The organism is Mesorhizobium loti (assembly GCA_014189435.1).
GTDB classification, from domain to species: Bacteria; Pseudomonadota; Alphaproteobacteria; order Rhizobiales; family Rhizobiaceae; genus Mesorhizobium; species Mesorhizobium loti_G.
This window is the reverse complement of sequence record CP050293.1, coordinates 290,538-405,880: the sequence shown is the minus strand read 5'-3', so window position 1 is coordinate 405,880 and position 115,343 is coordinate 290,538. Positions and strand designations below refer to the sequence as shown.

Below are 115,343 nucleotides of genomic sequence, written 5' to 3'. Positions count from 1 at the left end.
CGTCCGGCTGGTCGAGGTCGGCTTCCACCTTGGTCTTGGCCATGAATCGTCTCCAAATGTCAGGCGCGGCCGGCAGAAGCCGGCATCAGCGCTTCGATAAAGTCCTGCCCGGCATCGTAGGGATGCCTGATTCGGACGGTGTAATTCTGCCCCAGTTTGCCGAACTCGCACACGAACAGCGTCTTGCCGCGCGCGCTGAGGCGCGCCTGCGACTGCGCCGTTTCCTCGAATTCGATGACCTGGCCAATTTCGAAACCGTCGAGGTCGCCGAGCGTCAGCCGCGCAAGCGGCATGGTGGCCTCGAGCGCCACCGTGGAGCGCATCACCTCTTCCGAAAAGCGGGCGCGCCAGCTGGGGCCGTGATCGTCGTCGCTGACGGGGACAGCCCCGTCGCGGCTGGCCAGCACGACGCGCTGCGGCATCGTCACGGTGACGGTGCCGCTGTCGGCCGGCGTCGAGATGCCAAGGACGATGCGGATCGCCGCGCCGTCGCGCAGCACATATCGCTTCGCCTCGGTGCCCGACATTGCCCGCGGCGCCGGCAGCCGCAGGTCAAGCGAGCGCTTTCCCGACCCGTTGAGGGCCTGCGCGACCTGTTGGAACACCATGGTCGAGACATCGATTTCGATCTGCGACAGATCGCGCTCGATCGGCGACACCGGCAGATCCGGGTCGCCGCCGAACAACGTGCAGACCATGATCGCGATCGCCGGAGCATCGATCACCAGAGTCATCGCATCGGAGGACACGGACGAGCCGACGACGCTCAGGGCAAACGTGTCGCCGGCGCGCGAACGCGCCTCGGGAACGCGGCTGATCTCTATCGCTTTGAGATCGACAATGACCGGAACGCCAAGCTCGCCGGTCAGGCCTTTCTGCAGCAGCGGCACGGCGCGCTCGGCCATGGCCCGGCCGGCATCGATGACCTGGGCGGCCTCGCCGCTGTCGCCGACCAGACGCTCGATGATCAGCGAGCGCGCGTCCGCTGGGCTGCCCAGGCTGGTCATGACAGTGCCGGGACCGATCTGTCGCGCATCGTTCAGGCGGCCTTCTTTTCGACGGTGCCGGTATTCATCGTGCTCTGCTCGACAGCGTCGATCGTCGGCCGTTCATAGGATGAGATGGTCTTGCGGCCGAACTCGATCGCCACCTGCGGCAGCGCGCCGTTCATGTAGGCCAGCAGCGTCTGCTTGACGATGATGTAGAGGCGGTTCTTCTTCTCGCGCACCGTCTTGATCTTGGTGGCGACCGGCCCGACCACCGAATAGGACAGGAAGATGCCGAGGAACGTTCCGACAAGTGCGGCGCCAATCAGACCGCCGAGGATTTCCGGCGACTGGTCGAGCGCGCCCATCGCCTTGACCACGCCGAGCACGGCAGCGACGATGCCGAGCGCCGGCAGGCCATCGCCCACCGCCACCATCGCGTGATAGGCCTTCATCTTGTCGGTCCTGATGGTCTGGATTTCTTCGTCCATCAGCGCCTCGATCTCGTGCGAGCGGGCATTGCCGATGATGATGATGCGGCAGTAGTCGCAGATGAAATGCGTCAGGTCATGGTTATGCAGCACGGTCGGGAACGCCTGGAAAATCGCCGACTCTTCCGGATTGTCGATATGCGCCTCGACCTCGCTGCGGGATTTCGACCGCAGCTCGCGCATCAGTGAATGCAGCACGCCGAGCGTTTCGAGATAGTCCTGTTCCTTCGGCACCGCCTGCTTGAAGGCTTCGAGGATGCCCTTGCCGGTGTCCTTGACCGTCTTCATCGGATTGGCGACGAGGAAGGTGCCAAAAGCCGCGCCACAGATGATCACGGCCTCCCACGGCTGGATCAGCACATGAAGATGGCCCCCCATCGCCATGAAGCCGCCAAGGACGCAGCCGAGCGTCACCACCAGTCCAATCAGAATGCCCACGACAGGTCCTTCCGCATTTCACTTCGCGAGCAAGGGATAGCCCCCGTGCCTTGTGTGAGGCTTGAATCGAAAGCGTCGGAGACGATTCAGTTTCGCGCAAGGAAGTAGGGGTATTGTCCTGACATAGCTTCGGCCGGAGGCACGTCTTTGCTTAATACCTTTACCAGCTACCAGCTCATCACCAGGGACATTTCAAAGTCGCTCGACAGGATCGAGAAGCAGCCCGTGGTTGATCGCGACACCAAATATTATCTGGACAACATCACCAAGGTGAAATCGATCGACGATTTCGTCAAGAATGACCGTTTGTTCAAATATGCCATGAAGGCATACGGGCTCGAGGACATGGACTACGCCAAGGCCTTCATGGTCAAGGCACTCAAGGAAGGCGTCTCCGATCCCAACAGCTTCGCCAACAAGCTGACCGACAAGCGTTACGCCGAATTCGTCAGAGCCTTCAATTTCGCCGCCAACGGCGCCAATACGACCGTCTACAACAAGGCGCAGCAACTGGTGACCAGCAACTATGCGCTGCAAGTCAAGATCGGCACCTCGCAGACCGGGTTCTCTTACTACCAGAGCGAAACCGCCTACTACGTCACCAACATCTCCAAGGTTAAGTCTGTCGACGACCTGATGGGCGACAGCCGCCTGCTGACATACGCGATGGCCGCTTTCGGACTCGACGCCGCGACCGAACCGGCCGCAACCGTCAAGGCGATGCTCGAAGGTGGCGTCAGCGATCCCGACAGTCCCGCCAACAAACTGCCCGACAAGAGCTACGCCAAATTCGTCTCGGCCTTCGACTTCGCCCAGTATGGCGATCAGACGACCATGCGCGACGATGTCCAGCAGGCGGTGCCGAAAGGATACATGGCCGGAGCCGGACTGAAATTGGTCGAGCCGAGCGCGCAATATATCAAGGGCGAGGCTGATTATTACGCGGCAAACATTTCCAAGGTGACGTCGATCGACGACCTCATGGCGGATAAGCGCCTGCTCACCTTCGCCATGGCTTCCTACGGACTGGATGCGTCAACCGAAACGCCGCAGCAGGTCCGCACAATGCTCGAGGGCGGCGTCAGCGACCCCGACAGCCCGGCAAACAAGCTGACGGATAAACGGTACGCCAACTTCGTCACGGCCTTCAACTTTGCCCAATATGGCGATCAGACAACGTCACGCGACGAAGTGCAGAAAGACACGCTGATAATCTATACGACAGAGTCGGCGCTTGGCCTGATCGCGCCGAATGCGGACTACATCAAGTCCGAGACTGCATACTACCTTGCCAACGTCACGAACGTGAAATCCATCGACGACCTGATGGCCAACAGCCGATTGTACAACTATGTGCTCTCGGCCTACGGACTCGATCCGGCGACGGAAAGCAAGGACCTCATCCGCAAAGTCCTTGCCGGTGGCATTCGTGACGCCGACAGCGTCGCCAACAAGATGACGAACAAGGCCTATGCCGGGCTGGCCACCGCCTTCAACTTCGAACAATACGGCGAAGCGGCCACCACCATCAATCCGGCGCAGCAGCCGACCGTCGACAAATACATGCGCCAGACCCTCGAAGAGGATGCCGGCCAGACCAACGAGGGCGTGCGGCTGGCGCTCTACTTCGACCGCAAGGGACCGACCATCACCAGCTGGTACGATGTGCTGGCCGACACCGCGCTTGCCAGCGTCGTGCGCACCGTGCTCGGCCTGCCCGATTCCTTCGCCACCGCCGATGTCGACAAGCAGGCGCAGCTGTTCGAGCAGAAACTCGACATCTCGGATTTCTCCGATCCCGAGAAGATCGGCAAGTTCCTGACGCGCTTCACCAGCATGTACGAGATCAAAAACCCAACCTCATCGGCCGTCTCCTCGGTCAGCGTGCTGTTTGCCCAGCCGCTCACGGTCGGCATCTCCACCGACCTGATGATGGCCATGCAGAAACTGAGGTTCTGAGACCATCATGCGGGACAGCCTGTACGTCGCCCTTTCCTCGCAGATCGCACTCGAGCGCCGCCTCGATACGATCGCCGACAATGTCGCCAACGCCTCGACGATCGGCTTTCGCGCCACCGGCGTGAAGTTCGAGGACGTCGTGTCCGGCACCGGGCCGAAATCGGTGTCCTTCGCGTCCTCCGGCAAGACCTATCTTTCCGGCGCTCACGGTGCTTTGAACGAGACCGGAAATCCGTTCGATTTCGCCATTCAGGGCGATGCCTGGTTCGCCATCGATACGCCTGTCGGCACCGTCATGACCCGCGACGGGCGCTTTTCGATGAACGAGAACGGCGAGTTGATGTCGATCGAGGGTCACCCGGTGCTCGATGCCGGCGGCTCGCCGATCCAGCTTGACCCTCGCAACGGTCCGCCCAAGGCCGGGGCCGACGGTTCGCTGCGCCAGAACGATCAGCTTGTCGGCTCGATCGGTGTCTACAATTTCGATCCGGGCGAAAACTTCGTCCGCTACGGCAATTCCGGCATCGTTCCGGCGCGCACACCAGAGCCTGTCACCGATCGCTCCGATATCGGCGTCGCCCAGGGTTTTCTCGAAGAATCCAACGTCAATCCCGTGCTGGAGATCACCCGGCTGATCATGGTCCAGCGTGCCTTCGAGAACACCGCCGCCCTGATGCGGCAGACCGACTCCTCCACCGACGAGGCGATCAAGACGCTCGGCTCGAAGTAACCCATGTCGCTCGACCAGCCATCCCTGCGCGCACCCGAAAGACAGCTTCAGCCGGCGCCGGAAGACCGGCTTGCGGCGCTGGAACGGATCTGGCGGCGTTTCGCCGACACCGAGGCGCTGCTCAAGCGCGGCGGCCGCGTCACCGAAGTCACGCCCACGCACTACAAGGTGCACGGCCTTTCCGATTTCGCCAGGCTGGGCGACATCGTCGAGCAGCGCGGCCATGCCGGAGCGCGCCGCGGCGAGATCGTCAAGATCAGCCGTGACGAGGTCGTCGTGGCACCCTTCGAACGCAGCGCCGATGCCGGCATCGGCGACGCCGTGTTCCGCCGCGGTCCGCTCGCGGTGGCGCCGCATGCCACGTGGCGCGGCCGCACCATCGACGCGCTTACCAGGGCAATCGATGGCGGCCCGCCTTTGGCCAGGGGCGACGACGCATCGAGCGGCGCCCAGACGACGCCCGGCGCCATGGCGCGGCAGCGCGTCGGCACCGCCTTCATGACCGGCGTCAAGGTCATCGACATCTTCACACCGCTCTGCTTCGGCCAGCGCCTCGGCATCTTTGCCGGCTCCGGCGTCGGCAAGTCGACGCTGCTTGCCATGCTCGCCGGCGCCGACGCATTCGACACCGTCGTCGTGGCGCTTATCGGCGAACGCGGCCGCGAAGTGCGTGAATTCCTCGAAGACACGATCGGCGACAGCATGGCCAAGACCGTCGCCGTCGTCGCCACCAGCGACGAGAGCGCCATGATGCGCCGGCGGGCGCCGGACACCGCCATGCGCGTGGCCGAGCATTTTCGCGACCAGGGGCACCGCGTGCTCCTGGTGCTGGACTCGATCACCCGCTTCGCTCACGCCTTGCGCGAGGTGGCGACGGGAACCGGCGAGCCGCCGGTCGCCCGCGGCTATCCGGCCTCGGTGTTCACCGAACTGCCCAAGCTGCTCGAGCGCGCCGGGCCAGGCGCTGAAGGCAAGGGGTCGATCACCGCCATCATCTCCGTGCTGGTCGACGGCGACGATCACAATGATCCGGTCGCCGATTCCGTGCGCGGCATCCTCGACGGCCATGTCGTGCTCGACCGCACGATCGCCGAACAGGGCCGCTATCCGCCGGTCAATCCGCTGTCGTCCATATCGCGGCTGGCCGGAAAGGCCTGGAGCACCGAACAGCGCGCGCTGGTGACAAGGCTGAAGTCGATGATCTCGCGCTTCGAGGACACGCGCGATATCCGCCTGCTGGGCGCCTATCAGGGCGGCGTCGATGCCGAACTCGATATTGCCGTGCGCCAGGTGCCGCTGATCTACGAGGCATTGACGCAAGCGCCGAAGGATCGCCCGTCGGTCGACCCGTTCTCCGATCTCGCCCGCCACCTCAAGAGCAAGCTGAACGCCGATGCCGGAGACTGAACGCGAATATACCGAGCGCATCCTGCGCGACATGATCGCCGAGGCCAACGCCGCCGAGGAAGCCCGGGCTGACGAAGCAAGAGCTGCCAAGGCAAAGGCTGACCGCGCCAAGGCCGACAAAGCCGAAGCTGTTCTGGCCAGGGCTGGCAAGCCTCCCCTGCCCCGGACGGAAGCTGCCGAGATGGCGCAGGCCAGCCGCGACTCGTTGATCGACGGTCTGTTCCCGCTCACCGAATGGCCACAGCCGCCAAAGGCGCAGTTCCCCCGGCTGAACAAGAAGTCCGACCGGCGCAGCGATCTCGTCATTGCCGCGCTCGGCATCACGCTCGGGCTGATCTGCGCTTCGTTTCCCTGGTACATTTTCTTCAACCAGGACCAGTTCGGCGTCCAGGCGATGAAGTTCGGCGGCACCGGCACCAATTCGGGACGGGCGGGCGGCGGCGTGGTCGCGCAACGCAGCGCGCCGCTGACGGCAAAGGACGTCCCCGCGGCCAATCTCGATCTGCTTGCCACGGGAACCGTGCAGGATGATGCCAATTCAGCACCTGCGCCCGATGAGCAACCCTTTCCGGCCGACGCGGCGAAATTCCGCATGGTTCATGTCGCCAACGGCCGTGCCATGATCGAGGACGATGCTGGCCTCTGGATCGTCCAGCGTGGCTCGATGCTGCCTGACTCCAGCCAAGTATCCTCCATCGAGCAGCGCAACGGCAAATGGGTCATGATCACCAGTGCCGACCAGGTGATCGAACTCTCCAAATAGACGCCACGTCTCAGGCCTTCGGGCATCCGCAAGGTCCGCGCAAGACTGGCGGCCTAGTCTTCGGGAACCCGCCCGGAGATTCCCATGGAGCCCGTTTCCCTTTTCGACCTCGCCGCCAAGCAAGCCCAGTGGCTGGCCGTGCGCCAGTCCGCCGTCGCCGGCAACATCGCCAACGCCAACACGCCAGGCTACACGGCAAACGATGTCGAGCCGTTCGAAAAAGTGCTCGACCGCACAGCCGTATCGCTGCAGGCCACGCAGGCCGGCCATCTCGGCAACGCAGCGACCAATGCCGGCTTCACCATCAAGCCCCAGGAAGATGACGGCGTTGTCATGCCGTCCAAGAACTCGGTCGTGCTGGAAGACCAGTTGCTGAAGGCCGGCGAGGTGCGCCGCTCCTTCGAACTCAACACGGCGATCGTCAAGGCGTTCCATTCGATGATGATGATGGCTGTGAAGAGCTGACCATGGACGCGCTGACCGCAGCCCTCAAAGTCGCAGCATCCGGCCTTGGCGCCCAGTCGGAGCGCCTGCGCGTGGTTTCCGAAAACCTCGCCAACGCCCAGTCGACCGGCACCGCACCGGGCTCCGACCCCTATCGCCGCAAGACCATCAGCTTCGTCTCCGAGCTCGACCGCACGACAGGCGGCTCGCTGGTCCAGGTCAACTCGATCGATCGTGATCCCAGTGACTTTCCGGTCGAGTTCCAGCCCGGCAACGAGGCTGCCGACGAGAAGGGCTACGTCAAGATGCCCAACGTCAACGTGCTGATCGAAATGGCCGACATGACCGAGGCCAACCGCTCCTACGAGGCCAACCTTCAGGTCGTCAAGCAGGCGCGCGATCTGATTTCCATGACCATCGACCTGATGAGGAACCAGTAATGATCAGCGGTATCGGAGCCCTTCAGTTCAAGTCGTCGATCGGCGGCGACGACGCGGTGACAAGCCTGCTCCAGGGCGGCGCGACACCTTCGGCCGGCGGCAATGTCGGCACCTCCTTCGCCGAGGCGCTGAGCCAGGCAGCCTCCAAGACCGTCAACACGCTGCAGAATGCCGAGCAGGTGTCGGTGCAGGCGCTCAAGGGCGACGTCGACACCCGTCAGGTGGTCGACGCCGTGATGAGCGCGCAGCAGGCGCTTCAGACCGCCGTCGCCATTCGCGACAAGGTGGTTTCCGCCTATCTCGAAGTCAGTCGAATGGGCATCTGAGGAATTCCGCCATGAAAGCACTCGCCATCGCCGCCACCGGCATGAATGCCCAGCAGACAAATCTGGAAGTCATCGCCAACAACATCGCCAACATCAACACCACCGGTTACAAGCGCGCCCGGGCCGAATTCTCCGACCTGCTCTATCAGGTCGACCGCACCCAAGGTGTGCCCAACCGCTCCAACGCCTCGCTGGTGCCGGAGGGCGTCTCGATCGGCCTCGGCGTCAAGACGACGGCCGTGCGCAACGTGCACACACAGGGGGAACTGACCAGCACCGGCAACAGTTTCGACCTGGCGCTCACCGGCAGAGGCTGGTTCCAGATCGAGGGTGCCGACGGCGGCACGCTCTACAGCCGCGCCGGCGCGCTCAACACCAACGCCACCGGCCAGTTGGTGACAGTGGATGGCGCCGCCGTCATTCCGGCAATCAACGTCCCCGTCGATGCCGTCGAGGTCATCGTCAACAAGACGGGGCAGGTGTTTGCCCGCATCGATGGCCAGACCGACCTGCAGAACCTCGGCCAGCTTCAGATCGCCAATTTCGCCAACGAGGCGGGCCTGGCGCCGCTCGGCGACAATCTGTTCCAGGAAACCACGGCTTCGGGGCCGGCCAATGTCGGCGTCCCGGGCGATCCCGGCTTTGCCACCATCCAGCAAGGCTATCTCGAAGCCTCCAACGTCGACCCGGTCAAGGAAATCACCGAGTTGATCTCGGCGCAGCGCGCCTATGAGATGAACTCCAAGGTCATCCAGGCCGCCGACGACATGGCCTCCGTCGTCTCCAAGAACATCAGGTAACGCATGATGTCGACGCCCGGCCTCCTGTCCGCATTCCGCCGCACCGCGCTCGTCCTAGCGCTGGTGGCCGGCGGCATGCCGGCTTTTGCCCAGGAATCGACAAGTCAATCGACAGACCAATCGGCCGATCAGTCAGCCACGCAGATCGCCAGCAATCAACCTGTTGGCGACGTCGTGCTGATTCCCAACCGGGTCATCTATCCCGGCCAGACCATCGAACTCACGGCCCTTAAACAGGTGACCCTCATCGCCGGCAAGCACAAGCCGGACGGCGTCGTCACACGAGCCGAGGAACTCGACGGCAAGGTCGCCAAGCGCACGCTGCTGCCCGGCCGCTACATCCCCTCCACCGCCATCCGCGAGGCTTGGCTGGTAGAACAGGGCGCCTCCGTGCAGGTCTTCTTCATCGCCGGCGGACTGACGATCTCCGCCACCGCCGTGACGCTGCAGCCAGGAGCCGCGGGCGACCTCGTCAAGGTTCGCAACATCGACAGCGGCAAGATCCTGTCCGGCACGGTGATGGCGGATGGAACCATCCAGGTCAGCGACTCATGATACGCGGCGTTTCCCTGATGTTGGCTGCCGTGCTTGGCCTGCAGCCGGCAATGGCCGACGGCCTGACGCCGAAGGCCAAGCGCGAGCTCGCCGCCAAGAATGGCGGCGTCTACAACGACCCCGAATATGATCCGGCCACCACCAGCCGCATGTTCCGGGTTTCCACCGGGCCGAGTTCGTTGCCGCCGGGCCAAGTCGCCTCGCGCATCAAGGACATCGCCCAGCTGCAGAGTTCGCGCGACAACCAGTTGGTCGGCTACGGCCTGGTCATCGGGCTTGCCGGATCGGGCGACAGCCTGCGCAACGCGCCGTTCACCGAACAATCGATCCGCGCCATGCTCGAAAATCTCGGCATCGCCACCGAGGGTGGCCGCGCGCGCGCCAAGAATGTCGCCGCCGTCATCGTCACCGCCAACATGCCGCCTTACGTGCAGTCGGGTGCCCGCATCGACATCGATGTCTCTTCGATGGGCGACGCGACCTCGCTCGCCGGCGGCACGCTGATCATGACGCCGCTGAAGGCGGCGGACGGCGAGATCTACGCCGTCGGCCAGGGCTCGGTCATCGTGTCCGGCTTCACCGCACAGGGCCAGGCCGAGCAGCTGACGCAAGGCGTGCCGACCTCCGGCCGCGTGCCGAACGGCGCCATCGTCGAGCGTGCCGTCCAGGCCGAGTTCGACGATCAAGCGACGCTGACGCTGCAACTGCGCAATCCCGATTTCTCGACCGCAATCCGCATTGCGGACGCCATCAACGACTACACAAGCCAGCGCTTCGGCATGCGGGTGGCGGCGGAACGCGATTCCCGCACCGTTCAGATCAGAAGGCCGAAGGCGGTTTCGGCCGCTCGCTTCTATGCCGAGATCGAGAATCTGGTGGTCGAATCCGACACACCGGCCCGTGTCGTCATCGACGAGCGCACTGGCACCATCGTCATCGGCAACGACGTCAAGATCTCGCGGGTCGCCATCAGCCACGGCACGCTCACCGTGCGCATCACCGAAGCACCGCGCGTTGTGCAGCCGGAGCCCTTCTCCAAGGGCGAGACCGCCGTCGAACCGTTCACCGCCATCGAAGCCAGCCGGCCCGACGCCCGCGTAGCGGTGCTTGACGGACCCGATCTCCAGACCCTCGTTTCCGGCCTCAACCGTCTCGGCGTCAAGCCGGACGGCATCATTGCCATTCTGCAGGGCATCAAGTCGGCCGGCGCCCTGCAGGCCGACCTGGTTCTGCAATAGGCGATGCCGATGATCCGCTCCGTCTCACGCCACGAAAGACGCCGCCCCGCCGCAATCCTGCTCGCGGCCGCTGCCGTTGCCGCCATGTCACTTGCCGGCGGCATCGCGCGCGGAGAGGAGGCGGTCCGCCAGGTCTTGCCGGGAGCACCGGCCGCAGCGGCGCCGCAGCAATTGACGCGGGAAAAGGCGCCCGACCAAAGCGAGATCGAGCGCTTCTGCTCCAATATCGCTGACGCCGCCCGCGACCGCCGTTATGCTTTGCAGGCGGAGGAACTGAAGCAGCTCCAGGCCGGCATCGACGAGCGCATGAAGGCTCTGGATGCAAAAAAGGCCGAGTACGAGACCTGGCTGAAGCGGCGCGAGGTTTTCCTGGCCCGGGCCGAAGACGGCGTTGTCCAGATCTACGCCGGCATGAAACCCGACGCCGCCGCCGAGCGGCTGGCCATCGTCAACGCCGATCTGGCGGCGGCCATATTGATGAAGCTCGATTCACGCAAGGCGAGCGTCATCCTCAACGAAATGGACCAGAAGGCGGCGGCGACGCTCACCGGCATCATGGCCAGCGCAGCCCGAAGGGTAGATCCGTCATGATCCGCAAGATGCTCGTCCTGTGCGCGGTCGCCGTGCTGTCCGGTTGCGGAACCAACCTCAAGGAGGTCGGTAGGGATCCAGCCTTGTCGCCAGTCGGCTCCGGCATCGACGACGGCAGCACCTCGTCCCTCTATCGCTATCCGGAAACACCGCCGGCACCGCCCAGGAAATTCTCGCTCTGGGATGATCGCCAGAGCCGGCTGTTCACCGACCCGCGGGCGCTGTCCCAGGGCGACATCCTGACCGTCAAGATCAAGATCAATGACCGGGCCAACTTCAAGAACCAGAACGACAGGAGCCGCACCGCCAACCGCAAGCTCGGTTTCGACATCAGCGCGCAGTGGGACAAGGTTGGCAGCACCGCCGGCAAGGGTGCTGGCGCTCTCAACTCCGCCACGGACACGACGGCCGACGGCGAGATCAAGCGATCGGAAACCCTGGAGCTCAACGTCGCCGCCATCGTCATCGACGTCCTGCCAAATGGCAATCTGATGATCAAGGGGTCGCAGGAAGTGCGCGTCAACGCCGAACTCAGGGTGCTGACCATCGCCGGCATCGTGCGGCCGGCCGACATCGGCGCCGAGAACACCATCCCCTACGAACGCATCGCCGAAGCGCGCATCTCCTACGGCGGACGCGGCCGCATCACCGAGGTCCAGCAACCTGCCTACGGTCAGCAGATTCTCGACCAGGTTCTTCCGTTCTAGGATCGGGGACACCGCACCGTGGCAAATGTCGAACAGGTTCAGCCGCGCAAGGGTCCCTCCCTTGCCATCCAGGCCGGCATGCTGCTGGTTGTGACGGCGGCCGCCATCGGCATGGGCTGGATGTCCGGCGGCTATCTCAAGGGCGTCGATGCCCCTGCGTCGGTACCAGTGGCGCCCGAGAACGAAGGCAAGGCCGAGCAGTCCGCCTCGGCCGAACAGCCGGGCGTGGGACCGATGCTCGTCGTGCTGGCGCCGATCACCACCAACATCGCCTCGCCTGCCGATACCTGGATCAGGATGGAGGTGTCCGTCGTCTATGACGGGCCGCAGCCACAGGCAATGTCAGATGACATCCACCAGGACCTTCTGGCCCTGGTGCGTACCTTGAAGATGCATCAGATCGAGGGCGCCAGCGGCTACCAGCACCTGAAGGCAGATCTCGAGGAACGCGCCTCGATCCGCAGCCAGGGTCACGCCAAACAGATCCTCATCAGGACATTGCTGCTCGAATGAGAAAATTCCTTCTCGCCACGGCGATGATCGCCGCCGCCACCTCGGTCGCGGCGGCCCAGCAGCTCGATCTCGGCGGCATCGGCAAGGCCGATGGCACCACCGTCGGCTACATCATCCAGATGTTCGGCCTGCTGACCGTGCTGTCGGTGGCGCCGGGCCTGCTGATCATGGTGACGAGCTTCACCCGTTTCGTCATCGCCTTCTCGATCCTGCGCGCCGGCATTGGCCTGCAGTCGACACCGGCAAACCTCATTCTCATTTCGCTGTCGCTGTTCATGACCTTCTACGTCATGGCGCCAACCTTCGACCAGGCCTGGAACACCGGCGTCAAGCCGCTGATGGACAACCAGATCACCCAGACCGAAGCCTTCGACAAGATTTCGGATCCGTTCCGCACCTTCATGCTGCGCAATGTGCGCGACAAGGACTTCGACCTGTTCGCCGATCTCGCCCGCGAGCGCGGCCAGACCGTAGCGCGCGACACCGTCGACCTGCGTATCCTGGTGCCCGCCTTCATGATCTCGGAGATCCGGCGCGGCTTCGAGATCGGCTTCCTGATCGTGCTGCCATTCCTGGTCATCGACCTGATCGTCGCCACGATCACCATGGCGATGGGCATGATGATGCTGCCGCCGACGGTGGTGTCGCTGCCGTTCAAGATCCTGTTCTTCGTCCTGATCGACGGCTGGAATCTGCTTGTCGGCAGCCTGGTGCGCTCCTTCAACTGACCGCCCGGCACCTGAATCCTGCAGCGTCGCCCTGGCGCGCTGCTGCGGCGCAAAAATCACGCAATATATTTTCGATTAACCGTCCGGTTTAGCCCTTTGGTAGGGACTTGCCCGCATATTCGCTCGCAGATGGCGGGTGATCGATTTCAGAGATCATTGGCATGATGCCGCACCGTCATACCGGGAGACCCGGTATGTAAAAAACACCTGTAAAATCAAGGTACGAGTACCATGTCCAGCATCATGACGAACTCCGCCGCGTTGACGGCTCTGCAGAGCCTTAACGCCACCAGCAAATCCCTCACCGACACCCAGGCCCGCATCTCGACCGGTTACCGCGTCTCGCAGGCCTCGGACAACGCCGCTTACTGGTCGATCGCCACCACGATGCGCTCCGACAACTCGGCAATGTCCACGGTTTCGGACGCACTCGGCCTCGGCGCCTCGAAGGTCGACACCGCCTACACCGGCATGAACAGCGCGATCTCGACCATCAACCAGATCAAGGCCAAGCTGCTGGCTTCCTACGGCCAGACGGATGCCTCGAAGGAAAAGACCCAGACCGAAATCACCGCTCTTCAGGCGCAGATGAAGTCCTACGCTGACGGCGCCACCTTCTCCGGTACCAACATGCTGTCCGTGGACAGCGGTGCAACAGCCACGACGGCTGCCGATGTGAAGATCCTTTCGGCGTTCAACCGTGACGCGGCCGGCGCATCTTCGATCTCGACCATCGACGTCAAGGTGGAAAATATCAAGCTCTATGAAGCTGGTACCACCGCGACACTCAACAAGGGCATCCTGGACTCGCAGCGCACCGGCTCCACTGGTGTGGCCACCCTCACGGCCGTTGCCGTGACCCTGGGCGCCGCCGCAACGGCCACCGACACCTACTCGGCCGCCTCGCTGACCATCTTCTCGGGCGGCACGGCTGCCAGCGATACGCAGATCAAGCAGATGCTGACCGTCATCGACTCCGCGCTCGCCGACATGACCAACTCGGCCACCACGCTCGGCGCCGCCAAGAGCTCCATCGACCTGCAGAAGACCTTCACCTCGGACTTGATGGACTCCATCGATCGCGGTGTCGGCCAGCTCGTCGATGCCGACATGAACAAGGAATCGACCCGTCTCCAGGCCCTGCAGGTCCAGCAGCAGCTCGGCGTCCAGGCGCTGTCGATCGCCAACGGTTCGTCGCAGTCGATCCTGTCGCTCTTCCGCGGCTAATCGCCTCCGCTCAACCACACAGTTCGCACTAAAAAATCGGGCCGCGCCAAAAGCGCGGCCCGATTTGCGTTTGCTCCAGCCTCGCGCAACCCTCGTTTCTTAACTCTCAAAAGCCAACTTTTAACAGGCTGTTAACCATGCCGCGCTAGTTATGGTTAACCAATAGCTTACGACAGGTTGGCGAATCGGTCCGACTGGCACGATGCCACCCGTTGAACAGGCCTATCCGGCATGTCTGAGCATGTCGGCTTTTGAGAAGGAGCGACTTTCTTGGCGAGCATCATGACCAACGCTTCGGCGTTAACCGCACTTCAAAGCCTCAGCGCCACCAACAAGTCACTCGAGCAGACGCAGGCGCGCATCTCGACGGGCTACCGGGTCTCGCAGGCCTCCGACAACGCCGCCTATTGGTCGATCGCCACCACGATGCGCTCGGACAATTCGGCCCTGTCGACGGTGCAGGATGCACTCGGCCTCGGCGCCTCGAAAGTCGATACCGCCTACACCGGCATGAACAATGTCCTGACGACGATCGGCCAGATCAAGACCAAGCTGCTTTCGACCGTCGGCCAGACGGACGCAGCCAAGGCAAAGACCCAGACCGAGATCAAGGCGCTTCAGGCGCAGATGAAGTCCTTTGCCGATGCGGCCACTTTCTCCGGCTCGAATTTCCTTGCGGTGACCTCCAAGCAGGTCTTGGCCGCCAATGACGGCGTGCAGGCCGACTCCCAGATCGTGTCTTCATTCAATCGCTCTTCATCCGGCGCCGTCTCGATCGGAACGATCAACATCGATGTCGAGGGCACCAAGCTTTTCGACTACGGCCTGGCCACCGGCGTCAAGAACTACGGCACCCTCGATCGCCAGACCTCCATCTATGCCACGGGAGCCGCCCAGACCCTGTATGACAACGCCTATGCGGCCTCGCTCGCACTCGGACAAACGGACATCGCCGCAAACGCCGCAGGCCAGACGGCGGCGGGAGCGGTGGTGGCCAGGGTCGACAATATTTCCGCCTACAACCTCGACATCACGGCGGCCGGGGTAACCGACGACATCATCACGCAGATGGTGACCAGGATCGACAAGGTCATGGCCCAGTTGACCGACTCTGCCACCATCCTCGGCTCGGCCAAGAGCAGCATCGACCTGCAGAAAACCTTCACCCAGAGCTTGATGGACTCCATCGACCGCGGCGTCGGCCAGCTTGTCGATGCCGACATGAACAAGGAATCGACCCGCCTGCAGGCGCTGCAGGTGCAGCAGCAGCTCGGCATCCAGTCGCTGTCGATCGCCAACAGCGCCTCGCAGTCGATCCTGTCGCTGTTCAAGAACTAATCGCGGGCGCCACCGGCGCCCTCCTTTCTCATCGATTGACGGGCCGCGCTGCAAGCGCGGCCCGATTTCATTTTCGCACAAGCTTCGAGGACTACTGTTCCGGCGGACAATCATGCTGGGAGTCGTTGAACCGTGCCGGAACAGATCCAGAGCATCATCTCGAATCTCCGCGGGTTTGGCGTGAAGCGCCTTGCCATGCTGGCGGGCATCGCCGTTCTGGTGATGGGCGTCATCGGCATCGCCTCGGTCTATCTCAACCGCCCCGCCTACGACACGCTCTATGTCGGGCTCGACCGCGCCGACGTGAACCAGATCGGGCTGGTGCTGGGCGAAGCCGGCATCGGCTTCGATGTCGGCGCCGACGGAACCTCGGTGCTGGTGCCTGCCGGCACCACCGCGCAGGCGCGCATGCTGCTTGCCGAAAAGGGCCTGCCGACCAGCGCCAATGCCGGCTACGAACTGTTCGACAATGTCGGCTCGCTCGGCCTCACCTCTTTCATGCAGCAGATCACCCGCGTGCGCGCGCTGGAAGGCGAGATCGCGCGCACCATCCAGTCGATATCGGGCATCAAGGCGGCGCGCGTCCACATCGTCATGTCCGAGCGCGCCAATTTCCGCCGCGACGAGCAGCAGCCCTCCGCCTCTGTGGTCATCCGCTACGCCGGCATCGACGCCGAGAAGAGCGCCATGTCGATCCGCCATCTCGTCGCCGCCGCCGTCCCCGGCCTGTCGGCCGACAAGGTGACGGTGCTCGATTCCAGCGGCAATCTGCTGGCCGCGGGCGATGATCCTTCCAACACCAGCGCCGCCCGCACGCTCGGCGTCGAGCAGACCGTCGAGGCGCAGATCGGCGACAACATCCGCCGCGCGCTGACGGCCTATCTCGGCCCCGACAATTTCCGCGCCAGCGTCAAGGCCGAGGTCAACACAGACACCCGCCAGACGGAAGAAACCATTTTCGATCCGAATTCCCGCGTCGAGCGCTCGGTGCAGTCGGTGCGCGCCAACGAGAACAACAACCAGAAGCAGGCTTCCACCCCGGCCAGCGTCGAGCAGAACCTGCCCGAGACCCAGGCGACCGCCACCGATGGTCCGCAGTCCTCTTCGCAAAACGACCGCAAGGAAGAGATCACCAACTACGAGATCAATTCGAAGAAGATCGCCACCGTCTCCAACGGCTACAGCGTCACCAAGATGTCGATTGCCGTCGTCGTCAACCAGCAGCGGCTGACGGCCATCCTCGGCAAGGACGCCACGCCGGAACAGATTGCCAAGCGCGTCGCCGATATCCAGAAGATGGTGACCTCGGCGACCGGCTTCGACGAAAAGCGCGGCGACGTCATCGACGTCTCGGCGGTCGAGTTCATCGACGGGCTGGATGGCGAGGCGATCCCGCAGGCTGGAATGCTCGATTCCATTGGCCAGCATGCCGGCACGCTGATCAATGCCGGCGCCTTCATTGTCGTGGTGTTCCTGGTCGCCTTCTTCGGCCTGAGGCCGATGGCGTCGGCGCTGACGGCAAAGGCGACACCGGCCCTGTCAGGCCCCAGCTTCGATGACGTCCAGCGCTCGCTGCCGACGCCGGAAGCAACGGCCGCCGCCGACAATGCCGCGGTTGCCGCCTTGCCCGGCTCGCGCCCAGGTCCGACACCGCTCGACGATCTTCGCCAGAAGATCAGGCCGGCGCCGCAGGATCGGCTTGCCCGGATGGTCGACCTCAACGAGGAGCGCACCGCGCAGATCCTGCGCAAATGGGCTGCCCAGGAAGTCGCGGTGTAAGCCATGCCCTCCGTAGCCCTCTTCGACCTTCTGCCTGATTTCGGCACCCGCACGCAACGTGCCGGCCAGCCCCGGGCCGCCGTCGATCCGCAACACAAGCCCGAGGCGCCGACGCCGCAAGCCGATATCGGCACGCTGATCGCGGAAGCGGTTGCCCAGGCCGAGGCGGCGCTCGAGGCCCGCCTGTCGGCTGCGCATGATGCCGCAGTCGGAGCCGAACGCCAGGCCAATGCAGAGGAAGCAAGGCTATTTCTCGAAAGCCTCGGCGACGATGTCGGCAAGGCGGTCTCGTCGCGCATCGATGCAATGGAGGCGCGCGTGACCGGGCTTGTCGCCGCCACGGTCGCCCGCATCATCGGCGGCATCGTCAGCGACGACCTGCAGAAACGCTCGATCGAGGTGCTCGCCAGCGCGATACGCGAAGCGGTCGGCGATGCCGAAGCGGTGCGCATCGTCGTGCACGGTCCGCTCTCGCTGTTCGAGACACTGAAGGCATCGCTCGGGGACCGCGCCGCGAATCTCGACTTCGTCGAGGCGCCAGGCTTCGACCTCACCGTCACCATCGACGAAGCGGTGTTCGAGACACGCATGGCCGAATGGTCGACGACCCTCTCAGAGGTTCTGGCATGAGCGTCGCCGAGGCCGGACACACACCCCACGAAATCATCATCGTGCGGCGTGGTCATGACGACCATGACGAGGCCCACCATGGCGGCGTCTGGAAGATCGCCTTCGCCGATTTCATGACGGCCATGATGTGTTTCTTCCTGGTCATGTGGCTGATCAACGCCGCCAACGAGCAGACCAAGGCAGCCGTCGCCAGCTACTTCAACCCGGTCAAGCTGGTCGACCGCAATTCGAGCCGCAAGGGCCTGGAGGATCTCGGCGACGGTCCGCGCGCGATCGGGACGACGGCCGACAATCCGAAGAAGGCAACCAGCAAGGCCGGCCAGGACGGCGATGGCTCGGCGGAACGCAAACAGGACAAGCAAGAACTCCCGCAGGCCGAACACTCCGACGAGCATCTGTTCGCCGATCCTTACGCGGTGCTTTCGGAAATCGCCACCGATACCGGCGTCATGCAGAATGTCAGCCAGAAGGGTGACGGCGGCGCGCAAGCCGCCGGCCCGGCGACGGGCGCCTCCGGTGGCGCCTCCTATCGCGATCCCTTCGAGCCGGATTTCTGGTCGCAGCAGGTGGCGGCGCCCGCCGCCGAGGCCAGTGCCGAGCGCACCAGGATCGAGGGCGATCCGATCAAGCCCGGTGACAAGACCGCCGAAACGCAAGTGCCCAAAGTCAAAGCCGTGCCCCCTGTCGCGGCCGCACCGCTCGAGCCGCTGGCCAAGGACGCGACAGGCAAGCAAGCCCCCGCCACGGCAATGGCCAGGGCCGGCGACACGAAGCCAAGCGAGATCAAACCGGGCGAGACCAAACCGGGCGAGACCAAGCTGGACGACGCCAAGGCCGCGGACGCAGCCAAGACCGAAGCCGAGGCGCAAAAGGTTGCCATGCCCGACACCGGCGAGAAGGCGCCGACCGCGGCTGCCGTCAAGGCCGCAGCCGACGTCAAGCGGCAATTGGCCGATGCCTTCAAGCCCGGCGACAAGCTGCATGACGGCGTCTCCGTCGAAGCCACCGACAAGGGCGTCGTCATCTCGATCACCGACCAGCTCGACTTCGGCATGTTCGAGGTCGGTTCGGCGCTGCCGAGCCGCGAACTGGTGCTGGCGATGGAGAAGATCGGCCGCATCGTCAACAGCCAGAAGGGCACCATCAGCATCAACGGCCACACCGACGCCCGGCCGTTCCGCAGCGACAGCTACGACAATTGGCGGCTGTCGACGGCGCGCGCGCATTCCGCCTACTACATGCTCGTGCGCGGCGGCGTCGACGAACGCCGCATCACCGAGGTCGCCGGCTTCGCCGACCGCCAGCCCAAGGATCCCGCGGATCCATTGTCGGCCGTGAACCGCCGCATCGAAATCCTGATGGCGACCGGCGGATGAGGCGAATGGCCGTCACCAGCCGGTTGATAGGCCTGTTGCTGCTGGCTGGCGGATATCCGTCGGCCGGTTTTGCCCAGGATGCTCTGGAGCCGTATCAGCTGGTGCGCTCGCTGCAGCTCATCCAGGATCGCATAGCCGCCGGCGATCATGCCGCCATGCCGATGCAGGCCAAGCTTCTGGAAATGGCGGATGCGCGCCTGCGCGCGGCGGATGCCGAGGATTACAAGGATCCCAAGAACTTTCGCGCCCTGCTTGTCTACGGCATGAGTGGCGGCAACCCGGTGACCGTCGAGGCCGCCACATCGCGCGCCACGACCGACCCGCAAAGCCTTGCCATAGCCAAAGGCGTGATCGACTACCTCAACGGCCGGCCCGGCGAGGCGATCGAAGCGTTGAAGCCGATCGATCCCATGGCGCTGCCTCCCGATCTCGGCGCTTTCGTTGCCCTGGTCAAAGGCTCGTTGCTTGCCGGCGACCAGCCGGCGGCCGCACTCGGTCTGCTCGACCAGGCAAGATTGCTCAGCCCCGGCACGCTGGTCGAGGAAGCGGCACTTCGCCGTTCGGTCGGCATTGCTGTCGCGCAAGGTGACGCGGCACGCTTCGCGCTTGCCTCCACCCAGTATGTCGAGCGCTACCTCTATTCGCCCTATGCCAGCCAGTTCGCCGACTCCTTCGTCTCCGGCGTCATCGCGCTGCATATGTCGATCAGCCAGGACAAGCTGGGCGACATCACCTCGATGATGGATCCCGAGCGCGAGAAGGTGATCTATCTGCGCATCGCCCGCCGCGCCGCGATCGACGGCCTGAACGATCTGTCGGCTTTTGCTTCGGCGCGGGCCGAGCAGGGCCGCGACGGCAACACCAACCAGGACGATCCACGCGCCCTGCTCTATGCCAGCCTTTCGACCGTCACCTCGGGCACCATCGAGGATGTCCGCGCCAAGCTCGGCAAGATCGACCGCTCCAGGCTGTCGGAAGGCGACCGCGCCTTGCTCGACGCCGCTCAGGCCATTGCCGGCGAGGTCGTCGCGCCGCCCGCCACCCTTCCCGAGGAAAAGCCTGCCCCCGTTGCGGCCGGGCAAACGCCGGCGCCCGAGATCGCCACGGCGCAAGGCGCCGATGACAGCGGACTGCCACCGGTCGAAGGCGCGATCTCGGAGAAACCTGCCGCCACCGCGGCCTCCGCCGGATCAGCGAAAGCGCCGGACACGGCGCCGGCTGCGGCCACATCCGCCGACGCAGTGACTGTCATGCCGGTCTCGGCACCGTCGCCTGCAGCCGGCTCCGAGCCCACCGATCCGACCGACGCCGCCATGACCAGAACACGTCGACAGCTCGACCTGATCGACCAGATGCTTGGAGCCGCCCCCAAATGACCACCAGCCTCGGCTCGGCCTTGCCAGGATTTGCCTCCACGCGCGCGACATCGGAGCAACCGGCTGCGAATGGCAGGAACGACGACGCCGGCTTCGGCAAGATGCTGCGCGGCGACACGAACCCTGGCCGCCCGGAACGGCAGCCGGCGACCGAGGCGGGATCGCGCGACCAGCGCTGGGGCAAACTTGCCGCCGGCCTTGCCGGGCATGGCGGCAAGGCCGAACCGGCGTCGGCCGATCCCGGAAAGACCATTTCGACCAAAGTGCCGACCGTGAAAATCGGCAAGGACGACCTGGAAGCAAAGGCGCGCAAGGACGATGCCGACGCCGAAGAGCCGACACCGGATGCCGATGCCGTGCCGCTTCAGGACGACCTGTCGCTGCTGATCGCGTTTCATGACCTGCGCCATTTCTCGACGTCGGCCAAGGCGTCCGGGCGCGACGCGGCAGCCGCCGAGAGCCCATCGAACCCGGCACTCGACGGGCAAGCTCCCCCTGCCGAAAACCTATCGATCAAAATCCACGGCCGGACGCGAGGCCCTCGAAACCATCTCGAAGCCGGAGCAAGTGTCGATCGTCGACGGGCCTTTGACGGAGCTTGACGCTCAGCCACCGAGCTCTGTCTCCAGCGCGCCGAAACGCGACAACACAGTGGCTGCCCCGAAGCTGCCAGACGCGCCGGCTGCCGAGGTGCCCGGCGTGCTGTCGAAGCACACCGCCTCGGCGATGAAGAGTATCGGGGATGTCCAGTCCTCGATGCGGCCCGAAGCGGGGAAACAGTCCCTGTCCGCCGCACGCATCGACGTGGTGTCCGAACAGAGCTTCCCCGCACCGCCGCAGAGTCCCATCAGCCAGGCCGCCCTCAATGTGATCAACGCCATAGCCGCCGACAGCGGCCCACAAAAGGCGCTTTCAGCCTCATCCGCGGCCGCTCAGCTGGCCAGCCCTGTTGCCGTTCCGACACATATGTTGAAGATCGAACTTCACCCCGCCGAACTCGGCATGGTGACGGCCCATCTTCGCCTCTCCGGAGAACAACTTTCGATTGAGCTGAAGCCTGAATCACACGACGCCTATCGTCGGCTGTCCGCCGACAGCGAGGCCATCGTCAAGTCGCTGCGGGGGCTTGGCTTCGAGGTTGACAAGGTCACAATCCTACAACCTTCGGTAGCGGTTCCCTCTACAACCCGCACCGATGCAACCGCCCCGTTGCCGGCGGCAACAGGCCGCGATCCATCATCCTTCCAGCCGGGGAATTCGGGCGGCGGCAGTTCCGGAGCCGGCGGCCAGCAATCGGGCCAGCAATCCTCAGGGAAACGCAACGATGACGCGCAGGACTACGGCCGCGGCACTTCGCCTTCTCGCGAGCGCGCTGGCGGCGATATCTTTATCTAGCGCGGCAAGCGCTGCCGCAGCCGCAACCAACCCTTGCGAGCCGGAAATCCTGCGCGCCGCCGATCGCTATGGCGTGCCCGCCGGCATCCTCTATGCCGTTGGCTTGACGGAGACCGGCAACAAGGGCAGCCTTCAACCCAACGCCTTGAATATAGAAGGAAAAGCGGTCTTTCCGAGGAGCCGTACCGAGGCCCTTGCCGCCTTCGCCAATGCCCGGCGCGAGGGCAAGACGCTGATCGATCTGGGCTGCATGCAGATCAACCACCACTACCACGCTTCGCATTTTCGCAGCGTCGAGGACATGCTCGACCCACGCCAGAACGTCGACTATGCGGCGCGCTTCCTGGCCAGCCTCCATGCCCGACACGAGACCTGGTCGATGGCTGTCGCCCGCTATCACGCCGGCCCCGACAACGATCCGGCGCAGAAGATCTATGTCTGCCGCGTCATTGCCAACATGGTCGCCACCGGCTTTGGAAAATGGACCGCGAACGCTCGTGGCTTCTGCAACCCGTAAGCGCATTTCACGCTTCTAATAGACAAACCGTACAACTCGGAATTGTTGGTTTGACTTGGTCAGAACTTGCCACCGAAAGCATATCTGGTCGCACGCTAATGCAACCGATACGATTCCAGACTCCCAAGAAACTAGCTACAAGAAATGACGGTTGTTCAGGATTCTCGCCAGCGGATACGCCTCTCTTCACGGGGCAAATGATTTGATTCGGAAGGCGGGGCCGATGATTGTGATCGTTGACGAGCGGGAGCTCGTAACAGAGGGATACAATTCACTTTTCGATCGTGAGGGCATCGCCTGTGCAGGCTTTGCGTCCGGCGAATTCGGCGAGTGGGTGAACTCCGCCGCCGACACCGATCTGCGCTCGGTCAGGGCCTTCCTTATCGGCGACTGCCGCGAAGGCTCCATCTCTCCCCGCCAGATCCGCGACCGCACCGGCGCTCCGGTCATTGCGCTGAGCGAACAGCATTCCCTGGAGAACACGCTGCGGTTGTTCGAGAGCGGCGTCGACGATGTCATTCGCAAGCCCGTCCATATCAGAGAGATTCTGGCCCGCATCACCGCCATCCGTCGCCGCGCCCAGGAAGACGTCGCCTACACCGAGATCGGCGCCATGCGCATCTTCATGGACGGCCGCGACCCCGAGATCGACGGTCAGCCCCTCCCCTTGCCGCGCCGTGAGCGCCGAATCCTTGAATATCTGGCGAGCAATCGCGGACGCCGGGTCACCAAGACCCAGGTTTTCAACGCCATCTACGGCATCTTCGACGAAGAGGTCGAGGAGAACGTGGTGGAAAGCCACATCAGCAAACTGCGCAAGAAGCTGCGCGAGAAGCTGGGCACAGACCCGATCGATTCCAAGCGTTTCCTTGGCTACCGGCTCGTCTTCTGATGCAGCGCCGCGCCAGCCTCGCGCAAGAAAACACGCGTAGCCTCGTTGCCAGTGGCATGGACACAGCGGAGACGTTTCGATGAGCCTCTATGGAATGATGCGGACCGGCGTTTCCGGCATGAACGCGCAGGCAAACCGCCTGTCGACGGTCGCCGACAACATCGCCAATTCCGACACCACGGGTTACAAGCGGTCCTCCGCCGAATTTTCGACGCTGGTCATGCCGTCGACGGGCGGCGCCTACAATTCCGGCGGCGTCACCACGACGATCCGCCAGGCGGTCAGCGATCCGGGCGTCCTTCAATACACGACCTCGGTCTCCGACCTTGCCGTCAGCGGCGATGGCTTCTTTGTCGTTCAGGATCCGAGCGGTACGCCCTACCTGACCCGCGCCGGCGCTTTCGTTCCCGATGGGCAGGGCAGGCTGGTCAACTCGGCCGGCTTCCAGCTGATGGCCTACAGCTACGAGAATGGCGTGCCGGCAGCGACGGTCAATGGTTTCGAGGGACTGGTCCCGGTTGTCATCTCCGACCAGGGAATGACCGCAACGCCGAGCACCGAGGGTAGCTATGCCGGCAACCTGCCGGCGGGCGCGACACCGGTCGCGACCGCCAATCTGCCCGCCGCCAACGCTGCGACCGCGCAATACACGTCGAAATCCTCGATGGTCGCCTACGACAATCTCGGCAACAAGAAGCTGCTCGACGTCTATTTCACCAACACCGGCGCCGGCACCTGGCAGGTGGCGGTCTTCGATCAGTCGAAGGCCACCGCTGGAACATCGTTCCCCTACACCGCCGGCGGCTTGCTGGGTTCGGCCAACCTGACCTTCGACACCACCACCGGCAAGCTCACCGGCACGCCCACCGGCGTTTCATTTACCGTGCCGAACGGCGCCAGCCTCAATCTCGATCTGTCGGCGCTGACCCAGCTCGGCGCCGGCTTCACCGTTTCCGACGCCCAGGTCAACGGCAACGCGCCGAGCACCATCGACAAGGTCCAGATCAGCAAGGACGGCACTATCTACGCGCAGTACAAGGACGGCTCCACCAAGCCGCTCTACAAGATTCCGCTGGCCGACGTGCAGAGCCCGGACCAGCTCACCGCGCTGCCCGGCAACGTCTACTCACAGGGCACCGAATCCGGCGCGGTCCGTGTCGGCTTCGCCAATGAAGGCAAGCTCGGCTCCATCATCTCCGGCGCGCTCGAGAACTCCAACGTCGACATCGCCGAAGAACTGACCAACATGATCGCGGCGCAGCGCAGCTACACCGCCAATTCGAAAGTCTTCCAGACCGGTTCCGATCTGATGGACGTCCTTGTCAACCTGAAGCGATAAAACGGGCGCCGCCCGCGAAAGACCCGCATGTCACTGTCTACCGCATTGAGTATCGCCCAGTCGGCGCTTATGAACACCGCGCGACAGACCAGCGTCGTCTCGCGCAACGTCGCCGACGCCTCCAACCCGGACTATTCGCGCCGCCAGGCCATCGTCACCAGCACGGCGCCGGGCGCGCGTTCGGTCGATATCCAGCGCGCCACCAACGAGCTTCTGTTCCGCCAGAACCTCGCCGCGCTGTCGGCCTGGAGCGGCCAGAACGCGCTCTATAGCGGCATGGATCAGCTGGGCGTTGCGGTCAATGGCGTCGACAATGCGTCCTCGCCCTCGACCTCAATCGCCGACCTGCAGAAGGCACTGCAGCTCTACGCCACCTCGCCGTCCAACCAGAACCTCGGCGCCAGCGTCATCGACGCGGCCAAGCAGGTCGTGCGCTCGCTAAATGAGGGCTCCAAGGCCGTCCAGGATTTCCGCACCCAGACCGACGGCCAGATCGCCACGGCCGTCGACGACCTGAACTCGCTGCTCAGCCAATTCCAGGACGCCAACACGGCGGTCATGTCCGGAACCCGTTCCGGCACCGACGTTTCCGACGCGCTCGACCAGCGTGACGCGCTTTTGAAGAAGATTTCGAACTATGTCCCGGTGTCGACCTTCACGCGTGGCGACAATGACATGGTCATTACCACCGGCGACGGCACGACATTGTTCGAGACGATACCGCGCACGGTCACCTTCGCGGCATCCGCCGGCTACACCGCGGGTGCGGCTGGCAATGCCGTCTATATCGACAATGTGCCGATCTCGGCGGGAGCCGGCGGCAACACCAGCGCCAGCGGCACACTTGCCGGCCTGCTGCAATTGCGTGACGGCGTCGCCTCGACCATGCAGAGCCAGCTCGACGAGACCGCGCGTGGCCTGATCACCGCCTTCGCCGAGACCGCACCTTCGATGCCCAATGCCGCCGGTCTGTTCACCTGGTCGGGGGCGCCGGCCATCCCGGCCGCGGGCACGCTGGTCAACGGCCTTGCCGCGTCCATCAGCGTCAATGCGGCGATGGACCCGAGTGCCGGCGGCAATCCGACGCTGCTGCGCGATGGCGGCGCCAACGGTGCCGCCTATGTCGCCAACACCGGCGGCGGCGCATCCTATTCCACCCTTCTGATTGCCTATGGCGACCGGCTCGACCAGCCGATGACTTTCGACCCCGCCGCCGGGGTTTCGGCAACGTCCAGCGTCTCCGACTACGCCGCCAATTCGATCGGCTGGTTCCAAGGCGTGCGCCAGCAGGCTTCAACCGCCTCCGACGCCAAGGAAGCACTGGCGTCGCGCAGCGCCGAGGCGCTGTCCAACGCGACCGGCGTCAATGTCGACCAGGAAATGTCGCTGCTGCTCGACCTCGAACACACCTATCAGGCATCGGCCCGGATGATGAAAACCGTCGACGACATGCTGACGGCCTTGCTCAACGCGGTGGGATAATCCATGACTTCAGTCTCGTCAGCCGCTTTGTCGAATGCCATGCGCTCCCAGCAGATGCGCATGCAGGCCGATCTCGTCAAAGCCACGAAAGAATCCTCGACGGGCAGGGTCGCCGATGTCGGGCTGGCTCTCGGCGGGCGCACCACCCAGGCCGTCACCTTCCAGCGCGATCTTGACCGGCTCAACGTCATCATCGATTCCAACGGCCTGGTCGGCGCCCGGCTCTCCTCGACGCAGACCTCGCTTAGCCAGCTCTCCAGCGCCGCGCAGGCCTTGCTGTCCGCCCTGACCACCGCTTCATCAAGCGATTCTTCCAACAGTCTCACCCAATCCTCCGGCAAGGCGACCATCCAGCAGCTGACCTCGATCCTCAACACCAGCGTCAATGGCGAATACCTGTTCGCCGGCACCAACACCGACGTCAAGCCGATCAACGACTTCACCGCCGCCGGCTCGCCCGCCAAGGCGGCATTCGATGCTTCCTTCGTCGCCAATTTCGGTTTCACCCAGGATGACCCGGCAGCGGCCAACATCACGGCTGCCCAGATGGACGATTTCATCACCAACGACGTCATACCGCAGTTCATGGGCGCGGGCTGGCAAGGCAACTGGTCGAACGCCACCGACCAGCAGATCGTCAGCCGTATCGCCCTCAACGAAACCACACCGACCTCGACCAGTGCCAACAGTGACGGCATCAAGAAGCTCGCCATGGCGGCAGCCATGGTATCCAGCCTGATGTCCAGCAACATCAGCCAGGCCGCGAAGAATACGGTCGTCAGCCGCTCGACGGCAATCGTCGGCGAAGCGCTGAGCGGCATTGCCCAGGTTCAGTCCGAGACCGGCATCGCCCAGAAACGGGTTTCCGATGCAAACGACCGCATGAAGACGCAGGTCGACCTTTTCGAACGGCATATTCTCGATCTGGAAGGCGTCGATCCGGCCGAAGCCGCGACCCGGGTCGCCGACCTGACCCAGCACATCGAAACGTCCTTCGCGCTGACCGCACGCCTGCAGCAGCTCAGTCTGTTGAATTACCTGACCTGACAACGCATAATGGAACGGTAGAGCCCCAACGATGTACCAATTCTCCTACGCCGACATCCAGAGCACCTCCGTTGCCGACGCGAAGGACCGCGAGCGGGAACTCCTGACCCGCTCGATCGACATGTTGGCGGCGGCCGCCGCCGCCGGCCAAGGTTCGATGGAGGCCATCGAAGCGCTTCATTTCACCAACCGCGTCTGGGCGGCTTTCGTCGAGGATCTCGGCTCCAGCGACAACGCCCTGCCCAAGGAACTGCGCGCCAACCTCATTTCCATCGGCCTGTGGCTGCTGCGCGAGGCGGAGGACATCCGCCAGGGCCGCACCAACAATTTCGAAGGGCTGATCGAGGTGTCCCAGATCATCAGGGACGGCATTCAATGACCAACACGCTGAAGATATCGCTGAAGCCGAACGAGAAGATCTACATCAACGGTGCCGTCATCCGGGTCGACCGCAAGGTCACCGTCGAATTGATGAACGACGTCCAGTTCCTGCTCGAAAGCCATGTGATCCAGGCCGACGACGCCTCGACACCGCTCAAGCAGCTGTATTTCATCCTGCAGGTCATGCTGATGAACCCGGCCGGCGCGGCCGGGGCGCGCGACATGTTCCGCCGTTCGCTGCCGCTGCTGCTGGCAAGCTTCGAGGACACCCAGATCTGCGCTGCGCTGAAACAGATCGACCGCATGGTCGGCGAGGATCATATCTACGAGGCGCTGAAGGCAATCCGCGCGCTTTATCCGCTCGAACGCCGCGCGCTGGGTGGCAATGACGACGTTCCGGGTGCCGAGCGCCCGCTGGCTGTGGGAGCACGATACTGATGAACGTGGACATGACGACGACGATACCGACCGGCGCCAACCAGGCCACCGCGTCGACTTCGAAGACAGCGGTCGACTACCAGTCCTTCCTGAAGCTTCTGATCGCCGAGATGAAGAACCAGGATCCGACCAAGCCGATGGACTCGACGCAGTATGTCGCCCAGCTCGCCACCTTCTCGCAGGTAGAGCAATCGGTGCAGACCAACACCAAGCTCGACCAGATCATGCAGTCCTCGGCACTGTCGCAGGCCGACGCACTGATCGGGCGCTCGATAACCTCCGCCGACGGCAAGACGACGGGCACGGTGGCGTCGGTGCGCCTCGCCAGCAGCGGCCTCATCGCCGTGCTGCAGAACGGCACCGAAGTCGCTGTCGGCCCGGGCGTCTCGGTCAAAGCAGCGAGCTGACGCTTTCGACAGAGAGCCAGTCCCATGAACGAGGCCGACGCTCTCGACATCGTCCAGTACGCGGTGTGGACGGTGCTCACCGCGTCCGCGCCGGTGGTGCTGGTCGCCATGGTGGTCGGCATCGGCATCGCCCTCATCCAGGCGCTGACGCAGGTCCAGGAGATCACCTTGACCTTCGTGCCGAAGATCGTCGCCATCATGCTGGTGGTGGCGCTGACCGGCCCCTTCATCGGCAGCCAGATATCAGCCTTCACCAACGTCATCTTCGAGCGCATCCAGAACGGATTCTGAGGCGCGCTTGTGAAAACGCTGGCCCCGCTTGCAGGCGGCCGGCTTCCGGTTAGATTGCCATCGTGCCATCCGGCAAGGCGCTCGCTGGCCTGATGTCACCGCATTTGCACCGATGTCTTCGCGGAAGCCCATGAACCAGGCCAGATCGACCGGACCATGTGCGGCATAGCCGGGGTCTGGCGCAAGCGGAACCCGATCGCCGGCGGCGACCTCGCCGACGTTGCCCGCATGATGCAGGCGCTCCTGCATCGTGGTCCCGACGACCATGCCTCATGGAACGACGGCCGGCTCGCCCTCGGGCACCGGCGGCTCTCGATCATCGATCTCTCGGCCGCGGCGCGCGAGCCGATGCTCACCGCCTGTGGCCAGGGTGTGCTGGTCTACAATGGCGAGGTCTACAACTACCGGTTCCTGCGCGATACGCTGCAAGCGGAGGGCCGGGTCTTCCGAACAGTCTCCGACACCGAGGTGGTTCTCGAGGCCTTGCACCACTGGGGCCCGGACAAGGCCATTCCGCTGTTCGACGGCATGTTTTCCCTGGCCTATTTCGACGCGCGGGCCGGCGCCTTGTGGCTTGCGCGCGACCGCCTCGGCATCAAGCCGATGTCTGTGGCCGAGACGGGCGACCGGATCCTCTTCGCCTCCGAGGACAAGGCAATCCTGGCCTGCGATGGCATTGCGCGCGACGTCGATGCCCGCGAGATCACCTTGCGCCTCGCCTGGCAAAGCCGCGACTCGAGCTTCAGCCTGTTCCAGAAAATTGAGCGGCTGCCGCCGGCAGGCCTGTGGAAGATCAGCGACGCCGGCATAGAGAAACGCTGCTTCTGGCACGTCCTTGACGTCCTCGACGCGGCCCGCATCGTCGACGACAGGGCCACCGACGCCGAGCACATGGCGACGCTGGAGGCGTTGGTACGGGACAGCGTCGAACTCCACTGCATCGCCGATACCAGCCTCGCGGCGGCTTGCAGCGGCGGCGTCGATTCCGGCCTCGTCACGACGCTGGCGAAACGGTTCAGGCCCGAGATATCAGCCTACGTCGTCGACCCGCGCGTCGGCCACAGCGAAGCCGACGATGCTGAGCGCACCGCCCGTCACGCCGGCGTGCCCCTGCACAGGGTCCCGGTCGACAAGGACCGCTTTCTCGACCTGTGGCCAAGGACCGTCTGGCACCTGGAAAGCGACGGCTGGCATGCAAGCCATGTTGGCCTGCTGGCGCTTGCCGAGCAATGCCGGACCGACGGCGTCAAGGTGCTGCTTACTGGCGAAGGCGCCGACGAATTGTTTGGCGGCTATGGCTGGCAGGTGGCCAGTATGAGATTGTGGCGGCAGTGGTCGTGGCCGGGGCGGCTGTTTCGCTCCAGGCGCCGGCTTGCCCTGAGGTTCGAGCGCCAGCGCCAGGCGCCCTTCCAGACATCGATCGGCGCCTCCCATGGCTGGGACCGAAACGTCGTGCTCAGGGCACTGTCGCCGGAACTGAATTTTCTGCAAACGAGGATCTTCGATCGGCTGGAGCCGGTGGCGTCGCTCTGCGACCGCGCCTTTCTGGGCTGCTGCCTCCAGGACATGTATTCGCACCTGCAGGACCTGCTGCACAGGCATGACCGGCTGAGCATGGCAGCGTCGGTCGAACTCAGGGTGCCGTTCCTCGAAAACCGGCTGATCGACTTCGCCATCCATCTGCCGAGGCGGCACAAATACCGCCAGAAGCAAGGAAAGTGGCTGTTGAAGAGAGTCGCGGAAAAACACATTCCGCCGCAGAATGTCCAAGCCCGAAAGATCGGTTTCGAAGTGTCTGGCAGCTTCACCGCCGGCACCCAGGGCCTGCTGCGCGGTGGTCTTCTGCGCGACGCCATGAAGTGGTCGTCATCCTCGGTCGACGACCTCATCGACCTGGCGAGGCGCGACCAGCCATCGCGGCTGCGGCTGGTGGGCATGGAGCTTTTCCTTCGCCTGCATGTAGGCGGCCAGACCGCAAGCCAGCTGAGCGAAGCCCTGCACGCCGCGGTCCGTGACGAGCGCTGAACCCATGCATGGCGTCGTTCTCGCCGGGAATGGGGCGTGGACCGCCTCTATCCCATTGTTGGACCATGAGCTTTTTGGAAAGACATTCGCCCTTTGCGGCGCCATGCCCTACTTTCGGCAAACGGTCTGAGCAAACGGATCGTCTGACGAATCGGCACGACATGGCAGGGACCCCAGATGATTGACGAAAAGCCGGAAAGCGAGAGCGTCTCGGCGCTGGCGCCCTTCCGGCACGGCATTTTCCGCGCCGTGTGGGGCGCAAGTCTCATCTCGAATTTCGGCGGCCTGATCCAGGGCGTCGGCGCCGCCTGGATGATGACCACGATCGCCACCTCGCCCTATCAGGTGGCCCTGGTCCAGGCTTCAACCACCTTGCCGATCATGCTGTTTGCGCTCGTCGCCGGCGCCATCGCCGACAGTTTCGACCGGCGCAAGGTCATGCTGGTCGCCCAGACCTTCATGCTGGTCGTCTCGGTGCTTCTGACCCTGTTCACCTATTCCGGCCTGATGACGCCGTGGACGCTGCTTGCCTTCACCTTCCTGATCGACAGCGGCACGGCGCTCAACAACCCGTCATGGCAGGCCTCCGTCGGCGACATCGTCCCCCGCAACAAGGTGCCGGCCGCCGTCGCGCTCAATTCCCTTGGCTTCAACCTGACGCGCAGTGTTGGCCCGGCGATCGGCGGTATCATCGTCGCCGCGGCCGGTGCAGCCGCCGCCTTCGCGGCGAACGCGGTGAGCTATATCGGTCTGATCGTCGTGCTGGCGCGCTGGAAGCCGGACGTGCCGGCATCGACCTTGCCGCGCGAGTCGCTGGGGGCCGCCATGGGCGCCGGTCTGCGCTATGTGGCCATGTCGCCCAACATCGGCAAGGTGCTGGTCAGGGGCGCTGCCTTCGGCTTCAGTGCCGGCGCTGTCCTGGCGTTGCTGCCGCTGGTGGCGCGTGACGTCGTCAAGGGCGACGCGCTGACCTACGGCATCATGCTCGGTGCGTTCGGCATCGGCGCGGTCGGCGGCGCCTTGATCAGCGTCAGGCTGCGGCAGCTGCTGTCCAGCGAGACAATGGTGCGCTGTGCTTTCGCCGGCTTTGCCGTCTGCGCCTTCAATGCCGCCGTCAGCCAGCATGCCTGGCAGACGTCGCTCGGCCTGCTGGTCGGCGGCGCCTGCTGGGTGATCGCGCTTTCGCACTTCAACGTCACGGTGCAGATGGCGACACCGCGCTGGGTGGTCGGCCGGGTGCTGTCGGTCTACCAGACCGCGACCTTCGGCGGCATCGCGCTCGGCAGCTGGATCTGGGGCGTCGTCGCCGATGCGCATGGCGCCGAAACCGCGCTGATCGCGGCCAGCATCGCCATGCTGGCCGGCGGCGCCATCGGTCTTTTGCTCCCGCTGCCACAACAGCAGGTGCTCAACCTCGATCCCCTCAATCGCTTCAAGGAACCGCATTTGGCGCTTGACCTGAAGCCGCGCAGTGGTCCCATCGCCATCATGATCGAGTATGTGATCCGCCACGAGGACGAACCGGAATTCCTCGCCATCATGGCCGAACGCGGCCGCATCCGCCGCCGTGACGGCGCCCGCAACTGGACGCTGGCGCGCGATCTCGAGAATCCCACCATATGGATCGAGCACTACCACACGCCGACCTGGATCGAATATGTGCGCCACAATGGACGCATCACCCATGCCGATGCCGTCATCGGCGAGCGTGTACGGGCGCTGCACAGCGGCGACGAGCCGCCGCGCGTGCGGCGCATGATCGAGCGCCCGACGACCGCCGGCACGGCCCTCGTAATGGCCAAGGGACCGATCGAGCATTAGTGTATATCGCCCAAAACTGCGTGGCAGTTTTGGCGGAAGTGCGCAGAATCTGAGGCTGTGATCGCGGCTCTATTGTGCCAGCAGCGCGAGAAAATTATCGAGGCTTTGCCGCATCAGCAACTCGGCCTTCTCAGCCCCGCCCCATTGCGCAAACTGGCCGTCGATCCACATGCGGGCAAGCCCGTAGACCAGGGCTCGCGCTTGCAGGGGGATGCCTTCCATATCCATTGTCCGCAATTGGCCGGCAGCGCGCGCGTCCTCCAATATCCGCACCATGAGGCCGCGGATTTCTTCGTTGAGCTGAACGAGTGTCTCTGAGGCGTCGAAATCGATCGCCCGGCGCATCGAGATGATCTCGAAATGCGTCGGGTTGTCGATGACCCAACGCAGATAAGCGATGCCGAGCGCCCGAAAGCGTGCCAGCGGATCGAGCTTTTCCGTTCTGTCCAGCTCAACCGCTATTTCGGCGTGAAACCGGCGCATCGCCTCCTCGGCCACGGCGGTCATCAGCGCGGTCTTGGTTGGAAAATGCCGGAATGGCGCTCCCGACGAGACGCCGGCCCGTTTGCCGGCTTCCCGCACCGTCACCTGGTCGACACCGTCCTCCTTGGCGATGGCAAGGGCTGCATCGATCAGCGCCTGCCGCAAACTGCCGTGATGGTATGTCTTGCGTTGCGTTTCCATGCCGTTGTCTGGAACGTCCTTTGATTTTCGGGCCGACGCGGTTTAGCAGCCATCACAATCCCGCGATCAATGCAAGCATGACTTACTTCTGGGGTTGCGTTGGTCGGCAATCAATGTAAGTAGCAATTACATTGATTGTTCTGGAGGCACTATGACCATTGTCGCACCACCCTTTGCAACCAAGGCAACGAGCCGTTGGTGGCTGTTCTGGCTTTTGGTGGCGATCATTCTCGCGCTATCCGGGCTCGTCGCCTATCGCGGCGATTTCTCGGTCGAGGCCGTCCGCCAGGTCGTGCGGCTCACCGCACAGATGTCGCTCATCCTGTTCTGCACCGCCTTTTCGGCATCGGCGCTGGCACAGCGTCTGCCGGGCCCACCGATGTTGTTCCTGCGCCGCCATCGGCGTCAGATCGGACTGGCCTTTGCATTTTCGCACGGTGTCCACGCGATGGCTCTTGTCGCCTTCTCCCGGATCGATCCGGCGCAGTTCGATGAGGCCACGGATACGGCGATGTTCGTCTTCGGCGGCCTTGCCTATCTGTTCATCATCGCCATGGCCGCGACGTCCTTCGATCGCACGGCGGCATGGCTCGGACCGCGCGCATGGCGCATGCTTCACACCGTCGGCGGTTACGACATATGGCTGACCTTCGTGATCGCCGAGGGCAAGCGCGCGGTGCACGCCGTCCACTATTGGCCTTATGTGGCGCTTCTCGTCGCCGTCATGGCCATGCGCTGGTGGGGTGGGAAGACGCGAGCGGTTGCCTGCTAGCCCTCGCCCGACAGGTCGCGGCGCGCCTTGTCGAGTTCCTCGGCATAGCGCCGCATCAGATGGCCTTCGGTCAACAGCCCCAGCACGATGTGATCGGTGAAATCCTCGACCACGGCGAGTTCTTCGGCGCCGGCGCGCTGGAACGTCTCGGCGGCGGCCTGCACGTTCATGCTCGGCACCAGCACCGCGTCCTTGTATTTGGCAAGATCGCGCACCGGCACCTCGCCATCGGAAGGATCGCTGTGCAGTTCGGCCACGATCAGCACGCCGACATAGTGATCGCCCGCATCGACGGCGATGACGCGCTGGGCTGAACCAAGCGGTACCTCCTTACGGAAGGCCGCCAGCGTCGTCGAGGCATAGATAGTCTTGATGTCCTTGCGCATCATCGAGCCGACAGTGAGGCTGCGCATCCAGCCGACATCGTGGGCACTGCGGATGGTCTCGCCGCGCAGATGGAAGCGCCATGTCGAGAACGAGTAGCCGAAGGTCTCGCGCACCAGGATCGCCGACATGATCGAGGCGGCCAGCACAACACCGGTCAGCGTCAGGTCGCGGGTCGATTCCAGCGCCAGGAAGGTCATCGTCAGCGGACCGCCGACGACGCCGACGGCCAGCGACGTCATGCCGACGACGGCGGCAACCGCAGGGTCGATGCCGGTTGCCGGCGAGATGACAACCATCACATCCGCAAACGCCTTGCCGAGCAGCGCGCCGAGAAACAGCGAGGCGAAGAACAACCCGCCGCGAAAGCCCGACCCCAGCGAAACCGCCGATGCCGCCAGCTTGAGCACGAAGACGCTGGCCACCACGGCCAGCCCGTAGTTCATCGAGAATTCGCGATGCAGCGCGCCATGGCCGCTGGACAGGACCTGCGGCGTGATAAGTCCCAACAAGCCAACGATGACGCCGCCGATGACGGGGCGCAGTGACGCATCGATCGACAGCCTGGCAAAACCGCGTTCGATCAGCGTCACCAGATGCATGATGGCGATCGAGGCGGCACCGCCGAGCAGCCCGAGCAGCAGGAACGGCACATACTGGCTGGCGGTGAGCGCCGGCAGGCCCGAAAGCTCGAGTGGAAACGGCACGCCGCCGAACATTTCGGCGGTCAGCGAGGCTGAGATCGCGGCGGTCATGACAGGCGCGACATTCGCGACCGAGTAGATGCCGATGACCAGTTCGAAGCCGTAGAAGGCGCCGGTCAGCGGTGCATCGAAAGCGGCGGCGATGGCGCCGGCCGCGCCACAGCCGACCAGGATGCGGACATCGTTGCGGCGCAGCCGGAAGATGCCCGCCAGCCGCGAGGCCAGGCCGGAGCCGACCTGCGTGTAGCCGGCTTCCAGGCCGACCGAGGCGCCAAAACCGCTGGAGATCATGGTCTGGCCGGCGATGATGAAGGTGTCGGTCAGCGACATGCGCCCGCCATAGAGCGCGTTGGCTTCGATCGGGTCGATCGGCGTGCGGAATTTCCGTATCCTGAGCCAGATCACCGTCAGCCCAAGCAGGATGCCGCCGATCGCCGGTACCAGCGCCTGCATCGGATTGGCGAGCGAGAACATGCCGGAAAGCCGGCCGCCGGGTTGGACGCCGAACAACAGCCCGTGCAGGTCCTGCACGATCTGGCTCATCGCCGTGACCAATATGCCCGCCATGACGCCCACGATGCCGGCCAGAATGACTACTGCGATGCCGCGCGCCTCGAGCAGCGGCAACGACCTGATCAGCACCGCGCGCAGCCGGCGTGCATAAACTTGCGGTTGGTTTCTGGAAAGCACCGGGGCGGCTCGCCGATATCGGAAAAGGCAGTGGAAAGCCCGCCTGATACGCCCGGCGACACGGCATGGCAACCACAATGGCGACAGACAAGGCGCCATTGTGGCATGGACCGGCCGGCGGATCGATCAGGTCGGCATCGGCTCGCCGGCTTCATAGAGCACGAGGTTACGCTCGCCGATGCCAAGCGCCGGCCAGCTCGCGCGCCACTGCGCAATATGCGGCGAGGCGAAATGCAGATCGAGCGCCGCCCTGTCGCTCCAGACTTCCGTGACCCGGATGAGCCCTGCATCGAACAAATCCTGCGCATACGAATATTCGAGACAGCCGGGCTCGGCGCGGCTGCCGGAAACCATGCGTTCCATCGCGGGCTTGGCTTCCTCCAATTTGTCTGGCGGCAAGCGGATGGTGCCGATGATCAGAAGCATGGGTTTTCCCTTCCTTGCGAGGCCGGCCCGCGCGGCCACCTGCGCATGATCGTTCGAACTAGCCAGTCTCCCACCCTCGCGCAAGCTTGGCGGGCTACCCTCACAGGGCTGTCGCGCGCTCGGCAGGCTTCGAATTTGAGGACGACATGGCGATCAGCGAAAGCATTCAGCCCGGCGGCGCGGTGGCCAAGAATGGCCGCGACGTCTTCTTTGCCATCGGCATCGTCATCATCCTGGCCGTGCTGTTCCTGCCGATCCCGGCCTTTCTCATCGACATCGGCCTCGCCTTCTCGATCGCGCTTTCGGTGCTGATCCTGATGGTGGCGCTGTGGATCCAGCGGCCGCTCGATTTCTCGTCGTTCCCGACGGTGCTGCTCATCGCCACCATGCTGCGGCTGTCGCTCAACATCGCCACCACGCGCATGATCCTGTCGCACGGCAACGAGGGCACGCATGCGGCCGGCTATGTCATCGCCGGCTTCTCCAAGCTGGTGATGGCCAGCGACTTCGTCATCGGCCTCATCGTCTTCATGATCCTGATCGTGGTGAACTTCATCGTCATCACCAAGGGCGCCACGCGTATCGCCGAAGTTGGCGCGCGCTTCACCCTCGACGCCATCCCCGGCAAGCAGATGTCGATCGACGCCGACCTCTCCGCGGGCATGATCGACGACAAGACCGCGCAGCTGCGCCGTCGCGAGCTGGAAGAAGAAAGCTCCTTCTTCGGCTCGATGGACGGCGCCTCCAAATTCGTCCGCGGCGACGCCATCGCCGGCCTCATCATCACCGCCATCAACATCGTCGGCGGCATTGCCATCGGCTACATCAGGCACGGCATGGGCATGGGCGAAGCCGCCGACGTGTTCATCAAGCTGTCGGTCGGCGACGGCCTCGTCACCCAGATCCCGGCGCTCATCGTGTCGCTCGCCGCCGGCCTGCTCGTCTCCAAGGGCGGCACCCGTGGTTCGACCAACCAGGCGGTGTTCGGCCAGCTCGGCGCCCACCCGCGCGCCCTCTACGTGGCGGCATCGCTGCTGGTGCTGCTCGGCCTGATGCCCGGCCTGCCGCTGTTCCCGTTCTTCGCACTCGCCGCCGGCATGGCCGGCCTCGGCTACGTCATCCCGATGCGCCAAAACCGCGCCGTCGCCGAAGCCGAAGCGATCAAGGATCAGGAAAAGGCGACCAAGGTCGAGGAGGAGAAGAACTCGGTCAAGGCCTCGCTCGCCACCGCCGAGATCGAGCTTTTGATCGGCAAGCAGCTGTCGACAAGGCTGCTGACGTCGCATCAGGAACTGGTTTTCCGCATGGGCAAGATGCGCAAGAAATTCGCCACCCAGTATGGCTTCGTCGTACCGGAAGTGCGTGTCGCCGACGATTTCGCCATCCCGCCGAAGAGCTACCAGATCAAGGTGCACGGTACCGTCGTGGCCGAATACCAGATGCGCGTCGGCGAGATCATGGTGCTGCTCGGCAACCGCGACATACCCGAAATACCGGGTGAGGAAATCCGCGAGCCGGCCTTCGGCATGCGCGCCTACTCGGTGGTCGAAGCCTTCGCCGAGGATTTGAAGCGCGAGAACTACACCTTCGCCGACAACATGTCGGTGCTGCTGACCCATCTCTCCGAGGTCATCCGCAACAACCTGCCGCAGCTTCTGTCCTACAAAGACATGAAGGCGCTGCTCGAGCGGCAGGACCCGGAGTACCGCAAGCTCGCCGACGAGATCTGCACCACGCACATCTCCTATCCCGGCCTGCAGGCGGTGCTGAAGCTGCTGCTCGCCGAGCGCGTCTCGATCCGCAATCTGCACCTGATCATCGAGGCGATCGCCGAGATCGCGCCGCATGTGCGCCGCACCGAGCAGATCGTCGAGCATGTCCGCATCCGCATGGCCCAGCAGATCTGCGGCGACCTCTCCGAGGGCGGCGTGCTCAAGGTGCTGCGCCTCGGCAACCGCTGGGACCTCGCCTTCCACCAAAGCCTCAAGCGCGACGCCAAGGGCGAGGTGCGCGAGTTCGACATCGACCCGCGCCAGCTCGAGGAGTTCGGCCAGGACGCGACCAAGGCGATCAAGAAATATCTGGAAGCCGGCGAGCGTTTCGTGCTCGTCACCGCACCCGACGCCCGCCCCTATGTGCGCATGATCATCGAACGGCTGTTCACCACGCTGCCGGTGCTCAGCCACGTCGAAATCGCCAAGGGCGTCGAGATCAGGGTGCTCGGAACCATATCGTGAGCGTGCTTTCGCAAGGCGTCGTCATCGCGGCGTTCCTCGCCTTCTGCCGCATCGGCGCCTGCTTCATGCTGATGCCGGGCCTGTCCAGCGCCCGCGTTCCGGTCCAGGTCAGGCTGTTCGTCGCGGTCGCCGCCACCGGCGGCCTGCTCGCCTTCCTGTGGGACAAGATCTTTCCCTTCGTCGACCCGCGCCCACAGATCCTGGTGCCGATGATCATCTCGGAACTTCTGGTCGGCGGTCTGATCGGCGCCATGACCAGGCTCTACATGGAAGCCCTGCGCTTCATGGGTTCGGCCATCGCCATGCTGATCGGCTATGGTGGCACCGGCGGACCGGCGATCGAGGAGCCCGAACCCCAGGCGGCGCTTGCCGCCATCATCTCGTTCTCGGCACTGCTGATGCTGTTCGTCTTCGATTTCGACCACGAGATAATACGCGCGCTGGTGTCCTCCTACACGGTCGCGCCGGTCAACATCTTCTTCAACCCGCAGGCCGCACTCGTCGATGTCACCGACACAGTGTCGGACACCTTCTTCCTGGTCATCCGTCTCGGCAGCCCGTTTGTCGCCTATGCCATTCTCGTCAATCTGACGATCGGCTTCGTCAACAAGCTGACGCCGCAGATCCCGATCTATTTCATCTCCCAGCCCTTCATCATCGCCGGCGGCATGATCATCTTCTATTTCGCCATCGGCACCATGCTGTCGCTGTTCGTCGACGGCTTCGTCGACCTGACGCTGGCGAGATAGAAATGAGCACACGCAAGGATCGCCTGAAGAAACTGGTCAAGGTGCAAGAACAGCTGAAGGCGCTGCACGAAACCCGCCACGCCACCTTCCTGGCCGCGGCCAGCGCCGCCGAGACCGAAGCCAGGGAACTGGTCGGCCATTTCGACCAGCCCGATTCGCTTTCCGCCCTGTTTCCCGATCTCTATCACCGCCGCATTGCCCAGGCGGTCGTGCGCCAGGAAACGAACCTGGCAAGCGCCAAGCAGGAAGCCGGCCTCATCGCCGCGGCAACCGCCCGCACCAACATGGTCGAGCGCGCCTACAAGGACGTGCGCAACCGCGACGAGCGCGAACGCTCCGACCGCGAGCGGCTGGACCTGATCGCGCAAAAGCGGCCATGAATAGTGTCGGGTCCCGATCTTCGGCCAAGATCCAACAAGCCAATCCTCTCAATGTCCGGAACTGCCATTGCTAAAAGCGCTCATCCGCCTGTTGCAGGAATTGCCGGTCGACGTTCATGCTGACTTCAGTGACCAGCTTGCGGCGAAGAGCCATGGCGTAATCGTCTGGCCCCTTCGGCGTTATGACAAAGGCTTGGGATCCGCCGATGACCTTTTTGGCAAAATAGGATGCCAATGGTTGGTCGGGATTCTCATCTGCCGTTGGAATGGCGATCGCGTTGATCGTGTATCCCTTGGCAATGGCGTTTAGCCTGCTCGGCTGAACAGGAAGTCCGTCGTTGTTCTCACCATTGGAAGAGATGTCGATTACTTTCTTGGCCGCGTGTCCAGGAAACTGGTCGAGCAGAAGACTACCGACGTCGATGGCCGCGGAAACGGATGTTCCGCTGCGCCCTCTGCGAATATGGCCGGTATCTCCTTTCTCGCTGATCACCGACGCAGCCGCCTTGGCATCCTCCAGCCCGCAGATGCTTGTCCACGGCAGCACAATGCGCGTGTGCCCGGGGCTCGACCATTCAAAGTAGGCCACGCTGATGCAGCCAACGTAGTTCCGCGTGATGGCCGCTATGATCTCTGGCGAAGTGAGCGCCGCGGCATGACCCTCGCGCTGCAGATCGGCAATCTCCGGATCGATTGAGGACGAGAAATCGACCGCGAATACGATAGCAAGATCAACATTGGCGGCATGGGCCTGCAGCCCACAAAACACCGAAGCGGCAAGTGTTCCCGCCAGTCTCAAATATGATTTGACCCGCTTTGCTAGCCCTCTGGCCGATCGTTTCGCCGGCATCGGAATGCCCGTGCATATCGCCCGCAGCTGCTCGCGAAAGCAGACCGCTGCAGACAAGGCACCTGTGTCCTGACGCACACTTCCGAACATGTTGCTCTCCATCTCACGACTGGTCGTTTTCAAACCGACGATTTTCAACATGTCGAAATTTGGCGAGGGGCCTTGGTCCCCACGCCGAACAACAGCAGATCGGCTTTGGTCCACAAAAGGTAACAACCGAGCAAGGTCACCTGCATGGCGAGCGCCGCGAAGGACCCGCCCGACCAGGCCTGCGGCAAGGTCCCGCCGAGCGCGACGGCTGTCGCCAGCATTGCCGGCAATCGGCTGGCGAGCACCGCGCTACGGAAGGGATCGGGCCAGGCGGCCGGCCATAGTGCAACCGGCATGCCCGGCCTATGGAAGGTGCTGCCGAATTTGCCCAGCGCATGCAGCAGGCCGGACGTCGCCGCAAGCAGCGGGTCGCCAAGAAGCAACAGTGCAATGCCGAGCCCAATCGCGCCTATGCCTGACAGGAAATCGCCAACACGGTTGAGGGCGGGATCGGGAGCGTCGGGCCTTGCCCATGCCCGGTGATAGGCTTCGCCGCCCCAGAAGAAGACCAGGGTAGCCAAGGTCAGCGCAACAGTGCCATGGCTGCCGGCAAAATAGTCGATCACCGTCGTGGTGATGCTGCTTCCCTCATGCGAGCCGACCGGCTCGGTGGCAATCTGGATTGTAAGACCCACGATGAGGCCGAGCGCGTTGCCGCTGTTGTAGTAGCCGCCGGGTCCCTTCATGCGGGCGCGAAACGCCGATACCAAATGTGCGAACGGAATTGCCGGTGCGATCATCGCAGCGACCTCGCGACACGTCCCGTCGCCATCGGCGCCATGCCGAGCGGCAGTCGGGTTGGGAACAAATTCGCATCACCGGCGACGGGCATCACATTTCTCCAATGGACCGGAATTGAGGGCGGGACGATTCCCCGCCCAGGCTGGAGACACAGCCGCAAGGGCAAGCGCCGCGTCGAAGGGAATTGGACTGGCCGGCGAAGGCGTGCGTGCCCGCGGCGTTCGGTTCGACATTGCGACGGACAGGATCGCACCGAGAATGATCGCGGCCCCCATTGCACCCGCGGGTGAGTTCCGTTCGCCGAGGAAGATCGCCGCACCCAGCGCCCCGAAGACGCTTTCGGCACTGACGATCACCGCTGCATGACTGGCGGGGGTGAGGCTTTGGGCGGCAATCTGTATGCCGAAGGCGATTGCGGTGGAGAACACGCCGAGGACTGCGAGTTCCGGGCCGGCCGCAAATGCAGCGGCCGGCGACAGGTTGCCTTGCAATGCCCCGAGCGGCAGAGCAAAGGCGGCGGCGCCGAGGAACTGTGTCGCCGCGGCAGTGGACGGCCGCGCATGGGTCTGCATGTGCCGACCAAGCTCGACCATCCAGAGCGCATAGCAGGCAGCCGACAGGATGGCGGTGAGATTGCCGCTGCCGAGACCGGCGATCCCACCCGACAAAAGCAGGGCACCGACCTTGGTCAGCCCGGCGGCGGCGGTAAGGCTCGCTGTCGGACGTTCGCCGATGAGCAGCCAGGCGGCCAGTGGTGTCATCACCGTTGCCGTGCTCACCAGGAAGCTCGCATTCGTGACCGTAGCGCCGAGATGGCAAAGCTGCTGAAGCGTGATGGAGATGGCAAACAGCAAGCTCACCTTGGCCAGGCTGGAAAAACAGCCCGGCCCGGCCGGCAGTCGCCTTTCGGTCAAGACGAAAGGCAGCACAAGCAGCCCACCGATCAGGCAGCGCAGGCCGACGGCACTCAGCGCGTCGAGATGAGCAAGCACCATCTTTTGCGCGACATTGCCGAGGCCCCACAAAGCGGCTGCAAACAGCAGCAGCAAATTGGCTCTAGTCTTGGACACCCGCCCCCCTCGAGCCAAAGCCTGTTGCTGACTCAGTGGCCCCCCTAATTCAGCGAAGTCTAATTGACCTTGCGTCATGACTGCGCTTGAAGGCTGGGCGCCACAGGTTGCGAAGCGTTAGTTTTGAGTTAGAATTTCGTCAGGCTGGGAGAGAAAATGCAAAATGAGGGCAGCGGCGCCACAAATAGAATCTCACTCTTCGGTGGTTTCCGGATCGAAAATGGAACAGCGGACCCGCTCCGGCTGACAGGGAAACGGGGGCCTGCGATCGTTGCCTATCTGGCCCGGTGTCCTAGCATGATGGCGACACGGGAGAGATTGGCTGACCTGTTTTGGGGTGACAGCGATAGCGAACACTCGCGCAATAGCCTGCGGCAAACCCTCAGCGTGCTGCGTCGGGATTTGTCGCGCGCAGGTGCGGATCTTATCCATTCCCGCGGGGAATCGATCGGCCTCGCCGTAGGCGCTGTTCGGGTTGACGTGGAGGAATTCGAAGCGGGTCTCTCGGCCCGTTCCGCGCAGGAACTCGAAAAGGCTCTGACGAACTACACCGGGCCATTCCTCGACGGGCTTTATCTGGGAAGCAATGGGTTCGATGACTGGGTCGCATCCGAACGCGACAGGCTGCTCAGCCGCGCGCTTGAGGCCTTCGAGAAATTGGCCCGCCTCGTCGACGCGGAGGCTGGGCTCATCCTGGTCGATCGTGTTCTGGCCATGGAACCGACACGGGAAGAATCCTATCGACTCAAGATGGAATTGCTCCTCGCATGTGGCCAACGCGACAGGGCGATCAGGACATACGAGACTTGCAGAAGCATGCTGAAGAAGGAGTTCGGCGTCGACGTCGGCCCTCGGACGCGAGCGCTTTGGCAATCCGTGCTGTCTGCCGCCGACACGGCGTCAAATGTGCAGTCGGCAAATACTGTTCCAGCCAGCCAGCGCCTCGGGCGTCCATCGATCAGCGTTGCCGACTTCGTCAATCTGACCGGAAAGCAAGGCGACGACTTTTTCGCCAAGGGGCTCGTCCAGGACATCACCACGGCTCTCTCCGAGGTAGCCGATTATGTCGTGCTCTCCGCGCTTCCGCCCGTGGAGAAGAACGACCCTGCCGAAGAAACCAAAATCCCGGGAATGCCGCGGGCGCGATATGTGCTCAGCGGCAGCGTCCAGAGATCCGGCAATGGGCTGAGGGTGAACATCCAGCTTGTCGATGCCGCCGGCGGCCACAACGTCTGGGCCCAGAAGTTCGACGGCCACTCCGAGAACGCGCTGGAATTCCAGGACAGGATCGCACAGGCTGTTGTCCTGGCAGTGATCCTCGAACTTCAACTGACCAACTGGAAAGTCCGCGACAAGAGCCCGCCTGGTTCCCCTGAAGTGCGCAGGTTGGTGAACGAAGCGCTCATGAAGTATTTTGAGATGACCCGGGACTCGCTCTTGGTCGGGCTAGATGTGAGCTTTCAATAGGTTGTCCATTCGGACCGAACCGAGGAGACTGGAGTTACCACGCTTCAGCACTCACCGGAGGGTCCGAATGAACATCCACAAGAATGCCCGTCTCACGCCTCTGCGTCGAGAGGAGATGGCGCTTTTGGTGATAGAAGGCAGCCTTTCCAAAGCCCATGCGGCGCGGACTTATGGTGTGTCGCCCAAGATCGTGGCGCGGTGGGTCGAGCGCTACAAGACCGAAGGCAGCAAAGGCATGGCCGACCGTTCGTCCCGTCCCAACGTCATGCCGGGTCTGACCAGCCAGGCCGTGGCCGAGCGCATCGCCGTCCTGCGCCGCCAACGGCTGACCGGCAAGCACATCGCCATGGAGGTGAGCGTCTCGCCCGCCACCGTCAGCCGGGTTCTCAGGCGTGCAGGGTTGTCGCGTCTGAAGGACATCGCACCAGCCGAACCGATCCGCCGCTACGAACGCGAGCATCCCGGCGACATGATCCACATCGACATCAAGAAGCTCGGGCGATTTGAACGGGTTGGCCACCGCATCACCGGCGATCGCACCGGCCAGTCCAACAGTCGCGGCGTGGGCTGGGAGTTCGTTCATGTCTGCATCGACGACGCTTCGCGCGTCGCCTTCTCGCAAATACTGCCCGACGAGCGCAAGGAAAGCGCCATCGCCTTCCTCAAGGCAGCGGTGGCCTATTATGCCAGCCTTGGTATCTCAGTCGCGCGCGTCATGACCGACAACGGCTCGTGCTACAGATCGAAAGCCTTCGCCAGGATCTGCCGCGAGCTTGGCCTCAAACATATCCGCACAAAGCCCTATACGCCCAAGACCAATGGCAAGGCAGAGCGCTTCATTCAGACCGCGCTCAGGGAATGGGCCTACGCCATTGCCTACCCCACCTCCGATCATCGTGCCGGAGAACTTCCCGTCTGGCTGCACCGATACAATTGGCATCGACCTCACGGCAGCCTAAAGTCCAAAACACCAATCAGCCGCCTCGGCCTAACCGAGGACAACCTGTTGAGGCTCCACAGCTAGAGCTTGCCGAGAAGGCTGTATCGATAGGTCCCGACAACGCTCGTGCGAAGCGGACGCTCTCGATCATAATTTCCATCGGCGTGGCGTTTGGCTCGCTGCCCCGGGAGCCGGGGCAGATCGAGCGCGCGGTCGAGCTTGCGGAAGCAGCGGTACGGGCAGTGCCTGACGACGAAATTGCCCGCTGCATCCTGTCGTTCGCTCTCGAAAGTTCCGGCCGCATCGACGAGGCGATCGCCGAATGCCAACATGCAATCAGCCTTAACCCAAGCTATCCGAGCGGCCACGGCGATATTTCGATGCTCTTTGCGTTGCGCGGACAGGTCAGCGAAGCAGTGCGTGAGGCCAACGAGGCAATCCGGCTCGGAACGCATGACGTCATCGACTTCTGGCGTCACCATGGCCTGGTTGTTGCACTGTTCGCCGGCGGAGATGATCAGCGGGCGCTCGAAGTCGCCCGCAGGGTGATCAGGACAAAGCCGGGATTCGTTCGCGGCGCCCTTTATTGGGCTGCGGCCGCGTCGGCAACCGGGAACAACGAAGAGGCCTCGCGGGCCATCCATCATTGCCTGTCACAACTTCCACATCTCAACTTGGGTAATGTCTGCCCCGGCTTTGTGCCTCGCTATGTGAAGGATCATCATCACGCGAGATTCCTTGAAATGCTGTCTAGGGCTGGCCTGCCTGCTTCCTAGTGGAACCTGGCTACGCGACCGGGATCCGGAGAAACCAGATCAGGCCGGCCGCTTGGCAAGCCTGCCACAAGCTTGTTGAGGCATTGTCTGGCTAAGGAAAACCGACAAAAGGCGGACTTTCTTGGCGATTTCTCCACCCAGCGACATCGTTATGGATGTGGCCCGAGCCGTCGACCCGACGGACATCGAGGCCGCCCGTGCCGCGCTGACAAAGCGGGCCGGTGGTGCCGCCGGCGCGTTTTCGGTCGATAGCGCCGCTTCGATCGATGCCGGCTCGATCCTGTCGCGCGCCACCGCCGACAAGGCGGCCGCTGCAACCGACCCCGCCAAGAAGTTCAAGAAGTTCGAGGCGATGGTGCTGCAGACCTTCATCCAGAACATGCTGCCCAAGGACACCGAAGGCGTCTATGGCAAGGGCCTGGCTGGCGACATGTGGAAATCGCAGCTTGCCGAGCGGGTGGCCGACGTGATGGCCGAACGCGGCGGCATCGGCATCGCCAGGTCGATGCTTGCCGATCACTATATCGAAGGCAAGCGCGTCGTGCCGGTCGGGCCGGTTTCGGGCGGGCCGGAAAAGACCGAGATCGATCAACAAAGCAGCCTGTCTACCTCTCTGGTGCATGAATTGCAGCGCAGGGCGGCGCGGTCGATCACCGGTGACGAGACCACCATCAAGACAGACATCAAGATCTAGGGCATGCCCCAAGCCGGGAACCGGTCTGGGGAAAAGACCTGCTCAAACACTGAGATAGTGCGTATTCGAGTTTCAATCTAACCAGACCGGGATTTTCATGGCCGACTTTTCGGAATTCACCCCCAACCTGCCAGCCCGCACGACCGCATCGGAAGCGCCGATCCCGTTCGCGCGGCCCGGCAACCTCGCCGCCATCATCGGCCGCATCGAGGAAGTGGTCGAGGAAGAAACGGCCGGCATCCGCAACGCCACCAACTACGATCTCAAGGCGTCGAACGCCCGCAAGAGCCGCTACCTCTACGAGCTGACCCGCGCCATGAAGGGCGGCAGCGAAGCCGAATTCCTCGAACAGCACCGCGAGGGCCTGACTCGGCTGCGCCAGAAGCTGGCGAAGAACGAGGCGGCGATCCTGGCGCATCTCAGCGCGGTCAACGAGGTCGCCAGCCTGTTGCGGCACGCCATCCAGCGCGCCGAAACCGACGGCACCTATTCCGCCGGCGAGTTCGGCTGGATCAAGGCATGATGCCGAACACCAGGGACAGATCGGCGATCCTGCTCAGGCAACAGCGCAGTGCCGCATTGCCATCGCAAGGGCATGAACAAGGGACTGACAAGACCTGATGATCAAGGTCATCGCCATCGCCGTCTGGATCTGCGCTGCCACGCTGGGCGCCGTGTTCTATTCGTTTCAGGCTGCGGGCGAGCGCGGTGTCGGCGAAACGCCGAAGCCGATGCTGGGCGGGCTCGACTACGTCAAGACCGACGTCATTTCGGTGCCGCTGATCCGCGATTCCCAGATCGGCGGCTATTTCCTGACCAAGCTCGTCTACACGGTCGAACCCGAGCAGATAAAGAAGCTGTCCATTCCGGCCGAAGCGCTGATCACCGACCAAGTCTATTCCTACCTCTATTCCAATCCGCAGATCGACTTCACCAACAAGGCGACGATCGATCTCGATGCTTTCCGCGCCGCCATCCGCGATACCGTCAACGCGCGTGTCGGCGCCCCCTTGGTGCATGAGGTTCTGATCGATCAGGTCAATTTCCTGTCAAAGGACGAAATCCGCGACAACTGGCTGCGCCGCAAGAAAAGCGAGACGGCGAGCGAAATGACCAAGGCGTTCAAGGAACACTGAGTTGCCCTGCTCACAGGCCCCGATCCCATCGGGCCTAACCTGCCGCCACGGCAGGAACCAACCACTGGAATTCGCGTTGACGTAAACGTCAACCCAAAGCTATATGCGGCAGCGACCGTGATCGCGAAACCGCGGCATGGGCTTCGGCTGGATCGAAGCGCCGTTGCGAACAGATGCAACCAGACAAGGAGAACAGCGTGAGCGTTCAGGAGATTGCCGAGAAGATCAAGTCGCGCGTGGCAAGCAGCGGGTTCGATCGTTCCGTGAAGTTCGACACCGGCAGCGACGGCGTCATCGTCATCGACGGCGCGACCGTCTCGAACACCGATGCACCCGCCGACTGCACCATCAAGCTCTCGCTCGACGATCTGGATTCGCTGATCGCTGGCGACCTGAACCCGACCATGGCGTTCATGACCGGCAAGATAAAGGTCGAAGGCGACATGACCGTCGCCATGGCGCTCAGCCAGCTGATCGGCTGAAGGCAGGCAGCCGCCCAAGGCGGCGCCCACCAATCGCGAAAAAACGCCGCCTTTTCGGGCGGCGTTTTTGCGTGAGTTGCCGGCGGCTTCGTGTCAGGCCGCCGATGTCAATTCCTGCGCCTTCAGCTTGCGGCCAGCAGCCTTCAGCGTGCCGTGCACGCCGTCAAGCGCGCCTTCCACCAGTTCCAGCGCCAGCAGACGGTGCCGCTCATAGGGTCCCGGCATGGCCAGCGAGCCGGTCTTCTCAGCCGAGAAGCCGAAACGCCCGTAATAGGGCGCGTCGCCAACCAGCAGGATCGCGGCATGGCCAAGGCGCGCCGCCTCGGCGATGGCCTGGCGCATCAACGCCGAACCGATGCCGGCATTCTTGAGCGATGGATCGACGGCGAGCGGGCCAAGCAGCAGCGCGGCCTTGCCGCCCTCGCCCAGCGTGACATCCCACAGCCGCACCGTGCCGGCCACGCCGCCCGATGCATCGCGCGCGACGAAGGCCAGACCTTCCGAGGGCCGCCGGCCACGCCGCAGCTTCTCCGACGATTTTTTCCGCCGCTTCGGCCCCATGGCCCGATCGAGCAACGCCTCGCGCGCCGCAACATCGGCGGCGGTTTCGGCGACCATCACAAAGGCCGGTGCGTGGCCCAAGATTTCAACTGACATTTCCATTTCCGCAATCCTTCACGAGCGGAGGTTGTTCCACAGGCGAGCCCGGGTGGACGACAGGCGCCCACCTGGGATGATCTGATCGGCTCTCTCAGCGCATTTTCAGGCGAAGTTGTGTCCGGTTCGCCGTCCGAAAATGCGCTGAGGAAGCGCCGTCAGATCACGTAGGATCGGAGAGGCTCGAAGCCGTTGAAGGCGACCGCCGAGTAGGTGGTCGTGTAGGCGCCGGTGCCTTCGATCAGCACCTCGTCGCCGATGGTCAGCGACAAAGGCAGCGGATAGGGCGTCTTCTCGTACATCACGTCGGCCGAATCGCAGGTCGGGCCGGCGAGCACGCAAGGTGCCGTCTCCGTGCCGTCATGCGCGGTGACGATCGGGTAGCGGATCGCCTCGTCCATCGTCTCGGCCAGACCGCCGAACTTGCCAATGTCGAGGAACACCCAGCGCACATTGTCGTTGGCTGCCTTCTTCGAGATCAGCACGACTTCCGACTTGATGACGCCAGCGTTGCCGACCATGCCACGGCCCGGCTCGATGATGGTTTCAGGAATGGCATTGCCGAAATGCTTGCGCAGCGCCGAGAAGATCGCCTGGCCATAGGCCTGGGCGGCCGGCACGTCGCGCAGATAGCGCGTCGGGAAGCCGCCTCCCATGTTGACCATCTTCAAGACGATGCCTTCCTCGGCAAGCGTCGCGAACACCACCTTTGCGTCGGCCAGCGCACGGTCCCAGGCGGTCAGGTCGGTCTGCTGCGAGCCGACATGGAACGACACGCCATAGGCGTCGAGGCCGAGCCCTTTGGCGTGGCGCAGCACGTCGACGGCCATCGCCGGCACGCAGCCGAACTTGCGCGACAGCGGCCACTCGGCGCCCTCGCCATCGGTCAGCACGCGGCAGAACACACGGGCGCCTGGAGCGACACGGGCGATCTTCTCGACCTCTTCGACGCAGTCGACGGCGAACAGGCGGATGCCGAGCTGGTAGGCGCGTGCAATGTCACGCTCCTTCTTGATGGTGTTGCCGAAGGAGATGCGGTCCGCCGGCGCACCGGCGTCCATCGCCATCTCGACTTCGGCAACGGAAGCGGTGTCGAAGGACGAGCCCATCGCAGCAAGCAGGCGCAGGATTTCCGGCGCCGGGTTTGCTTTCACCGCATAGTAGATCTTGGAATCGGGCAACGCCTTCTCGAAGGCGCGGAAATTATCGCGCACGACATCGAGGTCGACGACGAGGCAAGGGCCGGTCGGACGTCGGGTGGCGAGGAAGTCAAGGATGCGCTGGGTGGCCATCGGGGTCTCTCCATAAACGCCTTGCGGCGCGCACTAAGGCTGCGGGACGCGGGCGGTCAGCCTCGCGAACACGCGGTCAAACAAAGGCGGGACGTCAATTCATGGAACCAGCCGGTGGAGACCCCGGAACCATGAAACGCCGTCTCGCGGCGATGAACCTTGGCCTTGCCCGGCCTCGGTTCGCTTTGTCTGCCTTGGCTTGGATGGGAGACCCGTCCGCACTGCCGGCAATGAAGGTGTGCCTCTTTAGTAACCCCGGTCTTTGGACGACCGGAAGAGAACCAGAAAGGCCCGCACCGTCGTTGCTTCAAGGTGTCCTCGGGCTGGCGGTTGGCCGCTAGACCGACTGGAGGGGTTGGCTCCAGTTACCTTACCGATTTCCCTCACCATTCGAGGATCGGCGGACACCCACAGGCACGTGCGACTTTGGGCAAGCGCGATATATGGCTGGTTGCCGTCACAATCAATAAAAATCGTATCCCAGGTTGTAAAATTTCTGGCATCGAACAATGCTGCGCCAACCGTATCCGGATATCGAACGATGACAGGCACGCACGGCCCTCTCAATGCCTTTCTCGATCTTCGCCAGATGCCGGTGGCACATGCCGAACTCGGGCCCCTGGCCGGCCTGCGGCTGGCCGTCAAGGACATCTACGACGTCGCCGGCTACCGCACCGGCTGCGGCAATTCCAGGAAATTGGCCGAAAGCCACGCCGCCTCGCGCACCGCACCCGCCGTGCAGACGATTCTCGATGCCGGCGCGCGCTTCGTCGGCAAGACGCAGACCGACGAACTTGCCTTCGCGCTGTTCGGCCAGAATGCGCATTTTTCGTTTCCGGTGAATCCGGCAGCGCCCGACCGCGTCACCGGCGGCTCGTCATCGGGGTCGGCGGCGGCGGTGGCGGGCGGGCTGGCCGACATCGCCACCGGCTCCGACACTGGCGGCTCGATCCGCGCGCCGGCGAGCTTTTGCGGACTGATCGGGCTGCGAACCACGCATGGCCGCATTTCGCTCGATGGCACGATGAAGCTGGCGCCGAGCTTCGACACGTTCGGCTGGTTCGCCGACGATATCGAGACCTACGAGACCGTCGGCAAGCTGCTGCTTGGCCGCGACCCGCATCAACACTCGTTGGACCGGCCGCTGGCGCTGGATTGGCTGGACGGGTTGGTCGCCCGCCCGGCAATTGCCGAATATGCCGGAATGAAGGCGCTGGCGGGCGCGGTCTTCGGCGCGCCGACGGCGGCAACGACACGCTTCACCTCATCTCCGGATGAACTCTACTGGTGCTTTCGCCGGCTGCAGGCCAGGGAGGCATGGGGGGTGCATGGCGAATGGATCACCAGCGGTGAGCGCGACCTCGGTCCCGGCGTCGAAGAGCGCTTCGGCTTTGGCCGGGCCGTCGACGACAAGACGGCCCAGGCCGAGAAGGTGCGCCGGCTGACCTTTCGCGGCGAACTGAGCGCCCTGCTCGGCAAGGACGGCTTCCTTGTCCTGCCGACGGTGCCGGGTCCAGCCCCTTACGTGGACAGCACGACGGAGCAATTCCAGGCCTATCGCGAACGGGCGCTCCAACTTCTGTGCCTGGCCGGCCTGTCCGGTTTTCCACAGATCACCTTGCCCATCGGCGCGGTCGCCGGCGCCCCGTTCGGCCTGTCGCTGCTTGGGCCTTCCGGCAGCGACATTGCCCTGATACGGCTCGGCCGGAAACTTCTAGACTCCGCACGAAAGGCCTGACCATGGACACACTGACCCGCATGCGTGCCTTCATCGACGTGGTCGAGGCCGAGGGCTTTTCGGCGGCGGCGCGCAAGATCGGCCGCTCCAAGGCCCTTTTGTCGAAATATGTGCGCGAGCTGGAGGACGAGCTCGGCGCGCTGCTGCTCAACCGCACCACGCGCCAGTTCTCGATGACCGAGGCCGGCCACACCTACTACCGGCGCGCCTCGGAGATCGTACGCGAGGTCGACAGCCTGGCCGATGCGGTACGCGAATCCTCGGGCGACGTGCGCGGCCGGATCAAGCTGTCGGCGCCGCGCACCTTCGCCGACGCGCCGATCGGCCAATCCTTGATCGACTTCGCCAAACAGCATCCCGACATCGTGCTCGACATCCAGCTCGACGACCGCTTCGTCGATCTGGTCGAGGAAGGCTTCGACCTGGCGGTGCGCATCTCGCGGCTGGAGAACTCGTCGCTGATCGCCAGGCGACTGGCGCCGTTCTCGATAAAGCTCTGCGCCTCTCCCGAACTGATCGCCAAGCATGGCACGCCGACACGGCCGCAGGATCTCAGCCGCATGCCCTGCATCGTCGACACCAATGGCCGCGGACTGAACAACTGGCCGTTCAAGGGCGACAATGGCGATCCGGTGAGCGTTTCGGTGTCGGGTCCGGTCGAGGTCAACAGCCCTATGACGGCGAGAGCCGCGGCCGTGTCCGGGTTGGGCTTCACCGTCCTGCCGGATTTCATTGCCGCGCCCGACCTCGCGAGCGGCCAGCTGGTGTCGGTGATGGATGACCGCATCCTGTCGGGCGGCGGCATTTTCGCCGTCTACCCGCACCGCCGTTATCTGCCGGCCAAGGTCCGCGTCTTCGTCGACTTCCTGGTGCAGTGGTTCAGGACGCGTGAGGCCGCTTGACCGGTTTCAGCACGCTTTGAGTTTTTGCTGTGCCTGTCGTCGTCCCAAAACCGCTGCGCACTTTTGGCGACACGCAGCAGCGGTCCCAATTTCGCCCCCTTTCTGGTAACTCTCGACATCTCTCCGAGGCCGATGGAATCGCGACCGAGAATGCACCTGAAACGGCACGCAATCATGCTGACTTCGGCCTTGGCGGCGACCTTTGCCGCCACGGGGCCGGCTTACGTGCATCCACACGTCTTCGCCGAGGCCCGCCTCGACGTGATCCTCTCCCCGGATCACCAAAGTGTGAAGGCGCTGCGTCACCTCTGGCGCTTCGACGATCTGTTTTCCTCGACGGTGATGATGGAGTTCGACAAGAACTCCGACCTGAAGCTCGACGACAAGGAGCTGAAGGAAGTCGCCGACACCGTTCATGCCTCGCTGGCCGAATTCAACTATTTCCAGCTCGTCACCGTCGACGGCAAGGACGTGGCGATGACGCCACCACCGCATCTGATGGCCAATTTCGACAACGACCAGCTGATCATCCTGTTCGAATCCGAACCGAAGGTGCCGATCAAGCTCAACGGCAAGATCGATATCGGCGTCTACGATCCGACCTTCTATACGGCGATCGACTTCACCGAGGACTCCAACATCACCGTTGAAGGCCTGCCGTCGAACTGCACCAGCAAGGTCGTCCGTCCGGACCCGGACGAGGCAATCAAAGAAAACCAGAAGACCCTCACCGATGCCTTTTTCAACGATCCGACCGGCACCGACATGAGCAAGATCTTCGCCACCAAGCTCGAACTGACCTGTCAGCCAGAAGGATGAAGCCGGTGACGAAACCGTCCCTGCGTTTGGCATTCGGCCTGTTGGCCGTCACCGTCGTCATGATGCATTTTGCCAACACCGCCCATGCCCAGAGTTCGCTCGGCATCGGCGTCAATGACGGCATGGCGCCCACCACCGGCCCGTTCGCCCACATCCTGATGTGGATCAATCTCAGGCAGCAGGAATTCTACCGCGCGCTGGCGACGGCGATGAAGGCGATGCGCCAGGACGGCAGCAAGATCTGGATACTCATCGGCCTGTCCTTCGCCTACGGCATTTTCCATGCCGCCGGCCCCGGCCACGGCAAGGCGGTGATCTCGTCCTACATGGTTGCCAATGAAGTGGCGCTGCGGCGCGGCATCCTGCTGTCCTTTGTCTCGGCGCTGCTGCAGGGCCTGACCGCGATCGCCGTGATGCTGCTCGCCTATTTCGTCCTGCGCGGCACCACCGTTTCGATGACCGACGCGGCCTGGTTCATGGAAATCATGAGCTATGTCTTCGTCACCTTGTTCGGCGCCTGGCTTTTGTGGCGCAAGCTCGGTCCTTCCATTCTGCGTCTGTTTGGAAGAGGCCCGGCCTACAGCCTGTCGGCGGCCCATGCGGGTCATTCGCATGGCGGCCATTCGCATGGGGGCCATTCTCACGTCGGTCATTCGCACACCGGTCATTCGCACGCTGCTCACGACCATTCGGCGCATGCCCATTCACATGCGCTTCACGCCCATGCCGATCACAACCATGCGGTACAGGACCATTCCCATGACCATGCGCATCACGATCACGCGGCGGGCGAGGTCTGCGACACTTGCGGCCATTCGCACGCACCCGATCCGGCACTGCTGTCGGGCGACCGCTTCGACTGGCGCACGGCCTGGTCGGCGGTGGCGGCGGTCGGCATCCGCCCCTGCTCCGGTGCGTTGATCGTGCTCAGCTTCGCCTTGCTCAACGGGCTGTGGCTCGGCGGCCTGCTGTCGGTGCTGGCGATGTCGCTCGGCACCGCGATCACCGTTTCGGCGCTGGCGACACTTGCGGTGACCGCCAAGAACTGGGCGGTGTATTTCGCCGGTGACGGCCGCATGGGCAACCGCATCCACTCGATCGTCGAAATCGGTGGCGCCGCCTTCGTGTTCCTGTTCGGACTGCTGCTGCTGTCGGCCAGCCTAACGGGCAGCGTTTAACCCATAAGTAGCGCCCGAAGGTGTGTTGAGATTCAGGTCAGGCCGTGCCGAGAACGGTTGATACCGAGAACCGGAGCGGAGCGTACTTAAGTACGTGAGCACAGTTCTACTGCGACGCAGTAGAACGGGGAAGCGCAGGTATCAGCCGTTCGCCGGCCGGCATCACCTGAATATCAATACACCTTGCCGCCGAGCTCATCCTCGATATGAGCGCGGATGATCTCGTCAAAACTCTTTTCGGCACTGAAGCCCAGTTCCCGTGAGCGCCGCGCCTCGAACCGCGTCGGCCAGCCCTTGACGATCGCCCAGATCGTCGCGTCCGGCTCTTCGCGTATCAAACCGGCCACCTTCGGGCCGGCGATGCGTTCCAGTGCCTCGATCTGCTCGCCAACGGTGACGGCGACGCCGGGCATCGTCAGGTTGCGGCGCGGCCCGACGGCGCTGCCGTCGATCCCTGCCGCATGGATCAGGAAATTGACCGCCGAGCGCGGGCTGGCGTGCGTGTGCACGACCGAGCGCGGCACCGGCAGGATCGCCTCGTGGCCGCTCAAAGGCTCGCGGATGATGCCTGAGAAGAAGCCGGACGCCGCCTTGTTCGGCTTGCCCGGCCGCACACAGATGGTTGGCAGCCGGATGCCGATGCCGTCGAAGAAACCGCGCCTGGAATAGTCGGCCAGCAGCGCTTCGCTCATCTGCTTCTGGGTGCCGTAGGAGGTCAGCGGCGTCGGATGGAATTCGTCCGGTATGACATCCGGGAACGGCGCGCCGAACACCGCGATCGACGAGGTGAAGACGACACGCGGCGCAAAGCCCGCCAGCCGGATGGCATCGAACAGCGCCCGAGTGCCGTCGAGATTGACGCGGTAGCCGAGATCGAAATTGGCTTCCGCCTCGCCCGATACGATGCCCGCGAGATGAAAGACGACATCGGGACGCGACGCGACCAGGCGCTCAGCGGCACCCGCCTCGGCGAGATCCCCGGTGTGGAGGGTGACGCTTACGCCGTCCATGCTAGGTGCCTGCGGCGGCACGATGTCGTGCAGATCGAGCGCGGTGATCTTGCTGCCGCGCAGCGTGCCGTCCTTGGCCAACCGGGCAATGAGCTTGCGGCCGACCATACCCGCGGCGCCAGTGATCAGAATGCGCATGTCGAAATCCCTATTTACCCTGATTTTTGCGCTGGTTGCGGGCCCGCAGCCAGAACACCAAGAAAAACGCCAGCACGAAGACGACACCAAAGGCACCGGCCAGCACGGTCGAAAGACTGCCAAGAGCCAACATCACGGTCGGCAGATAGTAGGCGCCGATACCGAACAGCAGCATGATCCACACTGCGGCAATGACCGCGTTCCTGGTGTCGCGATCCATCATGCCGCGTCCAGGCAGCGAGCGTTCGTAAAGGTGGTTTTCAAGGTTTTGGAACTCCTGAGGTCGGACCAATCGATCCGATCCTAATGATGGTGGTCGTGATGCGCGGCCGCGTCATGCTCGTGCCCGTGCTCATGGTCGTGCTCGTGATCGTGATCGTGCTCGTGATCATCGCCATCGTCGGCGCACTGTCCGAATTCTGGTTCCACGGTGGCATGGCTGATGGCGTGCTCGCTGGCAAGCCGCTTCTTGATGGCGCTGACCGCCTGGTGCGCATCGACGCCCTCGTCGAGGCAGGCATGCAGCGTCGCCATGTTGCTGGTCCCGTCGAGCGACCAGACATGCATGTGATGCACTTCGCGTACCCCCACGACCGTCGCCGCGATGTCCCTGGCGATCAGATCGCGGTCGAGGCTTGGCGGCACGCCCTCGAGCAGGACATGGGCGGCTTCACGCATCAGCGACCACGCCGTGTACAGGATCAGCAGCGAGACCAGGACCGACAGGATCGGGTCGATCGGCGTCCAGCCGGTCGCCAGGATGACCAGCGCCGCAACGATCGCCGCGGCCGAGCCGAGCAGGTCGCCGAGCACATGCAGGATGGCGCCGCGCATGTTCAGGCTCTCGCGGTCGCCGCCATGCAGCACGAAGAACGAGCCGATGTTGACAAGCAGACCGAGGATCGCCACCGCCAGCATCGGTCCGCCAAGCACCGGAGCCGGCGCCTGCAGGCGCCCCCAGGCTTCGTAGACGATCCACAGCGCGATGACGAAGATGGCAATGCCGTTGGTATAGGCCACCAGCGTCTTGACCCGGCCGAAGCCGTAGGTGAGACGACCCGTCGCCGGTCGCCCCGCAAGATGAAACGCATACCAGGCAAGGCCGAGCGCGATCGAATCGGCGAGCATGTGGCCGGCATCGGCCAGCAGCGCCAGCGACCCGGTGAGGATGCCGCCAAGCGCCTCGGCGACCATGAAGCCGCCGGTCAGGCAGGCCGCGATCAGCACGCGCTTCTTGTCGGTCGAACCATGCACATGGCCGGGCCCATGATCGTGCCCCGTGTGATCGTGCCCGCTGTGATCGTGGGTATGTGCCAATGGCAACTCCCGTTACGCGCCGTAAGCTACGCGCCGAATTCCGCGCGACAATCCTCGAGCCGTCGCTTCTGTTGGCCGTCGCCATCGAAATTGGCCGGATCGAGCCACGCCTCATAGGCTTTGCTTAAGGCCGGCCACTCCTTGTCGATGATCGAATACCACGCGGTATCGCGGTTTTCACCCTTGACGATGAGATGCTGGCGGAAAATGCCCTCGAACTTGAAGCCGAACCGTTCGGCCGCCCGCTTCGATGGCTCGTTGCGGTTGTTGCACTTCCATTCGTAGCGGCGATAGCCAAGTTCGTCGAAGATGTACTTCATGAACAGGAACTGCGCTTCCGTCGCCGCTGGCTTGCGCGAGATGAGCGGTCCCCAATAGATGTTGCCGATCTCGATGACGCCATAGGCAGGGTCGATGCGCATCAGCGTCTGGCGTCCTGCGATCTTGCCGCTGGCCTTGTCGACAACCGCGAAGAACAGCGGATCTTCGCTCGCGGCCGATTTTTCCAGCCATGGCTGTAGATCGGCGCGGGTCTCCGGCACGGTGTCGAAAAGCCAGCGAAACCGCGTATCGCCATCGGCGACGGCCGATGCCTCATACAGGCCATCACCGTGCTTTTCAGCACTCAACGGCTCAAGCCGCACAGTGCGCCCGTCCAGAACTTTGCGTTCCGGACGCGGGCGTGGCTGCCAATCCGCAAGATTTTCCGACACCAAAGACTCCAATCCGTTTGACATTTGCGGTTGGACGCTCACAAAAACGCGACCCAACAGCAAGAACCACACGGACGGGAAAAATGCTCCACACGATTTCGGCCTTCGACCGTCTTGGCGAGGAAAACGCCTTTGCCGTCCTGGCGCGGGCGACAGCCCTGGCGAGCCAAGGCCGCGACATCGTCAATCTTGGCATCGGCCAGCCGGACTTCAAGACGCCGCAGCACATCGTCGAGGCGGCGATCAAGGCGCTGCGCGACGGCCACCACGGCTACACGCCGGCCAATGGCCTTTTGGCGACGCGCGAGGCGGTGGTGCGGCGCACGCTGACCACCACCGGTGTCGAAATATCGCCCGAAACGGTGATGATCCTGCCCGGCGGCAAGCCAACCATGTTCGCCGCCATCCTGATGTTCGGCGAGCCTGGCGCCGAGATCCTCTATCCCGACCCGGGCTTCCCGATCTACCGTTCGATGATCGAGTTCACCGGCGCAGCACCTATTCCCGTGCCGATGCGCGAGGAAAACGGCTTTGCCTTCTCCGCCGAGGAGACGCTGGCGCTGATCACCTCGAAGACCAGGCTGTTGATCCTCAACTCGCCAGCCAACCCGACCGGCGGCGTCACGCCGCGCGCCGAGATCGAGAAGCTGGTCAAGGGGCTGGAGAAGCATCCCCACGTCGCCATCCTCTCCGACGAGATCTACGACGTCATGACCTATGACGGCGAGACGCATTGCTCGCTGCTTGGCTTTCCCGAGATCCGCGACCGGCTGATCGTGCTCAACGGCTGGTCGAAGACCTGGGCGATGACCGGCTGGCGCATGGGCTGGTCGATCTGGCCGAATGGCGACAAGGGCGCCCATCTCTACGACAAGGTGCGCAAGCTGGCGGTCAATTGCTGGTCCTGCGTCAACGCGCCGAGCCAGTTTGCCGGCATCGCGGCCATCGACGGCCCGCAGGACGACGTCGACAAGATGATGCGCGCCTTCGACAACCGCCGGAAGATCGTTGTCGAGGGATTGAACGCCCTGCCCAACATTTCCTGCATCACGCCCAAGGGCGCATTCTACGCCTTCCCCAACGTCTCGAAGACCGGCTGGAAGGCAAAGAAGCTTGCTTCGGCGCTGCTCGACGAGGCCGGCGTTGCGCTCATCGGCGGTCCCGATTTCGGCATTCTCGGCGAAGGCTATATCAGGCTCTCCTACGCCAATTCCGAGGAGAACATTTTGCGCGCGCTGGAGCGGATCGGAGCGTTCCTGGCGAAATGAGCTTCAAAGCGGGCCGGTGGCCTCTTTCCGGGTGGTTGTGGCTGGCGACAATGATGGTGTCATGATCCGTCCGGAGAGGCCACGGCCAGGGCTGGGCGTGCGTGTTGGGAACAGCTACGCTCCCTGGATCCGGATCGAAGCGGGTGCCTCAGATGTTCTATGCAATCCTTGCCTATCACGTGGAAGATGCGATCAAGGCGCTGACGCCGCAGGAAGATGCAGCGCTGATGGCCGACCTGCTGAAGATCAACACCCGGCTTCATGAGGAAGGCACGCTTGGACCCTCCGCGCGTCTGGGGGCGACACAGGATGCCTGCACGCTGCGCGGCCCGGGCGACGGCATGATCATCGACGGCCCTTTCGCCGAAACCAAGGAACAGTTGCTCGGCCTCTATGTGGTCGACTGCACCATGAGAGACGACGCCATCGCGATCGCCCGCGACCTTCGCCGCGTCAATCCTACCGCCGTCTACGAGATCAGGCCCATTCTGCTTTTCAAGCCCGGCGTGCCGCTGGCGGGGAAATAAAACCATCCGGCTGGGTCCCCGCTGCTTCGCAGCGTCCTTTAGCCCTTTCGGGCGTTCAGCCCCTTCAAAAGGTCCACTGGACCCTTTGATCCGCCCGAAAGGCGGACCGGGTCTTCACCGTTCGCCGGCCTTTCATCGTGCCACTGGCACGATGAATTCGCTTACGCGAACCGGGCTGCTCACCCACGCCCGACAAAGGGCATCTTGGTCGCCATCACGGTCATGAACAGCACATTGGCGTCGAGCGGCAGGCTGGCCATGTGGACGACGGCATCGGCAACGCGCTGAACGTCCATCACCGCTTCGGCTGATATCGAGCCGTTGGCCTGCGGCACGCCGACCGTCATCGGCTGCGCCATGTCGGTCAGCGCGTTGCCGATGTCGATCTGACCGCAGGCGATGTCATAGGGCCTTCCGTCGAGCGCCAGCGTCTTGGTCAGTCCTGTGATGGCATGCTTGGTCGCCGTGTAGGGGACCGAGCCTGGACGTGGCGCATAGGCCGACACCGAACCGTTGTTGATGATGCGGCCGCCCATCGGCTTCTGCTTGCGCATGGCGCCGAAGGCAGCGCGGGCGCACAGGAACGAACCGGTGAGGTTGACCCCGACGATATCGTTCCACACCTCGACCGGGATCTCGTCGATCGGCGTCGACTTGTAGCCCATGCCGGCATTGTTGAAGAGCAGGTCGACACGGCCGAAGGCCTCCGCCACCGTCTCGAACAGATCGTCGACCTGCTCAGCCTTGGAGATGTCGCAGGCAACCGCCAATGCCCTGGCATCGGTGCGGCCGGCCTCGGCGACCGCTGCATCCAGCACGGATTTGCGGCGTCCGCAGAACACCGTGTTCCAGCCGGCCTTGAGCAGCGCCGTGGCGACGCTCTTGCCGATGCCCGTGCCGGCGCCGGTTACGATGGCTGTTTTTTGCTCGGTCATGACTGTCCTCCGTGACGCCGCCTCAGCCATCGCAAATGATCGCAGCTGTGACAAGCCGGAGAGGTGCAAGAACACACTTGCCGACAAAAAGGGCGGTCATTGGCGACCGCCCTGATCTGAACCGGGCTTGGGAGGAGGAAAGCCGATCCGACTGTCTAGAATGATGCGCTTGCTGGGTTAACGAAAAGTTAACACCGGAAAAGGCGGCCCTGTGCCGTTTTGATCTACCAGCGCGGATTGGGTGAAGTCCCCGCCTTGGCTGGCACCTTGGCCGCCGAAACCGTCGCCTCGACATGGTCGACCAGCGCGTCCGGCAGGCCAAGCCGGCCGGCAAGCAGGTCCAAATAGCCACGCTCGGCGCGTGTGTCGGGATCGATGGTCAGGCGCGACGCTGTATAGAGTTCGAGCTTCTGCGCGTCGGTCTTGGCGCCGGCCACCAGCATGTCTAGGTCGAGCGGGCTTGCCAGCTCCGCCATCAGGAATTTTTCGGCATCGGAGCCTATGCCGGCGACACTGAGCTTGCCGGCGATCTTCTGGCGCTCGTCATCGTCGATATGGCCATCGGCCTTCGCCGCCGAAATCATCGCCCGCACCAGGGTCAGGGTGAATTCGTCCTCGCCCTGTGGCGCCTGCGACGGGTGGAAGGCGGTGTCCTTGGGCGGCGGCAGCAATTCCGGTTCGCCGGCCGCCGGCGCCTCCGCAGGTGCGTTGCCGGCCTTGTAGTTCTGGTAGGCCTTGTAGGCAAGGCCGCCGATCGCGGCCAGTCCACCAAGCTTCACCGCGGCGCCCGTCACCTCACGGCCGGCGCCGGTTCCGAGCAGCACGGCGGCCAAGGCGCCGGCGGCCAGCGGATTGTCCTTGGCCATCTGCACGGCCTGACCCGCCTTGTCGCGGACGGTGCCGCTGGTGCCGGGGATTTGCGAACCGAGCAGATCGTCGAGAAGCTTCTTGGGATCGAACATTCAGTGCCTCCAGCATTTGCCCGGCCGAACGGGCAGGTTTCGAACGTCGAAGACGTAGGTCCCGAAACTCGACATTGCAATGACAGGCAGCCGCTTTGCCGTGGCTCGATGCCCGGATCAAGATCCGATATGCCGGCCCCTGCCCCGTGCCGCGGCGAGTTCGACTTGCCGCTGGCGTTCGGCATAACGCTGACGGTCTTCGTCCGAACGCGCATCGAAGCAATGCGGGCACGAAACACCGGCGGTAAATTTCGGTGACGATCGCTCGCTTTCGGTCAGCGGATGGCGGCAGGCGCGGCACAGTTCCGCCTCGCCCTCGGCGAGGCCGTGCGATACCGAAACCCGCTCGTCGAAGACGAAGCACTCGCCTTGCCAGAGGCTCTGTTCGGCCGGAACCTCTTCCAAATATTTGAGGATGCCGCCCTTGAGGTGAAAGACATCCTCGAAGCCGAGCGACCTGACATAGGCGGTCGCCTTTTCGCAGCGGATACCGCCGGTGCAGAACATCGCGACCTTGCGGCCTTCGAACTCCGCCCGGTGCGCTTCCACCCAGGCCGGGAACTCACGAAAGCTTGCGGTGGCCGGATCGATCGCACCCTTGAAAGTGCCGATCGACACCTCGTAGGCATTGCGCGTGTCGATGATGACAGTATCGGGCTGCGAAATCAGCGCGTTCCAGTCGGCCGGCGCGACATAGGTGCCGGCGCTTTTCGATGGGTCGATGTCATCGACACCCATGGTGACGATCTCGCGCTTCAGCCGCACCTTCATGCGGTGGAACGGCATTTCCGCAGCAACGCTGTATTTGACCTCGAGGCCGGCGAGCCCTTCGATGGCTTCGAGATACAAGAGCAGTTCAGCAATCGCCGTTTCGCTGCCGGCAACGGTGCCGTTGATGCCTTCATGCGCCAGAAGCAGCGTGCCCTTGATGCCGCGCCCACAACAGAAGGTCGCAAGCGGCGCGCGCAGCTCTTCGAAGGCGTCGAGCCGAGCAAATCGGTAGAGCGCGGCAACGCGAAGGGGTAGAAGTGATGTCATTGCCGAAGCCACTAAACGCTCACGCAAGCCGATTCAAGGCAGAGCCGGAATCCCGGCAAGCATCGACCGTGCGTGACATCGCGACACGCTTCGTTTCATGGACAGAAAAACACCCGTCTGCTAATCGGTTGAATTGTCCCACGCCACGGAGAGACAGATGCCCAGCAAGACCGAAAAACTCCTGTCGCTCCTCAACGGCCAGCCGGTCATCCCGGTGCTGAAGATCTCTGATGTCGCCAATGCCGTGCCGCTGGCGCGCGCCCTCGCACGCGGCGGCCTGCCGGCAATCGAGATCACGCTGAGGACCGCCGACGCGCTGGAAGCGATCCGGCGGGTGGCTGGTGAAGTCGAGGAAGCCATCGTCGGTGCCGGCACCATTCTCGATAGCAGACAGTTCGAAGAGGCCGCCAGCGCCGGCTCTCGGTTCATCGTCAGCCCCGGCATCACCCGCGAGCTTCTGGCGGTAGCCGCCGACAGCGATGTTCCGTTGCTGCCTGGCGCCATCACGCCTGGCGAGATCATGGCGGCGCGGGAAGCCGGCTTGCGCTTTCTCAAATTCTTCCCGGCCGAGCAGTCGGGCGGCATCGCTTCGCTCAAGGCCTTCGCCTCGCCGCTCGCCGATGTGAAATTCTGCCCGACCGGCGGTATCTCGGCCAAGAACGCGGCCGACTATCTCAGCCTGCCCAACGTGGTCTGCGTCGGCGGCTCCTGGGTGGCGCCCGATGATTTGGTCAAGGCCGGCAAGTGGGACGAGATCGAAGCCTTGGCGCGCGCGGCGAGCAAGCTCGCAAAATAGGGCTTTCACCACGACATGAAAAACCCGGCCGACTTGCGTCGACCGGGTTTTGCCAGATGTTTTACCAGAGCTGCCCTGGGCTGGGATCAGTTGCAGACCCTGACCTCCCTGACCATCTTGTGATGGTGCTTCCAGGTCGTCACCAGCTTGGTCCTGCAGTGCTTCTTCATGTGCATATGGTCGTTGGTCTTGACGACAATGGTCTCGGCCTGCGTAGGGGCGATGGCCGCCGAAGCGGTTGCCAATGCGATGACCCATGCCAATAGAAAAGCCAGGCCGTTCCGCGATCACGGCAATGTCAGACCGGCGTGATTGGACCCGCGGCGAGCGGCGCGGCCGCGCAACAAAAAGCCGCGCAGGTTACCTGGCGCGGCTTTGTCGGTTGATTGGTCGTCACTTCGTCTGGAAGCGGGCGACCGACATGAACTTGACGGCGTTGCCGGTGAAGCGGTTGGCATCGGCCACCTGGTTGCTCGGCTGGAAGCCGGCGGTGTAGACCTCGCTCGGCGGCGTGTGCACGATGCTGTAGGCGTAGCCGGGCGCCGTCGTCGAGCTTGACACGGCGGCGACATGCTCGCCGCTGGTCAGCGCCCAGCGGGCGGCCTGCGGCGCGGCGGCAACCACCATGGCCTTGGGACCTGGCTTCAGGTCGCGGGCCGTGGCTCTCGATTCCTTACGGGTCGTCTTGACGCCGGCGCCGATCGCGGCGGCCGGATCGGAGCCGGCCGGGCGGGCAGCGACAGCCTCGCGCGGCGTTGCAGCATCAGTGCCCGACGGGTCGTTGAAGGCCGAACGCGGCTCGGACTCGGACAAGGAGGCAACCTGATACGCGTCGGCCGCGCCGACCTGGGCATTGGCCTCGTCGAGCACGGCCTTGACCGCATCCGGCCTGGTCATCTCGGGGCGCGCGGTCGGCAGCACCGAGAACGCATCGGTCGCGGTCTTGCCGTGATCAGCCGTCTCGGCCAGCGCCATCAGCACGTCCTTGCTGGGCGGCGGAGCCAGAGCGGCCGGCAGCGAAGTGTCGGGACGCCATGTCGGCAACGGTATGTTGTTGACCGCGACCTGGGCCGGATCAGCCGAAGCCGTTGCATCGGCAGCCGTTACATCGGCCATGCCGAAAGGAACGTTCGCCGGCGCGTGTGCGGTCGCCACGGCTTGCTCTGTGGTGGCTGTCGCATCGGCCATGGCAAAAGGCACGTTCTCAGGTGGCTGGGCGCCGACGTCGGCCTTCGGCCGCGGTGCGAAATCAGGCAGCGGAACGCTGCGTGCCGGCAGCGCCGCGATGATCGTCTCCGGCGTATCCTGTTCCGGCTCCGGAGCCTGCTCCTCGGTCACCTGCGGAATTTCGGCGCGCTGCGCATTCTCCGGCGCCACGATGGTGATGCCCGGGAGGTTGCTGGTCTTGGCTGCCGCGGCCGGCTTCAGGTTTCTGGCCTTGGGTGGGGGTGCAGCCGAAGCTGTCTCGACATCGGCGCTGTCGTCGGCCTCGTCGTCGCCGCCGCCAAAGAAAGCCGACAGGAACCCACCTGATTTCTTGCTGCTGCCGCCGGCGCTGGCCAACTCGATGGCCGGAGCACCTGAACCCTTGCGCGCCTTGTAGGAGGCGAGCGCCTGCTCAAAGCCGGGCAGCGGCCTGCCGTCGCTCGGCACATGCAGCGTCTTGCCATTGGGGAACAGGCTGACCAGTTCCTGGCGGCTGATGCCGGGCCAATGACGCACATTGCCGACATCCATATGGACGAACGGCGAACCGGATGACGGATAGTAACCGACGCCACCGCCCTGCATCTTGAGACCGATGTTGCGCAGCTTCTTCAGCGGCACGCCGGGAATATAAAAATCCATCGCCTTGCCGAGCATGTGCTGGCTCTTCTCGGCGACGCCCCTGCTGCGGCTGCGCAGCATCGAGTTCGTCGACGGCGAGCGATAGCCGCAGACGACCTGGATGTAGTCCGTGGCGCCGCTTTCCCGATACGCCTCCCAGACCAGATCCAGCAGACGCGGATCCATCTTGGTCGGCTCGTTGCGGCGCCAGTCGCGCAGAATGATGTTGATCTTCCTGAGACCCTCGGGAACGTAGCGGCCGTTGCGCTTGTAGACGATCTCGGCCTTCTCGTGGGTGTGGAGGTGATAGAGCTTCAGCGAACGTGTTTCCGCGCTGGCTCCGGTGGCGGCCGCGGCAACAAAACCAAAAGCGACAATCAACACCGCCAGCCATTTCGGCCAGACGCTCACGTGATCGTGCCGCCCGTTCGTGTGTCGTTCGATTCTGTTCAAATCAAAAGGCCCTGCAGGCTGCCGTTTGTCCCCGGATTTGTCCAAACGGATGTGTCATCCTCACATCCGAATATCGATCCTAATGGTTAATCATCGCTTATTGAAGCCGAAATGCGGTAACACCGTGGCGATATCCCGTCAAAAATCGTTCACAGGGTTTCGTGGTAAACCGCTGGTTTAGATCAGATTTCCGCCTTCGCCCCAAACACGATCTGTTACCGTTAGCCTTAATGCGTGAACAGAGCTGTCCATAGGCCTGCCACAATCCCCCGAAAGCCCGATACAGGGCCTGTTGTGGCATTGCAAGCTGGCGCCGGCCTTGTGGCCGAAAGCCTGATCCCGGACCGAAGGCAGCACGGTAGGAAACGGGAACGCGATTTTCGAAAGATCATGCGCTCTAAGGTGTGTTGAGATTCAGGTCAGGCCGAGTCGAGAACGGTGGGTTCCGAGAACCGGAGCGGAGCGTACATTTGGGTACGTGAGCACCGGAAGCGCAGGAAGCTGCCGTTCGCAGGCCGGCATCACCTGAATATCGGCACACCTTAGGAAGCGAGCCGGTCGACGCGCCCGGTTTCCGGGTCGATGCCGTATTCCTTGAGCTTGCGATAAAGCGTCGAGCGACCGATGCCGAGTCGGCGGGCGACTTCGCTCATCTGGCCGTTGTAGTGATCGATGGCGAGCTTGATCATTTCGAGTTCGACATCGGCCAGCGCGCGCACATTGCCGCGTTCGTCGAGCGCCCGCAACGTACCGAAGCGAGGCTGCAGCCTAGCCGGCGGATCGAGCGCGGTCGCCGGGCCACCCTCGCCGGGCAAGGCTTCCTCGCCGCGCTCCTCCAGAGGCAGGGACGGCGACGGCGCATCACCGTGCGCATCGAGATTGACGGTGCCTTCCACCTGCGCCCGGATCTGCGGAAAGTCCTCCGTGGTCAGCACATCGCCTTCGCAAAGCACCGAGGCCCGGAAGACGGCATTTTCGAGCTGCCGGATGTTTCCGGGCCAGTCATAGGCCTCCAGCACGGCAAGCGCTGCGGCCGAAATGCCCTGCAGGCGATGACGCGGATCGACCGGCGCCACCTTGTCCATGAAATGCGTGACCAGATAGGGGATGTCGTCGCGGCGGTCGCGCAGCGGCGGCACGAAGATCGGGTAGACGTTCAGCCGGTAGAACAGGTCCTCGCGGAACTTGCCGTCCTTGACCTGCTGCAGAAGGTTGCGGTGCGTCGCCGAAATCAGCCTGATGTCGACCCTGACGGTGGAGCGTCCGCCGACCGGATCGACTTCGCCGTCCTGCACGGCGCGCAACAGCTTGACCTGCACGTCGAGCGGCAAGTCGCCGATCTCGTCGAGAAACAGCGTGCCCGAATGCGCTTCGACGAACTTTCCGGTGTGCTTGTCGGTGGCGCCGGTGAACGAACCCTTCTCGTGGCCGAACAGGATCGATTCGACCAGATTGTCGGGAATGGCGCCGCAATTGACGGTGACGAAGGGTTTCGAGCGGCGGTCGCCGCTGCCCTGGATGGCGCGCGCCACCAGCTCCTTGCCGACGCCGGACTCGCCCTCGATCAGGATCGGGATGTTGGATGCCGCCGCCTTCTGGCCAAGGCGGATCACCTTGTCCATGGCTGGGCTGTGCGTGATCATGTCCTTGAAGGTCAGAAGGCCGCCCCGTCGGCGCGACGTGCGTTTGACCTCGCCCTCTACGGCCTCGACCTTGAGCGCATTGCCGATCGACGCTTGCAGCCTGTCGGGAGACGCCGGCTTGACGACGAAATCGAAGGCGCCGTGGCGCATCGCCGAAACCACGGTCTCGATGCCGCCCTGCGAAGTCTGCACGATGGCCGGGACATTTATGTCGCGCTCGCGCATCGCCTTCAGCACGCCGATGCCGTCGAGACCGGGCATGACCAGATCGAGGATGACCACCGAAACCTCGCGGGCGCTGGGCCCGTCGAGGATGTCGAGAGCAGCCGCACCGCCATCGACGACGATGGCCGTGTAGCCGAACCGCGTCACCGCCGCTTCGAGCAGCCGGCGCTGCACGGGATCGTCATCGACTATGAGTATGGAACCTGTCATGACTGGTGTGACTGCCCGCCCGAGGAATTCTGCCCTGTGGACCATCTTGGCACAGGGTTCTAAATAAGGTTTCAAAAAACCCGGTGAATGAATTCCTTAGGATTTGACCGGCTTCTCGTTTCCCCTTGAACCTTGGCCACGGAAGGTGTCGGCAATGCACATGGTTACTGGGCACATGGTTTCTGCTCGGCAGCTTGCGGCGCCAGCGTCCGGTCAGGGCGCGGCCGAGCTTGGCGACCTGCCGGAATGGAACCTTACCGATCTCTATGCCGGCATGGATGCGCCGGAACTGAAGCGCGACATTGCCAAGGCCGCCACTGACGCGATCAGCTTCGAAAGCCGCTGGAAAGGCACGCTGGCCGCCGAGGCCGCGCGCGGCAACGCCGGACGGCTGGGCGAGGCGCTTGTCGCCTACGAGGCGCTGGAGGAACTGATCGGCCGGATCGTGTCCTATGCGGGACTGGTCTATGCCGGCAACACCGCCGATCCGCAGCGTGCCAAGCTCTATGGCGACATCCAGGAGAAGATGACGGACGCCAGCGCGCACCTTCTGTTCTTCGCGCTCGAACTCAACCTGATCGACGATGCCGCCATCGAAGGCGCGCTCGCCGGCGATCCCGCGTTCGGCCACTACCGGCCGTGGGTGCTGGATCTGCGCAAGGACAAGCCTTATCAGCTCGAGGACCGTGTCGAGCAGCTCTTCCACGAAAAATCGATCACCGGGCGCGGCGCCTGGAACCGCCTGTTCGACGAGACGATGACCGACCTGCGCTTCGACATCGATGGCGAGGAACTGACGCTGGAGCCGGCGCTGAACCGCTTGCAAGACGCCGATAGCGAGGTGCGCCGCCGGGCGTCCGAGGCGCTGGCCACGACCTTCCGCAAAAATCTGCGCACCTTCACGCTGATCACCAACACGCTGGCCAAGGACAAGGAGATATCCGACCGTTGGCGCGGCTTCGAGGACATCGCCGATTCACGCCATCTCGCCAACCGCGTCGAGCGCAGTGTGGTGGATGCCCTGGCCTCCGCCGTGCGCGATGCCTATCCACGCCTGTCGCATCGCTACTACGCGATGAAGGCACGCTGGCTGGGTATGGACGTGATGAACCACTGGGACCGCAACGCGCCTTTGCCGGATACGCCCCAGGCGATCATCGGCTGGGACGAGGCAAGGAACACCGTGCTGTCCGCCTATCAGCGCTTTTCGCCCGACATGGCGGAGATCGCGCGAACATTCTTCGACCGCAACTGGATCGACGCGCCGGTGCGTCCTGGCAAGTCACCCGGCGCCTTCGCGCATCCGACCGTGCCGTCGGCGCATCCCTATGTCCTGCTCAACTACATGGGCAAGCCGCGCGATGTGATGACGCTGGCGCATGAGCTTGGCCATGGCGTGCATCAGGTGCTGGCCAGCGGCCAGGGTGCGCTGATGGCCTCGACGCCGCTGACGCTGGCCGAGACGGCCTCCGTCTTCGGCGAGATGCTGACCTTCCGCTCGCTGCTCGACCAGACCACCGACAAGCGCGAGCGCAAGGCCATGCTCGCCCAGAAGGTCGAAGACATGATCAACACGGTCGTGCGCCAGATCGCCTTCTATGAATTCGAGCGCAAGGTGCATGCCGAGCGCAAGAACGGCGAACTGACCTCCGACAGGCTCGGCCAGTTCTGGCTCGAAGTGCAGGCCGAAAGCCTGGGTCCCGCGATCAAGCTGCGCGAAGGCTACGAGGTGTTCTGGACCTACATTCCGCACTTCATCCATTCACCCTTCTACGTCTACGCCTATGCTTTCGGCGACTGCCTGGTGAACTCGCTCTACGCGGTCTACCAGAACGCCGAGCGCGGCTTCCAGGACAAGTATTTCGAAATGCTGCGCGCCGGCGGCACCAAGCATCATTCCGAGCTTCTGGCGCCCTTCGGCCTTGACGCCACCGATCCCGCCTTCTGGCAGATCGGGCTTGGCGTCATCAGCGGCCTGATCGATGAGCTGGAAGCGCTCGACGCTTGAACCGCAAGCGGCGCTCGCTCGCAGAACAGTTTAGCCGGAATGCATGTTGGGATGGCTCAATTATTGGCCTAAATATCTGTTCTTGAAGTACTCTCCACCGAAGTTTTCCGATAGCTTTCCACAAGCTCTATGATAGCCTTCGCTCCAAGCTCAGCCGGAGCGCATGCGGATCGGCGAGGAAAAATCTCAGCCGGCCGTGGCGCTCAGGCGAACGCGACAACGGCCGTTGGCCATGGGCGAGCAAAGCCCGATCGCCGACAGCTCGAACCGAGGCCGGCTGTTCTGCGAACCGCGGAACCACCATCGAGTAGTCCTTCGCCGAAGGTCATGACCCACGGCAGACGGATCTGACTGGAGAGAGACAATGGGCACTTTTTTCTACATGCTCCTGGCGTTCCTGGTAGGCGTGTTGGTGGGCTGGTTCCTCTGGGGACGCCTGCGCGGTGAGCTCGACAGCTTGCGCGGCGATCTCGACCGTACGCGCAGCGAGCGCGACAGGTTGCGCGGCGACAGCGACCGGCTGACCGGCGAACTCGATGCATGCGGCAAGACCCGCGCCGACCTCGAGCGCCGGTTGCGCGAGGCGCAGGCCGCACCTGCTGCCGGGAGCAGCGCGGCAAAGCCGGCAGGCCCGGCGTCTGCAGCCCTGATGTCGACTCCCGCGACGGCCAAATCTGCCGCCGCAAAACCCGCGCCGGCCAAACCGGCCGCTGCGAAGGCAGCCCCTGCCAAGCCGGCGGCGAAACCCGCCGCCGCCAAAGCCTCGGCTCCAGCCAAATCCGCGACGAGCAAGCCTGCAGTAGCCAAGAAAGCCGCACCGGCAGCGGCCAAGCCAGCATCCGGCAAGCCCGACAATCTGCGCCGGCTGATCGGCATTGGCCCGGTCAACGAGAAGCTGCTCAAGGCGCAAGGCGTCACCAGCTTCGCCCAGATCGCCGGCTGGACAGCCGCCGATATCAAGCGGATCGAGGACGTGATGAATTTCGACGGCCGCATCGCGCGCGAACGCTGGATCGAGCAGGCCAAGCTGCTCGCCGCCGGCAACGAGAAGGAATTCGCCAAGCAGTTTCCAACAGCGGGAACCGCCAGCAATACCTGATCGTCAGGCCAGAGCTGAAGACTGCAGCCGGCGGCGCCAATATGGCGCCGCCGTTTGCTTTTGGCCCCTGGGTTGGCTCAAAGGTTGGCCCAAAGGTCGGCCCAGAGGTCGGCCCAGAGGTCGGCTTTGAGTGGCAGCGTGCCGTTCCCTCGATTGCACGCGAGCGGCCCCCCATATAGAGCGGTCAATGGCTTCATTGACCGCAGCATCCGGTGCCCATGTCCCTGCCCGCCGCCATTTTCCGCAACGACGAAAGCGCGCGCCAGCTCGTTTTCAACCAGCCGGCCGAAATCATCGTAGCGCATGAGGCAAAGGATTTCCTGCCGGCGCTGGAGGCCGCGCAAGCCGCGCATGATGCCGGCAAATGGCTGGCTGGTTATTTCTCCTATGAGGCGGGTTATCTGCTCGAACCGAAGCTCGTCCCCTTGCTGCCCGACGGGCGCCGCGCTCCACTCGTCTGCCTTGGGGTATTCGATGCGCCGGTCGACGAGGCGGTGCCGCCCCGCACCACAGCGGCGACCAATGGTCCGATCTTCGACGCCCACGCGACCTGGTCGCCAAAGGACTATGAGAAGCGGTTCTTGCGACTGCACCAGCACATCAGGCAGGGCGATTGCTACCAGGGCAATTTGACCTTTCCGGTGCATGCGCAATGGTCCGGCGACCCGCTGGCCGCCTTCGATGCGCTGACCGAACGCCAGCCGGTAAAATATGGCGCACTGGTCGCGCTCGGCGAACCCATCGTGCTCTCGCGCTCGCCCGAACTGTTCTTCGAGATCGACGCCGAGGGCATGATCGAGACGCATCCGATGAAGGGTACCGCACCGCGCGGCGCCACCAAGGTCGAGGACGAACGGCAGAAGATCTTCCTGCGCAACGACGAGAAGAACCAGGCCGAAAACCGCATGATCGTCGATCTCCTGCGCAACGATATCTCGCTGATCAGCGAGGTCGGCACGCTGGACGTGCCGGCGCTGTTCCGCATCGAAACCTATCCGACGGTCCACCAGATGGTGAGCGACGTCAGGGCAAAACTGCTGCCGGGACTTTCGATCCGCCAGGTCTTCGCGGCGCTGTTTCCGTGCGGCTCGATCACCGGCGCGCCAAAGATCCGCGCCATGGAAATCCTGCGCGATCTGGAAGGCACGCCGCGCGACGCCTATTGCGGAGCCATCGGCTGGATCGCACCCGGCGGCACGATGCGCTTTTCCGTGGCGATCCGCACCATCTCGCTCTTTTCCGGAGGCGAGGCCGTCTACAATGTCGGCGGCGGCGTGGTCTTCGATTCGACAGCGCAGGAGGAGTATCAGGAGTGTCTGCTGAAAGCGCGCTTCGCGACGGGAACACCGCCGATTTCCAGCTGATCGAGACCATGCGCTGGGAGCCCGGCTCGGGCTTCCTGCGCTTCGATCGCCATCTCGCGCGCCTCTATGGCTCGGCGGCCGAGCTCGGCTTCCGCTATGATCCAGGCAAGGTCGGCGAGGCGCTGAGCAGCGCGGTCGGCGGGTCGGGCATTGCCATGCGCTCCCGCATCGTCCTGTCGCATGACGGCGAGGTGACGGCTTCGGCGCAGCCCTATGAGCCGCTCGCCGCCGACAAGGTCTGGCTGCTGCGGCTGGCAAGGACGAGGCTCGATTCGAGCAACACGCTGCTGCGCCACAAGACCAGCCGGCGACAGGTCTACACGCATGCCCGCGCCGAATATGTCATTACCCAGGCCGACGAGGTGATCCTGGCCAATGAGCGTGGCGAGATCTGCGAAGGCACGATCACCAATGTCTTCGCCGATCTTGGCGACGGCACGCTGGCAACGCCGCGGCTCGACTGCGGCCTGCTGCCTGGCGTATTGCGCGCCGAGCTCCTGGATGATGGCCGCGCCCGCGAAGCGATCTACAGCTTGGACGATTTGAAATCCGCCAGGACCCTGTTCGTCGGCAATTCGCTGCGCGGACTGATCCCGGCCAAACTTGCCTGAGAGAAACCAATGTTCGTCGTTTCGCTGAACTACAAGGTGCCGCTGACCGAGATCGACCAACTCCAGGCGGCGCATGTCGAGTGGCTGAAGGGCTGCTATGCGGAAGGCATCTTCGTCGTCTCCGGGCCGAAGAAACCGCGAACCGGCGGCATCATCATCGCGCGATGCCCGCGCGACGTGCTCGACGCCAGGCTGGCCGCCGACCCTTTCGCCAAGGCAGGCGCGGCCGACTATGATGTCACCGAATTCGTGGCGAGGATGACCGCCGCCGAACTCGACGATTTCAAGGAAGCATGAGCTTGGCCGAGGCGCTACCCACCCACACGCCCTATGACGGCTCTTCGAAACTCTTCAGCATCGGGCTGAAGCCGCTCGACCCGGCGGACTGGATCGAGGTCGACGACCATCTGCTGCCGTATCTCGCCGAGAAGCACCGGCTCTATGGCGAAATCCCCGAGCGGGTTTTCGTTGAGGAAGACGGCACGCGGGACGCCCAGCAGGAAGTGCTCGACTTGCTGGGTGCGCATCTGCTGGAGAGGTTCCCCGAAACCTATCGGCGTACCGGATCTGATGTCGAGGTAGCGGGCGCCGAGGGCCGTCTGCCTGCTTCCCTCGCCGATGCTCCATTGGCCAAGGCCTCACAGCTCATCCAGGAAGACCTGATCCTGATGCGCGGCAACGACAGCGGCTGGCGGCTGGTCGCCGGCTCGCTTCTGCTTTCCCTCGTCCTGGTCGCTCCTGGAAAAGTTTGGCAAGCCGCTGCAGGACATCCATGCGCCGGTGCCGGGTTTCGGTCCGGGCACACGTCCGGCCGAGCTGATCAACCGGATGTTCGATGGCCTCCAGGGGCAGGCCGTCGAGCGCTACAACTGGTCGATCCAGTCCGACAACGCGCTCTACCATCCGCTCTCCGACCTGCAGCGCATCGACCGCGCCACCAACCGGCCGTCGCGGTTTCCCGATGGCGACATCGACGCCCATGCCTTCATCCGCGTCGAGCGGCAAACCCTGCGGAAACTGCCTGTTGCACGCGATATCCTGTTCACCATCCGCATCCATCTCGACCCTCTCGCCGTGCTCGCCCGGCACCCGGATCGGGCAACGCTGGCGGTGTCTTTCGCCGCCCAGCTCGAAGCGCTCGATCTCGCCCAGCTCGACTACAAGGGCCTGACATCGGACCGTGACCGGCTGATGTCGGTCCTTAACCACATGGCCAATGACGGCTGACCGCTGGTTGGCGCTTTTCGCTGGTTTGTGACAATGATCTGTGATGTAGCGCATGGCCGCCGGGCAAAAATGCCCGGTTTTGCGCGTGTTTTCCCAGTTTCCTGGGTTTTGAAGGAGTGCTCGATAAAATGGCGAATGAAAACTGGCCCGTTTACGGTGAAATCACCGGCCCTGTCGTGATGATCGGCTTCGGCTCGATCGGCCGGGGAACGCTGCCGCTGATCGAACGCCATTTCAAGTTCGACACGTCGCGCATGACGGTCATCGACCCGCGCGACACCGACCGCAAGCTGCTCGACGAGCGCGGCATCGCCTTCGTCCAGGAAGCGGTGACCGAGAAGAACTACAAGAAGCTCTTGACGCCGCTCCTGACCAATGGCGGCGGCCAGGGCTTTTGCATCAACCTGTCGGTCGATACCGGCTCGGTGGACCTGATGCGGCTCTGCCGCAAGCTCGGCGTGCTCTACATCGACACCGTCGTCGAGCCATGGCTCGGCTTCTATTTCGACGCCAAGGCAGACAACGCCAGCCGCACCAACTACGCGCTGCGCGAGTCGCTGCTCAAGGAAAAGCACGACAAGCCCGGCGGTGCGACGGCGGTCTCCACCTGCGGCGCCAACCCCGGCATGGTCTCGTGGTTCGTCAAGCAGGCGCTGGTCAACCTCGCAACCGATCTTGGCCTCGAATTTTCAGAGCCGGCGCAGGACGACCGCGAGGGCTGGGCCAAGCTGATGAAAAAGGCCGGCGTCAAGGGCATCCACATCGCCGAGCGCGACACCCAGCGCGCCAAGAAGCCGAAGCCGATGGACGTGTTCTGGAACACCTGGTCGGTCGAGGGCTTCATCTCCGAGGGCCTGCAGCCCGCCGAGCTGGGCTGGGGCACGCATGAAACGTGGATGCCGAAGAACGCCAAGAAGCACAAGCATGGCTCGAAGGCCGCCATCTATCTGGAGCAGCCCGGCGCCAACACGCGCGTGCGCTCATGGTGCCCGACGCCCGGCGCGCAGTACGGTTTCCTGGTGACACACAACGAGGCGATCTCGATCGCCGATTTCTTCACCGTGCGCTCCAAGAAGGGCAAGGTCCACTACCGCCCGACCTGCCACTATGCCTACCACCCCTGCAATGACGCGGTGCTGTCGCTGGACGAGATGTTCGGCGCCGCCGGCAAGCCCCAGCCGGTGCACCACGTGCTCGACGAGAACGAGCTGGTCGACGGCGTCGACGAACTCGGCGTGCTGCTCTACGGCCATGACAAGAACGCCTACTGGTACGGCTCGCAGCTGTCGCTTGCCGAGGCGCGCAAACTGGCGCCCTACCAGAACGCCACCGGCATGCAGGTCACCTCGGCGGTGCTCTCAGGCATGGTCTGGGCGCTGGAGAATCCCGAGGCCGGCATCGTCGAGGCCGACGAGATGGACTACAAGCGCTGCCTGGAAGTGCAGTCCCAGTATCTCGGACCGGTCAAGGGCTACTACACTGACTGGACGCCGCTCGATAACCGCCCCGGCCTGTTCCCGGAAGACCTCGACCGCAACGACCCGTGGCAGTTCCGCAACATCCTCGTGCGATAGCGGCCTGCCCGGCATACGCCATTGCCTTGCAATCGCCCGGAAATCGGGCGATTGAAGGGATGCGGACTGAGGAGAGGATTTTCATATGAACAACATTGCGCGCAAAGTTCTTTCGATGAGCGTAGCGGCGGCAGCCCTGGCCGGGCTTGCTGCTTGTACGACCAGTGGCCCCAATGAGCCGCCGATGGCAGCGGCGCCGAAAGGCGTCGAGGGCTCCTGGATCGACGCCAAGGGCACCGGCCTGTCGACCTTCGCCGGCGGCACCTTCACGACCGTCGCCACCGACACCGGCCAGAAGCTTGCCGATGGCAGCTACACGATGACCGGCGCCACGTCGGTGCAGATCAATGGCACGTCGCTGATCCGCCAGACCGCGGTCAGCTTCAACTGCCTGATGGTCTCGACAAGCCAGCTCAACTGCACCAGCTCCAGCGGCCAGAATTTCGTGCTGACACGGCGCGCCTGAACCAGCGAGCATTCGCTTGCCCAAGGACGGCGGCCGATTGGCCGCCGTCCTTTTTTGTGCCGGCAAAGGTTCCCGGATTTCCGCTTGCGTCATCCGGAACGCGATGGGAACATGGCCAAAGCGCCGACTGTTATGTTCCAGTCAAGCAAGAGCGTTAAAGGCCTCTGATCAGCTTTCCGGAGACGAAGATGAAGAAGCTTGCTGCCATTGCCGCCCTGTCCGCCTCAGCACTCGGCCTGTCGGCCGGCGCATCCTTTGCCGACTACACGCTGAACATCCTGCATATCAACGACTGGCACAGCCGCATCGAAGGCAACAACAAATATGAATCGACTTGCTCGGCCGAGGAGGAGACCAAGGGCGAGTGCATCGGCGGCGCGGGCCGGCTGATCACCGCGATCGCCCAGGAACGCAAGAAGCTGGAAGGCCAGAACGTGCTGCTGCTCAGCGCCGGCGACAATTTCCAGGGATCGCTGTTCTACACGACCTACAAGGGCAAGGTCGAAGGCGAATTCCTCAACGAGATGAAGTTCGACGCCATGGCGCTCGGCAACCATGAATTCGATGACGGCGAAGTGGCTTTGGCGCCGTTCCTCGACATGATCAAATTCCCCGTGCTGGGCGCCAATGTGAAGGCCAATGCGCAATCCAAGCTCGGCGACCGCGTCAAGCCGTCGATCGTTGTCGAGGTCGGCGGCCAAAAGATCGGCATCATCGGCGCGGTCACCAACGACACGCCGGAACTCGCCTCCCCCGGCCCCAACGTCACTATCGAGGACGACGTCAAGTCGATCACCGCCGAGGTCGAGAAGCTGAAGGGCGAAGGCGTCAACAAGATCATCGCCGTGACCCATATCGGCTACAAGCGCGAGCGCGATGTCATTGCCAAGATCCCGGGCATCGACGTCGTCGTCGGCGGCCACAGCCATTCGCTGCTGTCGAACACCGATCCCAAGGCGGAAGGCCCCTACCCGACGATGGTCGACAACCCGGACGGCTACAAGGTGCCGGTCGTGCAGGCGGCGTCCTATTCGAAATATCTCGGCGAGTTCAAGGTGGTGTTCGACGACAATGGCGTCGTCAAATCGGCCGGCGGCGACCCGATCTATCTCGACAAATCGATCACCCCCGACCCGGCCGTGCTCGCCCGCATCAAGGAGCTTGGCGCGCCGATCGAGGCGCTGAAAAACAAGGAAGTGGCGGAAACCACCGACGTGATCGACGGCAGCCGCGAGAGCTGCCGCACCCGCGAATGCGCGATGGGCAACCTCGTCTCCGACGCCATCCTCGACCGCGTCAAGGGACAGGGCGTCGAGATCGTCATCTCCAATGGCGGCGGCCTGCGCGCCTCGATCGACAAGGGCACCGTCACCATGGGCGAGGTGCTGACCGTGCTGCCGTTCCAGAACACGCTGGCAACCTTCCAGATTTCGGGCAAGGATTTGGTGGCCGGCCTCGAGAACGGCCTCAGCCAGATAGAGGACGGCGCCGGACGCTTCCCGCAGGTCGCCGGCCTGAAATATTCCTTCGACAAATCCGGCGCGCCCAATGCCGGCCGCGTCAAGTCGGTGGAGGTCATGGAAGGCGGCGCCTGGACGCCGATCAACCCGGACAAGGACTATCTGGTCGCCACCAACAATTATGTCCGCCAGGGCGGCGACGGCTACAAGATCTTCGCCGACAAGGCCAAGAACGCCTACGACTACGGTCCAGGTCTCGAACAGGTGGTTGCCGACTATCTCGGCGCCCACCGGCCCTACACGCCGAAGCTCGACGGCCGCATCACTGAAATCGCCGCGACTGTCGCAGCGGCTCCTGCCGCCGAGCCGGCCAAACCGGCCGAGACAGCGCCGGCAACCCCGGCGCCCGCCCCGGCTGAACCCGCAAAACCAGCCGAAGCAGCACCAGCTCCTGCACCGGCGGCTCCCGCCGCCGAGCCGGCAAAGCCCGCCGAGACCGCACCGGCCGAAGCCAGCCATGTCATCGTTGCCGGCGACACCTATTGGGATCTGGCAAAGAAAGCTTATGGCGACGCGACGAAGTGGAAACTGATCTATGAGGCCAACAAGGGCCAAAGGCCCCACCAGCTTAAGCTGGGCGCCACGCTGACCATCCCGGCGAAGTAAGGTCGCTTCACCTTTTCAAGAATGACACCCGCCTGGGAAACCGGGCGGGTTTCCTGTTTTCGAGCTAAGGTGCGGCCAGACGCTGCATTGAAAGCGCGCACAAGATGGTTAGGTTCGCGTCTCCCGGAGAACCCTTATGACGCTTTCCACCCCTGTCGATCCCAAGGCCGCGAAGGCGCTCGGCCCGTCGCCGGCGGGACATCCGCCGATCAAGGCGGGCAAGATCGGCGTCATGCTGGTCAATCTCGGCACGCCTGACGGCACCGATTTCAAGCCGATGTGGCGCTATCTCCGCGAATTCCTCTCCGACCCACGCGTCATCGAACTCAACAAGGCGATCTGGTATCCGATCCTCTATGGCCTGGTGCTCACCACGCGGCCGAAGAAGTCGGGTGCCAACTACGCCAGGATCTGGAACCGGGAAAAGAACGAGTCGCCGCTGCGCACCTACACCCGCACCCAAGGCGAAAAGCTGGCCGAAGCACTGCGCGACCTGCCCGATGTCGTCGTCGACTGGGCGATGCGCTATGGCAATCCTTCGACCGAGAGCGTGGCCAAGAAACTGGTCGAACAGGGTTGCGACCGCATTCTTTCGTTCCCGCTCTATCCGCAATATTCGGCGACGACCACGGCAACCGCCAACGACCAGCTGTTTCGCGCCTTGATGAAGATGCGCCGCGCACCGGCGATCCGCAGCGTGCCGCCCTACTATGACGAACCGGTCTACGTCGAAGCGCTGGCGCGCTCCATCGAACGACATCTGGCGACACTGGATTTCGAGCCGGAGGTGGTCATCACCTCCTATCACGGCATTCCAAAGCCCTATTTCGAGAAGGGCGATCCCTATCATTGCCACTGCCAGAAGACGACGCGGCTGTTGCGCGAACGGCTTGGCTGGAGCGAGAAGAAGCTGATCATCACCTTCCAGTCGCGCTTCGGCGCGCAGGAATGGCTGCAGCCCTACACCGACAAGACGGTCGAGAAACTCGCGCAGGATGGCGTGAAATCGATCGCCATCGTCAATCCCGGTTTTTCCGTCGACTGCATCGAGACGCTGGACGAGATCGGCCGCGAGGCGGCCGAGACCTTCCACCATGCCGGCGGCAAGAACTTCGCCCATATCCCTTGCCTCAACGACAGCGTCGAGGGCATGGCGGTGATCGAGGCGATGGTACGGCGCGAACTGTCCGGCTGGGTCTGAACCGGAACATCACCTTCTCGCAGATCGCTTCCGAGATTGTCTCGGCCTCGAACGACAGGCTGAACGACACGGATGCAAGGCTGTTTGACTTCAACCACTGAGTGCAAACCCGCAAACAATCCATCATCACCTGATTGTAACGCATCTGAAACACACTTAAGTCTTTGGTGAAGTCGGCTGCACGAGAATGGCTTGTGCGGCCTGCGTCTGAGGGAGAGCCAAATGGATTTCGATGGTTTCGATATTGCGGTTGGTGCACTTGCCCTTCTGGTATTGGTGCTTCTGATCAAAGGCATCAGAACAATCCCGCAAGGCTACAATTATACGGTGGAGCGCTTTGGCCGTTACACCAAGACACTGAGCCCGGGCCTCAATTTCATTTTCCCGTTCGTCGACCGCATCGGCGCCAAGATGAACATGATGGAGCAGGTGCTCGACGTTCCGAGCCAGGAAATCATCACCCGCGACAACGCCATCGTCGGTGTCGACGGCATCGCCTTTTTCCAGATCCTCAATGCGGCGCAGGCCGCCTACCAGGTTTCCGGCCTGCAGAACGCCATCCTCAACCTGACGATGACCAATATTCGCACCGTCATGGGTTCGATGGACCTCGACGAACTCCTGTCGAACCGCGACGCCATCAACGAGCGCCTGCTGCGCGTCGTCGATGAAGCAGCGCATCCGTGGGGCATCAAGATCACCCGCGTCGAGATCAAGGACATCAACCCGCCGGCCAACCTCATCGAATCGATGGGCCGGCAGATGACTGCGGAACGCAACAAGCGCGCGCAGATCCTCGCCGCCGAAGGCCTCAAGCAGTCGCAGATCCTCGAGGCCGAGGGCCGCAAGGAAGCCGCCTTCCGCGACGCCGAGGCGCGCGAGCGCTCGGCCGAGGCGGAAGCCCGCGCCACCCAGGTGGTGTCGGAAGCAATTTCCAAGGGCGACGTGCAGGCGCTGAACTACTTCGTCGCCCAGAAATACACCGAGGCGTTGGGGAAGATCGGTACGGCCACCAACAGCAAGATCGTGCTGATGCCCTTCGAGGCGTCGTCGCTGATCGGTTCGCTCGGCGGCATTGGCGAGATCGCCAAGGAAGTCTTCCGCAGCGAAGGCACGACCGGCGCGCAAAGGCAGGCCGCGCGTCCGCCAGTCGTTCGCCCGACCGACAACTGATGTCTCCAACATAGGAGAACGCCGTGATCGATCGTGTCATTTCCGAACTCGGCCCGTGGAACTGGATGGTTCTGGGCTTTGTCCTGCTGGTGATGGAAATCATCGCGCCGGGCATCTTCATGCTGTGGATCGGCATCGCCGCCCTGATCATCGGCGCGGTGTCGCTGCTGATCTGGGACGCCGGCTTCTGGACCTGGCAGGTCCAGGTTCTCGCCTTCCTGGCGCTGTCGCTGGTCTCGGCCTATGTCGGCAAGAAACTGGTCGGCAGTCGCACCGACCCGACCGACCAGCCGCTGCTCAACCGGCGCGGCGCGCAAATGGTGGGCCGCATGGCGACACTTGCCGAACCGATCCGGGATGGACGTGGCCGCATCAAGCTGGGCGACACGCTGTGGCGTGTCTCCGGCCCGGACCTGCCGGCCGGCACGCAAGTGCGCGTGACGGGTGCGGCCGACACGGATCTGGAACTGACGGTCGAGGCGGTCTGAATTCTTGAAACCCGCCGCTTGGACAAGGTGTGTTGAGATTCAGGTCAGGCCGAGTCGAAAACGGTGGGTTCCGAGAACCGGAGCGGAGCGTACTTTTGGTACGTGAGCACCGGAAGCGCAGGAAACCGTCGTTTGCAGGCCGGCATCACCTGAATATCGACGCACCTTAGGCGGCGCCGATGCGCAGGAGATCATGCAGATGGATGAGGCCTACCGGCCTCTTGCCCTCCACCACCATCAGACTGGTGATGGCTGAATTGTTGATCGTTTGCAGCGCCGTTGCCACCAGCGTGTCCGGCGTCGCCGTCTTCGGCCCTCTTGTCATCACCTGATCCACCGTCATCGCCAGCAGATTGCTGCCGATGTGACGGCGGATGTCACCATCGGTGATGATGCCGACCAGCGCACCGTCGGTATCGGTGATCGCCACGCAGCCAAATCCCTTGCGCGACAGTTCCAGGATCGCATCCTGCATGCCGGTGCCCGCAACCACCAGCGGCAGCCTGTCGCCAACATGCATGATCTCGCGGATCTGCGTCAGGTTGGCGCCGAGCTGGCCGCCCGGATGAAAGGTGCGGAAATGGTCCGGCGTGAAGCCGCGCGCTTCGAGCAGCGCGATCGCCAGTGCGTCGCCCATCACCAGTTGCAGCAGCGTCGATGTCGTCGGCGCCAAGCCGTGCGGGCAGGCTTCCGGCGTACGCGGCAAAAGCAGCACGACGTCGGCTGCCCGTGCAAGTGCGGATGTCTCTCCGGCGGTTATGGCGATCAGCGGGATGGAAAAGCGCCTGGAATAGGCGACGATGCCCATCAGTTCCTTGCTCTCGCCCGACCACGACATGGCGATGATAGCGTCGTCCCTGGCGATCATGCCGAGATCGCCGTGATTGGCTTCCGCGGGATGGACGAAAAAGGCCGGCGTGCCGGTCGAGGCCAGCGTCGCCGCGATCTTCGATCCGATATGGCCGCTTTTGCCGACGCCGGTGACGATGACCCGGCCTTCAATCCCCGAGATCATCTCGACGGCCTGCGCGAAAGGCGCGGCCAATCCGTTCTCCAAGGCCTCGGCAAGGGCCGCAACCCCCGCCTGTTCGGTTGCCACCGTCCTCAGCGCCGAAGCGATCGAGGCTTGCCTGTCCAAAGGCTTCTTATCCAGGGATCCCGCATGCATGGCTGATGCGATTAGCGCTTTGCCGGCGCGCTGTCCAACAGAAATGGCCTCAGGCATGTCGTCAGAACGTGTGTGGTGGTTTGCCACAACGGCAGGCGTGAAAACAAAAGCTTAACGCGCGCGGTATGAATCCCTTTGGAAATCGGCGCTTCCGGCGGCTGACGGGCCGCCGCCTCAACCCTCCGTTAACCATCCCCATTTACGGTTCGGTAAGTATGGCGCGCGTGCGCCGCGCAAGCAGTGGTGGCGATGTCCGGGGTCCAGCCAGAAAAATCGAATGGACGAAAGGGCAAGGCGGTCTGCGCCTTGCTGCTGGCGACCAGCATGTTTGCCCTGCTGCGCCCAACGGCGCTGCAGGCGCAGGAAACGGAACTGCGCGGCGAAGTTTCGGAATCGGCGATCCTGTCGGACCAGCAGCGCAAGGCGAGACAACTCGCTTTGGCAGCGCAGGGTCAGGCGCCGACCAATGCTGCGCAAGACAATGCGCCGGCCCGCACCTACCTGCCGGCCAGCGCCGGCGCTGTGCCTGACGACACGGACACCGGCGACGCTACTGCCGCCGGCAGCGTTTTCGACCCGCCGGCAGCCGCCGACGACACCTCCGCCGACACCCCAGCACCGCCCAAGCCTCGCCGCCGCTCATCGACCGCCACGCAGAATGCGGCTGACCAGGCCAAGGACAAGGTCGCGGACAAGTCGAAAAAGAAGAAGAAGTCGACAGCCGACGCCACCGACATCACCGGTTCAACGACCGCCTCCACGACGGACGCCACCGATGGTGCGGACACCGACGAAGAGACGGCCAACCGCCGCGCCCTCACCATCGACAGTGCCGACAAGGAGAAGCTCGACCCAGGCGCGGAGCGCACGGACGCCATCGAAGGCCAGAAGAAGAAGCCGGAGGATGATCCGTTTGCCGCCACCGGCGTCAAATGGGGCTCATTCGTCATCCGGCCGACGATCGAACAGGGTCTGACCGCCACGTCGAACGGCGATTCGAGCAGTGCCGGCAAGTCGGCGCTACTGTCCGAGACCGCGCTGCGCTTCTCCGCCGCCTCCGACTGGCGCGAGAACTCCGCCACGATCGACGGCTATGGCCTGTTCCGCGAGAGCGTGTCGGGTTACCCGGTTCATAACGAGCAAGGGCGGATCGAAGGCCAGCTCAATGTCGACCTCGACAATGAATTGCGCGCCATCGCCAAGCTCGGCTACGAAGCGGTGCCTGAATCGGCGTCGGCGCCGGACGCCATCGCGGGCGTCAGCAAGCAGCCGCTGCGGCAGACCGTCGACGGCAGCCTGGCCCTGGAAAAGCACATCGGCAAGATGCAGTACACGTTGACCGGCGCGGTCTCGCACGACTTCTACGGCGACGCCAAGCTTTCAGACGGCACCTCGCTGTCGCAGAAGGATCAGGACTCGACGCTCTACACCGCGACCTTGCGCACCGGCTACGAGATCTCCCCCGCCCTCACCCCGTTCACCGAAATCGAAGTCGGCCGCCGGGCCTATGACCAACGCATCGACAATGAAGGCTTCGAGCGCTCGTCGACGCGGCTCGGCGCGCGCGCCGGCGTTGCGCTCGATATGGGTGAGAAGCTGTCGGGTGAATTCTCAGCCGGCTGGCTCAGGGAAGCGATCGACGACAAGAACCTGGACGCGATTTCGGGCGCCACCGTCAATGCCGACCTCAAATGGTCACCGGAGCGCGGCACCACGATCGGCCTGACCGGCAAGACCACCGTCGAGACCACGACCACATCAGGTGAATCCGGCGACATCCTCTATTCCGGCCGCCTGACCGGCGAACGCCAGATTCGCGCCAATCTCACCGCAAACGCGGCGCTGGGCCTCGACTGGCGCAACTATGTCGGCATCGACGGCCATGACAGGACCTTGAGCGCCGAGGCCGGCCTGACCTGGTGGCTGAACCGCTACGCCGGCCTCACCACAAGGGTGAGGACCGAGAAGCTGACCAGCAATCTGCCCGGCCGCGACTACACCGCCAACAGCATCTTCCTGGGCGTGAAGGTGCAGCGCTGAAGCCGTCCGAGGTTCGTCATCCTGGGGCGTAGCAAGGAGCGAAGCGACGCGGCGCAGACCCCAGGATCCATGCCGCGACTTATAAGCGCCTCTGCGATGGCCGGCCTGGGGGCATCGTTCTGGACCGCTGCACTCTGGGTCCATGTAACGGAATGGATCCCCGGGTCTCCGCGACGTCGCTACGCTCCTGCTTCGCCCGAGGATGACGAAAGTGTGGGGCCTAGGAAGCTGCGCCGCGGCGCTCCGACGGCTTCATCTCGTCGAGAAGCGTGCGGATGACACCGGCCATGTTCTCGTTCATGTCGCTGCGCCACAGCGCGAAGGCGACATTGGCCTCGACAAAGCCTTCCGGCGATCCGCAATCGAACGTGCGGCCCTGATAGTGGTAGCCATAGAAGGGCTGCTGCTTTTCCAGCTTCAGCATCGCGTCGGTGAGCTGGATCTCGTTGCCGGCACCCTTTTCCTGGCCTTCGAGGATCTTGAAAATCTCGGGCTGCAGGATGTAGCGGCCGTTGATGTAGAGGTTGGACGGCGCGGTGCCGGTCTTCGGCTTTTCCACCATCTCGGTGATGCGGAAGCCGTGATGCGTGTCCTCGCCGCGGCCGACGATGCCATATTTGTGGGCGTCGGCGGGGTCGCATTCCTGCACGGCGATGATGTTGTTGCCGGTTTCCTCGTAGAGCTCCACCATTGCCTTCATGCAACTCTTCTCCGACTGCATGATCATGTCGGGCAACAAAAGCGCGAAGGGCTCGTCGCCGACGAGCTCGCGGGCGCACCAGACGGCGTGGCCGAGCCCCATCGGCACCTGCTGGCGGGTAAAGCTGGTCTGCCCCGGCGCCGGCTGCAGCCGTTGCAGGCGGGCGAGCTGGTCGTCCTTGCCGCGCTGGGCCAGCGTGTCGTAGAGCTCGAACTGGATGTCGAAATGGTCCTCGATGACGGCCTTGTTGCGGCCGGTGACGAAGATGAAATGCTCGATGCCGGCCTCGCGCGCCTCATCCACCACATACTGGATGACCGGCCGGTCGACGACGGTCAGCATTTCCTTGGGGACGGCCTTGGTGGCCGGGAGAAACCGTGTGCCGAGACCGGCGACCGGGAACACTGCCTTGCGAACTCTCTTCATGCTTTCAATTATCCGTTTGATGGCCAGTTCCGCAATCCCGTTTCAAGACATTTTCATGCCGGAATTGAGGATTACTCGGCGATAAGAGGGGGACGTTACCGGTAAAGCTTCAAGGCGTCTTTTCGTTCCCGGCGGCACCTATGGTAAACTAATTCCTAACCTGGTTCGGCGATGAATGGTCTTTCCTGAGACAGAGAAGGAGGAAAAGATGTCCGTTCGCAATGCCGCAAAGCGTTTTACCAGCGTCATGGCGGCAGCCAGCCTCTCGCTCGCTCTGCTGATGCCTGGCCCCGCTTTCGCCGATGCCGGTTTCCGGCAATGGGTCGCCGGCTTCCGCGCCACCGCGGTGCAGAGCGGCGTTTCCGGCGCCCTCTACGACCAGGCCTTCAGGGACATCAGGGATATTGACCCGGTGGTGCTGGAAAAGGCCCGCACGCAGCCTGAATTCACGGCCCCTGCCTGGGACTATTTCGACAACCGCGTCCATGATCAGTCGGTCTCCGTCGGCCAGCAGATGGCCAAGAAATGGAAGCCGTGGCTGGACCGGATCGAGGCCAGGTTCGGCGTCGACCGCTACATCCTGCTGGCCATCTGGTCGATGGAATCGAACTATGGCGAGATCCTCAAGCGCGACGACATCATGCGCAACGTCGTGCGCTCGCTGGCGACCTTGGCCTATGCCGACCCGAAGCGGGCGAAATTCGCCCGCACCCAGTTGATCGCCGCGCTGAAAATCCTGCAGACCGGCGATATCGACGAAAGCCATCTGAGCGGATCCTGGGCCGGCGCCATGGGCCACACCCAGTTCATCCCGACCAGCTATCTGCACTATGCCGTCGACATGGACGGCAACGGCAAGCGCGACATCTGGAATTCGATCCCCGATGCGCTGGCGACCTCCGCCAACCTTTTGAAGAAGAATGGCTGGCAGGCCGGCAAGACCTGGGGCTATGAGGTCGCCTTGCCGGCTGGCAAACTTCCCGGCGGCTCGAAGACGCTGTCGCAATGGCAGGCGCTCGGCGTCGTCAGGGCTAACGGCAAGCCGTTCAAGAACGGCTCCGACAAGGCGACGCTGAAGGTGCCGGACGGCCGCAGCGGGCCGGCCTTCCTGATGATCAAGAACTTCTCGGTCATCAAGGCCTACAACAATGCCGACAAATATGCGCTGGCCGTCGGTCTTCTTGCCGACGAAATCGCAGGCTCCAGCGGTCTCGTGCAGGACTGGAAGCGGCCTTTCACCAAGCTCACTTTCGAGGAGAGGCAGGAGCTGCAGAAGCGGCTTTCCCAGCACGGCCTTTACGACGGCAAGTTCGACGGCAAGATTGGCGACGGCTCGAAGACTGCCATCATGGCCTTCCAGGCCAAGGCCGGCTTGACCCAGGATGGCTATCCGAGCATGGAAGTGCTGAAGTGGCTTCGGCAGAAATAGAGCCACCTGCGGTGCCGCGCGGCCTTCCGGGCGCGCAAAGGACACTGTAGCAATCTGGTTGGCGCGGGCCTTGCCGCGCCAAGGGATGGAGGAAACGATTGGCTTCGGCTGCGCGCATCGCAGGGCTTGTTCGTCGCATGCCGGTGCTCATCCTGGCCGTCATCGTGCTCGCCGTCGGCGTGGCTGGCGCCTTCCATGCCCCGGCCATGGCGCAGGAGCAGCAAAACCGCGGCTGGTCGTTGCGCGATCTTTTGTTTCCGCGCCGCAGCGAGCGGATTGAGCCGCCGCAGATTCAGAAGCCGAAGCCAAAGCGCAAACCTCGCGCTCCCCGTGCGCCGGTTGAACCACAAACACCGATAGTCGAGAAAGCGCCGGACGCGCGCACCGTCCTGGTGGTCGGTGACTTCATGGCGGCCGGCCTCGCGGAAGGCCTCGACACCGCTTTTGCCGAGAATGCTGGTGTCAGGATCGTCGTGCGCAGCAATGGCTCGTCCGGCTTCGTGCGCGACGACTTCTATAACTGGCCCGAACAGATCACGACGCTGATCGAGACCGAAAAGCCCGCCGCCGTGGTCGTCATGCTGGGTTCAAACGACCGCCAGCAGATGAAAGTAGGCGACGTCCGCGAGCAGCCCCGTTCCGAAAACTGGACCAAGGAATATGAGCGCCGCACCGACGCGCTCGGCAAAGCAATCGCCACAGCCAAGGTGCCTTTCCTATGGGTCGGCATGCCGGCCTTCCGGGTGCCGAAGATGACCTCCGACATGCTTGCCTTCAACGACATCTATCACCAGGCCGCCGAAAGCAACGGTGGTGAATTCGTCGACGTCTGGGACGGCTTCGTCGACGAAAATGGTGCCTTCGTCACCAGCGGTCCCGACATCAACGGACAGCCGGTGCGACTGCGCGCCGATGATGGTATCAACGTGTCGAAGGCGGGCAAACGCAAGTTCGCCTTCTATACCGAAAAACCGTTGCTGAAGATTCTCGGCCTGACCGCGCCGGGAAGCGTGGTGACGGCTTCCGCGCCGGCGGGCGCTCCCGTGGAGGCGCCGGCGCCGGCCGCGGCTCCCATCGTCATCGACCGCACCGCGCCGATGCTGCTCAGCGACCCGGCGCTCGACGGCGGCTCCGAACTGCTTGGCGCGGCACCGCCGGCAAAGGCCAATCCGGACCTGCCCGGCGAGAGGCTGGTGGTGGAGGGCAAGGCACCCGTGGCTTCGCCCGGCCGTGCCGACGATTTCTCTAGGCCGCCGAAGGCCGCAGCCGCGACCGACACCACGACCGCGATCAATCGTTAGTATCGCAAAGCGGCTCTGAGGCCGGGCTCAGCGGGGCAGGACGCTCGACCCCATCAATGCCTCGTCGATAGAGCGAGCCGCCTGACGGCCCTCGCGGATCGCCCAGACGACCAGCGATTGGCCACGACGCACGTCGCCGGCCGCATAGAGCCTGTCAACGCTGGTCCTGTAATCGCGGTCATTGGCCTCGACATTCCTGGAGCGGCGGCTGTCGGTGGCGATCTTCATCTCACCCTCCAGCTCCTTCGCCACTCCGGCAGCGGCCGGCCCGGCAAAGCCGATGGCGATGAAGGCCAAATCGGCGCGGATGACGAATTCGCTGCCGGCGATCGGCTTGCGCTTCTCGTCGACCTCGCAGCACTTGACGCCGGTCAGTTGGCCTTCCTCGCCGATGAATTCGAGTGTCGCCACCTGGAATTCGCGCTCCGCGCCTTCGGCCTGCGAGGACGAGGTGCGCATCTTGGTCGCCCAGTAGGGCCAGACCGAAAGCTTGTCTTCCTTTTCCGGCGGCTGCGGGCGGATGTCGAGCTGGGTCACGCGCACGGCGCCCTGGCGGAAAGCGGTGCCGACACAGTCGGACGCGGTATCGCCACCACCGACGACGACGACATGCTGGCCGCCGGCGATGATCGGATGCGACGGCCACGCCACGGACTGGATCGGTTCGCCGCCGACACGCCGGTTCTGCTGCACCAGATAGGGCATCGCGTCATGCACGCCGCCGAGATCGTCGCCGGGAATGCCGGCCGCGCGCGGTGTTTCCGACCCGCCGCAATAGAGCACGGCATCATGCTCGGCGAGCAGCTCGGCAACAGGCTTGTCGACACCGACATTGACGCCGCAATGGAAGGTCACGCCTTCGCCCTGCATCTGCTCGATGCGCCGGTCGATATAGTGCTTCTCGATCTTGAAGTCGGGAATGCCGTAGCGCATCAGCCCGCCCGGCCGGCTTTCGCGCTCATAGACATGGACGTCGTGGCCGGCGCGGCCAAGCTGCTGGGCAGCCGCCATGCCGGCAGGGCCGGAGCCGATAACGGCGACGCGCTTGCCGGTCTTCTTTTCCGGCGGATAAGGCCTGATGTGGCCGGTTTCATAGGCCTTGTCGGCGATCGCCTGCTCGACCGTCTTGATGGCGACGGGAATGTCCTCGAGGTTCAGCGTGCAGGCTTCCTCGCAGGGCGCGGGGCAGATGCGGCCGGTGAACTCCGGGAAATTGTTGGTCGAATGCAGGTTGCGGATCGCATTGTCCCAGTCACCATTGTAGACGAGGTCGTTCCAGTCCGGAATCTGGTTGTGGATCGGGCAGCCCGTCGGCCCGTGGCAGAACGGAATGCCGCAATCCATGCAGCGCGCGGCCTGTTTCTCGACCTCCTTATCCGACATCGGCAGCGTGAATTCACGGAAATGCCGGATGCGGTCGGAGGCCGGCTGGTACTTGTGCACCTGCCTGTCGATTTCAAGAAAGCCTGTTACCTTGCCCATAGTCCAGTTCCTGCTGTCCAGATGGTGCGGTTTTCGCCGCACCCGTTAACCCCTTGAGGCAGCCATGGCAACCTTGCGCCGGAGGTCAAACTGTCGATGAAGATGGGCCGGGAAGCCTGGGCTCCCCGGCAATTGCAAAGCCTATTCCGCCGCGACGCCCATGCGCATGCGTTCCATTTCGATCAGGGCGCGACGGTATTCGACAGGCATGATCTTGCGGAACTTCGGCCGGAAAATCGTCCAGTCGTCGAGAATCTCGCGACCGCGTACCGATCCGGTGTAATGCACGTGGTTGGAGATCAGCTGGTAGAGCCGCTCCTCGTCGTGGCTGGTCATGTCGCCGGAGACATCGACGCGACCCTTGTGGTCAAGGTCGCCGCCATGATGCAGCAGCCTTTCCATCAGGTCGTCTTCTTCCGGAACCGGCTCCAGCTCGACCATCGCCATGTTGCAGCGCTCGGCGAAATCGCCCGCCTCGTCGAGCACATAGGCGACGCCGCCCGACATGCCGGCGGCGAAGTTGCGGCCGGTCTTGCCGATGACGACGACGATGCCGCCGGTCATGTACTCGCAGCCATGGTCGCCGACGCCTTCGACGACGGCGGCCACACCCGAATTGCGCACGGCGAAACGCTCGCCTGCGACACCGGCGAAATAGGCCTCGCCCTCGGTCGCGCCGTAAAGCACGGTGTTGCCGACGATGATGGACTCCGCGGCGACGATCTTGGCTTCTTCCGGCGGCCGGATGACGATGCGTCCGCCCGACAGGCCTTTGCCGACATAGTCGTTGCCGGCGCCGACAAGCTCGAACGAGATACCGCGCGCCAGGAACGCACCGAAGGACTGGCCGGCCGTGCCGGTCAACTTCACCTGGATCGTGTCCTCGCGCAGGCCCTTGTGCTTGAAGCGCTTGGCCACTTCACCCGACAGCATGGCGCCGGTGGAGCGGTCGACATTGCGGATATCGACCTCGATCTTGACCGGCTGCTTGCTCTCGAGCGCCGGCTTTGCCAGTTCGATCAGCTTGCGGTCTAGCACGTCGTCGATCGGGTGCTTCTGCCGCTCGGTCCAGTGCACAGCTTCATGCGGCGCATCCGGCTTGAAGAACATCTTCGAGAAATCGAGCCCGCGCGCCTTCCAGTGCACGATCAGGTTGCGCTTTTCCAGGAGATCGGTGTCGCCGATGATCTGGTCGATATGGGTGTAGCCCATCTCGGCAAGCAGCTCGCGAACCTCTTCCGCGACGTAGAAGAAGAAGTTGATGACATGCTCGGGCGTGCCCTTGAAGCGCTTGCGCAGCACCGGATCCTGCGTCGCGACGCCGACCGGGCAGGTGTTGAGATGGCACTTGCGCATCATGATGCAGCCGGCCGCGATCAACGGCGCGGTCGAGAAGCCGAACTCGTCGGCGCCGAGCAGCGCGCCGATGATGACGTCGCGCCCCGTGCGCAAGCCGCCGTCGACCTGCAGCGCAACGCGCGAGCGCAGACCGTTCAGCACCAGCGTCTGGTGCGTCTCGGCAAGGCCCATTTCCCACGGGCTGCCGGCATGCTTGAGCGAGGTCAGCGGCGAAGCGCCGGTGCCGCCATCATAGCCCGAGATGGTGATGTGGTCGGCGCGCGCCTTGGCGACGCCCGCCGCAACCGTGCCGACGCCGACTTCCGAGACCAGCTTGACCGACACGTCAGCCGCCGGATTGACGTTCTTCAGGTCGTAGATCAGCTGCGCCAGATCCTCGATCGAATAAATATCGTGATGCGGCGGCGGCGAAATCAGGCCGACGCCCGGCGTCGAATGCCGGACCTTGGCGATGGTCGCGTCGACCTTGTGGCCGGGCAGCTGGCCGCCCTCGCCGGGCTTGGCACCCTGCGCCACCTTGATCTGCATCATGTCGGAATTGACGAGGTATTCGGCCGTGACGCCAAACCGACCCGAGGCGACCTGCTTGATCGCCGAGCGTTCGGGGTTCTTGCCGCCGCCAGGCAGCGGCAGGTAGCGGTCGGCCTCTTCGCCGCCCTCGCCGGTGTTCGACTTGCCGCCGATCTGGTTCATCGCGCGCGCCAGCGTGGTGTGCGCTTCGCGCGAGATCGAGCCGAACGACATCGCTCCGGTCGAGAACCGCTTGACGATGTCGGCCGCCGACATGACGTCGTCGAGCGCGACCTTCTCACGGCCGGTTTCCTGCGCCAGCTTCAGCCTGAACAGGCCGCGAATGGTCTGCGCGCGGGCCGTCTCGCTGTCGATCTGGGCGGAATAGTCCTTGAACGTCTCCCACGATCCCTGGCGCACGGCATGCTGCAAGGTGGCGACCGCATCGGGCGACCAGATATGCGCTTCGCCGCGCATGCGGAACATGTATTCGCCGCCAACCTCGAGGCTGTTGCGCAGCACAGGGTCGTTGCCGAAACCGTCATTGTGGCGGCTGAGCGTCTCGGTCGCGATCTCGTCCAGCCCGACGCCTTCGATCAGCGTCGCGGTGCCGGTGAAATATTGCTGCACGAAATCGCTCTTCAGGCCGATGGCGTCGAAAATCTGCGCGCCGCAATAGGACTGATAGGTCGAGATGCCCATCTTGGACATCACCTTGAGGATGCCCTTGCCGATCGACTTGATGTAGCGCGTGACGACTTCGTAGGCGTCCACCTCCTTCGGCAGCTCGCCGCGCTTGTGCATATCGAGCAGCGTGTCGAAGGCGAGGTAAGGGTTGATCGCCTCGGCGCCATAGCCGGCAAGGCAGCAGAAATGATGCACTTCGCGCGGTTCGCCGGATTCGACGACGAGACCGACCGAGGTGCGCAGCCCCTTGCGGATCAGGTGATGATGGACAGCCGCCGTCGCCAGGAGCGCCGGGATGGCGATACGGTCCGGCCCGACCTGGCGGTCGGACAGGATGATGATGTTGTAGCCGCCGGCGACCGCTGCCTCCGCCCGCTCGCACAGGCGATCGATGGCGCCCTGCATGCCCGCGGCCCCTTCGGCGGAGCCATAGGTGATATCGATCGTCTTGGTGTCGAAGCGGTCCTCGGTGTGGCCGATGGAACGGATCTTTTCGAGATCGCCATTGGTCAGGATCGGCTGGCGCACCTCGAGCCGCTTGCGGCGCGAATTGCCGACCAGGTCGAAGATGTTGGGCCGCGGCCCGATGAAGGACACCAGGCTCATCACCAGCTCCTCGCGGATCGGATCGATCGGCGGGTTGGTGACCTGGGCGAAGTTCTGCTTGAAATAGGTGTAGAGCAGCTTCGACTTGTCCGACATCGCCGAGATCGGCGTGTCGGTGCCCATCGAGCCCACCGCTTCCTGGCCCGTCGTCGCCATCGGCGACATCAACAGCTTGGTGTCTTCCTGGCTGTAGCCGAACGCCTGCTGGCGGTCGAGCAGGCTGACGTCCTTGCGCAGCGCGCGCGGTTCGACCGGCTTCAAATCTTCCAGGATGAGCTGCGTATTGGCGAGCCAGGTCTTGTAGGGATGCTTGGTCGCGATCTCCGACTTGAGCTCCTCGTCGGAAACGATGCGTCCCTTCTCCAGGTCGATCAGCAGCATGCGGCCGGGCTGCAGCCGCCACTTCTTGACGATCTTCTCCTCCGGCACCGGCAGCACGCCGGCTTCCGAGGCCATGATGACGCGGTCGTCGTCGGTGACGATGTAGCGCGCCGGGCGCAGTCCGTTGCGGTCGAGCGTGGCGCCGATCTGGCGGCCATCGGTGAAGACCACCGCCGCCGGCCCGTCCCATGGTTCCATGAGTGCCGCATGGTATTCGTAGAAGGCCTTGCGATCGGCATCCATGAGCTTGTTGCCGGCCCAGGCTTCCGGGATCAGCATCATCATGGCGTGGCTGAGGCTGTACCCGCCCTGGAACAGGAACTCGAGCGCATTGTCGAAGCAGGCGGTGTCGGACTGGCCGTCATAGGAGATCGGCCAAAGCTTCGAGATGTTGTTGCCGAACAGTTCGGAATCGACCGAAGCCTGCCTGGCCGCCATCCAGTTGTTGTTGCCGCGCACGGTGTTGATCTCGCCATTGTGGGCGACCATACGATAGGGATGCGCCAGCTTCCATGACGGGAACGTGTTGGTCGAGAAGCGCTGGTGGACGAGGATCAGCGCCGTCTCGAAGCGCGGATCGATCAGGTCCTTGTAATAGGCACCGACCTGGTAGGCCAGGAACATGCCCTTGTAGACGATGGTGCGCGCCGACAGCGACACACAATAGGCGCCGATGTCCATGTTGCCGTTCTCGGCATAGATGCGGCCCGATATGACCTTGCGCAGCAGATAGAGCCTGGCCTCGTATTCCTCGTCATCGGTAATGTCTGGCGTGCGGCCGATGAAGACCTGCCGATGGAACGGCTCGGATGCCACGATGTCAGGCGCCTTCGACAGCGACGAATTGTCGACGGGCACGTCACGGAAACCGATAAGCGGAAGCCCCTCTGACTGCGCCGATTCGGCAATGATGTCCTCGATATGGGCGCGAAGTGCCGCGTCCTGCGGCATGAACCAGTGTCCGACGCCGTACTGGCCCGCAGCCGGCAGGTCGATGCCCTGGGCTGCCATCTCCTCGCGGAAGAAATGGTCGGGAAGCTGCACCAGCACGCCGGCGCCATCGCCGACCAGCGGATCGGCGCCGACGGCGCCGCGGTGCGTCAGGTTTTCGAGCACGGCAAGCCCGTCCTTGACGATCTGGTGCGACTTCACGCCCTTCATGTTGACGATGAAGCCGACGCCGCAGGCGTCATGCTCGTTGCGCGGATCGTAGAGGCCTTGGGCCGAAAAGCCGTTGGCGGTTCGGCCGATATTGGACCGCAAGGTGTTTTTGACGGTTGCCGCTTTCGTCTGCGCGGCCTGGCCGTTCGTCGCAGAGTGCGTCATGTCCGTCATCCTGTCCTCCATTCCAGCCCTTCGGGCGCTGGTTTGCCTCGGCAAGCACTTGGCTCACCCCGATCCTTGTGGCACGTCTTGCGAAATTCTTGCCGAACCAGGCAGCTGTCCGCATGGTTCGTAATCGTACAGGCCAGTTTGAGGCCGTCCACCTGTCGCTCGCGGCAACAGCCGGAGAGGCCCAAATGATACGCCAATCCAGCTTGTTTTGTGCGACAAAATAAGACAGCACTACTGTCCTAAATTTTTATGACAGAATTCCCGGACGCACACAAGACCGATTCACAAAAAACTTGGGCCTTTCGCGACAGAAAATGTCGTGAAGTTGAGGGAAAACGTAAGCTTCAGTCGCTGGCCCCTTTCTTGCCGACTGGCTGGCGTTACCGATTTTCCGGCGTCTGGCCCCTTGCGATCAGGGCGCGAAACCGGTCAACTTCAGGCTGATCTCCCCAAACCCCCGATCTCCCCAAATTCCCGATCTCCCAAGACATAGGCAGAATGCATGTTCTTCGCTTCCGACAATTGGGCAGGCGCCCATCCCAATATCGTTGCCGGCCTGTCGGCCGCGGCCGGCGGCTTTTCCACCGCCTATGGCGACGGTGCGCTCGACCAGGCCGTCTATCAGCGCTTCAGCGAGATTTTCGAACGCGAGGTTGCGGTGTTCTTCGTCGCGACCGGTACCGCCGCCAACTCGCTGGCGCTGAGCACTTACAACAAGCCAGGCGGCATTTCCTTCGCCCACCGCGAATCGCATGTCATCGAGGATGAATGCGGCGCGCCGCAATATTTTTCCGACTCGCGGCTGCATGCGATCGACGGCGCGCTGGGCAAGATCGACCCGCACGATCTCGAGAAGACCATCGGCCGCTTCGCGCCCGAAATCGTCCATTGGGGACGGCCGATGGCCGTTTCGATCACCCAGTCGACCGAGGTCGGCACCATATACGGGCTGGATGAAATCGACACGATCTCGGCGATTACCAAGAAGCATTCAGTGCCCCTGCACATGGACGGCGCCCGCTTTGCCAACGCGTTGGTCGCGCTCGAGACGACGCCGGCCGAAATGACCTGGAAACGCGGCGTCGACATCCTGTCCTTCGGCGGCACCAAGAACGGCTGCTGGTGCGCCGAGGCGATCGTGCTGTTCGATCTCGACCGCGCCAGGGAATTGGCCTTCCTGCGCAAGCGCGCCGCCCAGCTGTTTTCGAAATCGCGCTTCGTCGCGGCGCAGTTCGAGGCCTATTTCAAGGACGGATTGTGGCTGGACACCGCCCGCCACGCCAACGCCATGGCCGCGCGCCTCGCGGCAGCGATCGAGGATTCGGCAACGGCGAAGCTGGCCTGGCTGCCGCAGGCCAACGAGGTGTTCGCGGTGATCAAGAAAGCCGAGGCCGAAAAGCTGCAGGCAGCCGGCGCTGCCTTCTACGACTGGCACAAGCCGCATGGTTTCGACGGCCATATCGGCGAGGACGAGTTGCTCTATCGCTTCGTCACCAGCTTTGCGACGACGGCCGAAGATGTCGACCGCTTTGGCCAGCTGATCGCAGGATAATCAGTATCCCTGACAACAAAAAAGCGGCGCCTTTCGGCGCCGCTTCCGTCTCGGGAGGAGACTTCAAAGCAATTCCAGGAAAAGTGTTAGGCGGTTTTCCGCCCGGAATTGCGCAGAACAGAGTTTAGGCAGCGGTCTTGGCCTCGATCTGCTTGGCCTTGGCCGAAGACGCCGTAATGGCGATCTTGCGCGGCTTCAGCTCCTCGGGGATGTTGCGCTTGAGGTCGACGAAGAGCAGGCCGTTCTTCAGCGAAGCACCGACGACTTCAACGTGGTCGGCAAGCTGGAAGCGGCGCTCAAAGGCCCTCGAGGCAATGCCGCGATAGAGCAGTTCCGACCCTTCGCCGGTACCCTCGTCCTTGCGCTCACCTTTCACGGTCAGCACGTTGCGATGGGCTTCGATCGAGATTTCCTCGTCGGAGAAGCCGGCAACCGCCATCGAGATGCGGTAGGAATCCTCGCCGGTGCGCTCGATATTGTAGGGCGGATAGGTCTGCGCGCCATCCGGCTGCGCAAGCGAATCCAGCATCGTGAACAGACGATCGAAGCCGACGGTCGAGCGATAAAGCGGGGAAAAATCAACGTGACGCATGAGGTGTTCTCCTGTTGAGCAACATAGTTTGCGTATGGCCGGTGCGAAACCCTTGAGCGGCGTTTCGGCTGGACCAGCGGCCCCGACATTGGCGACCGCATGAGACATTTGGGGAGCGCCCGAAGGCATTTCAAGATTTCACCCGACGGCAAAAGCCATGCGGCTGATTCCCAGATGAACGGCAGATGAACCGGCGCTTCGGCGCGCGTTCAGACAGCCGGCGCTAGAGTGCATTCCAGGATCAAGGACTGGCGGCGCCGATCGCACAACAGGCGCCGCAACGAGGCCGACCGGGTGTTAACGTCCCTTCCTCCCGGATCGACAGAGGCCGGAAGCACGCTTTCAAGCGGCTTCCGGCCTTCCCCGTTGCAGCCTCCCGTCACCGGGAATTCCTTGGCTTTTGGCGCATGGGCGTCTATCACCTTAGCGGAGCCGGCCAGCGCAGGCGGGCATGCGAGACGCCGAGCACGAAGCGCCGAATGACGGATCTTTTCACCGAGAACTCTCTTTTTCACGAAATTGAGGGCAATCCGCGGCCGGAAAACGCCACCGGCGGCTTCTTCACCACGCGTGACCGCAAGAATATCCGCTACGGCCTGTTCGGCGCGGTCGCTCGCCCGATGAAGGGCACCGTGGTCCTCCTCACCGGCCGCAACGAGTGTATCGAGAAATATTTCGAGACCATCCGCAACCTTGCCGATCGCGGCTTCGGCGTCGCCACCCTCGACTGGCGCGGCCAGGGCGATTCCGACCGGCTGATCCGCGATCGCCAGCGCGGCTATGTCAGGAGTTTCCGCGACTATACGGCAGACCTCGAACAATTTTTCGAGGAGATCGTGCTGCCCGATTGCCGTGGGCCGTACTACATCCTGGCGCATTCGGCAGGCGCATTGATAACCCTGCTTGCCGTACCGTCGATGGTCAACCGCGTGCGGCGCATGGTGCTGATCGCGCCCTTCCTGACACTGCCCGATCTGCCGGTCTCGATATCGACGGTTCGCCGCGTCTGCTCGTTGTTCTGCGCTCTCGGCCTCGGCCGGCTCTATGCCGCCTGGGGTCCGCGGCCGAAGGTGACGGCCCCTTTCGAGACCAACAAGCTGACGTCTGACCCAGCACGCTATCGGCGCAATACGCGGCTCTACGAAGAACATCCGCAACTGGCGCTTGGCGGTCCGACGATCCGCTGGCTGCGGGAAGCCGCGAAAGCCTCCGAGGCCGTCAGCGATCGCGACTTCATGGCAAGAATTCAGGTTCCCATGCTGATCATCGCTGCCGGCGCCGACCAGGTCGTCTCGACCAAGGCCGTCGAGGCCTACGCCAGGCGTCTGCGGCTCGGTTCGCTGCTGATGATCGACGGCTCCCGCCACGAAATCCTGCAGGAAGCCGACATCTATCGCGAGCAATTGCTCGCCGCCTTCGACGCCTTCATTCCCGGCAGCGACGACCCGACTGCCTGACAGGCGCCGGTCGCCGGTTCATGGCTGGCGGGCAAACTCCATGATCCAGTTGGTTTCCCAGGTCGCGCCGCCATCCTGCGAAAAGGCCTGCTCCCAGCGCGCCGTGTTTTGCGCGATCTCCGACCAGAGGAAACGAACCTGGATCGGCCGACCCTCGAAGACGTCCTCACACAGGAACGTGCCGACGCCGTCGACGAACGCACCGCGCACCGGAACGTCGATGGTCAGGGGGTTGCGGCCATCGATCCACCAGATCGACCATTGCCGTGTCGCCGGATCGAAGGTCCGCACCGTGGCGGCGCGATAGGCGCCATCCGGCAGCTCGATCACATTGTCGTCGACATTGCCGAGGCCGCCGAGCAGCGGGCTCACCGCGCATGTGCCGGTGAATGCGTCCCAATTGGTGTCGCTCGCCAGACGCTTTTGCAGCCTTCGATGGCTGACATCCCAAGTGCCGAAGAAGAAATCGAAATCGCTGCGGCCGTCCGCCGGAATGTCCTGGGCGCGGCTGGCTGTTGAGTGCGTCGGCATGTCTGGTTCTCCCTCTGGCAATGACCCTCCATAGCCGGTGTCTACTGACACCCTGTTGTCAGTTGCATGAGCCAGCCGGCGCCTGGCGGCACGCAAAGTGCTAAAGATTCTGACAGCCCGTATCGCTGCGGAATGCTCATCTGCCCGCGTCGAACTGAACGCCATGGAGATGAGATCATGACCGAGAACACCTGCGCTGCTTGCGATTGCCAGCTGGACGCCAACCCGATCCGCGTCAAGGTCGGCGGCAAGACCGTCGAAGTCTGCTGCGAGGAGTGCGCGCAAGCGCTGAACGAAGCCGGCGCCTCCGCGGCCGGCACCAGGGAGGACTGAGCGATGCGCCCCGATCATACAGCAGCGGCGCAATGCCTGGCCGGCCCTGTCCCGGCACGGGCGCCGACAATCCGCACCGCGACCATGCGGCAGTCCCTGGGGGCACACGTCGCTGCGGCGGCAGACTGGATCGGCCGCCAGATGGAAAGGCGCCGAAGCCGCCGCGCTCTGCTCGAAATGACCGACGACCAGCTCAAGGACATCGGCCTGTCGCGCGGCGAAGCCTATTCTGAATCCATCCGCCGGTCGTGGGATTGAGGAACGGCCTGTCGGCAAGTCTCCTGACAGGAATGGGCGGACCGATTGCGTAGAATGCCCTGCAATGCCGGCACCATGTTCCGGCGCAAGGGAAAGAGCGCAACGGCCATGTCGCAATTCATGGTGCAACCGCTTCTGGACACCGGCACTGTCAGGGTGCGGGATGTCGTCTGCAGCGGCGAATGCCGTCACCGGAGCGAAGAAGAGTGCACGTCGGCCACGCACCTGGTGTTTCCCTACCGCGGCGTTTTCGTGCGCCATGTCGGCCGCCAGGATGCCGTTGCCGAGGCCAACCAACTGTTGTTTTTCAATGAGGCCGAAGCCTACCGGATCAGCCATCCTGTCGAGGGCGGCGATTCCTGTCTCGATCTCGTCATCGAGGAGGCTCAGCTGCTTGAACTGGCGCCGAAGGAACAGTTGCGCACCGGCGGCGCCGCTCCAGCCTTTCGCCGTCAGCGCCGGCGCATCGACCCGCGGGCACAGGCACTGGTGGCCTTGCTGCGCCACAGCCTGAGCCGCAAAATCGCCGAAACGCTCGAGGCCGAAACCCTGGCGTTGACGCTGGTGCGGCGCTCTCTTGGCGAGCGGACCTCGCATGTCGCCGGCGCCAGCGCTGGGCGCCAGAAGCTGGTCGACCGCGCCAAGCTTGTCCTGTCTTCGGATCTGTCACGACGCTGGACGCTGGCGGAAATTGCCGTCGAGGTCGGTGTCTCGCCGGTCTACCTGACGCAGGTTTTCCAGCAGGTCGAAGCCATGCCGCTCTATCGCTACCATCTGCGGCTGCGGCTGGCACGTGCGCTCGACCTGCTGGGCAGCTACGACAATCTGACCACGCTGGGCATGGACCTGGGCTTCTCCAGCCACAGCCATTTCAGTTCCGCCTTCAGGCAGGTTTACGGCCGCACGCCAGCGGAATTCCAGCGCTCGATCAAACCGCGTTGAAATGTGGCGGTCTCAGCCGCGCAAGGCGGCCATGGCTGCGGCGTGAAGCTCCGGCGTCGCTGCGGCCAGGACGTCGCCGCCCTTCTCCGCCGGCCCGCCATCGAATGTTGTGACGACACCACCGGCCTTCTCGATGATCGGGATCAGCGCCACGATGTCGTAGGGCTTCAATCCTGGATCGGCGACGATGTCGACGCTTCCCGACGCGATCATGGCGAAGGCATAGCAATCGGCGCCATAGCGGGCGAGTTGGACCTGCTTTTCGAACTGGTCGTAACGCTCGCGCGCCGCGCCCTTGAACAGCGCCGGCGTGGTGGTGAACAGCGTCGCTTCAGCGAGATTGGTCGTCTTGCGCGTCGAAAGCTTGCGTGGCCCGCCCGGCCCTTCATAGTGGGAACCCGAGGCGTTGGCGTAGAACAGCTCGCCAGTGAAGGGCTGCGCCATCATGCCGGCAACGGCGTCGCCGTCGACCGTCAGCCCGACCAGCGTCCCCCACACCGGCAGGCCGGAGATGAAGGCGCGCGTGCCGTCGATCGGGTCGATCACCCAGACATGCCGGCTCGTAATGTTCTCGCTGCCGTGCTCCTCGCCCAGAATGCCATGGTCGGGATACTCAGCCGAGATCAGCGCCCGGATGGCGCGCTCGGCCTCGCGATCGGCCTCGGTGACCGGATCGAAACTGCCCTTTTCCTTGTTGGCGACCGCACCTTGGGCGCGAAAGCGCGGCAAGGTCTCGGCCGCTGCCGCCTGCGCGATACGGCGCATGAAATCGATGCTGATGTCCAACTGATTCTCCCGCATTGCAGAGTGCCCAAGCGGGCTCTGCCGATACTTTCTCGCCAAAACAAGCCTGTTTATCGATTTATTCGCCAGGACAGATGTTGCCAAAATATCACATCGGCGTCGTCGAAACGCAATTTCCACATCACTCTGAATTAAAAAAGCCTGAAGGTCGCTTGACATTTGTGCAGCGCACAATACCCTCGACCTCGGACAGGTTTTCCTGTCCATGCCCTCCTTGGGCGTTTCCTCCCTAGACTTCGACCGTATCGTGCAAACGATGCGGTCTTTTTTTATGTCGCGATTTCGTTCTGCGGCCAGCGAGCGGCAGGTCGCTCACTCCGCCGCCAGCGGCAGGTCGATGAAATGATGATCAGGCATCGACATCAAGTCGGCTGAAAATCGCGTCAGATCGTCGGCCAGCGCGTCGAAGCCGGCGGCCTTCTCGAATGTCCGCTCGTTCATGTAGAGCCCGCGATTGACCTCGATCTGCAGCGCATGCAGATGGCGCGCCGGGCGGCCATAATGTTCGGTGATGAAGCCCCCGGCATAGGGTTTGTTGTGGGCGACCGTATAGCCCATGGCGGTGAGCAGGCCGATCGCCGTCTCGGTCAGGGCCGCGGTCGCCGAGATGCCGAAACGGTCGCCGATGATGAAGTCGGGCCGCAGGCCGCTGTCGCCGACACGGATGCTTGCCGGCATCGAATGACAGTCGATCAGCACGGCAAAGCCAAACCGTGCATGGGTCCTGGTCAAAAGCCGTTTCAGCGTCTCGTGATAGGGCTTGTAGACGGCCTCGATGCGGGCGACCGCTTCGGCCAGCGGCAACCGGCCGGAATAGATGTCGAGCCCCTCGCCGACCAGCTTCGGCACCGTGCCAAGCCCGCCCGCCACCCGCGCCGAGCGGATGTTGCAGAAGGACGGCACCGGCTCGGCGAACATGCGCGGATCGAGTTCCCACGGCTCGCGGTTGACGTCGAGATAGGCCCTCGGGAAATTTGCCGCCAGCAGCGGCGCGCCGAGTGCGACGGCGCCGCCGAACAGCTCATCGACGTAACAATCTTCCGACCGGCGGATAGCGTTGCGGTCCAGCCTTGCCATGGCAAGGAAGCGTTCGGGATAGTAGCGGCCACTATGCGGTGAATTGAAGAGGAAGGGGACGCGCTGCTCAGCGCCCGACCGGATTTCGAAGGGTGGAAAGACCGAAAAATCCTCGGCTGCCGTCTTCAATTTGAGCGAACCCGAAAACACCAGTGCATCATGATGTGAAAGTGCCACCTTGCTGGCCGCGTGTCCAGCATTTCAGCGGCCACGCCGTCGGGCAAATATGGATCATCGCCGTCCGCGTTCACTTGATGTTTACCCTCACCTCCTCATATACAGGATGGTTAACGGGCTTGCCCAACGGCAATCTCGGGCGGGTGATTCGGACGGGATATCATGGCACGCATTCTTCTGGCGGAAGACGACGACGATATGCGTCGGTTCCTCGTCAAGGCGCTGGAGCGCGCCGGTTACCAGGTCAGCGATTTCGACAATGGCGCCAGCGCCTATGAACGGCTGCGCGAGGAGCCGTTCTCGCTGCTGTTGACCGACATCGTCATGCCGGAGATGGACGGCATCGAGCTGGCGCGGCGCGCCACAGAGATCGATCCCGATCTGAAAGTCATGTTCATCACCGGTTTCGCCGCCGTTGCGCTGAACCCGGATTCCAAGGCGCCGAAAGACGCCAAGGTGCTGTCGAAGCCGTTCCATCTCCGCGACCTCGTCAACGAGGTCGAGAAGATGCTGCAGGCGGCCTGAGCCGTTTTTTAAGCGAGGCGCCGCACCTCTTCGCCACTGCGGCGAGACGACGCCTTCTTTCCTTTTTCCTGCTATTGACGCGCTGGATCAAAAATGGTGTATGCGCGGCTTCGGATGGGCGTGTAGCTCAGCGGGAGAGCACTGCATTGACATTGCAGGGGTCACAGGTTCAATCCCTGTCACGCCCACCATCCTCTAGAATATCAATGGGTTACGCTGAGTTTTCGCTGGTGAGGCATCCAGGGGATGCACCAGAATGCGCAATCCGACCTATCTCGAACTCTCCCGAAACAGGATTTTCTATTTTCGCTGGCCGCTAACAAAGCCTTGTGCTGTCAGCGGCGGGAAGCCAGCGAGCCTCAAAATCTCACTGCATACGCGGATCGACTCGGAAGCCTTGTACCTAGCTCGACACCTAAGCTATGTCGGCCAAGTCCTTATGAAACGGTGGTCTGCATCCGGCATGCGCTACGATGAAATACGTGCTGCACTTAGAACGCACTTTCGAGATGCGCTGGAACGCCGCAAAAATGAGATAGCTGCGCAGGGCCGACTGAGACCTGAGGCCTTGGCGGCCTATCAAAACGGGTTAGCGTTTGCAGACGACGCGATGTTGACCGGCGGCGATATCTTCCCGCATGAGACCGACGACTCGCTAGCTATCCGCTTTGCCGAGTCTCACCAGCTTCCGCTGACTCCGGGGTCTGACGCCTTCGCGACATTCAAGAGCGAAATGAAGAAGGCATATAAGGCGTACTGCGCTGAGGTTCTGGCCCATGATCAGTCCTTTGAAACTTTCGACTTTAACGAAGCCGCCCTTCCCTCAGGGACGACATTCGCAAAACCAGCGTCCATCTCGAAAGGCACCCTCAGTGCGGTAGCTGTGAAATTCATAGCCGAGGAGAAGAAAGCGGGGCGCTGGGTCAGACGGTCGGAAGAGCAGAAGCGCCAGCACATCGAACTCTTGAACGAAATCCTAGGATCCGACATCGAGATTACCCAAGTCGCATCTTCCGACGCGCAACGGGTGAAAGAGCTTCTTCTAAATTATCCTCGAAATAGGAATAAGATCGAAGCCACCCGCAACCTGTCTATCGAGGAAATAGCGAATCTGCGGGGTCATGAGACGCTCACTGTCCGCACCATCAACACCTATCTGCAGACCTATGCGGGCCTATTCTCTTGGGCAAAGAGAAACAGATATGTCGCGGAAAATCTGTTCGACGGAGCCACACTCAGAGAAAACAAGAAGAATGACGAAGAGGCTCAGAGAGAGCCGTTCTCTCAAACTCATATCGATCTGATGCTTAGCGAGCTTCTCGAAAACGCACGAGGATTGCTGAACAAGGATTACCAAAAATGGGGGCCGTTGATTGGTCTCTATACCGGCGCCAGATTGAATGAGATATGCCAGCTAGAAATCGCCGACATTGAAGTGACTGACGGGATTTGGTGTTTCGACTTCAACGACGAAGGTGAGGCAAAGAGCCTAAAAAACTCCGCATCTCGAAGGGTTGTGCCTATCCACGAACGCCTCCTAGAGCTTGGAATCTTGGAGCGCTTGAAAACGCTCAAGTCGCGAGGCGAGACACGGTTCTTTCCTGAGTTCCAGTTCACCTCGAAGGACGGCTATGGCCGAGCCCTCGGACGCTGGTTCAATGAGCGCTTCCTGGTTCAGCTTGGCATCAAGTCAAAGGACTTAGTGTTTCACAGCTTTCGGCACACCATGATCACAAGGCTACTGCAGGCTGGCATAGAGGAAAACCTCGTAAAGGCAATCGTCGGTCACACACGTCAAGGCGTGACGCAGCAGCATTATTTCAAGCAGGGATACACAATCGGACAGATGCAAGCTGCACTACGCAGTTTCTAGCCCGTCCTATTCACGAGCGGCCTGGTTCCTTGCCGCTTGGCGTTCGGTCATGAAGGTGTGAGGCGTCTTTTTCACCGCAGCTGAGACTGGACTTTGGAACGCGCTGGAGGGTCAAGGTATCGGGTTCGGTGGGGCTTTGATGCCCCGGCGCTCATGGCCCTGCGGGCTGCAGCGTGATGGCGATCGTTCGGAACAGACTTGCTTCGGGACAGGCGGCGGCGAAGGCCAGACGGATGCGCGAGACGGTTTCGGTGACGCGGGCGCCGAGCTTGAGAAGCCTGAGCCGCAGTGTAGAGAACTCGGCGTTGCACAGATGATGGGTCGTGGGCACTGCCTCGCGCAGGGTGAGCATCAACCAGTATGCGGCGGTGTGCAGGACGAGACGGACCTGGTTGGCAATCGGTGAGCGGCAGCTGGTGCGGTCGGAGGCGAGCTGGCTCTTGTGCATCTTGATCAGGTTTTCGGCCTGGCCGCGGGCGCAGTAGATCACATCGTAGACATGCTCGGCGGAGCCTTTGTCGAGATTGGTGACGACGAAGCGGATGTCGAGGCCGAGGGTGGTTGCCTCGATGCGGGCGCAGGCGCGGCGTTCCGTCCTCCAGGATTTCGCCTTGTATCGGGTCTCGGCATAGCCGCGCAGCACCGGCTTCTGCTCGAGCGCGCGGCGGGTGCGGATATCGTCGGCGGCTTCATCAACGAGACGCTGGAGAACCTTGTTGCCGGGCAATCCGAAGAGGTAGTCGACCGCATTGTCCTCGCACCATGCCATGACTTGCGCCCGGCCATAGTGGCCATCGCCGCGGATCAGAATGCGGGTGGTCGGCCAGCGGGCGCGGATGCGCCGGACAAGCCGGCGCAGATGGCCGCGGATCTCCTTGCCCGCCGGGGTCCTGCCAGGACGCAGGATCATGGCGACCGGGCGTCCTGTCGCGGCGTCGTAGATGTGGATCGGCAGGAAGCAACGCTCGTCGTAATGGGCGTTGAACAGCGAGAGCTGCTGATGGCCGTGAACGACATCCACCGTGTCGTCGATGTCGAGCGTGACGCTTTTGGGCGGCGCGGCATAGCTCGACAGCCACAGATCGACCAGCACCCAGCCGAGCCGGATGACGGTGCGCAGGTCGGGCAGGTTCTCGAGGCGCGAGCATGTCGGCTGCGAGCACAGATCAATCCCGCTGTCGGGCAGCCGCCCGCAGGCGAGCTTGAAGGCCGGGTCGGTGCGCAGCCGGTCGAGATCGTTGGCATCCTCGTAGCCGCATGCGATCGCAAAGATGCGGGCGCGCACAATGTCGGCCATGGCGTGCGTCACCCGCGCTGGATCGCGCGGATCGTGGATCGCGGCGGCCAGCCTGTCGGCCAGTTGCAGGCGTCGCTCGGCCGCTGCCAAAAGCATGACGCCACCATCCGAGGTGATGCGTCCGCCGTCAAACGCAGCTGTGATCTTCTTGCGTCCAACGGCTGGAAATGAGAGCGGCAGCAACGTATCATCGGTCATGGCGGGTGTGGCTCGCGAGAGGCGGTGGCAGGGTTGGCTTAGACAACCGAATCCTACGCTAAATCAATCGCTTAGGCTACATCCGCCGTAACCGGGGCAGATTACCGGGCGGTGGGGGTTTGCAGGCGCGTGCGTTCGTGATTCACCGTTTGCGTGACGCTACCACCGACTGATTCGCTTGAAGGCCTGTCGCTCGCGGAACTCCGCGGGCTGGTTTCTGCGCTGATCGGCGAAGTGCGCGGTCTTCAAGGCCGGGTCGAGAGCCTTGAGATCGAGAACCAGGCGCTACGCGCCGAGAACCAGACCCTGAAGGATGAGATCGCCCGGCTGAAGGACCTGCCGCCGCGTCCCCCGGTCAAGCCGACCAAGCCATCGGGCATGGAGAAGGCGACGCAGCCGACATCTGGCAAGGGCAAGCGCCGCCGGCGCGGCGCCAAGCGCGACGGCGGTCGCGTGAGCCGCGAGGTGACGGTTGCGGTGAGCGCTCCTGCGGGCTCTCGCTTCAAGGGGTATGAGACGATCCTGGTGCGCGATCTGGCGTTGTCGGCCGAGGTGGTGCGCTATCGCCGCGAGCGCTGGGTGACACCGACCGGCGAAACGATGGTGGCGCCCTTGCCGGCGGGGATCATCGGCGGCTGGGGCGCGAACCTGCGCCGCTTCATTCTGGCCTGTCACATTCAAGGCCAGGTGACGACGGAGCGGTTGACGGCGTTGTTGACCGGGATCGGGGTCGACATTTCGAAGCGCCAGGTGGTGCGGCTGATTTCGGAGGGCCTGGAGGCCTTCGCGGCGGAGGACCGTGACGTGCTGCGCGCCGGGCTGGCTACGGCGCCCTGGATCACCGTCGATGATACGTCGGCGCGCCACGCCCACCAGGACGGCTACACCACCCAGATCGGCGATCGCCGCTTCACCGCGTTCCGCACCGGGCGATCGAAGTCACGGGAGGCGTTCCTGGCGACGCTGCGTGCCGGGCACAGCGATTACTTCATCAATGAAGAGGCCCTGGCCTATATGCGCGGCCGCAACCTCGCCGGTCCGGTGATCGCGCGGCTAGCGGCTGCGCCGCACAAGGCATTTGCCGACAGCGCCGCATGGCAGGCGCATCTGGCCGCACTCGGCCTCGACCAGCTCGCGGTTGAGCCCAACCCAGTCAGGATCGCCACCGAAGGGGCGATGTGGGGAGCGATCCGCCACCACGGCTTTCTTGGCGATACCGTGGTCGTGTCCGATGATGCCGGCCAGTTCCGCATCGGCGACCATGCTCTGTGCTGGGTCCACGCCGAGCGGCTCGTCCACAAATTGATACCCGTGACCCCGGATCAACGTCAGGCCGTCGACATCATGCGCCAGTTGATCTGGTGGTTCTATCGCGACCTCAAGAGCTACCAGCGTGCTCCTTGTCCGCGCCACGCGGCGGCCCTGCGCGCCCGCTTCGAGCGCCTGTTCAAACGACGAACCGGCTACGTCATGCTCGACCGGCTTCTTGCCAGGCTGCATCGCCGCAAGCATGAACTCCTGCGCGTTCTCGATCGTCCCGAGATCCCGCTCCACACCAATGGTTCGGAAAACGACATCCGCACCTTCGTCACCAAGCGCAAGATCTCCGGCGGAACCGTCAGCGAGGCAGGCAAGAACGCCCGCGACGTCCTGCTCGGCCTGATGAAGACCTGCATCAAGCTCGACGTCTCATTCTTCCGCTATCTCGGCGACCGCCTCGGCATACCAACACAAGAGTCGATTCCGCCGCTCCCGGATCTCGTTAGGCAAGCCGCTCAAGCCTGACTGCCCGGTAATCTGCCCCGGTTACACATCCGCCAACCTCTCAGACGCAACGTCGTGCATAAGACGGGCTAGCTGTCGGTTATCTTTTTCACGAGACCTGGAACGTCCAGATCGATGATCGCGGCTATATCGAGAAGCTCAACTAGGTCGACTCGACGTTGTCCGCTCTCAATATTCGCGATGAAGGGCTGATGCCGACCCAGCGCTTTCGCAACTTGGGTTTGGGACAAGCCTTTTAGACGCCTCTGATCCGCCAACGCTTTGGCGATCGTCGTATGACGTGTTGAGTGCAAAGACTTTGGCATTGGCCCGTTGACGAGAGGTCTAACGGGCGGGTAATCCGAAATTCAGATTATCCAAAAATTGGATATCTGGGCCATACACGCTCTGCGGCTTAGCAGAGCAGACAGGGGCTAACATGGAAATCTTGCTAGTGCTGATCGCGCTTGGAGCGGCGATGTTCTTTTTCTTCAAACGTAATGTTCAGCGAGGAACTCAACTGACAATTGATGAAGTGATAGACCGTGGTCGTTTATATCAATCACTAAACGAACACATGAGAACATTGGAGGTTAAGACTGACACGCCCCTCGGTTTTCGAATGTCCAGATTCTTGTCGTTTGGTGCAGACATAGCCAGACGGGCTGCCAATATTCCCAAATCAACCGATGAAATGGATCCAGGACCCGAAAGTGCTGCTGTTGTTTTGGTCATGCAGCAGGGCATCCATACCCTTATGACGCTGGAAAAGGGGGCCAATGCCATCAAAACATCAAGTTATAAGGCTGACTGGGCTAAGGTATTCGAATTCACGATGTTGCAAACCTTTCGCTGCGATAGCCGTGACCCAAAGGACGAGCGAAGTCAGCGAATTCTTGAGTTGGGTCATCGGGTGACAAAGATAGCACAGTCAGAAAATGCAGCCTTACTGCAGCATATTTTCGATGCTTGGGACTCTATTCTCAAGGGGCTCTCTGACGAATCCGTAGATCAGATGGGCAATGTTATGCGGGAAGCTGTCGATTGGTGCCAGCAGCGGCTTGACGGCACCGACACTCACGAAAATCGCAATGCTCTCTACCAAGAGATTGTGGAAGCTAACAAAATGCGAAACCAGCGGATGGGCTACGACCAATATCTCAGCGCCGTGGTGACAGAGGCTAAGCGCCTGGACGGCAAAGCTGCCACGGACCTGCATTGGATCGAATTGACAGACGACGAAGGCACAAAGCGTGCTTTCGCTGATGGAATAGACCCCAATAGGCTCGCAGCGGAGATTTTGAATTTCGGGCCGCCGTCCCCGGGGCATGTAGGCTAGTTTTCGCCAGAGAGGCCCACAAGACTCGTTTGCCATCCAGCCGCAGGATGGCGCGAGAAGATACCGCGCCGCCTCTCAGCGGCCTTCCCTGTCCGATTAAAGGCCCGTCGCTACAACCCCCAAGCCAGCAGCGCGGCTTCGGCCTGATCGGGCGCGGATTTTATGCGCAGGATTGTCTGCCGTGTGAGGTCCGAAGCCTTGGCAATTGCCGAAGCGCCAGCACCGTTAGCCAGCATGTCCAGTACCAGCCGGTATTGATGACGATCATAGGTCGGTTTGCGACCACGATATTTCACCGTCTTGGCCTTGGCATGGGCTATGCCTGCCCTCTGCGCTTCCTTCGTTGCCTCTGCTTGCGCCTGAGCCGTCGCAGCCATGAAGGCAATAAGGGCGTCACGTACTGCTTGCTGAATGGGGTCGGAAGTAGCGCCATCGAACGTCATGTTGTTGATCACGGTACGAATGGAAACGCCTCTGCGCATGAACTCCCTGATCGCATCGCAGACATCTTGGTAGTTCCGACCAAGCCGATCCACCCATCGCACCACAAGCGTATCGCCCTTGCGTAGCATATCGTAGAGGCGCCGACCTTCCGCACGCTCCCTAAGCAACGTGTTCAAGCCGGAACTACCATGGTCGGCAATCACAGTGTCAATCTCGAAACCAGCGTTCCTGGCCTGCGTTTCTTGATGCTCGATGGTTTGGTCCGCTGTGGAAACGCGAGCGTAGAGGATAACGGACATTGTAGACTCCCATATGTACGTTAGGGTTATGTCCGTACATACATCTGTCCGTTGACCTATGTCAACCCTTACGTACACCTAGATGTAAGCCGGATTGTATGCCCGCTAGGGTATAGCCTAACGGACAAGGTCGATTGCTATGAGCAGGCGGCCCTGCCGCAAAGCCATACCGCCTGGAGACCAGGGCTTTGTTAATCCATGGTTCTAATCCATGCCCCCCAGTTACCCACCATGTTCTAGCTGGTAGCGCAGGCCCAAGCCGAAGCGGACTGCTAGCATGGATTATATGAGAATGCTAATTACTGGGTCTATCTATTAGATATGTATTGGTATCTATATATATGTATTACTATATATTACTATGTATTACTATTATATCTATTATATCTATTATATATATCTATTATATATATCTATTATATGGATAGCTATTTCGGATATCTATTAGATCATATCTATATATGCTATCTATGTATTATATATGTATCCTTGATATATATGGATATCGCTAGCATTATATATGGATATCATATCTTATATCATATCTATATGGTTCAGCTATCTTACTACTGTCAACTGATACCAGACGCTCTTAGTATCCTGCTCTTACACCAGATATCTAAGCCAGCACATACCGACTTCGCTTTAGTTCCAAATAGGGAGCACAAGCCAGTGGCTCATATACAAGGCAATTGTTCAAGGGTATCGGCCCCCCATACGCGCGTCCAATCAGCCTGTGGCTGACGATCTAAGATTTCCAAGTGAGGCACCGCGTCTAAGAGAGCGACTAGCCCGTCCTATTCACGAGCGGCCTGGTTCCTTGCCGCTTGGCGTTCGGTCATGAAGGTGTGAGGCGTCTTTTTCACCGCAGCTGAGACTGGACTTTGGAACGCGCTGGAGGGTCAAGGTATCGGGTTCGGTGGGGCTTTGATGCCCCGGCGCTCATGGCCCTGCGGGCTGCAGCGTGATGGCGATCGTTCGGAACAGACTTGCTTCGGGACAGGCGGCGGCGAAGGCCAGACGGATGCGCGAGACGGTTTCGGTGACGCGGGCGCCGAGCTTGAGAAGCCTGAGCCGCAGTGTAGAGAACTCGGCGTTGCACAGATGATGGGTCGTGGGCACTGCCTCGCGCAGGGTGAGCATCAACCAGTATGCGGCGGTGTGCAGGACGAGACGGACCTGGTTGGCAATCGGTGAGCGGCAGCTGGTGCGGTCGGAGGCGAGCTGGCTCTTGTGCATCTTGATCAGGTTTTCGGCCTGGCCGCGGGCGCAGTAGATCACATCGTAGACATGCTCGGCGGAGCCTTTGTCGAGATTGGTGACGACGAAGCGGATGTCGAGGCCGAGGGTGGTTGCCTCGATGCGGGCGCAGGCGCGGCGTTCCGTCCTCCAGGATTTCGCCTTGTATCGGGTCTCGGCATAGCCGCGCAGCACCGGCTTCTGCTCGAGCGCGCGGCGGGTGCGGATATCGTCGGCGGCTTCATCAACGAGACGCTGGAGAACCTTGTTGCCGGGCAATCCGAAGAGGTAGTCGACCGCATTGTCCTCGCACCATGCCATGACTTGCGCCCGGCCATAGTGGCCATCGCCGCGGATCAGAATGCGGGTGGTCGGCCAGCGGGCGCGGATGCGCCGGACAAGCCGGCGCAGATGGCCGCGGATCTCCTTGCCCGCCGGGGTCCTGCCAGGACGCAGGATCATGGCGACCGGGCGTCCTGTCGCGGCGTCGTAGATGTGGATCGGCAGGAAGCAACGCTCGTCGTAATGGGCGTTGAACAGCGAGAGCTGCTGATGGCCGTGAACGACATCCACCGTGTCGTCGATGTCGAGCGTGACGCTTTTGGGCGGCGCGGCATAGCTCGACAGCCACAGATCGACCAGCACCCAGCCGAGCCGGATGACGGTGCGCAGGTCGGGCAGGTTCTCGAGGCGCGAGCATGTCGGCTGCGAGCACAGATCAATCCCGCTGTCGGGCAGCCGCCCGCAGGCGAGCTTGAAGGCCGGGTCGGTGCGCAGCCGGTCGAGATCGTTGGCATCCTCGTAGCCGCATGCGATCGCAAAGATGCGGGCGCGCACAATGTCGGCCATGGCGTGCGTCACCCGCGCTGGATCGCGCGGATCGTGGATCGCGGCGGCCAGCCTGTCGGCCAGTTGCAGGCGTCGCTCGGCCGCTGCCAAAAGCATGACGCCACCATCCGAGGTGATGCGTCCGCCGTCAAACGCAGCTGTGATCTTCTTGCGTCCAACGGCTGGAAATGAGAGCGGCAGCAACGTATCATCGGTCATGGCGGGTGTGGCTCGCGAGAGGCGGTGGCAGGGTTGGCTTAGACAACCGAATCCTACGCTAAATCAATCGCTTAGGCTACATCCGCCAACCTCTCAGACGCAACGTCGTGCATAAGACGGGCTAGGCACCCCATGGGGGAAATACGCTTCCTTGGTTGTATTGATATACCCGCGAAAAATTTCGTCGTTTTCAGATTTCAACTTTTGCCGGCCAGCAGACGCCTCAAATATCATTCCTTGTGTTTTGCCTGCGCAATGATGCTGATCATTTCCGCGATGGTAAGCCACTGTCTACGACGGTGGATCATGCGATGGCAGTTGGAGCAGACCAGCGCAAGCTCAGTCAGAGGCGTAGCACGACCTTCATCCAATGTGTGAAGCGGGCGCGTGTGATGTACCTCCATGAAGCGATCACCCCGTTCGCCGTACTGCTCTGAGAAGGACATATCGCAGGCTTCGCATCTGAGTTCACCTGAGTCCGCTAGTGCCTTTCTTATGCGTGCATTCACCAGTTTCCGACTGCGTTCCCTCCGATAATGGAGAAAGGCTAACAGCCGACCTTCCTGAGCTTCCTCCACATCGTCAAATTCTTCGCCTAAGACAAAATCCGCATTCTGAGCCAAGGCAGATTTGATTTTTGTGGCAGTCACTGCGAGGCGTGCGGGATCAGATGCGAACTCATTCCAGACGTCTTCCTCCTCAGCGCCACCATGGCTTAATCCGGATTTGCCCAATGAAGCGAACAACGGATCAAAGCGGCGGAAATTCATCACCTTCATGTACACGCCGTTGGGATTACGGAAGTTTTTCCCTCCCGTTCGGCCTAGTATCGCGTTTAACTGATTGAGCTCCTTTGACAGCGTGAGAACCTCAGGGCTGGATTTGCCCGGTGGCGATTGTGGATCTTGCATGTACATATCGAGTGCAAGGATCAGTTCGTCCCTGACCCAGTTGGGGTTGCGAGTTGACGGCTGCGACCTGCCATACACTTCCGGAAGTATCTCGTTGGGCGGAGTGCCTTGTCCGGTGATCCTTGCGCCGTTTTCGTAAAGGAAGTTCGCAACTCCGTTGCGGGTATAGTCCCAACCAGGCTTATGAGCTTCAGGCTCTTCACCTGTTTCCAGGTACCTCAGATGATAGGCGTACGACAGTGCCGCTTTGGATGGGTATTCTGCCCCACGCCATACCACTGAATACGCCTGAGCTTTCGCAAACCTGGGCCTGCTTTGCCTGTATGATTGACGATTAACAAACTTAAGAAATGCGTCTGGGCCGCCCTGTTCATGCGCTACCTCTAGCGCCTTTCGAATATAGTCCCGCACTTCCGCGCCCCTCAACAGTCCACACAACGATATTCAGCACGACCATCCATCTTCGTGCAGTTCGGCCTAGGGAACCTGATGCGAATAGAGCTTTATTTGTGAAGTAGGTAAAAGAGAACAACCAACCCAGCGATCACAATCAAAGCCAATTTCCCACCTCCGCCACTGCTAGCGGCTGAGGGCGTACGGTACCCAGGGGCTTCTAGCCGTACGCCCGATACGCCCTTGTCGATCAGAAGTTCAAGCTCGTGCTTGCCGACCTTTACGATCTGAGCAAGCCGAGAAGTGCGTCCTCCATGCTGCCCCTTAATATGCTCAAGAAGAACTGGCATTTGAACGCGAGCGGCCTCCACGACCATTGCACGTTCCATAGACCTGAGATGGTTGAGCAGTTCCTGCTTCACACCAACATCACCTGCCGCAAGCCAGTTGAACCTGCGCTCTATCTGCTCAGGAATGCGATACTGCGTGACAACCTCGTCTATGTGTCGACGGGCAAGGTCGACAACCTGTTCTAGATCTGCGTCGAGGCCAACTCGCATGACACGTTTTGAGCTTGGGCCGAAGTGATGCCAGAGGCCTTCGGTGAGCTTGTACTTCTCTGACAGGGGCATGCGGGGAGGCAGCAGATTGAACAGTCGCTCTGCAACAGTCCCGCTCATCTTCGTCTGCCCGGTGCGCCACTTGTGCATTGTATCTGAGGCATATTCTCGAGCCTGAGATCCGTATCGGCGTCCGTACTCGGCTAGAATGATGGTCAGCTCTGAACCTGGAAGCGAAAAGAAATATCGCTTCACGTCCTCGTCCGTACCCCCCAACTCATGGCTTAGCCGTTTCGCATCTTCGATATGCTGAAGTGCTCTTTCGCGCCCATAGTCACGACCGTAGGTGCGCTTTGCGTAGCGGCGATCGTATCTTGGCATTATCCACCCAACAGGCTACGCGCAACGCGGCTCAGCCAGGACTTTGGGGCGCCAACTCCGTAAATGAGCTGCAATTCATAACTATCGCCCTTTATCAGTCGGGAAAACGACATCTGGCTGCCCTGCGCCGCTAGGTGAGAACCTTGCTTGGTGACCAGGCTCAAGACCGTGCGCACTTGGTCCGTCATTTCCGCGACTGTAGAATCGGAGAGGCCTGCCCTGGTGCCGTCTCTGTGCAGCGCAGCTAACTTGCTCTCAATGTCTACATTGTCAGATAGCTCCAGAGTGGCGTTATACACGTCAGCGACCTAAGGCTATCGCTATCACGATCAAAGCGACTATCCCCGCGATGACATAGTAAGGGGTCCAATCTCGTTCTCCTGTTTGAGAACGCGAAAGCTTCCCAGCCGTGGCAGCATCGGTATTGCCCATAATCACTTCGGTACGGCCAAACTGGCTGTTCTGGACATGGGTGAGCGTTACTGAGTTGCCGTCCTGCGCGACCTGTTTCGTCGTCTCTCCTAGGGTACCAAGCGTACTACGAAGGACCGACACTTCGATGCCCAACTCCTGTGCTCGCTTGCTCACATCCAACGCGCCCTTGGCGTAGTCGGTTAGTAGCGCCCTACGCTGGTCTTCCGGCATCCACGAAAGATCGATCTGAGTGCTCTGGCCTAGCGGAATGGCGGTTGGAACTTGTCCCAACGCCTCAGCATTCGTTGTAAGGCTCTTCGATTCTTTCTTGTCTGCCATCACACGCCCCTACCTTTTAGAATTGCAGTCTACAGAATC

The 115,343-nt window shown here is 62.9% G+C and carries 106 protein-coding genes, 1 tRNA gene and 4 pseudogenes (1 of these 111 only partly in view); 75 read left to right on the top strand and 36 right to left on the bottom strand.

Annotated elements, in window-relative coordinates:
• The 3 genes in view from fliN to motA are tightly spaced (at most 32 nt apart) and all read right to left on the bottom strand, a layout consistent with a single transcriptional unit that may run on beyond the window.
• Nucleotides 1-43, bottom strand: the 5' end (the start) of a protein-coding gene (gene fliN, locus HB777_02000) for a flagellar motor switch protein FliN (GenBank protein QND62804.1). 344 nt of this gene lie to the left of the window's left edge; only the first 43 of its 387 coding nucleotides appear in the window; its start codon is at nt 41-43; its stop codon lies off the left edge, out of view.
• A 16-nt stretch (nt 44-59) separates the two neighbouring features.
• Nucleotides 60-1,007 (bottom strand): flagellar motor switch protein FliM, encoded by a 948-nt coding sequence (locus HB777_01995; GenBank protein ID QND62803.1) that lies wholly within the window; start codon nt 1,005-1,007, stop codon nt 60-62.
• A gap of 32 nt (nt 1,008-1,039) precedes the next feature.
• Nucleotides 1,040-1,915 carry a flagellar motor stator protein MotA gene (gene motA / locus HB777_01990; protein ID QND62802.1) on the bottom strand — a complete coding sequence of 292 codons (876 nt, stop codon included), beginning with the start codon at nt 1,913-1,915 and terminating at the stop codon, nt 1,040-1,042.
• A 147-nt stretch (nt 1,916-2,062) separates the two neighbouring features.
• On the opposite strand from motA, the gene HB777_01985 reads away from it, so the two are divergent.
• The 32 genes and pseudogenes from HB777_01985 (at nt 2,063) to HB777_01830 (ending at nt 32,877) form a co-directional block, all read left to right on the top strand.
• Nucleotides 2,063-3,874 carry a DUF1217 domain-containing protein gene (locus HB777_01985; GenBank protein ID QND62801.1) on the top strand — a complete coding sequence of 604 codons (1,812 nt, stop codon included), beginning with the start codon at nt 2,063-2,065 and terminating at the stop codon, nt 3,872-3,874.
• 7 nt (nt 3,875-3,881) lie between these two features.
• Entirely contained in the window at nt 3,882-4,604 is a 723-nt protein-coding gene (gene flgF, locus HB777_01980) for a flagellar basal-body rod protein FlgF (GenBank protein ID QND62800.1), read from the top strand.
• A 3-nt stretch (nt 4,605-4,607) separates the two neighbouring features.
• A complete protein-coding gene (gene fliI / locus HB777_01975; protein ID QND62799.1) occupies nt 4,608-6,011 on the top strand; it encodes a flagellar protein export ATPase FliI in 1,404 nt (467 codons plus the stop codon).
• Complete coding sequence (locus HB777_01970) at nt 5,998-6,774, top strand: hypothetical protein (GenBank protein QND62798.1); 777 nt, start codon at nt 5,998-6,000, stop codon at nt 6,772-6,774. Before fliI ends, HB777_01970 begins: the two co-directional genes overlap by 14 nt.
• An 84-nt stretch (nt 6,775-6,858) precedes the next feature.
• Nucleotides 6,859-7,239: a flagellar basal body rod protein FlgB gene (flgB, locus tag HB777_01965; protein QND62797.1), complete on the top strand. Its 381-nt coding sequence runs from the start codon at nt 6,859-6,861 to the stop codon at nt 7,237-7,239.
• Nucleotides 7,240-7,241: 2 nt separating this feature from the next.
• Nucleotides 7,242-7,658: a flagellar basal body rod protein FlgC gene (gene flgC, locus HB777_01960; protein QND62796.1), complete on the top strand. Its 417-nt coding sequence runs from the start codon at nt 7,242-7,244 to the stop codon at nt 7,656-7,658.
• On the top strand, nt 7,658-7,984 hold the full coding sequence (gene fliE / locus HB777_01955; GenBank protein QND62795.1) for a flagellar hook-basal body complex protein FliE: 327 nt from the start codon (nt 7,658-7,660) through the stop codon (nt 7,982-7,984). The genes flgC and fliE overlap by 1 nt, the downstream gene beginning before the upstream one ends.
• Before the next feature lie 11 nt (nt 7,985-7,995).
• Nucleotides 7,996-8,784 carry a flagellar basal-body rod protein FlgG gene (gene flgG / locus HB777_01950; protein ID QND62794.1) on the top strand — a complete coding sequence of 263 codons (789 nt, stop codon included), beginning with the start codon at nt 7,996-7,998 and terminating at the stop codon, nt 8,782-8,784.
• A 3-nt stretch (nt 8,785-8,787) separates the two neighbouring features.
• Nucleotides 8,788-9,339, top strand: a complete 552-nt coding sequence (gene flgA / locus HB777_01945) for a flagellar basal body P-ring formation protein FlgA (GenBank protein QND62793.1) — start codon at nt 8,788-8,790, stop codon at nt 9,337-9,339.
• Nucleotides 9,336-10,577, top strand: coding sequence for a flagellar basal body P-ring protein FlgI (locus HB777_01940; protein ID QND62792.1), 1,242 nt, complete (start codon nt 9,336-9,338; stop codon nt 10,575-10,577). Before flgA ends, HB777_01940 begins: the two co-directional genes overlap by 4 nt.
• Nucleotides 10,578-10,580: 3 nt before the next feature.
• Nucleotides 10,581-11,168: a MotE family protein gene (locus HB777_01935; GenBank protein ID QND62791.1), complete on the top strand. Its 588-nt coding sequence runs from the start codon at nt 10,581-10,583 to the stop codon at nt 11,166-11,168.
• On the top strand, nt 11,165-11,875 hold the full coding sequence (locus HB777_01930; protein ID QND62790.1) for a flagellar basal body L-ring protein FlgH: 711 nt from the start codon (nt 11,165-11,167) through the stop codon (nt 11,873-11,875). Before HB777_01935 ends, HB777_01930 begins: the two co-directional genes overlap by 4 nt.
• An 18-nt stretch (nt 11,876-11,893) precedes the next feature.
• Nucleotides 11,894-12,388 (top strand): flagellar basal body-associated FliL family protein, encoded by a 495-nt coding sequence (locus HB777_01925; GenBank protein QND62789.1) that lies wholly within the window; start codon nt 11,894-11,896, stop codon nt 12,386-12,388.
• Nucleotides 12,385-13,116, top strand: a complete 732-nt coding sequence (gene fliP, locus HB777_01920; protein QND62788.1) for a flagellar type III secretion system pore protein FliP — start codon at nt 12,385-12,387, stop codon at nt 13,114-13,116. Before HB777_01925 ends, fliP begins: the two co-directional genes overlap by 4 nt.
• A gap of 231 nt (nt 13,117-13,347) precedes the next feature.
• The gene (locus HB777_01915; GenBank protein ID QND62787.1) at nt 13,348-14,343 is read left to right on the top strand and encodes a flagellin; all 996 of its coding nucleotides are present in this window, start codon (nt 13,348-13,350) and stop codon (nt 14,341-14,343) included.
• Nucleotides 14,344-14,613: 270 nt separating this feature from the next.
• A complete protein-coding gene (locus tag HB777_01910; GenBank protein QND62786.1) occupies nt 14,614-15,681 on the top strand; it encodes a flagellin in 1,068 nt (355 codons plus the stop codon).
• Between the two features lie 132 nt (nt 15,682-15,813).
• Nucleotides 15,814-17,460: a flagellar M-ring protein FliF gene (gene fliF, locus HB777_01905; protein ID QND62785.1), complete on the top strand. Its 1,647-nt coding sequence runs from the start codon at nt 15,814-15,816 to the stop codon at nt 17,458-17,460.
• Between the two features lie 3 nt (nt 17,461-17,463).
• Nucleotides 17,464-18,090 carry a hypothetical protein gene (locus HB777_01900; GenBank protein QND62784.1) on the top strand — a complete coding sequence of 209 codons (627 nt, stop codon included), beginning with the start codon at nt 17,464-17,466 and terminating at the stop codon, nt 18,088-18,090.
• Nucleotides 18,087-19,466: a MotB family protein gene (locus HB777_01895; GenBank protein ID QND62783.1), complete on the top strand. Its 1,380-nt coding sequence runs from the start codon at nt 18,087-18,089 to the stop codon at nt 19,464-19,466. Before HB777_01900 ends, HB777_01895 begins: the two co-directional genes overlap by 4 nt.
• Nucleotides 19,463-20,842, top strand: a complete 1,380-nt coding sequence (locus HB777_01890; GenBank protein ID QND62782.1) for a chemotaxis protein MotC — start codon at nt 19,463-19,465, stop codon at nt 20,840-20,842. The genes HB777_01895 and HB777_01890 overlap by 4 nt, the downstream gene beginning before the upstream one ends.
• Nucleotides 20,839-22,237, top strand: a pseudogene (locus HB777_01885) (flagellar hook-length control protein FliK). Before HB777_01890 ends, HB777_01885 begins: the two are co-directional and overlap by 4 nt.
• Nucleotides 22,167-22,754: a lytic transglycosylase domain-containing protein gene (locus HB777_01880; protein QND62781.1), complete on the top strand. Its 588-nt coding sequence runs from the start codon at nt 22,167-22,169 to the stop codon at nt 22,752-22,754. Before HB777_01885 ends, HB777_01880 begins: the two are co-directional and overlap by 71 nt.
• 223 nt (nt 22,755-22,977) lie before the next feature.
• Nucleotides 22,978-23,646: a response regulator transcription factor gene (locus HB777_01875; GenBank protein QND68615.1), complete on the top strand. Its 669-nt coding sequence runs from the start codon at nt 22,978-22,980 to the stop codon at nt 23,644-23,646.
• Between the two features lie 79 nt (nt 23,647-23,725).
• On the top strand, nt 23,726-24,985 hold the full coding sequence (locus tag HB777_01870) for a flagellar hook protein FlgE (protein ID QND62780.1): 1,260 nt from the start codon (nt 23,726-23,728) through the stop codon (nt 24,983-24,985).
• Between the two features lie 27 nt (nt 24,986-25,012).
• Nucleotides 25,013-26,467 carry a flagellar hook-associated protein FlgK gene (gene flgK / locus HB777_01865; GenBank protein ID QND62779.1) on the top strand — a complete coding sequence of 485 codons (1,455 nt, stop codon included), beginning with the start codon at nt 25,013-25,015 and terminating at the stop codon, nt 26,465-26,467.
• A 3-nt stretch (nt 26,468-26,470) separates the two neighbouring features.
• Nucleotides 26,471-27,514, top strand: coding sequence for a flagellar hook-associated family protein (locus HB777_01860; GenBank protein QND62778.1), 1,044 nt, complete (start codon nt 26,471-26,473; stop codon nt 27,512-27,514).
• A gap of 31 nt (nt 27,515-27,545) precedes the next feature.
• On the top strand, nt 27,546-27,893 hold the full coding sequence (gene flaF / locus HB777_01855) for a flagellar biosynthesis regulator FlaF (protein QND62777.1): 348 nt from the start codon (nt 27,546-27,548) through the stop codon (nt 27,891-27,893).
• Nucleotides 27,890-28,333 (top strand): flagellar biosynthesis repressor FlbT, encoded by a 444-nt coding sequence (gene flbT / locus HB777_01850; protein QND62776.1) that lies wholly within the window; start codon nt 27,890-27,892, stop codon nt 28,331-28,333. Before flaF ends, flbT begins: the two co-directional genes overlap by 4 nt.
• The gene (gene flgD / locus HB777_01845; GenBank protein ID QND62775.1) at nt 28,333-28,740 is read left to right on the top strand and encodes a flagellar hook assembly protein FlgD; all 408 of its coding nucleotides are present in this window, start codon (nt 28,333-28,335) and stop codon (nt 28,738-28,740) included. Before flbT ends, flgD begins: the two co-directional genes overlap by 1 nt.
• A 24-nt stretch (nt 28,741-28,764) precedes the next feature.
• On the top strand, nt 28,765-29,031 hold the full coding sequence (fliQ, locus tag HB777_01840) for a flagellar biosynthesis protein FliQ (protein QND62774.1): 267 nt from the start codon (nt 28,765-28,767) through the stop codon (nt 29,029-29,031).
• Nucleotides 29,032-29,187: 156 nt separating this feature from the next.
• Complete coding sequence (gene asnB, locus HB777_01835; protein ID QND62773.1) at nt 29,188-31,056, top strand: asparagine synthase (glutamine-hydrolyzing); 1,869 nt, start codon at nt 29,188-29,190, stop codon at nt 31,054-31,056.
• 177 nt (nt 31,057-31,233) lie between these two features.
• Complete coding sequence (locus HB777_01830; protein ID QND62772.1) at nt 31,234-32,877, top strand: MFS transporter; 1,644 nt, start codon at nt 31,234-31,236, stop codon at nt 32,875-32,877.
• Nucleotides 32,878-32,946: 69 nt separating this feature from the next.
• Here the strand turns inward: HB777_01830 and HB777_01825 are convergent, their stop codons facing one another.
• Nucleotides 32,947-33,561, bottom strand: a complete 615-nt coding sequence (locus HB777_01825) for a TetR/AcrR family transcriptional regulator (GenBank protein ID QND62771.1) — start codon at nt 33,559-33,561, stop codon at nt 32,947-32,949.
• A gap of 151 nt (nt 33,562-33,712) precedes the next feature.
• On the opposite strand from HB777_01825, the gene HB777_01820 reads away from it, so the two are divergent.
• A complete protein-coding gene (locus tag HB777_01820) occupies nt 33,713-34,333 on the top strand; it encodes a hypothetical protein (protein ID QND62770.1) in 621 nt (206 codons plus the stop codon).
• Here the strand turns inward: HB777_01820 and HB777_01815 are convergent.
• Together HB777_01815 and HB777_01810 are read right to left on the bottom strand one after the other, a co-directional pair.
• Complete coding sequence (locus tag HB777_01815; protein ID QND62769.1) at nt 34,330-36,111, bottom strand: chloride channel protein; 1,782 nt, start codon at nt 36,109-36,111, stop codon at nt 34,330-34,332. The two genes, HB777_01820 and HB777_01815, sit on opposite strands and share 4 nt — an antisense overlap.
• Nucleotides 36,112-36,237: 126 nt before the next feature.
• Nucleotides 36,238-36,537 (bottom strand): antibiotic biosynthesis monooxygenase, encoded by a 300-nt coding sequence (locus HB777_01810; protein ID QND62768.1) that lies wholly within the window; start codon nt 36,535-36,537, stop codon nt 36,238-36,240.
• A gap of 146 nt (nt 36,538-36,683) precedes the next feature.
• Here HB777_01810 and flhA point away from each other — a divergent pair, with 146 nt between their 5' ends.
• Genes flhA through HB777_01795 form a run of 3 tightly spaced genes read left to right on the top strand, consistent with a single transcriptional unit; the run spans nt 36,684 to nt 39,903 of the window.
• Nucleotides 36,684-38,774, top strand: coding sequence for a flagellar biosynthesis protein FlhA (flhA, locus tag HB777_01805; GenBank protein QND62767.1), 2,091 nt, complete (start codon nt 36,684-36,686; stop codon nt 38,772-38,774).
• Nucleotides 38,771-39,523: a flagellar type III secretion system protein FliR gene (gene fliR / locus HB777_01800; GenBank protein QND62766.1), complete on the top strand. Its 753-nt coding sequence runs from the start codon at nt 38,771-38,773 to the stop codon at nt 39,521-39,523. Before flhA ends, fliR begins: the two co-directional genes overlap by 4 nt.
• Before the next feature lie 2 nt (nt 39,524-39,525).
• Complete coding sequence (locus HB777_01795; GenBank protein QND62765.1) at nt 39,526-39,903, top strand: hypothetical protein; 378 nt, start codon at nt 39,526-39,528, stop codon at nt 39,901-39,903.
• A 70-nt stretch (nt 39,904-39,973) separates the two neighbouring features.
• Here HB777_01795 and HB777_01790 read toward each other — a convergent pair whose 3' ends face one another.
• From HB777_01790 to HB777_01780, 3 genes are all read right to left on the bottom strand, one after another.
• On the bottom strand, nt 39,974-40,753 hold the full coding sequence (locus HB777_01790) for a DUF1194 domain-containing protein (protein QND68614.1): 780 nt from the start codon (nt 40,751-40,753) through the stop codon (nt 39,974-39,976).
• 134 nt (nt 40,754-40,887) lie between these two features.
• Nucleotides 40,888-41,529 (bottom strand): hypothetical protein, encoded by a 642-nt coding sequence (locus HB777_01785; protein ID QND68613.1) that lies wholly within the window; start codon nt 41,527-41,529, stop codon nt 40,888-40,890.
• A gap of 129 nt (nt 41,530-41,658) precedes the next feature.
• A complete protein-coding gene (locus HB777_01780; protein ID QND62764.1) occupies nt 41,659-42,654 on the bottom strand; it encodes an EamA family transporter in 996 nt (331 codons plus the stop codon).
• A 156-nt stretch (nt 42,655-42,810) separates the two neighbouring features.
• Between HB777_01780 and HB777_01775 the strand changes: the two are divergent.
• The 7 genes and pseudogenes from HB777_01775 (at nt 42,811) to HB777_01745 (ending at nt 48,149) form a co-directional block, all read left to right on the top strand.
• Nucleotides 42,811-44,112, top strand: a pseudogene (locus tag HB777_01775) (transcriptional regulator).
• A gap of 76 nt (nt 44,113-44,188) precedes the next feature.
• On the top strand, nt 44,189-45,145 hold the full coding sequence (locus tag HB777_01770; protein QND62763.1) for an IS481 family transposase: 957 nt from the start codon (nt 44,189-44,191) through the stop codon (nt 45,143-45,145).
• Nucleotides 45,142-45,837 (top strand): annotated as a pseudogene (locus tag HB777_01765) (tetratricopeptide repeat protein). Before HB777_01770 ends, HB777_01765 begins: the two are co-directional and overlap by 4 nt.
• Nucleotides 45,838-45,919: 82 nt before the next feature.
• Nucleotides 45,920-46,531, top strand: a complete 612-nt coding sequence (locus tag HB777_01760; GenBank protein ID QND68612.1) for a flagellar biosynthesis protein FlgJ — start codon at nt 45,920-45,922, stop codon at nt 46,529-46,531.
• A gap of 97 nt (nt 46,532-46,628) precedes the next feature.
• A complete protein-coding gene (locus tag HB777_01755; protein ID QND62762.1) occupies nt 46,629-47,054 on the top strand; it encodes a hypothetical protein in 426 nt (141 codons plus the stop codon).
• A gap of 97 nt (nt 47,055-47,151) precedes the next feature.
• Entirely contained in the window at nt 47,152-47,667 is a 516-nt protein-coding gene (locus tag HB777_01750) for a hypothetical protein (GenBank protein QND62761.1), read from the top strand.
• A 173-nt stretch (nt 47,668-47,840) separates the two neighbouring features.
• Nucleotides 47,841-48,149, top strand: coding sequence for a sterol-binding protein (locus HB777_01745; protein QND62760.1), 309 nt, complete (start codon nt 47,841-47,843; stop codon nt 48,147-48,149).
• A gap of 93 nt (nt 48,150-48,242) precedes the next feature.
• On the opposite strand, the gene HB777_01740 is transcribed toward HB777_01745, so the two are convergent.
• Nucleotides 48,243-48,812 (bottom strand): N-acetyltransferase, encoded by a 570-nt coding sequence (locus HB777_01740; protein QND62759.1) that lies wholly within the window; start codon nt 48,810-48,812, stop codon nt 48,243-48,245.
• Between the two features lie 152 nt (nt 48,813-48,964).
• A complete protein-coding gene (locus HB777_01735; protein QND62758.1) occupies nt 48,965-50,098 on the bottom strand; it encodes a type III PLP-dependent enzyme in 1,134 nt (377 codons plus the stop codon).
• A gap of 541 nt (nt 50,099-50,639) precedes the next feature.
• Between HB777_01735 and HB777_01730 the strand changes: the two genes are divergently transcribed.
• From HB777_01730 to HB777_01715, 4 genes are all read left to right on the top strand, one after another.
• On the top strand, nt 50,640-51,836 hold the full coding sequence (locus tag HB777_01730) for an amidase (GenBank protein QND62757.1): 1,197 nt from the start codon (nt 50,640-50,642) through the stop codon (nt 51,834-51,836).
• Between the two features lie 2 nt (nt 51,837-51,838).
• On the top strand, nt 51,839-52,738 hold the full coding sequence (locus HB777_01725) for a LysR family transcriptional regulator (protein QND62756.1): 900 nt from the start codon (nt 51,839-51,841) through the stop codon (nt 52,736-52,738).
• 150 nt (nt 52,739-52,888) lie between these two features.
• On the top strand, nt 52,889-53,557 hold the full coding sequence (locus HB777_01720; GenBank protein ID QND62755.1) for a DUF1007 family protein: 669 nt from the start codon (nt 52,889-52,891) through the stop codon (nt 53,555-53,557).
• Nucleotides 53,554-54,735 carry a nickel/cobalt transporter gene (locus HB777_01715; protein QND62754.1) on the top strand — a complete coding sequence of 394 codons (1,182 nt, stop codon included), beginning with the start codon at nt 53,554-53,556 and terminating at the stop codon, nt 54,733-54,735. Before HB777_01720 ends, HB777_01715 begins: the two co-directional genes overlap by 4 nt.
• A 173-nt stretch (nt 54,736-54,908) precedes the next feature.
• Here HB777_01715 and HB777_01710 read toward each other — a convergent pair whose 3' ends face one another.
• The 4 genes from HB777_01710 to HB777_01695 form a co-directional block, all read right to left on the bottom strand.
• Entirely contained in the window at nt 54,909-55,883 is a 975-nt protein-coding gene (locus HB777_01710; protein QND62753.1) for an SDR family oxidoreductase, read from the bottom strand.
• 10 nt (nt 55,884-55,893) lie between these two features.
• Nucleotides 55,894-56,103 (bottom strand): hypothetical protein, encoded by a 210-nt coding sequence (locus HB777_01705; GenBank protein ID QND68611.1) that lies wholly within the window; start codon nt 56,101-56,103, stop codon nt 55,894-55,896.
• Between the two features lie 83 nt (nt 56,104-56,186).
• Nucleotides 56,187-57,200 carry a cation transporter gene (locus tag HB777_01700; protein QND62752.1) on the bottom strand — a complete coding sequence of 338 codons (1,014 nt, stop codon included), beginning with the start codon at nt 57,198-57,200 and terminating at the stop codon, nt 56,187-56,189.
• 26 nt (nt 57,201-57,226) lie between these two features.
• The gene (locus tag HB777_01695) at nt 57,227-57,913 is read right to left on the bottom strand and encodes a GNAT family N-acetyltransferase (protein QND62751.1); all 687 of its coding nucleotides are present in this window, start codon (nt 57,911-57,913) and stop codon (nt 57,227-57,229) included.
• An 83-nt stretch (nt 57,914-57,996) separates the two neighbouring features.
• On the opposite strand from HB777_01695, the gene HB777_01690 reads away from it, so the two are divergent.
• Both HB777_01690 and HB777_01685 read left to right on the top strand, forming a co-directional pair.
• Nucleotides 57,997-59,181: a pyridoxal phosphate-dependent aminotransferase gene (locus HB777_01690; GenBank protein ID QND62750.1), complete on the top strand. Its 1,185-nt coding sequence runs from the start codon at nt 57,997-57,999 to the stop codon at nt 59,179-59,181.
• A 152-nt stretch (nt 59,182-59,333) separates the two neighbouring features.
• Nucleotides 59,334-59,708, top strand: coding sequence for a YciI family protein (locus HB777_01685; GenBank protein QND62749.1), 375 nt, complete (start codon nt 59,334-59,336; stop codon nt 59,706-59,708).
• Between the two features lie 179 nt (nt 59,709-59,887).
• Here HB777_01685 and HB777_01680 read toward each other — a convergent pair whose 3' ends face one another.
• The 3 genes from HB777_01680 to HB777_01670 all read right to left on the bottom strand — a co-directional run bounded on the left by HB777_01680 (nt 59,888) and on the right by HB777_01670 (nt 62,643).
• Nucleotides 59,888-60,643: an SDR family oxidoreductase gene (locus HB777_01680; protein QND62748.1), complete on the bottom strand. Its 756-nt coding sequence runs from the start codon at nt 60,641-60,643 to the stop codon at nt 59,888-59,890.
• A gap of 224 nt (nt 60,644-60,867) precedes the next feature.
• Nucleotides 60,868-61,605: a tellurite resistance TerB family protein gene (locus HB777_01675; GenBank protein QND62747.1), complete on the bottom strand. Its 738-nt coding sequence runs from the start codon at nt 61,603-61,605 to the stop codon at nt 60,868-60,870.
• Nucleotides 61,606-61,722: 117 nt separating this feature from the next.
• Nucleotides 61,723-62,643 (bottom strand): rhodanese-related sulfurtransferase, encoded by a 921-nt coding sequence (locus HB777_01670; protein ID QND62746.1) that lies wholly within the window; start codon nt 62,641-62,643, stop codon nt 61,723-61,725.
• A 157-nt stretch (nt 62,644-62,800) separates the two neighbouring features.
• Here HB777_01670 and HB777_01665 point away from each other — a divergent pair, with 157 nt between their 5' ends.
• Nucleotides 62,801-63,439: a 2-dehydro-3-deoxy-phosphogluconate aldolase gene (locus HB777_01665; GenBank protein ID QND62745.1), complete on the top strand. Its 639-nt coding sequence runs from the start codon at nt 62,801-62,803 to the stop codon at nt 63,437-63,439.
• Between the two features lie 86 nt (nt 63,440-63,525).
• Here the strand turns inward: HB777_01665 and HB777_01660 are convergent, their stop codons facing one another.
• From HB777_01660 to HB777_01650, 3 genes are all read right to left on the bottom strand, one after another.
• Complete coding sequence (locus tag HB777_01660; protein QND68610.1) at nt 63,526-63,714, bottom strand: hypothetical protein; 189 nt, start codon at nt 63,712-63,714, stop codon at nt 63,526-63,528.
• A gap of 118 nt (nt 63,715-63,832) precedes the next feature.
• Nucleotides 63,833-65,677, bottom strand: a complete 1,845-nt coding sequence (locus HB777_01655; protein ID QND62744.1) for a DUF882 domain-containing protein — start codon at nt 65,675-65,677, stop codon at nt 63,833-63,835.
• 584 nt (nt 65,678-66,261) lie between these two features.
• A complete protein-coding gene (locus HB777_01650) occupies nt 66,262-67,797 on the bottom strand; it encodes a sigma-54-dependent Fis family transcriptional regulator (GenBank protein ID QND62743.1) in 1,536 nt (511 codons plus the stop codon).
• A gap of 175 nt (nt 67,798-67,972) precedes the next feature.
• Here HB777_01650 and HB777_01645 point away from each other — a divergent pair, with 175 nt between their 5' ends.
• From HB777_01645 to HB777_01590, 12 genes and pseudogenes are all read left to right on the top strand, one after another.
• Nucleotides 67,973-69,805, top strand: a complete 1,833-nt coding sequence (locus tag HB777_01645; protein ID QND68609.1) for a M3 family oligoendopeptidase — start codon at nt 67,973-67,975, stop codon at nt 69,803-69,805.
• Nucleotides 69,806-70,169: 364 nt separating this feature from the next.
• Nucleotides 70,170-70,904: a proton-conducting membrane transporter gene (locus HB777_01640; protein QND62742.1), complete on the top strand. Its 735-nt coding sequence runs from the start codon at nt 70,170-70,172 to the stop codon at nt 70,902-70,904.
• A 218-nt stretch (nt 70,905-71,122) separates the two neighbouring features.
• On the top strand, nt 71,123-72,268 hold the full coding sequence (locus HB777_01635) for an aminodeoxychorismate synthase component I (protein QND62741.1): 1,146 nt from the start codon (nt 71,123-71,125) through the stop codon (nt 72,266-72,268).
• Entirely contained in the window at nt 72,217-72,879 is a 663-nt protein-coding gene (locus HB777_01630; GenBank protein ID QND62740.1) for a hypothetical protein, read from the top strand. Before HB777_01635 ends, HB777_01630 begins: the two co-directional genes overlap by 52 nt.
• 9 nt (nt 72,880-72,888) lie before the next feature.
• The gene (locus HB777_01625; GenBank protein QND62739.1) at nt 72,889-73,176 is read left to right on the top strand and encodes a YciI family protein; all 288 of its coding nucleotides are present in this window, start codon (nt 72,889-72,891) and stop codon (nt 73,174-73,176) included.
• A pseudogene (locus HB777_01620) lies at nt 73,173-74,106 on the top strand (DUF3445 domain-containing protein). The gene HB777_01625 and the pseudogene HB777_01620 overlap by 4 nt, the downstream one beginning before the upstream one ends.
• Before the next feature lie 128 nt (nt 74,107-74,234).
• On the top strand, nt 74,235-75,680 hold the full coding sequence (locus HB777_01615; protein ID QND62738.1) for a homospermidine synthase: 1,446 nt from the start codon (nt 74,235-74,237) through the stop codon (nt 75,678-75,680).
• A gap of 85 nt (nt 75,681-75,765) precedes the next feature.
• The gene (locus HB777_01610; protein QND62737.1) at nt 75,766-76,146 is read left to right on the top strand and encodes a hypothetical protein; all 381 of its coding nucleotides are present in this window, start codon (nt 75,766-75,768) and stop codon (nt 76,144-76,146) included.
• Nucleotides 76,147-76,334: 188 nt separating this feature from the next.
• The gene (locus HB777_01605; protein ID QND62736.1) at nt 76,335-78,272 is read left to right on the top strand and encodes a LysM peptidoglycan-binding domain-containing protein; all 1,938 of its coding nucleotides are present in this window, start codon (nt 76,335-76,337) and stop codon (nt 78,270-78,272) included.
• Nucleotides 78,273-78,408: 136 nt separating this feature from the next.
• Nucleotides 78,409-79,473 carry a ferrochelatase gene (locus tag HB777_01600; GenBank protein ID QND62735.1) on the top strand — a complete coding sequence of 355 codons (1,065 nt, stop codon included), beginning with the start codon at nt 78,409-78,411 and terminating at the stop codon, nt 79,471-79,473.
• Nucleotides 79,474-79,695: 222 nt separating this feature from the next.
• On the top strand, nt 79,696-80,646 hold the full coding sequence (locus HB777_01595; GenBank protein QND62734.1) for an SPFH/Band 7/PHB domain protein: 951 nt from the start codon (nt 79,696-79,698) through the stop codon (nt 80,644-80,646).
• A gap of 23 nt (nt 80,647-80,669) precedes the next feature.
• The gene (locus HB777_01590; protein QND62733.1) at nt 80,670-81,134 is read left to right on the top strand and encodes an NfeD family protein; all 465 of its coding nucleotides are present in this window, start codon (nt 80,670-80,672) and stop codon (nt 81,132-81,134) included.
• Between the two features lie 166 nt (nt 81,135-81,300).
• On the opposite strand, the gene HB777_01585 is transcribed toward HB777_01590, so the two are convergent.
• The gene (locus HB777_01585) at nt 81,301-82,302 is read right to left on the bottom strand and encodes a KpsF/GutQ family sugar-phosphate isomerase (protein ID QND62732.1); all 1,002 of its coding nucleotides are present in this window, start codon (nt 82,300-82,302) and stop codon (nt 81,301-81,303) included.
• A 249-nt stretch (nt 82,303-82,551) separates the two neighbouring features.
• Here HB777_01585 and HB777_01580 point away from each other — a divergent pair, with 249 nt between their 5' ends.
• Nucleotides 82,552-84,342: an outer membrane beta-barrel protein gene (locus HB777_01580; GenBank protein QND62731.1), complete on the top strand. Its 1,791-nt coding sequence runs from the start codon at nt 82,552-82,554 to the stop codon at nt 84,340-84,342.
• A gap of 220 nt (nt 84,343-84,562) precedes the next feature.
• Here HB777_01580 and galU read toward each other — a convergent pair whose 3' ends face one another.
• Nucleotides 84,563-85,468 carry a UTP--glucose-1-phosphate uridylyltransferase GalU gene (gene galU / locus HB777_01575; GenBank protein QND62730.1) on the bottom strand — a complete coding sequence of 302 codons (906 nt, stop codon included), beginning with the start codon at nt 85,466-85,468 and terminating at the stop codon, nt 84,563-84,565.
• 208 nt (nt 85,469-85,676) lie between these two features.
• Here galU and HB777_01570 point away from each other — a divergent pair, with 208 nt between their 5' ends.
• Together HB777_01570 and HB777_01565 are read left to right on the top strand one after the other, a co-directional pair.
• Nucleotides 85,677-86,897 carry a lytic murein transglycosylase gene (locus HB777_01570; protein ID QND62729.1) on the top strand — a complete coding sequence of 407 codons (1,221 nt, stop codon included), beginning with the start codon at nt 85,677-85,679 and terminating at the stop codon, nt 86,895-86,897.
• Nucleotides 86,898-86,995: 98 nt separating this feature from the next.
• Nucleotides 86,996-88,198: a DUF459 domain-containing protein gene (locus HB777_01565; GenBank protein ID QND62728.1), complete on the top strand. Its 1,203-nt coding sequence runs from the start codon at nt 86,996-86,998 to the stop codon at nt 88,196-88,198.
• Between the two features lie 27 nt (nt 88,199-88,225).
• Here HB777_01565 and HB777_01560 read toward each other — a convergent pair whose 3' ends face one another.
• Nucleotides 88,226-89,680 (bottom strand): glutamate synthase subunit beta, encoded by a 1,455-nt coding sequence (locus tag HB777_01560; GenBank protein QND62727.1) that lies wholly within the window; start codon nt 89,678-89,680, stop codon nt 88,226-88,228.
• A 141-nt stretch (nt 89,681-89,821) separates the two neighbouring features.
• A complete protein-coding gene (gene gltB, locus HB777_01555) occupies nt 89,822-94,558 on the bottom strand; it encodes a glutamate synthase large subunit (protein QND62726.1) in 4,737 nt (1,578 codons plus the stop codon).
• Nucleotides 94,559-95,060: 502 nt separating this feature from the next.
• Between gltB and HB777_01550 the strand changes: the two genes are divergently transcribed.
• Nucleotides 95,061-96,110, top strand: coding sequence for a low specificity L-threonine aldolase (locus HB777_01550; GenBank protein ID QND62725.1), 1,050 nt, complete (start codon nt 95,061-95,063; stop codon nt 96,108-96,110).
• A 124-nt stretch (nt 96,111-96,234) separates the two neighbouring features.
• Here HB777_01550 and HB777_01545 read toward each other — a convergent pair whose 3' ends face one another.
• Nucleotides 96,235-96,702, bottom strand: a complete 468-nt coding sequence (locus HB777_01545) for an Hsp20 family protein (protein ID QND62724.1) — start codon at nt 96,700-96,702, stop codon at nt 96,235-96,237.
• Between the two features lie 479 nt (nt 96,703-97,181).
• On the opposite strand from HB777_01545, the gene HB777_01540 reads away from it, so the two are divergent.
• Nucleotides 97,182-98,159 carry an alpha/beta hydrolase gene (locus HB777_01540; protein QND62723.1) on the top strand — a complete coding sequence of 326 codons (978 nt, stop codon included), beginning with the start codon at nt 97,182-97,184 and terminating at the stop codon, nt 98,157-98,159.
• An 18-nt stretch (nt 98,160-98,177) separates the two neighbouring features.
• Here HB777_01540 and HB777_01535 read toward each other — a convergent pair whose 3' ends face one another.
• On the bottom strand, nt 98,178-98,690 hold the full coding sequence (locus HB777_01535; GenBank protein QND62722.1) for a DUF1579 domain-containing protein: 513 nt from the start codon (nt 98,688-98,690) through the stop codon (nt 98,178-98,180).
• A 177-nt stretch (nt 98,691-98,867) separates the two neighbouring features.
• On the opposite strand from HB777_01535, the gene HB777_01530 reads away from it, so the two are divergent.
• From HB777_01530 to HB777_01520, 3 genes are all read left to right on the top strand, one after another.
• The gene (locus HB777_01530; protein QND62721.1) at nt 98,868-99,023 is read left to right on the top strand and encodes a hypothetical protein; all 156 of its coding nucleotides are present in this window, start codon (nt 98,868-98,870) and stop codon (nt 99,021-99,023) included.
• Nucleotides 99,024-99,026: 3 nt separating this feature from the next.
• Entirely contained in the window at nt 99,027-99,281 is a 255-nt protein-coding gene (locus HB777_01525; protein ID QND62720.1) for a DUF1127 domain-containing protein, read from the top strand.
• Between the two features lie 108 nt (nt 99,282-99,389).
• Nucleotides 99,390-100,223 carry an AraC family transcriptional regulator gene (locus tag HB777_01520; protein ID QND68608.1) on the top strand — a complete coding sequence of 278 codons (834 nt, stop codon included), beginning with the start codon at nt 99,390-99,392 and terminating at the stop codon, nt 100,221-100,223.
• 12 nt (nt 100,224-100,235) lie between these two features.
• Here the strand turns inward: HB777_01520 and hisN are convergent, their stop codons facing one another.
• Entirely contained in the window at nt 100,236-101,009 is a 774-nt protein-coding gene (hisN, locus tag HB777_01515; GenBank protein ID QND62719.1) for a histidinol-phosphatase, read from the bottom strand.
• 330 nt (nt 101,010-101,339) lie between these two features.
• Nucleotides 101,340-102,281: an N-formylglutamate amidohydrolase gene (locus HB777_01510; GenBank protein ID QND62718.1), complete on the bottom strand. Its 942-nt coding sequence runs from the start codon at nt 102,279-102,281 to the stop codon at nt 101,340-101,342.
• 162 nt (nt 102,282-102,443) lie between these two features.
• On the opposite strand from HB777_01510, the gene HB777_01505 reads away from it, so the two are divergent.
• From HB777_01505 to HB777_01495, 3 genes are all read left to right on the top strand, one after another.
• The gene (locus tag HB777_01505) at nt 102,444-102,806 is read left to right on the top strand and encodes a response regulator (GenBank protein QND62717.1); all 363 of its coding nucleotides are present in this window, start codon (nt 102,444-102,446) and stop codon (nt 102,804-102,806) included.
• Nucleotides 102,807-102,922: 116 nt separating this feature from the next.
• Nucleotides 102,923-102,997, top strand: a tRNA-Val gene (locus tag HB777_01500).
• A 65-nt stretch (nt 102,998-103,062) separates the two neighbouring features.
• Nucleotides 103,063-104,679 (top strand): site-specific integrase, encoded by a 1,617-nt coding sequence (locus HB777_01495; GenBank protein ID QND62716.1) that lies wholly within the window; start codon nt 103,063-103,065, stop codon nt 104,677-104,679.
• A gap of 151 nt (nt 104,680-104,830) precedes the next feature.
• Here the strand turns inward: HB777_01495 and HB777_01490 are convergent, their stop codons facing one another.
• On the bottom strand, nt 104,831-106,174 hold the full coding sequence (locus tag HB777_01490) for an IS1380 family transposase (GenBank protein QND62715.1): 1,344 nt from the start codon (nt 106,172-106,174) through the stop codon (nt 104,831-104,833).
• A 153-nt stretch (nt 106,175-106,327) separates the two neighbouring features.
• Between HB777_01490 and HB777_01485 the strand changes: the two genes are divergently transcribed.
• Nucleotides 106,328-107,959 (top strand): transposase, encoded by a 1,632-nt coding sequence (locus tag HB777_01485; protein ID QND62714.1) that lies wholly within the window; start codon nt 106,328-106,330, stop codon nt 107,957-107,959.
• Between the two features lie 68 nt (nt 107,960-108,027).
• Here the strand turns inward: HB777_01485 and HB777_01480 are convergent, their stop codons facing one another.
• Nucleotides 108,028-108,264: a helix-turn-helix transcriptional regulator gene (locus HB777_01480; GenBank protein ID QND62713.1), complete on the bottom strand. Its 237-nt coding sequence runs from the start codon at nt 108,262-108,264 to the stop codon at nt 108,028-108,030.
• A gap of 113 nt (nt 108,265-108,377) precedes the next feature.
• On the opposite strand from HB777_01480, the gene HB777_01475 reads away from it, so the two are divergent.
• Nucleotides 108,378-109,277, top strand: a complete 900-nt coding sequence (locus HB777_01475) for a hypothetical protein (protein ID QND62712.1) — start codon at nt 108,378-108,380, stop codon at nt 109,275-109,277.
• Nucleotides 109,278-109,387: 110 nt separating this feature from the next.
• Here HB777_01475 and HB777_01470 read toward each other — a convergent pair whose 3' ends face one another.
• The 5 genes from HB777_01470 to HB777_01450 form a co-directional block, all read right to left on the bottom strand.
• Nucleotides 109,388-110,020, bottom strand: coding sequence for a recombinase family protein (locus HB777_01470; GenBank protein QND62711.1), 633 nt, complete (start codon nt 110,018-110,020; stop codon nt 109,388-109,390).
• A gap of 942 nt (nt 110,021-110,962) precedes the next feature.
• The gene (locus tag HB777_01465) at nt 110,963-112,306 is read right to left on the bottom strand and encodes an IS1380 family transposase (protein ID QND62710.1); all 1,344 of its coding nucleotides are present in this window, start codon (nt 112,304-112,306) and stop codon (nt 110,963-110,965) included.
• 230 nt (nt 112,307-112,536) lie between these two features.
• Nucleotides 112,537-113,628, bottom strand: coding sequence for a hypothetical protein (locus HB777_01460; protein QND62709.1), 1,092 nt, complete (start codon nt 113,626-113,628; stop codon nt 112,537-112,539).
• 92 nt (nt 113,629-113,720) lie between these two features.
• The gene (locus HB777_01455; protein QND62708.1) at nt 113,721-114,425 is read right to left on the bottom strand and encodes a hypothetical protein; all 705 of its coding nucleotides are present in this window, start codon (nt 114,423-114,425) and stop codon (nt 113,721-113,723) included.
• Between the two features lie 426 nt (nt 114,426-114,851).
• Nucleotides 114,852-115,304 (bottom strand): hypothetical protein, encoded by a 453-nt coding sequence (locus HB777_01450; protein ID QND62707.1) that lies wholly within the window; start codon nt 115,302-115,304, stop codon nt 114,852-114,854.
• Nucleotides 115,305-115,343 lie beyond the last annotated feature (39 nt).

Excerpts from the sequence above, each read along its gene's own strand:
- HB777_01935 (QND62791.1), top strand. The coding sequence starts at position 10,581 with ATGCCGATGATCCGCTCCGTCTCACGCCACGAAAGACGCCGCCCCGCC.
- HB777_01725 (QND62756.1), top strand. The coding sequence starts at position 51,839 with ATGGACACACTGACCCGCATGCGTGCCTTCATCGACGTGGTCGAGGCC.
- galU (QND62730.1), bottom strand. The coding sequence starts at position 85,468 with ATGAAGAGAGTTCGCAAGGCAGTGTTCCCGGTCGCCGGTCTCGGCACA.
- HB777_01680 (QND62748.1), bottom strand. The coding sequence starts at position 60,643 with ATGACCGAGCAAAAAACAGCCATCGTAACCGGCGCCGGCACGGGCATC.
- HB777_01895 (QND62783.1), top strand. The coding sequence starts at position 18,087 with ATGAGCGTCGCCGAGGCCGGACACACACCCCACGAAATCATCATCGTG.
- fliE (QND62795.1), top strand. The coding sequence starts at position 7,658 with ATGATCAGCGGTATCGGAGCCCTTCAGTTCAAGTCGTCGATCGGCGGC.
- HB777_01970 (QND62798.1), top strand. The coding sequence starts at position 5,998 with ATGCCGGAGACTGAACGCGAATATACCGAGCGCATCCTGCGCGACATG.
- HB777_01890 (QND62782.1), top strand. The coding sequence starts at position 19,463 with ATGAGGCGAATGGCCGTCACCAGCCGGTTGATAGGCCTGTTGCTGCTG.
- HB777_01665 (QND62745.1), top strand. The coding sequence starts at position 62,801 with ATGCCCAGCAAGACCGAAAAACTCCTGTCGCTCCTCAACGGCCAGCCG.
- HB777_01750 (QND62761.1), top strand. The coding sequence starts at position 47,152 with ATGATCAAGGTCATCGCCATCGCCGTCTGGATCTGCGCTGCCACGCTG.
- HB777_01525 (QND62720.1), top strand. The coding sequence starts at position 99,027 with ATGCGCCCCGATCATACAGCAGCGGCGCAATGCCTGGCCGGCCCTGTC.
- HB777_01870 (QND62780.1), top strand. The coding sequence starts at position 23,726 with ATGAGCCTCTATGGAATGATGCGGACCGGCGTTTCCGGCATGAACGCG.
- HB777_01625 (QND62739.1), top strand. The coding sequence starts at position 72,889 with ATGTTCGTCGTTTCGCTGAACTACAAGGTGCCGCTGACCGAGATCGAC.
- HB777_01635 (QND62741.1), top strand. The coding sequence starts at position 71,123 with ATGTCCCTGCCCGCCGCCATTTTCCGCAACGACGAAAGCGCGCGCCAG.
- HB777_01880 (QND62781.1), top strand. The coding sequence starts at position 22,167 with ATGACGCGCAGGACTACGGCCGCGGCACTTCGCCTTCTCGCGAGCGCG.
- flaF (QND62777.1), top strand. The coding sequence starts at position 27,546 with ATGTACCAATTCTCCTACGCCGACATCCAGAGCACCTCCGTTGCCGAC.
- HB777_01820 (QND62770.1), top strand. The coding sequence starts at position 33,713 with ATGACCATTGTCGCACCACCCTTTGCAACCAAGGCAACGAGCCGTTGG.
- HB777_01705 (QND68611.1), bottom strand. The coding sequence starts at position 56,103 with ATGGATCGCGACACCAGGAACGCGGTCATTGCCGCAGTGTGGATCATG.
- flgC (QND62796.1), top strand. The coding sequence starts at position 7,242 with ATGGACGCGCTGACCGCAGCCCTCAAAGTCGCAGCATCCGGCCTTGGC.
- flgD (QND62775.1), top strand. The coding sequence starts at position 28,333 with ATGAACGTGGACATGACGACGACGATACCGACCGGCGCCAACCAGGCC.
- HB777_01810 (QND62768.1), bottom strand. The coding sequence starts at position 36,537 with ATGCTTCTGATCATCGGCACCATCCGCTTGCCGCCAGACAAATTGGAG.
- HB777_01915 (QND62787.1), top strand. The coding sequence starts at position 13,348 with ATGTCCAGCATCATGACGAACTCCGCCGCGTTGACGGCTCTGCAGAGC.
- HB777_01740 (QND62759.1), bottom strand. The coding sequence starts at position 48,812 with ATGGAAATGTCAGTTGAAATCTTGGGCCACGCACCGGCCTTTGTGATG.
- HB777_01450 (QND62707.1), bottom strand. The coding sequence starts at position 115,304 with ATGGCAGACAAGAAAGAATCGAAGAGCCTTACAACGAATGCTGAGGCG.
- HB777_01520 (QND68608.1), top strand. The coding sequence starts at position 99,390 with ATGTCGCAATTCATGGTGCAACCGCTTCTGGACACCGGCACTGTCAGG.
- HB777_01710 (QND62753.1), bottom strand. The coding sequence starts at position 55,883 with ATGCGCATTCTGATCACTGGCGCCGCGGGTATGGTCGGCCGCAAGCTC.
- HB777_01670 (QND62746.1), bottom strand. The coding sequence starts at position 62,643 with ATGACATCACTTCTACCCCTTCGCGTTGCCGCGCTCTACCGATTTGCT.
- HB777_01610 (QND62737.1), top strand. The coding sequence starts at position 75,766 with ATGAACAACATTGCGCGCAAAGTTCTTTCGATGAGCGTAGCGGCGGCA.
- HB777_01495 (QND62716.1), top strand. The coding sequence starts at position 103,063 with ATGCGCAATCCGACCTATCTCGAACTCTCCCGAAACAGGATTTTCTAT.
- HB777_01735 (QND62758.1), bottom strand. The coding sequence starts at position 50,098 with ATGGCCACCCAGCGCATCCTTGACTTCCTCGCCACCCGACGTCCGACC.
- fliI (QND62799.1), top strand. The coding sequence starts at position 4,608 with ATGTCGCTCGACCAGCCATCCCTGCGCGCACCCGAAAGACAGCTTCAG.
- HB777_01690 (QND62750.1), top strand. The coding sequence starts at position 57,997 with ATGCTCCACACGATTTCGGCCTTCGACCGTCTTGGCGAGGAAAACGCC.
- flgG (QND62794.1), top strand. The coding sequence starts at position 7,996 with ATGAAAGCACTCGCCATCGCCGCCACCGGCATGAATGCCCAGCAGACA.
- HB777_01545 (QND62724.1), bottom strand. The coding sequence starts at position 96,702 with ATGCGTCACGTTGATTTTTCCCCGCTTTATCGCTCGACCGTCGGCTTC.
- HB777_01730 (QND62757.1), top strand. The coding sequence starts at position 50,640 with ATGACAGGCACGCACGGCCCTCTCAATGCCTTTCTCGATCTTCGCCAG.
- HB777_01930 (QND62790.1), top strand. The coding sequence starts at position 11,165 with ATGATCCGCAAGATGCTCGTCCTGTGCGCGGTCGCCGTGCTGTCCGGT.
- HB777_01615 (QND62738.1), top strand. The coding sequence starts at position 74,235 with ATGGCGAATGAAAACTGGCCCGTTTACGGTGAAATCACCGGCCCTGTC.
- HB777_01795 (QND62765.1), top strand. The coding sequence starts at position 39,526 with ATGAGCACACGCAAGGATCGCCTGAAGAAACTGGTCAAGGTGCAAGAA.
- HB777_01465 (QND62710.1), bottom strand. The coding sequence starts at position 112,306 with ATGACCGATGATACGTTGCTGCCGCTCTCATTTCCAGCCGTTGGACGC.
- HB777_01745 (QND62760.1), top strand. The coding sequence starts at position 47,841 with ATGCAACCAGACAAGGAGAACAGCGTGAGCGTTCAGGAGATTGCCGAG.
- HB777_01570 (QND62729.1), top strand. The coding sequence starts at position 85,677 with ATGTCCGTTCGCAATGCCGCAAAGCGTTTTACCAGCGTCATGGCGGCA.
- asnB (QND62773.1), top strand. The coding sequence starts at position 29,188 with ATGTGCGGCATAGCCGGGGTCTGGCGCAAGCGGAACCCGATCGCCGGC.
- HB777_01480 (QND62713.1), bottom strand. The coding sequence starts at position 108,264 with ATGCCAAAGTCTTTGCACTCAACACGTCATACGACGATCGCCAAAGCG.
- HB777_01490 (QND62715.1), bottom strand. The coding sequence starts at position 106,174 with ATGACCGATGATACGTTGCTGCCGCTCTCATTTCCAGCCGTTGGACGC.
- gltB (QND62726.1), bottom strand. The coding sequence starts at position 94,558 with ATGACGGACATGACGCACTCTGCGACGAACGGCCAGGCCGCGCAGACG.
- HB777_01535 (QND62722.1), bottom strand. The coding sequence starts at position 98,690 with ATGCCGACGCACTCAACAGCCAGCCGCGCCCAGGACATTCCGGCGGAC.
- HB777_01995 (QND62803.1), bottom strand. The coding sequence starts at position 1,007 with ATGACCAGCCTGGGCAGCCCAGCGGACGCGCGCTCGCTGATCATCGAG.
- HB777_01790 (QND68614.1), bottom strand. The coding sequence starts at position 40,753 with ATGCCGGCGAAACGATCGGCCAGAGGGCTAGCAAAGCGGGTCAAATCA.
- HB777_01640 (QND62742.1), top strand. The coding sequence starts at position 70,170 with ATGGGCACTTTTTTCTACATGCTCCTGGCGTTCCTGGTAGGCGTGTTG.
- HB777_01860 (QND62778.1), top strand. The coding sequence starts at position 26,471 with ATGACTTCAGTCTCGTCAGCCGCTTTGTCGAATGCCATGCGCTCCCAG.
- fliQ (QND62774.1), top strand. The coding sequence starts at position 28,765 with ATGAACGAGGCCGACGCTCTCGACATCGTCCAGTACGCGGTGTGGACG.
- flhA (QND62767.1), top strand. The coding sequence starts at position 36,684 with ATGGCGATCAGCGAAAGCATTCAGCCCGGCGGCGCGGTGGCCAAGAAT.
- HB777_01875 (QND68615.1), top strand. The coding sequence starts at position 22,978 with ATGATTGTGATCGTTGACGAGCGGGAGCTCGTAACAGAGGGATACAAT.
- flbT (QND62776.1), top strand. The coding sequence starts at position 27,890 with ATGACCAACACGCTGAAGATATCGCTGAAGCCGAACGAGAAGATCTAC.
- HB777_01580 (QND62731.1), top strand. The coding sequence starts at position 82,552 with ATGTCCGGGGTCCAGCCAGAAAAATCGAATGGACGAAAGGGCAAGGCG.
- HB777_01585 (QND62732.1), bottom strand. The coding sequence starts at position 82,302 with ATGCATGCGGGATCCCTGGATAAGAAGCCTTTGGACAGGCAAGCCTCG.
- HB777_01830 (QND62772.1), top strand. The coding sequence starts at position 31,234 with ATGATTGACGAAAAGCCGGAAAGCGAGAGCGTCTCGGCGCTGGCGCCC.
- flgB (QND62797.1), top strand. The coding sequence starts at position 6,859 with ATGGAGCCCGTTTCCCTTTTCGACCTCGCCGCCAAGCAAGCCCAGTGG.
- flgF (QND62800.1), top strand. The coding sequence starts at position 3,882 with ATGCGGGACAGCCTGTACGTCGCCCTTTCCTCGCAGATCGCACTCGAG.
- HB777_01785 (QND68613.1), bottom strand. The coding sequence starts at position 41,529 with ATGAAGGGACCCGGCGGCTACTACAACAGCGGCAACGCGCTCGGCCTC.
- HB777_01650 (QND62743.1), bottom strand. The coding sequence starts at position 67,797 with ATGACAGGTTCCATACTCATAGTCGATGACGATCCCGTGCAGCGCCGG.
- HB777_01550 (QND62725.1), top strand. The coding sequence starts at position 95,061 with ATGTTCTTCGCTTCCGACAATTGGGCAGGCGCCCATCCCAATATCGTT.
- fliP (QND62788.1), top strand. The coding sequence starts at position 12,385 with ATGAGAAAATTCCTTCTCGCCACGGCGATGATCGCCGCCGCCACCTCG.
- HB777_01900 (QND62784.1), top strand. The coding sequence starts at position 17,464 with ATGCCCTCCGTAGCCCTCTTCGACCTTCTGCCTGATTTCGGCACCCGC.
- HB777_01470 (QND62711.1), bottom strand. The coding sequence starts at position 110,020 with ATGTCCGTTATCCTCTACGCTCGCGTTTCCACAGCGGACCAAACCATC.
- HB777_01605 (QND62736.1), top strand. The coding sequence starts at position 76,335 with ATGAAGAAGCTTGCTGCCATTGCCGCCCTGTCCGCCTCAGCACTCGGC.
- HB777_01720 (QND62755.1), top strand. The coding sequence starts at position 52,889 with ATGCACCTGAAACGGCACGCAATCATGCTGACTTCGGCCTTGGCGGCG.
- HB777_01540 (QND62723.1), top strand. The coding sequence starts at position 97,182 with ATGACGGATCTTTTCACCGAGAACTCTCTTTTTCACGAAATTGAGGGC.
- HB777_01770 (QND62763.1), top strand. The coding sequence starts at position 44,189 with ATGAACATCCACAAGAATGCCCGTCTCACGCCTCTGCGTCGAGAGGAG.
- HB777_01825 (QND62771.1), bottom strand. The coding sequence starts at position 33,561 with ATGGAAACGCAACGCAAGACATACCATCACGGCAGTTTGCGGCAGGCG.
- HB777_01715 (QND62754.1), top strand. The coding sequence starts at position 53,554 with ATGAAGCCGGTGACGAAACCGTCCCTGCGTTTGGCATTCGGCCTGTTG.
- HB777_01675 (QND62747.1), bottom strand. The coding sequence starts at position 61,605 with ATGTTCGATCCCAAGAAGCTTCTCGACGATCTGCTCGGTTCGCAAATC.
- HB777_01505 (QND62717.1), top strand. The coding sequence starts at position 102,444 with ATGGCACGCATTCTTCTGGCGGAAGACGACGACGATATGCGTCGGTTC.
- HB777_01475 (QND62712.1), top strand. The coding sequence starts at position 108,378 with ATGGAAATCTTGCTAGTGCTGATCGCGCTTGGAGCGGCGATGTTCTTT.
- HB777_01645 (QND68609.1), top strand. The coding sequence starts at position 67,973 with ATGGTTTCTGCTCGGCAGCTTGCGGCGCCAGCGTCCGGTCAGGGCGCG.
- HB777_01600 (QND62735.1), top strand. The coding sequence starts at position 78,409 with ATGACGCTTTCCACCCCTGTCGATCCCAAGGCCGCGAAGGCGCTCGGC.
- HB777_01530 (QND62721.1), top strand. The coding sequence starts at position 98,868 with ATGACCGAGAACACCTGCGCTGCTTGCGATTGCCAGCTGGACGCCAAC.
- HB777_01685 (QND62749.1), top strand. The coding sequence starts at position 59,334 with ATGTTCTATGCAATCCTTGCCTATCACGTGGAAGATGCGATCAAGGCG.
- flgA (QND62793.1), top strand. The coding sequence starts at position 8,788 with ATGATGTCGACGCCCGGCCTCCTGTCCGCATTCCGCCGCACCGCGCTC.
- HB777_01560 (QND62727.1), bottom strand. The coding sequence starts at position 89,680 with ATGGGCAAGGTAACAGGCTTTCTTGAAATCGACAGGCAGGTGCACAAG.
- HB777_01595 (QND62734.1), top strand. The coding sequence starts at position 79,696 with ATGGATTTCGATGGTTTCGATATTGCGGTTGGTGCACTTGCCCTTCTG.
- HB777_01755 (QND62762.1), top strand. The coding sequence starts at position 46,629 with ATGGCCGACTTTTCGGAATTCACCCCCAACCTGCCAGCCCGCACGACC.
- HB777_01940 (QND62792.1), top strand. The coding sequence starts at position 9,336 with ATGATACGCGGCGTTTCCCTGATGTTGGCTGCCGTGCTTGGCCTGCAG.
- flgK (QND62779.1), top strand. The coding sequence starts at position 25,013 with ATGTCACTGTCTACCGCATTGAGTATCGCCCAGTCGGCGCTTATGAAC.